Source organism: Vibrio phycocola (genome assembly GCF_054404255.1).
Genome location: NZ_JBTAMQ010000001.1, coordinates 115343 through 229952, shown reverse-complemented (window position 1 = coordinate 229952; position 114610 = coordinate 115343). Strand labels below are relative to the sequence as shown.

The window sequence follows — 114610 nt, the reverse complement described above, 5'->3', positions numbered from 1 at the left end:
GACAAAGGTAAGCAACCTTGTCGTGAAACGCTGCTTTGCGATGGTTTGAAACCGGTTAAACCACAAAATGCAGCAGGAATACGAAGAGAACCTCCGGTATCCGTACCTAACGCGATATCGGCAAACCCTTTTGCGACGGAGACCGCCCCTCCACTGGTCGATCCGCCCGGTATTGTATTTGTGTCTAGTGGATTCGTAGGCGTACCGAAATGTGGGTTTAACCCTAGTCCTGAATAAGCAAGTTCCGTCATGTTAGTGTGCCCAACAAGTGTCGCCCCCGCGGCTCTTAACCGAGCAACTGCTTCAGCATCACTACTGGATGGTTCAAGGCCTAACAACTTTGAACCTCCACTGGTGTGATATCCTTTCACGTCGAACGTCGCTTTGATTGAAACAATAGCCCCAGAAAGCGGTCCCTTCTCTGAAGATTTTTCCACATCAAACAATTCAGTAAATATTGCTGGGTCGTCACCTTTAATCTGCTCAATAAGTCCAAAAAGATCAGTGTTGCGCTGTTGCCATTTTGATTGCACCATCATCTTATCCTTAAGCGACTACTGACAATTCATTCGCTACATATTCTTTAATGATACGACGATCCAAAACGGGGTCGTAAGCTTCCATCTTGAACTTCGGCGTTCGACGTACACCACCAATCGCGGCAAAGGTTCCGCAAAGTAGTGCTCCACCAGCAGGTAGCACTGATTTCTCAATCAACTCAACGAGAGGTCGAATCGAACTCAATGTTCCTACTTGATATTGAACCCATCCTTCGCCTTCATCTAGCCAAGACTTCAGCTCAATTTTCTCCATATGGTCATTGATTTCGCTCAATAGCCACGCTTCAGAGGCCACTGGCTTTGGGCAAACTTGCTTTGAGTGAGCCACAGAAAAAGCTTCGAGATCACGATCGGTGTGGTCAGAAGCGATACTAAAGAAATAATCGTCACCATCACGCAATATAATAGGTTCCACTTCACCCGATGTACCAGCGCTTAACACTTCAACGGTATTTGTTTGAGTTAGCATCTGATGCGCAACTTGGTAGAACAGCGGGACAGTAGAAGGAGGAGCAACACCTAACTCTGCCAATTCATCAATATGCTCTTGAACCGCGGCCATATTTCGCCCAGTCCAACCAGCTACAATCAGTTTATTTACTTCAAACGTTTGGGTTTTACCGTTTACTAAAAATTTCATAATACACCTTAAAAATTATTTGGCAGATAGAGAGAATACTTGGGAATGCAATCAATAAAATAACCATGAGAATCATCACGGCAACGTAAGGCATGCTACCCAAAATGACCTCTTTGATTTTCCCGTTTTTGCGCGCAGAATTGACGACATAAAGATTGAGCCCAACAGGAGGAGTAATCAGCGCCATTTCAACCAGTACGATCATGAGAATACCGAACCAGATTTTGTCGTACCCCAGTTCCACGATAATCGGCACGACAATAGGAATGGTTGCGACCATTAATGAAAGCGTCTCGATAAAGAAACCTAACACCACATACATCAATACGATGATCAATAGAGTCGACAAAGGATCAAGACCCAGACTGTCGATTCCCGACTTCAAAACTTGGCCAATACCCGCCGCTGTCATGGCAAAATTGAGGACATAAGCACCGAGTACAATCAACATAATCATTGCGGTGATGCGAATCGTGCCTTTAAGAGCCTCAGTTAACATAACGATCGAATAACTTCGGTTGAAAACAGCAATTAAAAGTGAGAATACAACACCAACGGCTGCAGATTCTGTAGGTGTCGCCCAACCCAAATAAATCGAACCAACGATACTAAGCAGTAAAACCAGAATCGGTAATAACTGAGGCAGCGATTTGATTTTCTCTCCCCAACTACTGAACTGGCGCGGACCACCAAGCTTGGGCCAAATGAAACATAATAGAATCGTCGCTAACATAAACATCAGCGCCATACCTAAGCCAGGTACGATTCCAGCTAAGAATAACTTGGGAATAGAGCTCTCAGTTAGAAAGCCATAGACAATCAAGTTGATCGAAGGTGGAATTAAAATACCTAACGTGCCACCTGCTGCAATTGACCCCGTAAACAGCTTCTGGTCGTATCCCAGTTTTGTTGCCTGAGGTGTTGCAACAGTTGCGACGGTCGCGGCAGTAGCAACTGAAGAACCTGAAGTCGCTGAAAACATGGTAGAGGTTGCGATATTGGCATGAATTAAGCCACCCGGTAACCAAGCCACCCATTTATTGAGCGCCATATAAGTTCTTTCTGCGACACCACTACGAAGCAAGATCTCTCCAATCAAGACAAATAAAGGAATCGCAATGAGTGTTGCATGGTTAGACGATGACCAAAGAACTTGCCCTAACCCTTTCATCAAAGGGAAGAAACTGTAGAACTGATCAATCCCAAATGCCAAGAGAAACAAAACAATACCGACAGGTATGGTTAAAGCGAGTAAGCCTAATAATCCGGCCGAGGTAAAAAGAATCATACTCCCGACTCCGTGCCAATAACTTCATTCGCTTTGTCAAAGCGTTGAGTCAGAAATAAAGAAAACCCAATCACAAATAACAGCGTCGAAGAGATTGCAAACCAAACCCAACCCGCAAACCAGATTGATTGAGGAATAAGGAGTGGAGTTTCTAATGCTGTATTTGCCAACGCCCCTGAGCGATAACTCTTTTCGATCACCGATACCGCTTTGGTCGAGACATAAATACCAACAAAAGAAACGGATGCAATTGAAATCAAATCAAATAAACAACGAATACTGGAATTAGCCTTATCACGTAGTATGTCGATTCGAACATGAGCCCGGTTATTTAGCGCGTAGCTAATACCCCAACTAGAAATTGACGCCATAAGGTAACCTGAAATCTCTTCTGAGCCGCTGAAGTGAATATTCATCGCACGCATTAATATTTCGATACAGATTAGGCATACGCCGGCGAGCAATGCCACGCCGGCGATGACCGCAACCCAATCATTAATACGCTTTAACGTAACAATAATAAGGTTCATGTGAATTAACCTTTTGTAGCGGTTAATCCAATGACTTTCCCTACTGAATCATTCCATTGTTTAGTCCACTTCTCTCCAGCACGTTCAGACCAATCTGGAAGTACATTGCTTTCCACCATTTGACGAGCTTTTTCTTTATCCGCATCAGAAGGTTCAACTAAAATCAAATTACGAGTGTCTCCTTTGCTACATTCCCCATTACCGGTGAGACAAGCAACATCTTCTTTAACCGACATTGCGGCATCGTTCCAGACAGGCTCTTCAAATTTAGTCGTCACTTCTTGTTGTAAGAATGCTTGGTCTTCTTTAGACAATGATGTCCATTTATCCATATTGATTGCTGTAACAACTGGGTCCCAACCACCAACTGGTAAGGTCATCAAATGAGAAGTAACTTCCCACCACCCAGCGCTGTAACCTGAACCCGCTCCTGTTACCGCACAATCAATAACCCCTCGTTGCAATGCACCTGGAACTTCACCAAAACCAATATTCACACTCTGTGCTCCCAGTGCTTCAAGGAATTTAGCGGTCATACGGCCAGAAGCTCGAACTTTTTGACCTGCTAACCCGTCCAATGATTCGATTGGCGTTTTACAGAAAATAACTTGAGGTGGGTATGGAGAAATAGCAAGGACTTTCGAGTTGAACGTAGAAGCATAGATTTCACTTACCATAGGACGAGCAGCATCCACAACTTTCTTAAATTCTTCTACACTTGTAGCAATGAGCGGAACATCAAGCGCTTCGAGCTCCGGCGCGTCAGATACAGCGTAATCAGCCACCGTCATACCGACATCGAAAACACCATCACTAAGCATTCGGAATACATCTCCGCCACCAATTCCCATTTGATCATGAGTGGTCATTTGAACTGCAAAGTTATTATCGCTATCAGCTGGAATCGTTTCTGTCCAGAATGGCGTTTCGAATTGTTTGTTTAACGTAAGACTGCTCCAACTTCCCACAACGGAAAGTGTTTCAGAAGCATACGTTTGATTAGCGACGCATAACGAAGAGATCGCTAAGGCAAGTACTTTAAAAGATTGTGATTTTGACATAATTTGATTCCTTTCAAATGACCAACCTCTCGTTTAGATCGGTCTGTAGTGTGCAATTTCCGTTCTTTTTTTCATCATCTTCTGAACAACTGATAATGTCCAATTATCATTTTCTTTGTTATCTTATAAAAAAAATTTATCAGCTTATGCTATTTCACATAGCAAAAAACGTAGAGACACAACAAAAACTCACTTGGTATTCATTGATACTATTGTGTTCCCGATACTCAATAAAGTGAGAATGTGGCGCTATAGCTCATATCGGCATCCATATTTGCCCCCCCTATCGCGTCACGTTTACAAAAATGCAAACTCACTGTTAAGCCGGTCGGTGATCAGCATCTTACCCGGAGCATGAGTAATACAAAAAGGAGGTTTGCTGGCTCGCATCACGTTTTGGGGCGTCACGCCACACGCCCAAAAGACTGGTACTTCGCCTGGCTCTATTTCGACGCTGTCACCATAGTCGGGGGAGTTAATATCAGTGATCCCAATAGTTTCTGGTTGGCCAAAATGTACAGGCGCACCATGGGCTTTAGGAAACCGAGTCGTAACTTGGATAGCGCGAATCGCATCCGAAGGTACAAATGGCCGCATCGACACCACCATATTGCCATGGAATCGCCCAGCCGAATGACAAGCAATATTGGTATCATACATCGATACATTGCAGTTTTGCTCAATGTTACGAATACGTAATCCTGTTTGAGTCATCGCATCTTCGAAAGAAAATGAGCACCCCAACACGAACACGACTAAGTCATTTCGCCAATGATTATCTAAATCTGACACACTGCACGAAAATTCACCATCACAGAAAACATGATACTCAGGTACATCACGAGTAATATCAATATCTAACCCTATTTCCGATAAGCGCTTGCTACCCGCTTCTGTCATTCCTATTAATGGGCAGGCAATTGGGTTTCGCTGACAAAAAAGTAGAAACTCATTCGCCCATGCCTCTGGAAGAATGACCAAGTTGGCTTGCAGATAAGATTTAGCGAGACCGCTGGTATATCCGGTGTAGTTGTTGTCACGTATCCGTAGACGTAATTCTGCAAGCGATAATTTAGATATCGGCTGAGACATTTAAACACTCCTTTGCAACCATATTATTCACACTAATTAACAATACGGTTTATAGGCATAATGTCTATTCTTGAATTTTTAGGTATATTGATAAAAATAATTTATCACCTTATAGAATTACCGTGTATACGGCATTGTAGAATTGAGGAGAGCACTATGCTGAACCTAAAACAGCTCGAAACATTTGTCTGGATCGCGAACCTAGGTAGCTTTCGACTTGCTGCAGAACATTTATGTACCACGCAACCCGCTATTTCTACGCGCATTTCTAATCTTGAACAGACGTTGAATACACCATTATTTCATCGTGATAAAAACTCAATAACACTGACCGCGAAAGGCAGAGAACTACTACCGCTAGCAGAAAACATACTCAATAGCACCACACAGCTTTGCTATAAGGCCAATGCCGCCTCTGCACTCTCAGGATTGCTACGAATAGGCGTATCTGAAACAATTGTGCATACTTGGCTACCTCAGTTTCTCGCCTCCATCAACGAAACGTATCCAGAGGTAGAGGTAGAATTGATCGTAGATCTCACCGTTAACCTAAGTAAAGAGCTGTTAGCACACAATATAGATATCGCGATTTTACTTGGCCCGGTTTCCGAACCTTCGGTTGTTAATCACGTAATTTGTGAATACCCGCTTTACTGGGTCGGTAGCCCAATGCTTGGGTTAAGTAAAACCTGTTCTACTCAAGAGTTCACCCAGTGGCCAATGATCACGTACGCGAGAAACTCAGCACCTTATCAGGAAATCAATCATTACTTTTCCAAGTCAACGAGCGAACCGTTCCGGTTTTACGCGGTCAGCTCACTATCAGCAAGCGTAAAACTGGCGGAAAGCGGGGTCGGTATTGCCTCCCTGCCGAAGGAGGTTATTCAACAGCAACTTGACGAAGGGCTATTAATCGTTATCGAAACAGAGTGGACGCCCAAACCATTAACCTTCACCGCCTCTTATATTCTGACTCCTGATAATCTCCTCATAGAAAAGGTGGTGAGTTTAGCGTTTAACATTGTACAAATAGTTGAAAAAAGTAAAAACGTTGAATAAGCAAGTCACTTAACATACATCAGATATGCGTTACTTGAAGGATCCTTTGGAATGCACCTTTGATACCGCAACCATGATATCGATAATTTGTGTATTTAAATCACTCGATGTTTTTTGCCAGCTCGCGAATAGTTTTAAGCGTTCAGGCGTGTCAGGACAATTAATAACTGCCAGTTGGTCACTTTCTAGGTCTTCAGTAATTGCTGCTAAAGGCAACGTTGCAATGCCTAATTTATTTTGTACCAGTTTGCTAATAATGGAAATAGACGTAACACAATGGATCTGAGAAGGTTTCGTATTTACTTTTTCAAATAATGAAATAGTGGATAAATGAGGCTGAGACCCTCGGGTAAACGTAATGACTTGATATTTTCCTAATTCAGCTAAAGTAACGGCCCGTTTCGCTAACTCATTATTGGCACAACAAACCCAAACAATTTCGAGCGATTCTAACTCTGTATTGATAACGGTCTCATCAAGTATAGGTTCAGCTTGAATAATGATATCCAAGGCGCCTTTAGCGAAAAGAGCATGGAGTTGAAAACTTGGCTCAGCCGTCAACTCCAGTTCAATTTTAGGATAGGTTTCACGTAGTTGTGCTAGAAAATCATCTAACCAAGTATGAACCACTGACTCGATGAACCCAATACGCAAACGCCTAGTGGTATCGAGATTATTGTCCATTGTATGTTGTAACGATTGCGTCGCGTGTAATACCCGCTCTGCGCTATCTAACATTATTAGCCCTTTATCGGTTAGGCTAATGTCATTGTGCTTACGATCGAACAAGATACAGTTAAAATCCGTTTCTAATTGAGCAATTCGACTGGAGATAGTTGCTTGAGACACATAAAGTTTTTCTGCCGCCGCTCTGAAGCTTTTTAGTCTTGCCACCCAAACAAAAGCTTCAATAAACTTGGTATTCATTCCACTTACTCTCTAAATGATTGTTGTCATTATTTTTATTCAATTTTCAACGATTCATAATTTTTAATTTCAGCTTAACATTGCGTCAACTTTAAAGTATTTATTCTAAAATATTTCTTATTTTAATTTTTCGTGTACTCATAAAAAATAGTGTTCACTGTTGATTACTTTATATTGTTTGTCAAATTAGTAGATAAAACTTACTGTTTTTATTAGGAGAAAAAGTTCTAAGCAAAATAAAAATAAATCAGGGAGTTTTTACACATGAAAGGAATCAAAACCTTATTACTTATGGGACTTACCGTTAGCATATTTGTTCCTAGTGCTTTCGCCGCCGACAGTCCAATCAAATGGAAAATGGCTGAAACGTGGCCAGCAAATTTTCCAATATATGGGGAAGCAACTAAAGAGTTTGCGAAAAAGGTTAATGAGATGTCTGATGGACGTTTAGTTATTTCAATTGACTCGGCAAACAAGCACAAGGCACCTTTAGGCATCTTTGATTTTGTTAAATCTGGACAATATCAAATGGGCCATTCTGCTTCTTATTATTGGAAAGGAAAAGACATCAACACCTTGTTCTTTACCACAATGCCTTTTGGAATGATTTCTGCTGAACGCGCGGCATGGTTCCAGTACGGCGGTGGCGCTGAGCTAGCAAAAAAAGTATACGATCAGCATGGAATGACCCAATACCCTGCTGGTGCAGGCAGTCAAATGGGTGGTTGGTTTAAAAAAGAGATAAATAGTGTTGATGATCTTCAAGGGTTAAAAATGCGTATTCCTGGTTTCGCAGGCGAAGTGCTTGCTGAAGTCGGAGCTGCTGTTACCAACATCGCACCTGGAGAGCTTTATACTTCTCTTGAACGCAACACTATAGATGCTTTGGAATGGGTTGGTCCTTCATTTGATCTACGCATGGGTTTCCATAAAATTGCCCCGTATTACTATACTGGCTGGCACGAGCCGGGTTCAGAAATTCAATTCCTAGTCAACAATGCAGCCTTCGACAAACTTCCAGCCGATTTGCAAAGCATTGTCAAAACCGCAATACGCGAGTCTGCCGCGAGCGTGACCAATCACGTGTATCATGAGAACGGTAAAAACTGGGCAATCATGAAGAAAGATTACCCAAATATTGAAATAAAAACATTCCCTCCTGAAGTTATGTCCACTTTAAGAGCTGCTAACGAAAAACTCGTTAACCAACTGGAAGAAAAAGGTGGATTAACCGCTGAAATCATTCAGTCTCAGAGAGCATATCGAAAACAAGTTCGTGAATGGACAAATATTTCTGATAAAGCGTACTTAAACAACTAACTTCCATTTTTATTTTAGCCCTCTTATTCGTAAGAGGGCTTTTTAAAAATAGCTATCGTAATTCTTTTGTTTCCATTTACATATTCAACCTTTTAAGAATTAAATTATGCTGCTCAAAATAGAGAATTTGATTAATAGACTCTTAGATATAATCGGCGTCATCGCAGGTGTATTTCTACTCCTTCTGGTATTAATCATCTCTTACAACGTGATAGATCGATATGTATTTAGCTCATCTTCAGTCGCGCTAGAAGAACTAGCATGGCATTTTTATTCAAGTGTCTTTCTTCTTGGAATGTCTTACGCGCTAAGAACAGAGTCTCATGTTCGAGTGGATGTCTTTTTCGAAAACCTTTCAGGTCGCACTCAAGCTATTATTGATATTATTGGGACTCTCGTCTTTTTATTGCCGATGAATTTTATTGTCATTTATTATGGCTGGGACTTTATGGCTCAGGCCTATAGCTTGGGTGAACATAGCGATAGTTTCCCCGGATTAGTCTCTCAGTTGTTCACTACTGGTATTGGCGAAGGGACCTCTAATCCAGGTGGTTTACCTAATCGATTTATCATTAAAGGGCTCATCCCTCTATCGTTCGTGTTATTGGCGCTCAGTAGTATCGGGTTTTTAGTCAAAAAAATTAATGTGTTATTAAATATCGATACAGAAGATGCTTGCAAAGCATCGGTCCGGTGAGTCATACCATCTGATCCTATTCAATTCTCCATGTAACAAACATAGATAATAAAACCATTATTGTTAAGGTACTAAAATGATAGGTGCTTCTTTATTCTTGATAGCATTAGTATTGCTGTTATTAGGCTTTCCAGTTGCTTTTACATTTGCTGGCGTAGGCATTCTCTTCGTCGTGTTATTTGCCGACACTAGTCAACTTGCGCAGATTCCATACCGTATCTATGCCAACATGGGTGACAATGGTGCTGGAATAGTCTTGATGGCGATTCCACTGTTTATTCTTATGGGGTTAATATTACAGCGAACCAAATTAGCTGAGCAATTACTGGAATCGATGGGCCGTTTATTCGGTTCAGTAAGAGGTGGAATTGCAATATCAACGATTCTTGTTGGCTCACTATTAGCGGCATCGACGGGCGTTGTCGGTGCAAGTGTCGTTGCGATGGGATTGATTTCAATGCCAGTGATGATGCGTTATGGATACAGCAAATCCTTATCGGCAGGTACAATTTGCGCAGCAGGAACATTAGGGCAATTGATTCCACCTTCTATCGTATTGATCATTCTCGGAGATGTTCTTAACATTCCCGTTGGCGATCTATTTAGAGCCGCAATCAAGCCAGGCTTAGTATTAATCGGCTGCTATATCGCCTACATCGTTATCGTTTGTTTAATCAAACCAGAAATCGCCCCACCAATACCACTCGAAGACGAAACCTCGTCTAAATCGGATATTATTTTCGATGCACTAAAGGCTGTAGTGCCGCCTTTGCTACTGATTCTTGTCGTCCTAGGGTCCATTTTTTATGGTGTCGCAACGCCAACGGAATCATCTGCATTGGGCTGCCTAGGAGCTGTAACATTAGCGTTAATCTATCGAAAGTTTTCATTTGAAATGCTTTGGGAGAGCACACTAGAAACAGTAAAAATCACAGCGATGGTGTTCGCTGTCATTATTGGCGCTTCCATCTTCTCTATGGGCTTTGCTTATACAGGAGGTGAAGAGGAAGTTGGTGAGTTATTACTTAACATTCCAGGTGAAAAATGGGGATTTTTGATATTCACCATGGTACTTATTATGTTTCTCGGCTTCTTTCTCGACTATATTGAAATATCTTATATTGTCTTGCCGTTAATTTATGTAGTCGTCGAGGTTTTACAAATTAATACGATTTGGTTCGCAATATTAGTCGCAATGAATTTACAAACATCCTTCTTAACCCCTCCTTTTGGTTTTGCACTTTTCTATCTCAGAGGTGTGGCTCCCGAGGGTGTTAAAACATCCGATATTTATCGCGGTGTTATTCCATTCATTTTAATTCAAATAGGCGTTGTTTTATCGATACTAATTTTTCCAGAGATTTTTGGATTATCAGCTGAGGCACCTACATTATGGTAGTTTCAGAGATGAATATTTGAATAGCCACTGGTTTTTATCATTAAAAATTCACGAGAGAGAAAGTTGAGGGTTAGCGAGTCGAATATAACGAGTTTCACCCTCATTCATCACTGCAAAATTAAACGTCGATCCAGTTTCGCGGCCGACATCAGGAAGCCGGAAATTTCTAACTTTAGGGTACTTTAGTTTTTGGTAGGGACTTATCTTCAGTGTGATGAAGAGGAGTCTATCAAGTCAGTGGCTATTCAGTTTATTTTTGTAAACCTTGCCAGAAAACAGTTAAGAATAGATCAAGTTGTTGATCTAACTCTTCCAGAGAATTACTCGCATTTTTTATACCGTCCACGCTTCGTAATATAATTTTTGCCGCATCCGTGACTTCTACATTTAACCTTTTAAGATCAATTTCATGCTCAGCTACCGCCTTGTCTAATACACAAACGATTTTATTAAAAAGTTGCATCTCAAAGTTCATCATTAACTCCGGCGCTAGCTTTTTAGATAAAGTGAGTAACTCTTTTCCGTTAGGTTTCAAAAAAATAGGACCAAATAACACCTGTTCCATATCTTTTATTCCATGCAACAAACATTCAAAATTATCTTCTGAATGATGAAATCCTTGTATTGCTGCTTGCTCACCCATATTAAGGGTGTGCTCAACTAAGGCTAAAAATACAGCCTCTTTATTTTTATAATATTGATATAACGCAGGACGAGAAATATCTAATGCATCAGCAATATCTTGCATTGACGTTTTTTTGTAACCATAGGTGCCAAACACCTCTGTTGCCGCTTGCAGTATTTGGTACTTCTTCTCTTCAATATCCATTTTATAAAAACACTTCTTTAGTCAAAGGCACATGAAATGAATGATCATTTGTGCAAAAAACAATCTTGACATAAATTACAAATATTGTCACTATGTCTTTTCTGACGTTATATGTAATTTATGTCAGACCAAAATCTAACTAATTTACATATGAGGCAAATCATGCAAGAGCAAAACAAAGAAACAGTCGTTGTAACCGGAGTCACTGGTTTTTTAGGCAGCCACACGGCAATTAAATTATTGAAACAGGGTTTTAATGTTAAAGGTACATTACGTTCATTAAAGCGCTCATCTGAGATTGAAAAAATAATCTTAGATCAGGTGGGTGAAACTCAAGGGACTCTTAGTTTTGTTGAGTGTGACTTATCAAAAGACCAAGGCTGGAACGAGGCCATGGAAGGTGCAGATTATGCTATTCATACCGCATCTCCTTTCCTGTCGTATGTACCAAAAGATGAAAATGAAATTATAAAGCCAGCAATAGAAGGCACATTACGTGTATTAAAAGCGGCAAAAAACAATGGTATTAAGCGTGTTGTATTAACTTCATCTATCGCATCTGTATTGTACGGTAATGAAAATGTGCAACAAACAGAAGAGTGTTGGACCGATCCAAATGACGAAAGAGTCACTCCGTATTATAAATCTAAAACATTAGCAGAAAGAGCGGCGTGGGATTTTGCTAATGAAACAGGATTAGAATTGTCGGTTATCAACCCGGGTATTATTTTAGGTCCCGTATTGGAATCTGACTACGGTACTTCTGCAGAAGTAATCATTAAATTGATGGATAAATCGTTACCTGCCATTCCACAAATTGGTTTTACTGTTTCAGATGTTAGAGATGTGGCACAAGCACATATTTTAGCAATGCAATCACCAAATGCAGCGAAAGAAAGGTACATTGCAGCAAGCAAATTTATGTGGATGAGCGATATAGCAGAAGTATTAAGAAAGCAATTCCCTGATCATAAAATACCAAGCCGTTCACTACCAAATTGGTTAGTAAAAACCATGTCTTATTTCGACCCTGCATTAAAAACGGTCGTCAAAGATTTAGGCTTTAAACATAATATGAGTAATGCAAAAGCAAAGCAGCAATTAAACTGGAGTCAGCGTCCTGAAGAGGAAACTATTTTCGACACTGCACAAAGCTTAATTAAGCAAGGTGCTATTAAATTACAAAAGTAACTTAGAATTATTAAATAAAAACCATACAACACTTGAATACAACTAATATATCTAGTTGAGTATGGTTTAAGTATTTAAGTGATCTTCACCCGATAAAATGGATACCTTTCAATTTTCAATTTTCAATTTTCTGCTAATTCAAATTCAAAAGGTGTTTTATATCCTAGGCTTGAATAGGATCTGCTTTTTAATCGCCAGAGTTAAAGCTTTTATCGTGAGTTCTGTCGTTTTATTTTTACCAAGTGCCCAACCAATTATTCGACGTGAATATGGGTCAATAACAACCGCTAAATAATGCCATTGAGCGCCCACTTTTGGGTACGTTATATCACCAGACCATTGATGATTTATAGCCGTCGGCTTCACATTTAAGCGCATGAAACACACGCGGAGAAGGCAGCACAACACAAAGAAGCAAAAAACAATGCTAAGCCCCCATCAAATCCAATCGTACAATTTACTATAAAGAGTGACTTCGGGCTTGTTCAACACCCAGATAAGATGCCGACTGCGCGACATCTATCCTTATTTGTTATGTTTTATAGGTCGATAACCTTGTATTCTATATATGCACTCATCCCATTTGGACTTTTTACGTGAGAAACTAAATATTCTGAATATCCAGTTTTTTGAAAAAATGCATAACTGTCTATTTCTGCATTAATCTCAAATTTTTCATTTTCTTTATATTTATTATAGTTATCTATTACGTCTCTAGATGACCCATCAATTATTTCTCTTTGAGTAATATGAAGCTGATTTTTCTCACTAAAATAAGTGTAAGTTATAATGTAGAGTCTATTTTCATCAACGACGTTTAAGTCGAATATCCGTGTTTTAGAGTCTTTAAATTTACTAGAAGCCAATGTTGAATTAGTATGCCAATTTGCATACCAATCTTTGTTCAGTGAGTGCTTAAATGTTGAATAAAGCTTATCTTTGCTACTTTTGGTTAGCCCAACCAATCCAAGTTCCTTAATTATGGTGTCTAATACCTGTTGCTTGTCTGAGCTAATAGTGGCTGACTCACTAATTGCCATTGCATTAAACGACATCGCAATACAAATTAATAAAATCAGTTTTTTCATAGTTACTACTCCATAGTTTGATTAAAAATATAACAGTTAAGTATTTATCCGTTGTCGAAGCACAATGGATAAATACCTTGTTGGACTTGGCCGCTTCTTCTAAGGATTTTACTTTTCTAGCTTATGTTCCCCTAACCGCCATCTAATAGGCTGTTTCCGACCAAAATGCCCAACACTCTTGTTTTATCCTAACGCATTTTAAATGCGTTAATGCACCAGTTTCATATGTTTTTTAAGCTTCATGCAGCATTATACCTCGCTGACTTACAACGATTTTTTCGTCTATCTGTACCTTGTATCGCCTGAGAGTTTTATCTCAGTCGCTCTGAGGTTTCTCTCATTGGAGGCCGTAAATGCAACGCAAACATCACTAACTCAGCAGATCCACAATAAGGGCAAGTCGGCGGTAACTTCTCTTCATTACGTTTTATCAGCAATAATGGTATTGATAATGACACTCTAATTAATTCCACTGACTTCACTCTTACCGCATTCGCCATAAAATCATAATATCGGATACACATAAATCCTTTCGGCAGTACATGCAGCAACAGCCGCCTCAGTAATTCACCAGCTCCACACACCATCGAGATCGTCTGGTCATTTAGAGTTACTAACTACGCAACCGAGAAATATATTTTTACCCCAGGGTTTTCGCGTTAAAGTCACTTTAGAATAAACATTCACTTTCACTAACAATTTAAATGATTAATTCGTTGGAATATCGTTCCATATCGCTTAATTTTAGTGTCACATGCACACCGTTGAACCAAAGTCATTATCCCCTGATTTGGAGCTCATTATGCGAATTTCACCATCATTGGCAGGAAGCATACTTCTTTTGCTCTTCTCCACCAGCAATGTTGCCAGCACGACTATTCAATTTAAAAGTAATACTGGCACCGTGCTCCATGCCGAAGCACTCACAGACTTTAATGAGCCTTGGGCCATGACATTTATGCCAGATGGTAATCTTCTGATAACAGAGAAAGCGGGAAACCTAATACTGTTTTCACCCCATAATCACTCAAAAAAAACGATTAGCGGTGTGCCAAAGGTCGCCTACGCGGGGCAAGGTGGTTTAGGAGATATTATTCTTCATCCCGATTATTCAGAAAATAACTGGGTTTATCTATCCTACGCTGAACGAGATACGTCGGGAAAACAAGGCGCTGCAGTGGCACGGGCTCGTCTAAATTCGTCCTCACCAACCCCCAAATTGGAAGAGTTTGAGGTTATTTGGCAGCAAACTCCGAAAGTGAGTGGCAGCGGGCACTATTCTCATCGTCTGGCGTTCAGTCCTGATGGTAAGTTATTTATTACCTCTGGAGATAGACAGAAAAAAGACCCAGCACAGCGTTGGGATCAAAATCTAGGGAAAGTTATTCGCCTAAATGCCGACGGTACCGTACCACCAGATAACCCATTTCAGGATAAGGGCGAACTTGCCAAAAGCTTCTGGTCACTCGGTCATCGAAATCTACTGGGTATCGCTTTCGATAAACAAGGCCAGCTATGGACACACGAAATGGGACCAAGGCACGGTGATGAATTCAACTTAATTCAACCTGGAGATAACTATGGTTGGCCATTTGTTTCTTGGGGCGACAACTACACGTTTATTCCAATTCCAGATCATGATACTCGACCAGAATTTCATACTCCCGAGGCTTACTGGGTTCCCAGCATCGCTCCTTCTGGCCTAATCATTTACGATGGTGATTTGTTTTCAAACTGGCAAGGTAGCGCCTTAATTGGTGGATTGGTCTCTCAGTCATTAGTGCGAGTTAACATTGAGCAAAATAAAGCCGAAGAGGTCGAGCGTTTCGACATGGGTAAGCGAATACGCGAAGTGGAACAAGGTCCCAACGGAGCCATTTGGGTTCTAGAGGACAGAGACGGCGGGCGACTACTTCGCTTAACACCAGAAAATATTAAAAAGTAGATGACTTGGTAAGCTCGAAACGCCACAACAAACTTGCGAAATGCATTGTTAATCTCATCTAAGCACACGCATCGAGCATAAGATGCGATTTGATTGACGAAGCTATATTCAGATATAGGCGAATAATTCATCAGGATTCCCAGTGACAGAAATGTTAGAATCCAGCGTAAATTCAAATTGGGCTAAAGCGGATATACATTTATCAAGTACGAAAGTGAACCAATATGTTCGCCATATCGTTCTCCATTTGTGTAAGTCCAATTATTAAAAATATTTAAGGCTATAAAAATCAGATGATTAACAACAATATTCAATGGTTCCCGGGCCACATGCACAAGGCTCGCAAGGAAATTGAAGAAGTCATCCCGCAGATCGATGTCATCATCGAAGTGCTTGATGCTCGGATCCCGTTTAGTAGCGAAAACCCAATGATTGCCCAACTGCGTGGCGATAAGCCGGTGGTGAAAGTACTCAACAAGCGTGATTTAGCCGATCCTGAAATGACTGAGTTGTGGATTGAGCATTTGGAGAAAGAGCAAGGTGTGCGCGCAATGGCAATCACCACACAAAATACCAGCGAAGTTCAGACCATACTTGAACTGTGCCGTAAACTCGCCCCCCACCGTGAAGAAATTGGTAAAAACATTCGTACCATGATTATGGGGATTCCGAATGTCGGTAAATCGACCATTATCAATATTCTCGCAGGACGCCAAATTGCCGAAACTGGAAACCAACCAGCGGTGACACGTCGCCAGCAACGGATTAACCTGCAAAATGGTATCGTGCTGTCGGACACACCTGGAATCTTATGGCCCAAAGTAGAAAACCCTCACAGCGGCTTTCGTCTTGCGGCAACCGGTGCAGTAAAAGATACGGCCATGGAATACGAAGAAGTGGCGTTTTATACGGTTGAATACCTTGGTAACAAATACCCAGACCGCCTAAAAGCACGCTACCAAATTACCGACGATCCTCAATCTGATATTGAATGGATAGAAGCCATCGGTCAGAAACGCGGCGCACTGCGTTCTGGCGGTCGAATCGACCTGCATAAAGCGTCTGAAATATTGCTGCATGAATTGCGTGGTGGCGTTCTTGGACAAATTACCTTAGAACATCCTGAAATGGTAACGGTCGAGTTAGTCGAAGTCGAAAAAGAAGCACTGCGTAAAGCCGAAGAACAGATTCAACGTAAAGAACAGCGCCGTAAGCGTTATCTTCGTAACAAACGCTAACTCTTACATCAAAGCTAGTTGTCACATCAAAGCTGGTTTTCACATAAAAAAAGTGCGGAAAGAATCTTCTCTCCGCACTTTTTTGTTTTAACGTTGTAAGGTTGTAATGAAAAGCAATGGCGACTTAATTACTCTTCAATTCCAGCCAGCTTAACCAAAATACCATTAAGCTGATCCCAAGGCATAAGCTGAGAATCAATCACTTCGATTCTCGACTCAAAACCTTCTAAGCTCATTTCGTTAACCGATACCACACCATTCGATACGTTAAAGGCGTAACACCCTTTTTCAGTATTGACGACCGCTTTAACTCGTTCTGCAGTGATATCGTTAAACAGTGAAAACACCGAATCAAAATCAAAGCTGATTTCGGCTCCAAACAACCAGCCACAACTGTAATAACCTTGGCCAACATTTTCACGACGCAAATACGCTTCACCTGGTGGCAATTCAAATTTCGGCTCTTGGCTAGCGTGGTGGTGATGAATGTCGCCTTCATCAGGTTCTTCAGTATGCGTGCGTGTAATATCGAGCACTTCGGTCGGAATACCGCCCTGTTTCACCAATTGATGAAAAATTTTTGATGGGTTTTGGTCTGTGATCCAATCGTTAAACACATCAATATCTGCGGCAGTAACTTGGTCGATTTTGTTACCAATAACCACATCAGCACAATCAAGTTGATCGATAAAGTTCTGATTGGTTGTGTACTTTGAATTGCTGAGGTTTCTCGGATCCACTAACGTAATCGTCGCTTTAAGATCAACATAAGGCTGATATTGCGATGAGGTTAGCAGTGCAATAATTTCTTTCGGATGACCAAGCCCAGTCGGTTCAATCAATAATCGATCTGGGTTCTGGCGTAGCAACGCAGTAATTGCGACCGAAGTCGGAACACCGACGGTACAACACATGCAGCCTCCGGGCACTTCTTTGATGATCGCTCCTTGATCTGCCATCATAGTGCCATCAATACCTATTTCGCCGAATTCATTAACTAAAACGGCCCAATGCTCATCGTTGGGTTTATTTTCAAGTAAGTTTAAAATTGCAGTGGTTTTACCGACACCTAAAAAGCCAGTAATAATATTTGCGGGGATTTTATCTACCATATTGAGCAACTCCTTGGTAAGAAGTACATCTTTATTACAAAGTATATCGTGTTTTAGGCTTAAATTGATGAGTTGATGTGTGAGGGTAAGGTTAAAACGCTAAAGACGCACTATTGCTAGCGCGTCTTTATTCCCCGGTGCTCATATCGTGAGCTTTGCGATCCAGTTGTAAATCTCTGGTCAGTGTTGGGGGTTTTTCTACTATCTGTTCATGTAACTAAATTACTGTTTCAAATTGTAGGTAAGGCTTCTATCCTCCGTAAGAAACGATTCATTTGCCTTACGCTTTAACTATGATACAGAATTAAAAATACACAAGGTTTATCGGCAGTTTTGTACGCTACTTCACAGTTTAAGTTCTGTTCAAATATGCAACTATTGCTAGGTGCAACTCAAAATTCCATTATTGTCTCTATAGTTAGTCTCAAAGATGCGTATAATTCACCCTCCAACTTCCCTAACACTTAAAAGAAGGCCAAACCTGAATGTCCAAGCGACAAAAATTTCGACCGTCTAGAATAGCCAGAATGCCCAAGGACGCCATTAATCAATTCCTCTCTAAAGATAAAACACCAGTTTCCGTTCTTTTACTGTCGGTCATCGTTGGCATCTTAGCCGGATTCGTCGGCACGATGTTTGAAATCGCAGTACACTTTGTCTCTGAGTCTCGTACCGATTGGTTACGTAGTGAGTTAGGTAATTTTCTTCCATTAGGTGTTGCAGCTTTTCTGATCAGTGCTGGGTTGGCCTTTATTGGTTACTATCTGGTTCACCGCTTTGCACCAGAAGCTGCGGGTTCAGGTATCCCGGAAATTGAAGGGGCAATGGATGGCATGCGACCAGTGCGTTGGTGGCGTGTACTTCCGGTAAAATTCTTTGGTGGTATGGGTGCGCTTGGGTCAGGTATGGTACTAGGTCGAGAAGGGCCAACGGTTCAAATGGGTGGAGCTATTGGTCGTATGGTATCGGATATTTTTCGCGTGAAAGATGAAGATTCTCGTCATTCCCTATTAGCATCGGGTGCGGCTGCGGGTTTAGCGGCTGCGTTTAATGCTCCACTTGCTGGAATCATGTTCGTGGTTGAGGAGATGCGTCCTCAATTTCGTTATTCGTTGATCTCGATAAAGGCCGTCATCATTTCCGCCGTGGGCGCAAACATCGTATTTCGTTTGATCAACGGTCAAGCGGCTGTGATCACCATGCCGCAGTACCCAACTCCAGAACTTGGCGCATTGTGGCTATTTTTATTACTCGGCATTCTATTTGGCATATTCGGAGTATTCTTCAACAAACTCGTGACCTTATCACAAGATATGTTTGTAAAAATTCATCGTCAAGAACGCGGGCGCTACCTATTTGTTGGTTCAATGCTGGGTGGATGTTTTGGTTTATTACTACTCTATATCCCAGAATTAACCGGTGGCGGTATTCATTTAATTCCAACGATTACCAATGGTGGTTACACTGCCCAAATATTACTCCTACTTTTCTTAGGAAGAATATTAACCACCTTGCTTTGTTTTGGTTCTGGTGCGCCGGGTGGGATCTTCGCACCGATGCTCGCTTTAGGAACACTATTTGGTTATGCATTTGGCTTAATCGCAGATAGCATGATGCCTGAGTTACAAATCGATCCGGGAATGTTTGCTATCGCTGGAATGGGAGCTTTGTTTTCAGCAACTGTACGAGCACCAATCACAGGTATTATTTTGGTTATTGAAATGACCGATAACTATAACTTAATCCTGCCATTGATTATCACGGCACTAGGCGCGGTTATCTTTGCGCAGTTATTGGGTGGTCAACCCATCTATACTCAGCTGTTACGTCGTAAAATACGTAATGAAAAACTGCATAAACAAGACCTACCTGAGCCTGAAGCAGTGATCGAAGAACAGAAAGAGAAACCTGCTGGCTAATTCATGTGCAGCTAAACCTCTTTGAAAACCCAGAAAAAAGCGGCCAGTGGCCGCTTTTTTTATAACTACTTTCCCATCACACTCCGTTACAGAGCCATTTCCAATTTAACTTGCTCTAACCAAGTAGAAAGACGCTCTTCTGTCATGCTTGATTGGTTATCTTTATCTAGGACAAGGCCAACAAATGCGTCGCCATCAACCGCATTCGACGCGCTAAATTCATAGCCGTCTAATGGCCAGCGACCCACCATTTCACAGCCGCAATTCGCCACGTAATCGTACAATTCGCCAAGACCATCAACAAATTCATTTGGATAATTTACTTGGTCGCCCATACCGTATAAAGCGACTTGCTTACCAGAAAGGTCTAGCTCCGCAAACTGAGGCAAGAACTCTAACCAACTCTCGGTACTACAATCACTCTCTATTCCGGGTAACTGACCCGTTGCGAGCGTTGGTGTGCCCATAATTAAACAATCGTAGCTTGCTAAGTCAGCCGCTTCTACCCGATTGATATTTTTAGGTTTATCGGCAACCTCATCACCTAATTGCTTTTGAATCATCTTAGCAACCTTACGTGTACTGCCCGTATCAGTACCAAAGAAAATCCCTACTTTAGCCATGGTTCACTCCTTGAAATTAATGTTCTTAATTTTTTACTGTTTTCACAATCAATATTGAGTTCTGTACTAGGTCTAAGTTGCAAACCCTGAGCCAAGCTCAACCTTTTGTTTTTTAAACAACTTTTAGAATGGCAAAAAGCCAAAACCGACAATTTGTCGTAAAGCCGACAATCCGATCAATCGTCGTCATCCGGGCGCCAGGTAATGGGACGGTAAATCTCAACTCGATCACCTTCTTTTAATGGTGCATCCAGCGAACTTACCTTGCCAAATATGCCTACTTTCTGCTCTTCAAGATTAATTGCGGGAAACATTTCCAAAATGGTGGAACCATGAATCGCGGAGAGCACCGTAGCATGTTCATCAAGGTTAACCGGAAGCCACACCTGTTCACTCGGTATGGCATAGACAACACTTACTTTCATGCTTTACCTCCTTCAGCCAATACTCCTGCTTTCTCCTTCGAGCGCTTGGTCGCTAATTCCCATTTCTGCTTAACCGCAAGAATAGCACCGAGCATTAAGAACCCGCCGGGAGGCAATATCACCAATAACATCCCACGATAATCTGGAATTACGGTTACCTCTAAAAATGAAAAGGAATCACCAAGTAGCAAGCTCGCGTTAGAAAACAGTGTACCGCTTCCAAGCACTTCACGTAGGCCACCTAAAAACGTCAAAAACCACGTAAAACCAAGCCCCATAAACAGCCCATCAACCAGTGATGGCATGACACTGTTTTTACTCGCAAAGGACTCAACACGGCCTAAAATTGCGCAGTTGGTGACGATCAATGGGATAAACAAACCAAGAACTTTATGCAGCGGATGAAGCCACGCATTTAAGATTGCATCGATTAATGTCACCAATGTCGCAATAATTATGACGTTAACGGGAATGCGCACCGCCTTACTAATGATGTCTTTGGATAACGACGCCAAGATATTTGAAAGCACCATGACCGCAGTTGAGGCGAGCCCTAATCCCAGTCCATTGGTCGCACTGCTGGTGACCGCCAACAATGGACACAAAGCTAATGACTGTTTGAGAACGATATTGTTGTTCCACACACCATTTTTTATGATGTCGGAATAGATCCCTTTATTTGCTTGAGATTGACGACTCATTCCCTGCCTCCTTGTCTTTCGCTAGAGCCAACATGGCTTGATGTACACCACGAACCACACTCCTTGGGGTTATCGTTGCACCGCTAAATTGGTCAAATTCTCCACCATCCTTCTTCACTGCCCACAATGGGGTGTTCGCGATTGAATGTTGATTGAAACTCAGTACCCAAGGGCTTTTGGCTAGTTCTATTTTGTCGCCTAAACCGGGGGTTTCCGTATGACTAATTATGCGAACTCCGGTGATTTCATCGGCCATATTCACTCCGACTAAAAAGACAATTTCGCCGCTATAACCGTCTTGCACACCTTTGATTACATGAGAAATTAGAACGTCTTTTGCATCACGAACCGGAAAAACCTGATAGACAGCACCTTCGAACTCAATATCGTGCCCCTGATTAAACACTTCATTGCTAAACGAAATCCCGTTAAGAACTTCATTTAGTAGCGCATTCTGATCTTCTGCAACACGCAGTTCGATAATCGGTCTGGTGGTCACTTCCGTCATGACCAGTAAAATAGCTGCTAGTCCGCACGTCGTTGCCAGCAGTCCGGTTTGATAGAATAATTTGTCTTTAACTAATTCGATCTTCGCTAACATGATTATTTCTCCACCGCTGAACGACTGCCGAAGATGTTCGGGCGCAAATAGTGATCAATAAGTGGACTGGCTGAATTCATAATTAACACGGCAAATGCCACTCCTTCCGGGTAACTGCCAAAGCAGCGAATTAACCAGATTAACAAGCCACACCCCGCGCCATAAACGAGTTGCCCCTTAATGCTGGTCGGTGATGTCACGAGATCGGTTGCAATATAAAACGCACCAAGCATCGCCCCTCCGCTAAGTACATGAGTCATCACTGGAAGGTAAAGTTCTGGAGCAATCGCGTGTGAAATGAGGGCCGGTATCGCAAGCCCTAGAAGAAAACTCACCGGAATGGCCCAGTGAATTAAACCTCGATAGATAAGAAACAGACCACCTGCCAAAATAAACAGCGAGCAAGTCTCACCCAGACTTCCCGACTGCTCGCCCAATAACAAATTCAGTAAATCAATGGGCTGAGTTCGCTCGCTACTTAACGAGGTCGCTGAAGTCACTCCATCAAATTGAAACCAAGCATCAGGAACCGTCACCAGATTATTGGCAAAATCGATCGGCGCTGGATTTGCCCAAGAGGTCATTTCAACGGGGAAGCAAACAATCATCATCACTCGCGCTAACATGGCAGGATTAAACAAGTTTTGCCCTAATCCTCCGTAAATATGCTTTCCGACGACAATCGCAAACACACAGCCAAACGCCGTGATCCACAGAGGTAATGTTGGCGGTAAACTCATCGCTAACAATAAACCGGTGAGCATGGCTGAACCGTCCATACACGCGACAGTCCGCTTTTTCATTAACGCTAGACAAGTCCATTCAGTCAATATTGCGGATCCCATACCAACCAACAGAACCAATAAACTGTTCATGCCAAATTGATAAACCCCAAACATGGCCGCCGGTAACAGCGTCAGAATCACGGTGTACATAATCCTGACACTGTTATTGTCATTGTGCGCAAACGGCCCAATCGAGGATTCGTATTTAATCATGGGTCACCTCCGTGACTTTTTCTTCTTTATCTGTTGATTTCACAGGGCGAGCCGGCCTCGCTGGACGTGCAGGCCTAGCCGGAGCAACAGACGTTGGTGCTACCATTTCGGATTGCGCAGTATCACTTGATGGCACTCTCTGAGGACGCTGTGGACGTGCTGGTCTTTCTGGTTTATCCGCAGTCGAACTCACGTCAGTCAATGTCGGACGTACAGGGCGACTAGGGCGAGCAGGACGCTCTGGTGCGGCACTGGGCTCTACGGCTACCGGACTGACTCGGGTTGGACGTTGTGGTCTAGTCGACTCAATGGCATTTGCTTGTCGACGTGCTGGTCGAGCAGGTGCACCATTTGCATTTGCTTGATTTCTTACGGGTCGAGATGGAGCTGCACCTCGAGCTGGGCGCTGAGCTTTAGCCTCACGAGCTTTACGCGCAGCTTCGGCTTCCTTGTCTAAACGGAACTTTCTCGCCTCAGTTAATGCTTTTGCGGTTGCCGATTTTTTCTCTTTAAGGTTATTTGCATTGATAGAACCTTTCGCGTGCATAAAAAACTGCACCAATGGGATATGCGAAGGACAGACGTAACTGCACGCACCACACGACAGGCAACTTAATACACCAAGATCTTCCGCTTTCTTAAATTCATTGACTCGCGTTTGCGCTGCAATTTGAAATGGCATCAAACCCATTGGGCAAGCACGAACACATTGACCACATCGAATACACTCTTGATGCTTAATCTCTGATACGACTTCGTCTTCGGTTAAAGCGAGTAATCCACCAACGGTTTTATCAATGGGCACATGTGGAGAGCACACCACCTGCCCCATCATTGGGCCACCAAAAATAAGTCGCTCTGTGTGATTATTCAAGCCACCACAGTATGCAATAACGTCACTAACCGGTGTTCCAACCGGTACTTCGACATTGCGCGCTTCTGTGATCCCTTGTCCAGAGACGGTGACAATACGCGTGGTTAACGGGTGCTGAAAACGTACCGCATGATAGACAGCACGAGCGGTTGCAATATTGTTCACCAAGATACCAATTTGAGTCGACAATCCACCCGGCGGAACCTCGACTCCAGTGACCGTTTTAATCATGTGTTTTTCCGATCCCATTGGATAAACACTGGGGACGAGTTTTACCTCTATGGATTCATCTTGATTGGCTGCAAGTGCCATCTGCTCATAGGCTTCTCGTTTGTTATCTTCAATCCCAACAATGGCAAGCGATGCACCTGATGCTTTCATCATGATCTTGATTCCAGCAATCACTTCTGAAGCATAGGTTTGCATGGTCAAATCATCACAGGTCAAATAAGGCTCACATTCTCCGCCATTAATCACCAAGGTATGAACCGCAGCTTGGCGGGCAAAACGTAACTTGGCGGCAGTTGGAAACCCTGCGCCACCCAAACCGACAATTCCAGCCTCACTAATGCGTTCAATTAACTCATCGGCTTCCAATGCATTAATATTTTCTGCTCGGCTTATTTTGCCCCACGACTGATCTTGATTGGCACGAATCACCACGGTTTCGCACTTCAGTTTGGAAGGGTGAGCGGTAATATGATCGGTTATCGCCGTGACAATGCCATTCACGGGAGAATGGACAGGCGCCACCATATTACTGCGCCCGACCGCGATTTTTTGTCCTCGTTTGACCACATCCCCCGTACTAACCAATGACTTTAAACGAGCACCATTTCGAAGCTGTAACCCCAGATAAACGTTGCGAGGCCAAAATCCGGTGTCGATCTCTTTGTTGTTACTGAGCTCTTTGTACGCCTTAGGGTGAATCCCACCACTAAATGGCCGCTTTAGTAGACTTAACATTTTCATCACTCCTATACCGCAACCGGTTGCTTTGGTTTAGGCCAGAACCAAGTAGTGCTATCGGCTTCAATTTCCACGATATCGAGACATTTTTGTGGGCAGACCTGGCTACACAATTGACATCCAGTACAAACATCTTTGATTACGGTGTGCATCTGCTTAGGCGCACCAACAATCGCATCGAATGGGCACGCTTTAAAACAGCGACCGCACCCTGAACAATTCTCTTCGGCTATACTCGCGACAAACTGTTTGTCCTCTTCATTCATTTCGACAGACACGCCCAACATGTCGGCTACTGCGACCGCAAGACTGTTTCCACCTGGCGGACAGCAAGTAGGACTCAGCGTTCCTTCGACCATTTTTTCTGCAGCGGCACGACAGCCCGCTTCTCCGCATTGACCACATTGACCACCGGGTAATAGCGCTTCGATTTTGTCAGCTAGGGGGTTACTTTCCACTTGAAATACAATCGCGGCATAACCGAGAACCAAACCGAGAAATGCCCCCATAAGTACGAAAAAAAGAAGTGATGTAATAAGCATGTTCGATTCCTCCATTAGATCATTCCCGAAAAGCCCATAAAGGCCATTGATAGAATTCCTGCCGTGACAAACGCAATTGGCGTTCCTTCAAATGCCTCCGGCACGCGACTTAATGACAATTGACCCCGAAGCCCTGCAAATAAGGTAATGACAATTAAGAATCCAAACGCCGACCCGACGCTAAACATGATGGTATTAAAAAATGACAGGTCATCTTGCACGGCCAATAGCGCAACGCCGAGAACGGCACAATTGGTGGTAATTAGAGGAAGGAATACGCCTAATGACTGGTATAGCGCTGGAAAGGCTTTTCGAACGTAGAGTTCAGTAAATTGAACTACCGCGGCAATAATTAATATAAAGGCGATAATCCGCATAAATTCCAGCCCGAGCGGTCGTAGAATCGTAAACTCGATAATCCATGTACTCACCGCCGCGAGTGTTAAAACAAACGTCGTCGCAATCCCCATGCCGACTGCGCTATCGATTTTGCTCGATACCCCCATAAAGGGACATAAGCCCAAAAACTTTGCCAATACCACATTATTTACAAACGAAGCACTGAGTAAGATTAATAACCCTTCAGACATACATTTCATCCTTGAAAATGATTTTTTAGGACATTCTGCATTAGGTGTGCCATCACGGGGCGATGCACTAAATTTGGCCACTTAATCCCTTATCAGGGCTGCACATTTTTAGTTTTTTATTCTCTTTATTTATATTGTCGGCTTTGCGACAAAACGAACAAATTTAAGCAACTGCTCAAGTTTTGTCCTAAATCAAACAAACTTTGTGTGACAAGGGCTTACGGGGTAATTGCATGGGTATTGGAATAAGAAATGCATAGTGGTGCATTACAGGAAGTAAAATGGCTAGGAAGGCATTTATGGCACAATTAGACACACTCATTGGCAATGAGAATACCGCAGTTTTCGGACTTGGTGCATTTGAACAGATTGTACTTAATGCGCCAGTCGCAATTAGTATTACCGACAGCACCGGACAGATACTCTTTGTGAATCAGATGTTCTCTGATATCACCGAGTACAGCGGCGAAGAGATCATTGGCTGTCACTCTTCAATATTATCGTATAAAGCCACCCCGCGGAACGTTTACCAAACTCTTTGGGAGACCATTAGTTCAGGTCAACATTGGCAAGGGCAATTGGTCAACAAGAAGAAATCGGGAACACCTTATATTGCCGATATATCGATTTCTCGCTTCACCAACAATGAAGGTGAACACTGTTACTACGCCATACAAAAAGACATCACTGAACAACACAAAGTCCAAACGCATCAAGAAAACCAATTTACGATGTTTCAAGCGGTGCTTAACGCAGCCCCCATCGCCATCGCATTAGCTGACGAACACAATAACGTTCTCTTTAATAACGATCGCTTTGCAAAGCTCCAGCAAAGCATCAATGAAGCGCCGGTTGACCTTCTGTTAAAAAATATCCAAATGGAATCTAAGTTTAGATCTATCCACGAGTTTATGGGGAATAAGCTCCAGAAATACAAAGGAATCCACATCGATAACCATGGCCCGGTTCGCGAACGTTGGCTCGACTATATCTTGGTGAAAATTCCGGTTTCCGACACCACAGCCGAGACCTACTTTAAGCCTAATGATGGCTTCTATACGGTGATTGCAATCACTGACCGCACTCGCGAAAAAATGCTAGTCGAAGAACGAAGAATTAATGCGATGAAGTTATTAACGCGCGACAACAAGTACGTTCACGCGATGCAAGAAGCGCTGATGGCGACACTGCACCAACTGCAAGGCCCGTTCAATATGATTGAGTCCGCCGTGAACATCCTCAAGCAAACCAATAATTCTTGCCCCGGTTTGATCGCTATGGATGAAGCCATGGGCAATGCGGTCAGTGCTATGGATGAAATTAAGCAAGCGATACCAGAACGAAATGGCGAGGCCTTCCAACCTGTCAATCTCAATCAGATTATTCGAGATGTCACCTCTATCACCACGGATGATCTGCTCTTTTCATCGACCAAGCTCGATCTCCTACTTTCTAATCGACTCTCTGTTATCAACGGTATGCCGCATCGCTTGGTTTTAGCACTGAAGCAACTTATCGACAATGCCATTGATTCCATTCAATCGTCAAAGGCGAGCGAGCGGATTATCACCATATCATCCATTGAACGGGATTCTGAGATCAACATTATCGTTGAAGACAGTGGTATCGGTATCGATGAAGCCATCCGATTGAAGATATTCCAACCCTTTTATAGCTCAAAGCCTAAACATCAATCTGGCTGCCGCGGTATTGGGTTGTCCATCGTACAACAAGTTCTCAATGAGCACTCTGCAACCATTGCAATAGAAGAGAGCGAACGACTTGGTGGCGCAAAAATTTGCTTAACTTTCCCAAACAGTAACTGGTGAGCTTATGATGCCTATTGAATTTTCAATGCACGACCTTGAACGGCAACTGCTCGCGGCGATGTATCGGATAAGCAGTGTGCTTAATTCTAGCCTCAATTATTGTGAAAGCTCCGATCAAATTCTCAAGGTGCTTCACGATGAATGTCAGTTGCAATGCGGCATGCTAACGATCTTAGATAACAGTAGAGACATTCTATTAATCAAGTCTGTCCACACTCCAAAACCCAACACTGCCGTTGAACAGAAACAGGTTCATTACAAAATCGGCGAAGGGATTGTTGGTGAAGTGCTTCGCCAAGGCAGTTCTGTTGTGATCCGTAATCTAGGAAGTGACCTGCGCTTTGCGGATAAGCTCGCATTATATGACTACGACAAACCTTATATCTGCGTTCCTTTAAAGGATGGAACTCATAAAGTCATTGGTGCATTATCTGCTCAGCCGCCCAATCTAAGTGACGATTGCATTACGATGTTAACCAAGTTTATGGATATGATCGCCAATCTTGTAGCGAAAAATGTTCAGCTTGCTTATAACGTCGAAAAAGAGCAGAAAAAGCTGGTTGATGAGCGTGATGGGCTCAGACGCAAAGTTCGTAATAATTACAGCTTTAAAAACTTAGTTGGTCACACCAAACCGATGCGGCAGATCTTCGAACAAATTCGTCTGGTTTCGAGGTGGGATTCCACAGTATTAGTACGCGGAGAATCAGGGACTGGGAAAGAGTTAGTCGCCAATGCGATTCACTATAACTCTCCTCGTGCCGCCAACCCGTTCGTGAAACTTAACTGTGCTGCACTGCCAGATAACCTGCTTGAATCTGAGCTATTTGGGCATGAAAAAGGCGCATTTACTGGTGCGATCAAACAACGAAAAGGACGTTTTGAACTCGCCGATAATGGCACTATTTTCTTAGATGAAATTGGCGAAACTAGTCCGGCTTTTCAAGCGAAGCTGTTACGCGTATTACAAGAGAAGGAATTTGAACGAGTCGGCGGAAGCGGAACCATTTCAGTCAATGTGCGAATTGTGGCGGCGACCAACCGAAATCTCGAGGAAGAAGTGGCAAAGGGTAATTTTCGCGAAGATCTTTACTACCGCTTAAATGTCATGCCGATGAACCTGCCTCCACTGCGTGAACGGATTCAAGATATCCCGGAAATCGCTGAGTTTATGATTCAGAAGATCGCCAAAGTTCAGCAACGTAAGCTGTCGCTTTCTGAAAGTGCAATTCGATCGATGATGTCCTACAGTTGGCCGGGCAATGTTCGTGAGCTCGAAAATACACTCGAACGTGCGTCGGTGTTAAGTGAATCTGGAGTGATCGCGCCAGAGCTCATCACCTTTAGTCACGTCGAATCGGCGCCAACCTCAATGCCAGCAATGGCAATGCAAGCTGTCGAAATGCCATCTCACCCAACAATGCCAAATTATAATTCAACGGGCATCAATAACATCGGCAAAGAAAAACACTTTAGCGACGAAAGAGAAATGGTTATCGATGCCTTAGAGCGATCTGGATGGGTGAAAGCCAAAGCCGCTCGATTGCTTAACATGACTCCTCGTCAAATCGCCTACCGGATTCAAATTATGGATATCGACATGAAACAAATCTAACAATTTTTGATTCCTCCTGATGTCGGGTTTGTGACAATTGTTGTAAACCACAGCCCGACACCAGATAACAATCAAATAAAATCAATAACTTATTAAAGGTACATTGTTTGCATCACTTAACCATAAGGCACCACAATTACGAAAGTTACTTATGGAAGAGGTAGACATGGAAAGTCATCAAAATACAGCGCCACCTCACTCTAACGAGTCTGAAACCAACATCAGTCACCTATTTTCAAGGGAGGTGCAAGACAAAATCGCGGCACATCCTTGTTATTCAAAAGACGCCCATCAATATGCAAGAATGCACTTACCTGTCGCGCCAGCATGCAATATTCAATGTAACTATTGCAACCGTAAATACGACTGCAGCAATGAGTCCCGCCCCGGAGTTGTATCGCGTTTGGTCGATCCACCTCAGGCGCTAAAGCAGTATCAAGCCATTAAGAAGCGGGCTCCCAATCTCACCGTGATGGGAATTGCAGGCCCTGGAGATGCATTGGCAAACCCTCAAGCAACATTTGAAACCATGGAAAAAATCAAAGCAGCCGATCCATCCGTTCAACTCTGTATATCGACCAATGGATTGATGCTGGAACCTCATGTCGACCGACTGGCGCAACTTGGTGTCGATCATCTGACAATTACCATCAACTGTATCGACCCAGAGGTTGGGGCGAAGATTTATCCGTGGATCTATTTCAATTATAAGCGACTGCGTGGCATTGAAGCATCCAAAACACTTATTTCTCAACAGATGAAGGGATTGGAAGCTGCTGCGAAAGCGGGAATGATGGTGAAAGTTAATACCGTACTTATTCCAGGAGTGAATGATCACCATATTGAAGCCGTGTCAGCGGCTGTAAAACAACGTGGCGCTTTACTGCACAATATCATGCCGTTAATTTCTGATCCGGCTCACGGCACCTATTTTGGTTTAACGGGTCAACGCGGCCCAACTGAAGAAGAGATTCAACGTGCTCGAGCGGCTTCTGGTGACCATATGCCGCAGATGACCCACTGCCAGCAGTGTCGAGCCGATGCAGTCGGAACACTTGGCGGCTGTTCGAGTACAGCCGATGAACAACGCTCGTGTGGCTCAACCGAATCTGACACCAATACGGGAAATGATGGCTATCAAGTCGCGGTTGCCAGCGATGGCAGTGAAATAATCAAAACCCATTTTGGTCATGCGAAAGTATTTGAAGTTTATCGCTATTCTGATACCAGCCAACAATTTAATTTCATCGAAGAGCGTAATGTCGCCGCCTACTGCAACGGTCAATCTGAATGCCTAGAGAATGAAGATGAGAAAGAGCAAATCATCAATACGGTAGCAGATTGTCAGCTGGTTCTTTCTGCACGAATGGGAATCGCTCCATGGCGTCAACTCGAAAAGCTCGGAGTAACGCCTAACGTGGACTTTGCTATGGAATACACTGCTGATGCATTGAAGCAGATTGCGCTCCATATTACCGAGTTTGATTCATCAACACAGCACAAGGAGGCTCTCCATGAAGTATGCCATAACGGATAAATGCGTTGGTTGCCATGCATGCAAACTCGTTTGCCCAAGCCAAGCTGTCTATGCTGATGCCGACGATTCAAATCAGTTCCGAATTCATGCCAAACGCTGTACTGGGTGTGAAGATAAGTTTGACGACCCTCAATGCGCCAGTATTTGCCCAATAGAAGAGGCAATAATCAACGAGAACAGTATCCCAGTAAACCCAATCGGTAGCCTAACCGGTCTTCATATTGAGAACTGCCGATGATACCAACAAATGCACTTCACTTGTTTTGGCGACCAATTATCAGTCAGTATCTTGCAGGTCACACCGCGCTTCCTCCATTTATTGGCCTCGAGGAAGCCGGTTATCATAAGATCCTAGCAAGGTTGGACATCAAGGATATCAGCCGCATTCATGCACTCCCTGCACGTCGAACCCGTGGGGAGTTAATGGAAATGCGCCTAGATGAATGCCAACAGGTGTATGAGTTACTTTATCAACACATCAATGCATCGACACAAGATCTGGCTAACGACGCCGAAACAATGGCCCAAGTGATTACAGCCGCTTGCATGAGTGGGTCACATTTATGGCACGATTTAGGGCTACCAGAGCGCGCAAGGTTAGGTCAGTTGTTTAAATGCTATTTCCCATCGCTATATCAACTTAATAATCAAAATATGCGCTGGAAACGGTTCTTGTATAAGCAGCTGTGTGAGAACGGTGGCGACTATGTGTGCCGCTCTCCAAGTTGCGATACTTGCTCCAGCTATAGTGAGTGTTTTATCACCGATGTGGCGGTTGACATTGCCAGTTAACACCCGCACAACAATGCTTAAACATAAAATAAATACTGTTACTAAATATTTCTAAAAGCCATTAAATGCCATGAGAAATAAGTCTTAAATTTAACTCCAACTAAAACAAACGTAATAAAATTACTAACAATCTGCGTTAGATCAAATTTTATTCAGTTTTGAATGTTCACTAGTAGAATTTGTTGTTTTTTTCCACAAAAAAGGAGTAAATTTCTCGTCATGTGAGCTGGCGCTCGTTTTTGAAATTTAAGGTGACAACATGTATTTAGATACTTCTTCGTATAGCAACCCAATGACCGATAACACCATCGTTTTTGATAACGTTTCGAATAATGAATTGAACGAAAACGCGAAAAAGAATTGGCTTAGCTACTGGAAGTACTTTAAACGTAGTGAGTTTAATGCATGTTCGGTTAGAGGCTGTAATGGTCACGCTCATCATGGAATTCTCGTCAAAACAAGCCAAAATAACGATAAGTTGTACGTGGTTCCAGTTTGTGCAACGCACAGCACCAGTGATTCAATCCCACTTAAATCAGACAAACACATCGATATTATCTCAGCGGAATTGAGCCTGTAACGATTTATTGACACAAAAAAGCCCCAATGTTTATTCATTCATTGATAAGAATAAACATTGGGGCTATTTTTTATTCTGCGTTTTCGCTCTTTTTCTTCTTTGACGTCCGCACGTAATCCCAGATCAATCCAGCGGTCATCGCAGCGCACAATCCAATAAAGATCCACGTCCCAGTCTGACCCAGCTCTTGGTTCGCGTAGAGCAAAATAGACGTAATCCACATCCCTACCGTCATTGAAATCAGGTTTGTTCTCATACTTCTTAGTCCTAAATCAAAATTCATTATTGGGAGCATTGTAACAAAACAATCCTAGTGCGAATACTCAGGTTATCAATGCACCTTGAATTGCGGGAAAAATAGAATGGTTAAGCGTGTTATGGCATGAATAGCTCAAACGCATTCTCAGCCACAATCGTCCCGTTTACCTGTACTTCAATTTTGTGTACTCCTGGGTAATAGGTTCGCGTGGTTATTGGTTTTATGGTGTGCTTTTTATGAACAGTTAACGTTTTTCCTGAAGCCAGGTGAACGCTACGCCATTTAAACACTTTTGGAGAGACAGTCCCGTTCGCTTTTTGATGATACACAATATAATCAATCATTAACTCCTGCGAATGTTTAGCTTTAGAGGGAATCGTCACACTAAGCTGAAGCGAGCCTCCAAAATCTAGCGTTGGCGCTGAAAGCGTTAGAGTACAATCACCAAGCTCCGCATTACCATACCCCAGAGCTTGCAAGGTCTCTGCATGTCCTACTTTTATTAAACTACGGCAAGCATGGCGCACCAATTTTATTCGCGCCTCACTGGCATTAATCATCCAGTCAAGAGCCACACTCGCTACAAGGTCTGGGTGATCTTTACTAATATCGTTTAAATTGTTGGCTACGGATCGCCGAACGTATTCGCTCGAATCATCTTTGAGCTTATCCAATAATGGCAGTAAGGGGCTAGGATCGGTTACAAATTTCTTAAGCCGCATTCCCCAAGGTAAACGAGGCCTAGAGCCTTCACTGGCTAAGCGGCGCACATGTTCGTCTTTATCTTCTGCCCATCGATGGAGAATCTTCATCGTTTGTTCTGTGTTTTGATCCAAAAAAGGTCTAATCGCAAATTCGGAACTTGAGCGTTTGGTCATCTCCCTTAATAGATCCATAGATAAATCAAAATGAGCCATACCATGTTGAGCGACATAATCGGCTAACGGCATTACAGCCCATCCATTAACCCCCGTTTTCCTGCTGGGGTTTGTACGAGTGGCATCTGGCGCTTCAGAATCAATCCGCTCCCCCAATACCGCATGTAACAATTGACCAGTGTGTGCAAAATCTGAAGGCAAGAAGTGATGCAATTGATGACAAATAAGGTCACTGCGCTGTTTTAATTCCAGAGTTTCCAGCTTGCAATTCACCGCAGCGACAAAGGCAGCGTCATCAAACCCTTGGTACACCTGTTTTAATTGGCTAGCAAGGTGCTCGACTAAACTAGTATTAAATATATGTTTAAATGCCTCTGGCATGAACCTATCCCCCCGGTTTATATATCAATGATTGAGCAGTGATACCCAACTTAAATTCACCATAAAAGCGAACCATAAGTATACGGCCATATAGGTCACTGCATGTCATAATAAACCATGCGTTAGCTTACCAAGCTTCATGAGATGAGTATTGAGTAAGAACGGATATAAGATGGCCTTTTTGAACGATAATCTGTGACAAATCCGTGATTAGCCAACTAAAAATTATATTTCAACTTTTTACTTAAATTCGTCACTTTACTCTGTGTAAATACATCTTTACAATGCTGAAAATATGTATCTCTAGTTAAATTAGATATTCTGCATAGCTTTAGTAAAAGTCGCTCAATATATACGACTTGACTGCCATGCCCGATACGAAGACCCTACGGAAAAGACCCTAGGTGTAAATAATAATTAACGTTCATACGGAGAGCGAACAAGAATGGATAAACCGATGAAACTTCTAGTAAAAGCGACAGCGATCGCAGCGCTTTCAGCGTTTGCTTTTACTGCCCAAGCCGCTGACAAAGTCTATCGTCTAACACTTGCTGAAACATGGGGCCCTAACACTCCAATTCTTGGTGATTCAACTAAAGAGATGAAACGCTTGGCTGAAGGCATGTCAAACGGACGCCTTCAAATTCGAATTGACTCGGCTAATAAACATAAAGCACCACTTGGTGTGTTTGATTTGGTGCGCTCTGGTCAATATGATCTTGGGCATTCTAGCTCTTACTACTGGAAAGGAAAGGTTCCAAACACGCTTTATTTTTCTTCGATGCCCTTTGGTCTCATGACCACAGAACAGTATGCTTGGTTCTACCACGGTGGCGGGATGGAGCTAATGCAAGAAGTGTACGAACCATTTAACCTGCTTTCGTTCCCGGGTGGTAACTCAGACATCCAAATGGGTGGTTGGTTTAGAAAAGAGATTAACTCGATTGACGATCTTCAAGGCCTGAAGATGCGTATTCCGGGCTTTGCTGGTGAGGTTTTTGCTCGCGTTGGGGCCAAGCCTGTTAATATTCCACCGGGTGAACTTTACACCTCTCTAGAGCGTAACACCATCGATGCGCTAGAGTGGGTTGGCCCTGCTTTTGACCTGCGTATGGGCTTTCAAAACATCGCCCCATTCTACTACACAGCATGGCACGAGCCGGGATCTGAAACTCAGTTCCTAGTGAATAAGAAAAAGTGGGACTCGCTTCCTCAAGATCTGCAATTAATCCTAGAAACGGCATTTAAAGCTTCAGCATTTAATATGTACACCCAAGCTATCAATGAAAATGCAGTAGCGTGGGATAAAATGCTAGCCGAAAACCCTGATATCAAAGTTCGTGACTTCCCAGAAGAAGTTCTGAATAAGATGCGCGCGGAAACACAAGCACTACTTAAAGAGTATGCAGAACAAGATCCGCTAGCGAAGAAAATCATTGATTCTCAGGATAACTACCTAGATAAAGTCCGCGCATGGACAGACATTTCAACTAAGTCTTATCTGGAAAATAACTAATCCCAAGTTATCTACCTTCAAGGGGCTCGCACATGCGGGCCTTTTCAATTTCGTTAACCCAACTAACGTTCGTCGTTCATCGCCTGAGTAACTGCCAATAAAAGTGTCATGTTAAACGTTGCCCTTGACGTTGGTTTTAGCGTGATCTTCACCCGATCTAATTGCCTTGTTATCTTTTCATACCCTAATCCAATATATATTGGTATCAACCAAAAAGGTTTAATTATGGCTAAAAAATCGCACGATTTAATTAGATTGACCATTTCATGCGAACAACTATAATCTTACTGTAATTCCAGATTTGGAGATTGATCATGCACACATTAACAGCAAATGATGCCAAACGTAATTTTGGTGAGCTACTTCTAAGCGCTCAACGTGAGCCCGTGAAGATTAGCAAGAACAGTAAAGATGCTGTAGTTGTAATGTCTATCAAGGACTATGAAGAACTAGAAGCAATGAAAACCGATTACCTTAGGCATTGCTTCGAGTCAGCGAAACAAGACTTAGCGCAAGGCGATGTGGTTGATGGTGAAAATTTTTTAAACGCCTTATAACCCGATATGCAAAAGAATAAATACAAACTGAGTAAATTAGCTCAGACTCATTTACGGAAAATCAAAAGCTATACAGTTAACAACTTCTCCGAGATGCAGTGGCGAAGCTATAAAGATACGTTACTAACTGGTTTTCAAATGCTTGCTGATAATCCAGCTGTTGGTCGCAGTTGTGATGACATATACCCAAGTGGATTCTATTTCCCTGTAGGCAAGCATAGCGCTTACTTTACAAAAGAGGATGGCTTCATTTTAGTTGTAGCCGTACTCGGTAAATCACAGCTTCCTCAGAACCACCTATAGTCAAAATTTCACCCTAGATTTGGATTTAGGGTGATGAGCTTGACTGGTAAACTAGACATAATGACTCCCCACTCAGACGTCAGCATCTAATTAAGCATCGGATGTGGCACAACCACCGACGGCGTTAGTATGGCAATTCCGTTTAACGTATTTAACCACGGATATCAGCATGACAACCGACGAATTTATTTGAGTGACATTACAAAAATAAGCTTAAAAAATTAGGCCGAAATTTTTGCGTTCTACTTGAAGTGGGGAATCATACCAACGCGGCGCTAATCGGACTAAAATAGTGAGTTGGATACTAAAGCCGATAATAGCAGGCGTTTTGTAGTGGTGTTTGAGTTAATTGCTGTTGTTAGATTTCATTGCTATTTCCTCAAACCTGTCATATTCATAAAACACATCAAGGGTACCATTTCCGTCTGAGTCATACTCGGAAGACACCAATTTACCGAGGTGGTATTTCTGCACTTTAACTGGTACTCCAGGAACATCCCCATATATTTCTATCTTCTTTAGAACACCATATTCTAAGTAGGACTTCACATCTGACACACCATCTTGATTTGTATCTGATTCTTAAATGTATGCATTGCCTTTTCTAATTTTTACAGTCGTTTCAAAAACGCCATCAAAATCGTCGTCGAGCTTTGAACTAGCGAGCAGCCCCTTTAGATCATAATTGTTAATCAAGTCCACATTTCCATCTAAGTTTCTATCGACCTCTGCTTTAGTTATACGGTTGTCTTTATATATCCAAACCTCATCATTTGTTCCGTTTCTATCATAATCAATACCGTCCCTATTTACGGGGGAGTTGTATGCCCAGTACATAGCTACAACACCAACTAGCACACCAATGACAAATCCAACTCCATGTCTAGAGCCTTTTGGTATTTTCTCACTAGAAGCGTTAGAGGAATCAGAAGAAGGTTGTGTTGATTCCCATTCTTTTACAAATGATCGAGCGGCATCATAATCAGCATCATCAACCGTTACCCGAACGAGACCCTGAGCTTGGAGCTCTCCAATCCCGCCTTGTAAAAACTCCCCTTCGACATTCGACTTTATCCCTTCTTGCTCAAGAAGGTTAGACATCATATGTGCTTCGAGAGTATTTGATGCTTCAAATATACTTTTCATAAAAATCTAACCGCCGTATTAAGGTGTGAGCAACGCTACCGCGAAACCTAACCATCCCACCATAAACACAAAACCCAACGATGGAATGATAAATGCCATGCATTGGGAATCTGTCTTAAACGCTTTGCTATACGCTCTTTGTGCTACATCCAAATAGCTTGGTTTACGGTACTTCTAACTCTTTTTAAGGTCTGAGGTCCCATTCTTTCGAACTGTAAAAGCACAGAATCTGGAGTATTAACTAAGTCTTCTAGTGAATTAATATCATTTTTCTGAAGCAAGCCAACCATATAATCAGTTAGACCGTACGGATATGCATTGGATTTTTTAAGTATTAATATATCTTTCTTTAAAATGTCTAACTCGTGCTCTGGCAAAGGTTCCGGCAACGCTAGTTTATACAGCTCACTTCCTCTATGAAATTCAACAGCATCGTCTTTGAACAACAACCATTTATCCTGCATCTGAGAAGTTATGCGGCCATGCTCCAAAGATTCAGTGATGTTACATAAGTTAAGCACATAACGAGTACCTCTCCCTCTAGATTTCATCGCTCTCGATACTTCTTTGCGCGCAATAAACCCTGCATATTCTAATATCTCTAGAGGTTTATTAAGCCTCTGACCAATCTCTCTCAACACTAGAACTGAACGCTCACTTTTTTCTCCCGCTTTTTCAAAGAAGATCTCAGCGATTTCTTGAGCAGGTGAAACCATAGGCTCGTAGACACCTAATTTTGGCTCAATTTCTTCTAATAGTGGCCAGAAATAATTACTCGATAACTGCTTAAATGCTTCTGTAATATTCGTAATCGTCACAGATGACGAGCCATTTATAGACGTTATAAGCTGATTACAGCTATAAATAAACGAACGCATATTACCTAGTACGGCAACACCCAAAAATTTACACACATCGGACTTAGATAAGCCCTTTACAAACTTAGAGTCATCTAAAGATTCAGAAAATCTACGATTTAAAACTTCGACAAATAAATCAGTAAAATCTGACGCAGTCTCTGAACGATTTACATCGATAACTGTGGCATCGTTATAAACATCGAATCTTGTCCCAAATTTAGTTACACCTGGATAAATCGATGCTTTACACGAAATGGTATTGTTAGATAGAGTTCTGAAGATATCAAAAAAATCTGACAAGCTGGTTTCACGACCGATATGAGCCGCATCATCAAATAAAACGACTATCCGCTTTGATAGTTGTGATGACACATTAATCAAAACTTGCTGCAGTTCTGGCACTGTATATGCGCGTGCATCGAGGTCGAGCTTAGGCAGTGTTTTCTGAATTTCACCTATAACTAATTTACAAAACAGTTCAATGTATTCTGAGCCAGAAGTACGCAATAGATCCAAATGACGCAAACTTACATATATACCGACAGCTGTACCTCCTGGGTTTTGAGGGTAAAGCCCTCTAGAAGCTTCGATCATCAGGGCGCTTTTACCACAACCACGCGCGCCCTTTAGCAATACAGGGCCATGCGCTCTCAGTTTGGATATGCACTTTTTATCTTGCGTTGTAAAGAAATGATATTCTGAAAATTCTTGTAAATCAAAATCTTCAGCGGCAAGAACTAGAGAGTTATCTTCGTAAACTTCATATTCCATAATTAATCTAACTCCAGTTCTTTCGAATTTCTATAGTCATTAAAGCTCTGTTCTAATTCCGATTTCTTGTAAGCATGAGGAACTTGAGAAACCAATAGTCCAATAGACGCTACAATATAAAATGTATCGTTTAATATAGATATTACTGTATCACGATCTAGTATAGATTCCTGAGGAACTAATAGTTCATGGTGTATACCCTTTGAAAGAGAAGAATAAGCTGTATTTATCTTTGACTTAATTGACTCGATGGCACTGCTAGCTGTAGTACCACTCAGTTGCGTATACCATTCACCCATAGCGCCTTCACTACCCTCATCGATTACAAGCTCAGCACTCTTGGTAAGTACCAAATGTATTTGGTAGGACCCCAGAATAGCCCGTGTTGGGTCTTTTAATGCCTTATCTTCCCATAGATTGGATACGGCTTTATCCACTACATCTCCTTGCCAACGAATGGCCGACGAGTGAGGCTTGCCTAAAGCATAATCAGATTGCTCTTGCTTACCCTTCATGAGCAAAATCTTGAACGGGTCCAGACGCGCAATTAAGGCAGTCATACTAAGCTCTAGAATTGAACGACCCAAGTATGGGCCGTACAAACCTAACTTATCGTCAGACATTGATTGCAATTCAACCAACTCTCGAGTTACCTTAGTCAACGAGATACTTAGATGTAGTAAAATTTTATCTATATCAGAGCTAATATCAAAGTCACTTCCGCAAACTAACCTTACAAAACTATCTATATTTTCCAAATGCCTAGCCTCTCAAGATCCTAGCGGGTTTATTTTTATCAGTATAGGATACCTTTGCGTACTATTTTAAGCTAACCTACTAAAGCAAAACCACCTAGAGTTAACGCTGATACAACCAAGAAAGCAGCTACTCCTTTGGCTCGTCGAAAAGCGGGTTCACCATTTTTTACGCGCTCCCATTCAAGTTTCAATAAAGCTTGAGATTTAGACCTAACATCATCAACTTTATCATCTACTTTCTGCCATTCAGCCTGCTTCGTAAATTTGCGCAACTCTTCCAAAGATTCGATTAAGGCTATAACTTCAGAATTATCATCATCTGGGTTTAGACGTAGGTTAATTCGTGTATAAGCTTTCGAAGCCGCAACTTGGAATTCTTTTAAATCGGATTGAGAAAACTCTGACTTCTCACCTTTTTCTTGAGCCCACAGCATCCGCTTACTAATATCAGAGATAGTAACAACATTGCCAATAAATGTTGCAATTTCTTCTCGCAATGAATCAATCCATTGCTGACGAAATTCTGAGACTTTTTGCTCTTTTGATAGAACTAAAGAAATAAATGAAAAAAGACCTGCAATAATAGAAGCTGTTACCACTCCGATAGGAATTAAAACTGAACCTGACATTATGCCACCTGTAAAACTAACATTTTAATATCGTGCCAGCACGAATTCATCCATTCAGTATATCTAATGAACCCCTGCTAACCAACGGAATAATATGAACTTAATGTAGTATCGTTAAAAGCTTCTAGTGAAAACTTATAAAAGACGAGGATTAGGATAACGCAACAGACTTAATCTGCGCCCATACAGTAAGGCCCTCTTCTAAACCTAATACCGCAATCGACCGCAAGGTGACTTTAGCTAGTAGTTTTTGACCATTGGGTAGCTTAAGTACCACCAACGCCTGACCAGAGGCATTGTTCATACCCTCAATGGATGAAATAGTGACGGGGAGCTGGTTTAGCATTGTGGTTAACGATGGTTCTTTGAGAGATAGCGCCACATCGGAGGCGAGAATTCGACAACGATAACGGTCGCCTACTTCCCCTACAGTTCCTGGCGCCCAAATGACCACACCACCGACATCCAACTTGGTGATTTGAGGATCCTGATGCTCGGTGACAGTGGTATCAAAAATACTTCCAATTTCATCACGAAATATCGGTAGATACTCAGGCTTAGACATCACGGTTTGTGCGTTTTCTGAAGCCACAATCTGACCACGATTAAACAGCACAATATGGTCGGCAAGTCGCGCCATTTCTTGGACTGAATGGGTTACGTACACAATGGGAATTTCAAATGTTTGTTGCAGCTTTTCTAAATAAGGGAGAATTTCCGATTTGAGACCAACATCCAATGCAGAGAGCGGTTCGTCCATTAACAACAGTTTGGGACAAGTCAGTAGTGCTCGTGCTATCGCAATGCGCTGACGTTCACCACCAGAGAGCTGTTCGGTCGAACGTTCTAACAAGTGATCGATGCCCAAAAGCTGACATATCTCTATCACCGAGATCTTACGTTTTTCTTTCGGAGTACGCTTCCAGCCAAACTCTAAGTTCTGTTTCACACTCAAATGTGGAAACAAACCAGCCTCTTGAAACACATAACCTAAATCACGTTGGTAAGTAGGAACAAATACACCTTTTTTGGAATCCTGCCACACTTCATTACCGACGGAAAAATAGCCCGAACTTAGATGCTCGAGTCCTGCCATCGCTCGCAAGCAGGTCGTCTTTCCCGATCCCGAATGACCAAACAGCACGGTAATTCCCTGAGCCGGCAGCGTTAAACTGACATCAAGACGAAAGCTTGGGTAATCTATAGCGAATTCTGCGTGTAAATCTTGCAATGCATAAGCCTCGAGTTAATTAGGCCATCTGGTAACGACGTCGAGTATTTATCCAATACATCAACAATAAAGAAGCAAAAGAAAAAGCGACTAAGCCTCCAGCAAGCACATGAGCTTTGCCGAATTCTAAGGCTTCAACATAGTTATATATTTCTACCGACATGACGCGAGTTTTTCCCGGGATATTACCGCCAATCATAAGCACCACTCCAAATTCCCCTAAGGTATGGCAGAATCCCATAATAGCCGCTGAAAACACACCCGGCCACGCTAGCGGTAAGGTAACGTGAACAAAGGTATCAAACGGAGATGAGCGAAGTGTTGCAGCAACTTCCATTGGGCGTTTGCCAATCGCTTCAAACGCATTTTTTAATGGCTGAATAACAAATGGGAACGAATGAATAATACAGGCGATGGCGATGCCCGCAAAAGAAAAAGGCAATTGAGAGATACCCAGTTTCGCTAGGCCCTGCCCCACCCAACCGTGAGGCCCAAGTAATAGCAGAAGATAGAAACCCAGCACAGTCGGTGGCAACACTAATGGTAGCGAGAAGATCGCTTCGATGACGCCTTTATAACGATACTTGGTAACCGACAACCACCATGCTGCTGGGATACCCAAAATAAGCAACCAAATCGTGACGACGAAGGCCAGCTTTAACGTTGTTGCAATAACTAACCAGTCTACCGCCATTTGATCTCTCTATTGAGGTTTATTGATACCCATAACTGGTGATGATGCTTTGGGCTTGTTCGGTCTTTAAATACGCAAGAAACGCTTGAGCTGCAGGGTTATCTTTGCCCATTGTTAACGTGACCGCATCTTGTTTAATTTCCTGATAGTCGTCGCTAGGAACTTCCCAGTACGAACCCGCTTTAAACGCATTGTTAGAGAAAACCTGAGACTTCGCGACTAAGCCAAGTTGGGCGTTTCCAGTGACAATATATTGATACGTCGGATTCAAGCCTTTTCCCAATACCACTTTAGCGCGCATTTTATCATAAAGGGCTAATTTTTCTAACGCTTGTTGCGCCGCTAAACCATAAGGCGCAAGTTTGGGGTTTGCCATAGAAAAGTATTCAAAGTCGAGATCGGTTAACTGCTTTTTGACATCAATTCCAGCCGTTTCAGACCACAACACCAAAGTGCCTTTTGCATAGGTAAATTCATCACTGGCTAACCCTTCTGCAACCAGCTTTTCTGGCCTAGCGGTATCGGCAGAGAAAAAAAGATCGAAGGGTGCGCCATTAATTATTTGAGCATAGAGTTGACCCGTTGCTCCTGTACTGATTTGAATAACGTGATCAGATTGAGCAGAAAAGTCATTGATTAGCGTTTTCATTGGCCCAGAAAAGTTATTAGCGACAGCCACCGTTGCCTCTTCAGCAGACACGACAAACGGAGTACTCCAAAGCGCTATAAGACTCATCAAGGCGAATTTATTCATTGCATTACCTAAGGTTGTTTTATTAATTGAGCGATCCATTGTTTCTGCAAAAAGTGGCGTGCTCTCGCGGCATGTTTTTCCTGCAAAAAAGGCAACGCTTCTTCGAACGTTGCAACACGAGGCTCTTTTTGATCATGAAACAGCACAATATGAAAGCCTATCTCGGTCTCGATAGGCTGGCTAATCTGACCAGGTTGCAGCGTGTAAAGTGCGTTAGTGATTTCTGGAAAGAGCTTGCCTTCTTCACACCAGCCTAAGTTGCCATTTTCTAGCGCACTGGGGCATTCTGAATGCTCTAATGCAAGTTGAGCGAAATTACGCGGCGTCACTTGCTTGGCAATAGAGTGAATCCTTGCCATCGCCGTAGCGCGTGTGTTTTCTGCGTAGTCATCATTAATTGTGATTAGAATCTGGCTCATTTCCCACTTTTTTGCGCGAGAGAACTCTAGGCGATTTTTCTCAAAATACGCCAATGCGTTCGCGGGATCAAGCGACGGGATCTGTTGTGAGACCAATTCCATTACTTTCTCACATTTAAGTTCATCAGCAAGCGCTAATTTTAACCCTTTCTCACTCAGACTTTGCGCTTGTAGTGAAGCAAAAAATTCTTCTTTCGATGGAAAACGCTCAACACTCAGCTGGTAGATACCCTGTAGTTCTTCAGATGATATGTCTATCTCGGCCGCTTCCGGTGCATTGAGAATTTTCTGTTGTAAATCATTAACACGTTCCACCCGCTCTTCCACCTCACCTAGCTGCTGACTGGTTAAATGTTGAGGATTAAGCTCAAACATTTCCGTGGCAACTTTGATGGTTAGATAACTGCGTTTTTGCTCATCCATTAGCAAATCCTTTTAATATTCATTTTCTATGTGACCGCGTAACTAAAAACCAAGATATCGAACCAATATCCATCTCTTAAGCCGACGCGGCCAATTGCGGAGCAACATGTTTATCATTGAAAGGCACGACCAAATATCGAGAGCCTATGCGAAATAGGTTGTCATCGACTGAAACTTCATACTCAAGCGCGCCATCTGCAAGATCACGATGAACCCGGTAAACTTCGACAGTGTCGCCTTTCTTTGCGATAACTTCTTTGTTCATCGACAGGGAAACCGTTAACTGTGCTATATCCATAGAACGAAATAGGCAAGGTATCCACTCCAAATCTGACTTAATCAACTCAGTATCACGAACACCAACCACTTCATTTAGTCGAGGGACATAGACTTGAAAAATGATTTGGTCTTGAAGAAAGTAACCATAAGTGCGAACAATTCCGGCCTCTCCAGCTTCAATCAATAATTCTCCCTTTGGGACATGTTTAAAACTGCCATCATTTCGAATATTGCGAACAACTCTAACCTCTTCACCTGCTTCAAAGCGTATCCCTAATCCATCCATAGTTCTGATTCCTTTGTTCCCTTAGTCATCACACGAAGTACAACCGTCACAACCACCGCTTGCGAACGCTAGCTCTCGCCCTAATTCAAGTAGCTTATAAGCGGAACATAACGCTTTCTTATAGGCGCTGTAGCTTGGTGTGCCATCGTGTCTATCCAATATCTGTTGAAATAACCGCAATAGTGGAATGTGCTTACGCGTCACCAATTCCGCATCAAATTCGACGTCGAAGAAATGAAGGAAATCTTCCGCCGATTCAAGCTCCTCGATATCATCTTCAAATGTTGCTGCCATTACATCACTCATCCTTTTCTCCTTTGGCTAGTCTCTTTTGCCTTTGCAGCCTTAGCACTTATTTTCATTAGCCTATTTTCCTCAGAACTTGGAAACAACAGCACTTGCTAAGCCAATTAAATCATCCATATTGGGTATGCATTTTTGGGTTTCAGACCAGTGCCTCAAAGGATCTTTAAGCTGCTCGCATTGACGTGGAGACAGGGTAATTCCTAGGTCTCGATACACGGTATCGATAGCGTGTACACCAGAGTGTTTTCCTAGTACAAACTGGTGCTCTCGCCCAACGATGCTGGGAGAAAACCCTTGATAATTGTTTATGTCTTTCAGTAAGCCATCGACGTGTATCCCCGATTCATGGGTAAAAACCGAATCTCCAACAATCGCTTTTTGCGGTGAAAAATGTCTCCCTGACGCAAGATAAACGTAATGACATAAATCAGGCAGTTGAGTTAATTCGATGCCACAGGTTGATTGGGTTAACACTGATATTGCCACCGCGACCTCTTCTAACGGTGCATTCCCTGCTCGCTCTCCAAGCCCGTTAATCGTGGTATTGATAGACGTTGCTCCGGCACGAATCGCTGCAAGGGTATTGGCCGTTGCCAAACCAAGGTCGTTGTGCGCGTGCATTTCAATCGCAATATCCGTTTCACTTCGTAATTCTGAAATGTGAGCGTAGGTAGCAAAAGGGTCAAGGATACCGAGTGTGTCGGCATATCGAATACGTTCCGCTCTTGCATGTTGTGCCATCTCGGCAACTCGAACCAAGGTCTCATGATCAGCTCGTGAAGCATCTTCCATTCCCACGCACACTTTTAGCCCTCTATCTCGCGCTTGCTTAATCACTTGATCCGAATGTTGAAGTAAATCTCGAAGAGGGAGGTTAAGTTTGCTACGACGCTGCTGTGCAGAAACGGGGATAGATAGATCAACCCAATCAAGACCAAGGTCAGTGGCGCTATGCACATCAGCTTCGGTCATCCGACACCATGCCATGGTTTTTGCGCTCGATAAGGATTGGCAAATCGCTTTAATCGTTCTCTGCTCAGACGCGCCCATAGCAGGAATGCCCACTTCTAGTTCAGTAACACCGGCCGATTCAAGCATCTGCGCGATGTGCACTTTTTCTTCCATGGTAAAGGCAACACCTGGGCTTTGTTCTCCATCGCGAAGTGTGGTGTCGTTAAACACCACTCCGCTAGCTAATGCCCCAGAAGGCAATGACGAGCTATAGGCCATAGTGCATACTCCTAAGCGTAAGTGGGATCAAATGCCTCTACCGACCCTTGATTGGTTTCGTTATTCCAATAAGGCGACATCTCTCTTAAACGAGCGACGATTCCCGGTAAATGTTCAAGCACATGGTCAACATCTTCGTCGGTATTGAAACGAGAAAAAGAGAAGCGCAAAGTACCGTGAGCCGCAGTAAACGGAATATTCATCGCGCGCATCACATGTGATGGCTCAAGAGAACCCGATGTACATGCCGAGCCAGATGAAGCGGCTATTCCCACATGATTCATCATCAGCAACAGCGCTTCACCTTCCACATATTCGATAGCTATATTCGTGGTATTTGGCACTCGTTTAGCTGGATTACCTGTGACAAAACAACTTGGAATTCGCGCAAGAATGCCTTGCTCTAAACGGTCACGCATCAATTGAATCCGATGAGTATTTTGCTCTACCGCATCTAAGGCCAATTCTGCTGCTTTACCCAATGCAATGATCGAAGCGGCATTTTCAGTTCCAGCTCGACGGCCACGTTCTTGATGACCACCACGCAATAGTGGACGAAAACGTGTGCCACGATGCAGATACAAAGCGCCAATTCCCTTGGGAGCATGAAATTTGTGCCCAGAAATTGAGAGCATATCTATCTCTGTTTCATCAACATTGATCATACGCTTACCCACCATTTGCACCGCATCAATATGGACTTGTGCTCCCACTGCTTTAGCCATGGTGGTGATTGCTTCAACTGGGAATATCGTGCCGGTTTCGTTGTTTGCCCACATAACCGACACTATCGCGACATTCTCATTTAGCGCTTTCGCGTACGCTTCTAGATTGAAATTACCTTTGTTATCCACATCGATAATATGAATCGTATAGCCTTTGCGTTTAAGGTGCTGACACAACTCTAATGTGGCGGGATGCTCAACCGCGCTGGTAATGATCTCTTTTTTATCAGGATGCGCTTCTACCGCCGACAAAATTGCTGTAGAAGTTGCTTCTGTTGCGCATGAGGTAAATATCACCTCTGTCGCGTACTTAGCGCCAATCAGCTTTTGCACTTGTTCGCGTGCAATTTCCACAGCCTGACCGACTCGTGCCCCTAATTTATGAATTGAGGACGGATTGCCATAATATTGGTCAAGATACGGAATCATGATTTCTAGAACACGAGGATCGATACGGGTTGTCGCGTTGTTGTCGAGATAGACAAATTTATCATTTGAATTGATATGTTTAAGCATTGTAAGCCTCCTCTTTTTGCGGTACTACTGAGGTATCTTGTACGGGGAAGACGGTGATCGACTCTCCCAATGCTTTGGATATTTTGTATTCAACATTCGCCAATGTAAGCCCTGATAAGCCGCACCCGGTACAGTTACCCGTTAGCGAAACAAACACCATGTCATCTTCAACATCAACTAACTTAATATCGCCGCCGTCTGCGACAATGCCTGGCCTCGCTTCAGAAATAACGGTTTCTATCAGTTCGATCTTATCTTTTAACTCGGCCGATTTTTCTTCGGAAACAAGCTCAATAGTGTTAACAACAGGCTCTGGATTGACGGCCTGACTATGGCAAGCATCAATCGCCATCTCTTTCAGCGTATCTTCGAGGACATATTCGATTTTTTCATGGCAAGCTGAACAGGCACCACCCGCTTTGGTGTAATTGATCACCTCATCTAAACTTGTAAGCTTATTCGCTTTAACCGTTCGCTTAATCATCAGATCATCGATAGCAAAGCACTTACAAATCAATTCTCCCTCTTCGTGATCGTCTTCAATCACTTCGCCACGAAAATCTGCAATTGCCGCATGTAATGCTTCCATTCCCATAACAGAGCAGTGCATCTTTTCTGGGGGTAATCCATCCAAAAATGCGGCAATATCTTGGTTAGTAACCGCAAGAGCTTGATCAACCGTTTTTCCGATAATCATCTCAGTCAAAGCGGACGAAGAGGCGATTGCACTACCGCAACCAAAGGTTTGAAATCCAGCATCTTTTATCACTTCCGTCACTGGATCAATGTCCAAAGTAAGGCTTAGTGCATCACCACAACTAATCGAACCTACATCGCCTCTCGCGGATGCGTCTGCTAACAGCTTTGCATTCTTTGGATTAAAGAAATGCTCTTTTACTTTTTCAGAATAATCCCACATAAGTTCTCCTTACTTATCGCGCCAACACGTCCATTGCTAACCATGGGTCAAAACGATAAACCCAGTTTATTTGAGCTTTTAACAAAATGGCTGCAATTGTCGCACCACAACAAAAATGTGATGTAAGTCACTGATATTATTCCATTAGAAATTTTACGGGATACCATTCCAAACAAGAAAACAGACAATTAATTCAGTTCTGTGTCACCTTTGTTATAAAGCGAACAAAAATTGTTGGTTGTAGTGAGGACAACATGTTGTACAAGATCTGACAAATTAAATAACGTGCTATATGGTCAGTTCGCTAATTTAATCTTGATTCATTATTTTTCCGTAATAACTCGAAGGTGAATATTTTGAAGTACATTGGTATTGTTAATGCTTGACCTGTCTGACTGTACTGGTAATGATGTATTAACATTATCATTAATTATTTTTACAGCATCAGAAGGAAAGAAACTTGCCGCTTACTAAGCAAACGAAAATAATCGTTGTCATTGCATTGATATTAGTTACCGCTTCGGTGATTACTTTATTTACTGTCAAGAAACCCCCACAAGAAACTGAATTACCCACAATGACTGTCGCAGAGAAAAAAGCACGATTTAACGAGCTGCTTGTTCCGGCAGTGGATCATGTCTACGCCGATTTAATGCAACAATATCTAGAGATCAAACAAAAAATAGACGCTGAGGAAGGCAGCAAAAAGATAGAAAAATTAAAATCTCAATACAAGGTGACGACCAACAATGAGTTACTAATGGCATTAAAACCGCACCCCAAAAGTATCGCATTAGCGCAAGCTGCCATGGAAAGTTCGTGGGCAACTTCTCGTTTTTCACGCGAAGCCAACAACTTTTTTGGAGTATGGTCTTTTGATCAGGATGAGCCTCGTATTGCAGCATTACAAAAACGTGGTGATAAAACGATTTGGGTAAAAAAATACAGCTCTGTTAAACAATCGGTCTATGACTATTATCGAGTTTTAGCCCAAGGTAATGCCTTTACTGAATTTCGACAAACCAAGATGACGACCGACGATCCATTTGTACTGGTGACCAAATTAGACCGTTACTCAGAAAAAGGGAGCTTATATGGGGAAGAGTTGGCGGTAATAATCAAGGCTAATAAGTTTGATGATCATGATAACAACTAAAATACACTGCTCTTGCTGGATTAAATTGCTAGATAAAGGTGGCCGAATTATAGCCACCTTTGTTTGCTTTAAATTTCCTCTGCTTTATGCTGCCGCAGGTGAAAATGTCTGACAATCTTTTGGACACACTTTGGCACAAGCCATACAACCAATACAGTCGTCTTCATTTTCGATGGTCATCACCATCATCATTTCGTCTTCATCGTAGTAATCGTCGTCTTCATCTTCATCACCTGCTTTCTCGATCAAATTGAAAACGTTACGTGAGCAGACTTTGTAGCAGCGCCCACAACCAATACAGTTATCTTGATCCACTTCTGAAATAAATTGCGGTTCCCAATCTGCACCACCTTTGGTTTTACCCGTTATGTTTGCCATACTATTGCTTCCTTTCTATTTTAATTTACCAATCTTCATCCATTAAATCAGACAAGCGCTGAGCCTTGTCGACAGCCTTTTGTCGTTCATCAACTGTCGTTTTTATTGCACGAGATAACCATCCAGTTGGCCCTTCTATAAGCTCAAGTTGTAAATCACGCATTAAGTCGTGAATATTGCTTCCTTCAGTCACTTTTACCGGGTGAATACCTTTATCAAGCAATTGGCGAATTGCTGACGGTCCACAGGCATTGCAATACACCGCAGAGCAAGCAGATAAATCTCCAATTCGAATCGGCAGTTTATCGTGCGTTTGAGAGTTGGAGTTGCTGTATTCGATGGCTTCTAACAGATGCCATTCGGTCTCATTTAAGCCATAAATCAATACGCATTTCGCGCTACCAAAATGTTGGTCTACACGGTGGCGATCTAAGGTCGTAAAACCCACTTTTATACGGAACAGACTGTCATCTGGAGTGGGTTCCACATGCAATTTGCGCTCGCTCTTAAACATATTATGCGCTCTCCTTCTTCGTAACTTGATCAGAAGAGAAACGGTAAGCACTCACATGAGGCGTCACTTCTTCTTTGTGATTTCTCAGCAGTTGGTTGGCTAAAGCAAATATTCGTTCGCGCGTTCCTTCATAACCAAATTGACGCACATCCATATTGCCGTATTGGTCATGGCATGGGTAACCCGCTCTGACAACAGGCACTTTAAACTCACATATTTGAGCGGCGTGAGTATTACTGATCACCGCCGACACCGATTCTCCTTTGGGTAGCAACATAGAGAGGTCACCGATAATAATGTCTTGAGCGTCTATTTCTGCCAATTTCGCGGTGTCGAGCGTGGTCACAATTCGCCCTATCCTTGTTCCCATATCGGTTAAAATCTGAGCATAACCACAAGCAAGGTCGGGTTCTAAGCCAAGGTTAACCTTTGCATTCGTCAGCAGAAAATGAGTATCCACCATCGCATCTTGCAAGCGTTTACGAGCTCGTGTGATCCATTCTGGCACCGCAACACCACTTAGGTCGGATAAACACACAATCAGGTCATCAACCACTTCGATCCCCATCCCCATGTTGGAATAGACAAGTGGGATATTGAAGCACTTCTCGAGCCATTTCCCCGTTGGTAGCATCGACTCCCCCACGACAAGGGTTAATGCACTGTCGGACATCATTTCCACTTCTTCCACAGTGGTTCCGCCCATACTGACTGGTGTGAAATCGAGATCGCCCATATGCCCATCGAGAGACTGAGAAATATCAGGCACAATGACCGAATCCAAATCGAACGCATCGAGATAGCGCTTCATAGTTTCGATATCGGCCCCCGTCATACCGACCGAACACAATACATTGACCTGTTTACGCTGCCTTTTGATTCCTGAAGGTGGGCGAACGAGCTGACGAACAATTCGATCGACAGCATGCGCAAATCCGGTTTGCATCGTGCCGGTAAAGTCAGGGGTATTCATACTGACAATGCGAGTTGCGTGATACTGAGGATTGGCAGTCTTGAATTCTAAAATGACGCGAGAAACGTCTGTGCCTTGCAGCTCCGTCAAACCTGTCGTCATTACTGCAATAAGATCCGGTGAATGCTTATCACACAATAGGGCCAGTGCTTTTTCGAGATTTTCATCTCCGCCCATTACCGCAGCAACTTGGTCAATGGCGGTATTTTGTAGTGGTATCGCCTCTCTAAAATGAGAGATAAGATAAACCTTAGCAAACGCGCTGCATCCCTGAGCACCGTGCATCAATGGTATAGAATGGCGAAATCCTAGACTTGCGACTGTCGCACCGGTAGCTGGGCTGGTTTTTAATGGTTGCGTGGATAAAGGTGAATTAATTCGAGTAATTTTAGTCATGATAAACGCCCTATCCTTTGATTGATGAAGTCACTACGTCTAACGCCGCGGTCTCAATCGTTCTATCCCACGGAGCAGTGCTGCTTGCTTTATTCCATACCGGACTGGTCATGGTTCGCGTCAACTCTTTTGCTAAGGTGATCATTCCTTCATATCCAGCGTAGGCCATTTCTCGTTCTTGATTGATGTGAAGGAAAGGAAGTGGCGCCTTGAGCGCGGTGTACATATTACGTCCGCCCGCCACCAACACATCGGCATCATATTTGTTGTAGATATCGAGTAAATTTCTCGCGCCGCCTTCATCGAGCATCAATGCATCTTCCCCCATGATATCGATAATTCGGTTTTTATCCGCTTGAGTTGATTTTGTGGTTCCTGTCGCCACGGTTTCAATCCCCAATTCCGATAACGCACTGATCACAGACCAGGATTTCACACCGCCGGTATACAAGAGTGCTTTTTTACCTTTTAATATGTCGGCATAAGGTTTCAGAGCGTCACGCACTCGTTGTTCCTCACGAGCAATCACTTCTTCAGTGTGAGCAATCAGCTTTTCATCACCGATCAATTTGGCGAACTGTCGCAATGCAAATGAAGTATCTTCGATGCCATAAAAACTGCCTTCAAACCATGGAACGTTCCAACTTTCTTCAAGTTTTCTGGCAACGTTAATTTGCGCTCGAGAACACACCACCATCGCAGCTTGTGCTCGGTGCATGGTTTGAATCTGATGAAATTGCGTATCACCAGACATACAACACAACACCCGCATGCCTAGCTCTTCAAACAATGGGGAGACATACCAGAATTCACCGGCAATGTTGTATTCGCCGATCAATACAATATCGTGAACTTGTTGAGTGGGATCGTGTTTCATCATTGGCTTTGGCGGCGGCTCTGCAGTACCAATCACCTTGTTGACCATCACTTCGCCTGCGATTCGATTACCGAGATTCTTATTGCCATAAAACCCGGCAGCATCCACATGAACGACCGGAATCCCATAACGCTCTTGGGCCATTTCACAAATTGCGTCAACGTCATTTCCCTCAAGTGCAGGAACACAGGTCATATAAACAAAAACAGCCGGAGGTTGATGTTCTAAAATCAGTTGCTTGATAGCGTGTAGCAAACGTTTTTCTGCACGCCCCATAATCACATCTTGCTCGTTGAGATCGGTAGTAAAGCCCAACCGAAACAGATTCGTTCCTGTCGCTTTGGTTCCTCGATTGTTCCAACTATTTCCCGCACACCCAATCGGTCCATGAACAATGTGACCAACATCTGCAATCGGTAAAAGACTTATTTGTGCACCATCGAAAGGACACCCTCCCGCGGTAGCTCCTGGAGTTGGCCTTGCACAACCAGTTTTAGGTCCAGAGTTATGTTCACAAGCGGGTTCATCTTGTAATAATTTTATTTCTGACTGCTTCATAACGCCTCCATGCCTTCGCAATTGTTATTCAAAACGAATAATCTTCTAGGTATATTGCAATTAGAACGCCAAACTTAACCTATTGTTTTAATTTAATTAAATTCAATCTGTTCGTTTTTGTTAGGTCAAATTGTCATAAAAGTGACAATCGGGGAACAACACACAAATCACCATTGTGGCAATGATTAAAAATCGATTAGAAAGCGAGGGAGCAAAGTGCCACGATTGGCCAGTTATTCACCACAAGTGGGGAATACTGGCTTATCGTGTCGGGGAAAGGGGTAACATATCATTCATCATGAAGGGCAATCACGACTCCTGTACAACTCTCTAGTCTTTCGGTCAGACCGCTGCATCCATTGGTACTATGAGCGACAAGGTGAATGTCATACCCATTGCATTCGATATACGCATCACGCGACCCCATTTCAGAGTCATAACAAAACGTAAACCGCAAATTTGGGTAATCATTTCTTAAATTCGCGATTGTGATGTCGTCAATCGAACTTACCATATCAAGTGATGAAGTAATCTCTTTTAGCGTTGAATGGGTGACCAGTTCAATGGCAAGTGGTGCTTCAATATCACTCATAACATTCCTCCAATGCCAACTCAGTCTGCATCGGATTTACCCCTAAAAAACGTCGAATCCAAGGCGGTGGGCTCGTTGCGATTACGTTAGATAACTCACTTAAGACTAGGTCCGCTGAAGTGGCTGCAGGTTTTTTAATTGGGTGAATATTAGCACGAGTTACCCGAGCGGCTGCAGGCCCACCAATCGACAAGGTAAATAACATCTGACAATCTCGGATTTTATCCAACATTGCAATCGCACGCTCTTCGCCTTTCGAATCAGAAGGCATATCACGCACATCCACCAACTGATACTGCGTGGCAGAAACATCGTAGATAAGTACCCGAATACATGAGCCATAGTGACCATTTAACATATTGCCTTGATTCGATGTCATCGCGACTCGGAGGCTTGGTGTGTCCATAAAATTGAATGCTGGCACTTTAGGAACATCATCACCAATTTCCGGATTACATAAAATCGACAAGGCATTAGAGACTTCTTTTCGGCTGATCGTCTCACAAAGAGATGCAACCATGACGCGAAAAGCCTTAGGTGATAAGTCGACGAGCTTTATTTCTGTTAATGGCTCACCCAAGTGTTGAATCAGTAGCCCAAGCAAAGAGCGTAGATCAACGCTGGGTAACTGCTTTGATGCCAACGCAACACGTAACGCTGCAGCATCTGAAATCGTTTGTTTCATCTCCACTCCTCCCTGTTAAGCGGCTTGTAATCGTTTAGCTCTGACGGTAATTGGTAGCTTTGGTTTGGTTGTCATTGGCTCAATATAGTAAATTGCGCCATTCGCTATACGCACTTCGCCACCCCATTTATCGTCACTGTCGAATTCAAAAAAAGTGATCTTCTCTTCAAGATCTTTTTTAGGTAGATAAAGAACAAAATCTCCCGCTTCGTTGAGCTGAATCATTATATTCGCCATAACATTTCCTTTTGCTTGAGGCTGTCAAAAGCCGACGGAAGACCGTAACCGTCGGCTAATTGGATTAGCGTACTAAGTCAAAACCAAAGTCGGTTTCACCAAGGACACTACTTTCACGATCCAGTTTCGCTAATACTTCATTAACCAATGTGGTTAAAATGTACATCGCACCTTCATAACCTAGCGTCGATTGACGATGTAGGTGGTGACGGTCGAAGATCGGGAAACCAATACGCACTAGCGGCACTTCAAACTCAGCACCTTTGGCTTTAGTATCGCGCTCAAGGAATTTACCGTAAGAGTTACCAATCAGAAGATCTGGCTTATCGGTAAACAATAGTGAGCGTAAGTGCCATAAGTCTTGCTTGAAGAATACTTCTGCATTTTCACCATATGGCGTTTCGGCCAATTGAGCTTCGATTTGTTTTTTCCAACGTTTCGAGCCATTAGTACACAATACGTGTTTGATTTCACAACCAAGTTCAGTCAGGAATTTACACATCCCTAGTAGGTAATCTGGATCACCGTAAAGAGAAATAGTCACTCCGTGAAGCCAAGTATGAGAGTCGGTCATCATATCGACTAAACGGCCACGTTCTTTGGTTAATGACGCCGAGATAGGCTTACCTGTGACTTCTGATACTTTCATTAAGAAATCATCCGTCCACTCCAATCCCATTGGGATCGTTGTGCTAGGCACTTCTTGTTTCCAAACACCTTCAATGTACTTCTTGGTCTTTACAAGTTGATTTGGCTGAATAAAGAAGGTTGTTTTCGCGTTCGGCGCGTCTTTCATTTCTTCAATCGTGGTGCCACCAGCATACATGCGGTATTCACCGTCAGCAGGAGTATCCAGTACTTCTGAAGGATCGCATAGCAACGAATAATCGACATCCATTTCGTCCATCATGCGACGAATAACGCGATAGTTACCCAGATAGGTTTCAAAACCAGGAACAAGGTTTATTTTGCCATTACTGCCAATCTCTTTGCCTTCCATATCGGTAAAGTACTTCGCCATTCCTTCAAACATGCCATCCCAACCAGTGACATGACTCCCGACAAATGAAGGTGTGTGAGCGAAAGGTGTTGGCAAACTGTCAGGGATATGTCCCTGTTGTTTGGCATTATTAATAAACGCATTCAAATCATCGCCGATAACTTCCGCCATACAAGTGGTCGAAACCGCCATTATCTCTGGATTGTAGAGTGCATAAGCGTTCTCAAGACCTTCGAACATGTTTTTCTGTCCGCCAAATACCGCGGAATCTTCTGTCATTGAATCAGAGACACACGCAATTGGCTCTTTAAAATGACGGTTAAAATAAGAACGGAAGTAAGCTACACAACCTTGAGATCCGTGGACATACGGCAAAGTTTTCTCAAAGCCGAGAGCACATAATACTGCTCCCAATGGTTGACATGCTTTCGCAGGGTCTATCGTGATGTGCTTACGTGCAAAGTTAATCTCTTTGTATTCGTTCGTTGTTGTCCATTCAAAAGTTTCACGAACCTTTTCAGCATCAACGCTGTCTTCAAAAGATGCGCGCTTGTTCGCCATCATCTCTTGGTATTCTGGTTGCTGAAACAGCGTATAACCAGTTTTGATATCTTCAACTTTCTGAGTCATAAGTATTCTCCTACCGTGTCACTAATCTGTGAACTCCGGCTCGGGTTACATTAATTGGAAGTCCTTTCCAACTTACACTAAGCCGTTTTCGCCAGCTCTTCTTCAGATTCTTCTACCAACCATGGCGCTTTCACTTTGCTCCAGCATGGGTTGTTAATAGTCAAGTCCATGTCACGAGCAAAGATAGCGAAACCATCGACACCGTGGTATGGGCCTGAATAATCCCAGCTATGCATTTGACGGAATGGGAAGCCCATTTTCTGAAATACGTATTTTTCTTTAACACCAGAACCCACTAGGTCAGGTTTTAGAGCTTTCACAAATTCTTCAAGCTCATACGCACTCGCATCATCAAATAACAAGGTTGAATCTTTCACGTCAGGTTTGGTCTTTACGTAATCATCGTTGTGAGCAAATTCATAACCGGCACCTGTGATTTCCATGCCGAGATCTTCATAAGCACCAATAATGTGACGAGGACGTAAACCACCGACATACAGCATCACCGACTTGCCTTCGAGACGTGGACGATACTTATCGATAACGGCTTGCCACTGCTCACGATAACGGGCAATCACTTCTTCAGTCTGAGCTTGGATTTTCTCATCAAAGAAGGCCGCAATCTTACGCATTGACTCTTCGATTTTGGTTGGCCCAAAGAGGTTATACTCAATCCATGGAATCCCATTTTTTTCTTCCATGTAACGAACGATATAATTCATCGAGCGGTAACAGTGAACCAAGTTCAGCGCCACTTTTGGGGTGTTTTTCATTTCAGGTAACGTACCGTCGCCAGACCATTGAGCCACTACGCGCAGCCCCATATCTTCTAAAATGATACGAGAGGACCAGGCATCACCACCGATGTTGTAGTCACCAATAATGGCAACATCGTATGGCGTTGACTCAATTTTATCTTCTTCCGCTGACGCATCGAGCACATAGTCACGAATAGTGTCGTTCGCAATATGGTGTCCCAATGATTGAGATACACCACGGAAACCTTCACATCGTACAGGCACGATGGTTTTATCTATTTCCGCACCTTTTACTTTTGCGACCGCTTCGATATCGTCTCCAATCAAACCAACAGGACACTCAGATTGAACTGAGATGCCTTTTGATAATGGGAATAAGGCTTCTAACTCATCAATCGCAGCTGAAAGCTTTTTATCGCCGCCAAAAACGATGTCACGCTCTTGGAAATCAGTCGTAATATTGAAGGTTGCAAATGAATCAACACCTGTAGTACCTGAGTAGTAGTTACGACGCCCTGCACGAGAATATTGACCACATCCAACTGGACCGTGTGAAATATGAATCATATCTTTCACTGGCCCCCACACTACCCCTTTAGAACCCGCGTAAGCACAACCACGAACAGTCATAACTCCCGGAACCGTTTTGCGATTTGATGTAATACATGTGCCTTCCGCGGCCGTATCATTAACGGCGAGGTGTTTTTTTCGATCTTCACGCGCGGTTTCTGGATAGACTTCCAACACCTCGTCGATCAAAGCTTGAGCTTGTTCTTTATTCATAGACATAAGTTGACCCTCATTGTCTTAAACATAGTTTGAAGAATTAAACGCTTGCTTACGCTTGTGCTTCTTCAGCTGCCGTTTTACCAACGATGGTTTCGTCTTCTACATCCATGATGCCGAATTCCATGAGTAGGTCTTCTAACTCATCCATCGTACAAGGCTCTGGGATAACGAACATTTTGTTGTCGATGATTTTTTTAGCGAGTGTGCGATACTCATCCGCTTGATTACACGTTGGGTCATATTCAATAACCGTCATACGACGAATTTCAGCGCGTTGTACAATATTGTCACGAGGGACGAAGTGAATCATTTGAGTACCGATTTTTTCGGCTAATGCGATGATGAGTTCATCTTCACGGTCTGTGTTACGAGAGTTACAGATAAGACCTGCAAGACGAACACTACCGGTTGCCGCATACTTACAAATACCTTTTGATATGTTATTTGCTGCGTACATTGCCATCATTTCGCCAGAACATACGATGTAGATTTCTTGTGCTTTGTTTTCACGAATTGGCATCGCGAAACCACCACATACAACATCACCCAATACGTCGTAGAATACGAAGTCTAAGTCATCTTCATATGCGCCTTCTTCTTCTAAGAAGTTAATCGCTGTGATAACACCACGACCAGCACAACCTACACCTGGCTCTGGACCACCTGATTCAACACATTTCACATCACCGTACCCAGTAAGCAATACATCTTCTAATTCGATGTCTTCAACCGTACCCGCTTCAGCCGCCATTTCCATAATGGTGTTTTGCATTTTGGTATGTAGAATAAGACGTGTTGAGTCCGCTTTAGGGTCACAACCGATGATCATGACTTTTTGACCCGCTTCTGCCAGTGCAGCAACTAAGTTCTGAGTTGTGGTTGATTTACCGATTCCGCCTTTCCCGTAAATAGCACATTGACGAATTGCCATAATGGTTCCCTCCATAGGATAATTAAAAATACAATTCCCTTATCCTATTGCGAAATCCGATCCAAGCGGCAAGACAACCAAAAACACAATGTAAATCAATAATTTAAATAAAAATGGAATTAAGTTCTAGTACTAGAAACAAAGGTTTGTAAGGTTAACTACAATTTTTGTCTGCCAATTTGTAACCGCACGACAAACCAAACAAAGCCGCTGTAAAAAAGCCGTCGAATTAGAGAGGACAGTGAGAAAGAAATGGAATAAAGAGGAATGAAATGCATCCAACCGACAGACAAAAAAAAGGAGTCGGCATACTCTACGACTCCAAATGTTGTTATTAATAGATTAAGTATTCAGTGTTAAATTTTACTGATTAACTTATGCTTTTTTCCAAGCAAACTTTTCAAAGACAGCATCAACTGGCGTTTCTGCAAGGTGGTTAGTGTAGTTACTCATCAATTTTTGAGCTTGACCTAGTACGAGCTCAAGCATCTGACGCTGGGTGTAACCGGCTGCAAAAAAGCGATCAACCTGTTCTTGGCTAAGGTAACCACGCTCACGTGTCATTGCTAACGTTGTGTCATGCAATACTTGTAGTCTTTCTGTTGGCATTGGAGCACTATTGCGCAGAGCTTCCGTTAGAGAAGGATCAACGCCCATCATATGTGCAATACCCGTGTGCGCTGGTACACAATAGTGACACTCATGTTCAACGTTAATGGTCTGCCAAATTACCGTCTTCTCATCAACATCAAATGACGATTCAACGAACAACTTATGCAGTATTTGATAACCTTCTAGTAGACCCGGTGCTTCAGCCATTACGCCATGAAGCCCAGGTAAACGGCCATTTGCTTTAAATGAGTTTTCTGCGAATTCTTTGCTCTCCGCAGGAACCGTGTCCATTGTATGAATTTTGAAATTACCCATCTTTTTAGTTCCTTTCATCATTTGTATTGTCAATATCGAAGTGATTTTTTGACTTCGTCTTAGTGTGTATAGCGAATATAACTGGATTTGAACGATCGTTCAAGATAAAATTGAACACGTGTTCAAAAAATATTGATAAGCGAGAAAGTTCTATGGGGAAAAGTGCGAAGTTCGACCGTACCCAAGTCATTGAGAAAGCGACCGATCTCTATTGGGAAAAGGGCTTTCATGGCACCTCGATGCGTAATCTTCAGGATGTGATTGATATGCGTCCAGGAAGTATTTATGCCACGTTTGGCAGTAAAGAAGGATTATTCAAAGAAAGCTTGAAGTTTTATACTGAGCAGGGCGTGAACCGTTTAGCTCAGTGTCTTGACGCGAGTACATCTCCGTTAGCTGGACTCAAGTTATTTATGCATAAACTGGTCATCAATGCTGATACTTGCCCACCAAGTGGAATGTGTATGTTGGCAAAGACCGTTTCCGAACTCACCGATGAACAACCAGAATTGCTTCAAGCGGCAAAAGATTCGCTTAAAGTTATGGAACAAGAATTTGAAAAAGTCATAATACAAGCTCAAGAAATTGGTGAACTTGATAAAAATAGAGACTCGAAGGTACTCGCAAGGCATATCCAAATTCAGATTACTGGATTACGCTCATACGCAAGAATTCATGATGGTGCAGCCCCATTAGAACAGATGATTGAAGACGTATTCGAGCACTTTCCTTTCAAAGACTAGAACGACACAATGCTTTGTACTTATCTTTTTATTATCGGATAATATTAGTCAACTCTGTTGACTAAGTGATAATGTCAAAGGCTCGCGTATGGATTCTAAAATTAAAGAAGAACTGTTTACCCTGTTTCCTTCGCTAATTCGTTTAGATGATGATTTGCTACGAAGGTTTAAGCAAGAAAGTCGTTATATCGATGTTCCATCGGGAACCGTACTCTTTGATCTCAATAGCCCATGTACTGCCTTTCCTCTTATACTTTCTGGTTGTGTTCGCGTGGTTTGTCAAAGTGACACCGGCCGTGAACTCCATCTCTATGATGTGAATCCAGGAGAAAGTTGTATCATCACTAGCAGTTGTCTTCTTGGTCATAGCGCTTATCCAGCCCGTGGCGTCGCGGATGGTCAATTAAATGCGGTGATGATACCTCGGGCATTATTTTCTAAATTAATGGAAAAACACCCTGAATTTAGCCTCTACATTTTTTCACTTTTTGGCGAACGACTCGTCGATCTGATGCGCTTGATTGAAGAGGTTTCGTTTCGCAAACTCGATCAACGCTTAGCCGTCTTGTTACTGCGTAAAGGAAGACACATCCAAACAACTCACCAAAGTCTTGCCGATGAACTGGGAAGTGTTCGAGAAATCATTAGCCGACTTTTAAAAAACTTTGCTGAGCAAGGAATAGTGGAACTCGGCCGAGAGAGAATTACGATTTTGGATGAAAAAGCGTTAGAAGCGATCACGGTATAGGTACACGTCAATAAAAAGCCAACCCTATGTAACAAAAGTCACATACGTTAAAATCACCTTTCTCTAATATATCCATCTCAACAACAAAGATTGGACTATTACTATGAATAAAAACGTAGGCGGCATCGACAAAACTTTACGCATTATCGCGGGAATCGTACTCCTAGCATTGACGTTTGTACTCGCAAATGAAAACGGTTTATGGCTGTGGGGCTTAATTGGGATTATTCCACTAGCAACGGGCTTACTCAGCAGATGCCCTATTTATCCACTGCTCGGGTTTAGCTCTTGCCCACTAAAACGTTCTGAGTAAAAACTCGTCTAGATAAGCGCGAAGGTAACGTTGTTTAACATAAGCCACCGAACATAAAACACAAAAAAGTCGCCCAATATTGGCGACTTTTTAGGGTGTTTGCCCTAACTCTACTCAATGATTAAAATATTAACTAACGGGACATCTTAACCAGCGACTTTCCAAGTAAGCAATCAAGAGTATGTTCCGCTTCACTGCCTAATTTCTCTACGCTTATTTCATACAAGCTATCTAAACCCTTTTTAGAAAAGTTTAACGACCCATCCGCAATCACAATGTGGTGGATAAATAATCGGAGAATAGCAACAAACCGATAGCTGGATAACGCTTCGGTCCAACTTTGTTTAAACGTTTCGATACCGCCATCGAATACTAAATGCTCAACAAATATTTTAAATAGAGTTCCATCTATAGCATCGGTAAAGTCGGTTTTTCTCGGAAAATGATGGCTAATTCCGGTACGAGAGATCCCTGTGTATTCACTTAATGTCGTATATGACATTTTGTCATAGCCTAATTCAAGCATCTGTTCGACAACGGCTTCTTTTATAATTCGAATCGTTTGCTCTGTGTCTTCTTTACTTCTTTTTGGCATACTTTAGGCTCTCCCAAACGCGCATAGGAACTACAGCACCCACATGCCGAATTGAAGGGATTCAATTCATTCATGAGTTATAAAACGATGGTGTTGCAAATATCACGGTCTACCTTGTGTATTGAATAATCTCGATTCATTGAGGCTACGGCAATCATTCTGCTTAAATTATGCTAGCTCAATGGCATAATGCATGTTGGATTCGTGAAGACAATCACATAGGTAGCGCGCCACGCCATTGATTAGCAAACTTATATCGATCAACATTTTGTTTTTTAGTCTGGCGCTAGAGGTTAGTTAAGATCTACAATACCAACATTATTATCAAGGGGATTTAGATTATGAGTAACAATACCAATGTAGAAAGCGATGTTTGTGAAGCGTGCGGAACATCTGGTGAAATTGGCTTTATCATTAAAGAAGGCGATGAGGTAGCGGAAGTTTCCATTACGGCGTCTTCGAAAGAGTTGCTTGAGTCGGAGTTATCTAAATACATCGAATTGGCAAAAACGGTATGTTCCGCAGTAGAGTATGAAAGCAGTGAGCTCACAGACGAGTCAACTCAATTAGAAGCTCGTTTTAAATTCGAAGTCAGTGCTGAAAAGCTCATTTTTGAACTTAAATCGCGTTCACTTACGCGTTAATCTTAGTATAAGATCCAATAAAGCGGCCTCGTGTCGCTTTTTGTCTTTTTAGTCCTCAATTTTGCGAGTCGGTAAGATCTGACCCATACTCTAAAAAACCAATGACTAAAGCCCGTTTATGCACCGACCTCTCTTCCTTGTCCTATTTCTTGTTTTGCACTCATTCTCTTTTTCAGTGAGTAGCGAGCCTTTAACTCAACTTCATATGCTCAACTATCTCGATAACTACGGCAATTTAGACTTACGCCAACGAGCATTCACCGCACTACCGGATGGATTGGTCGTTAAGAATGATCTCGATATATCTAGAACAAAAATGACGCAGTTACCACAAGGGTTAGAAGTCAACGGCAACCTTATTGCGACCAACTGTTTATTGGAGAAGGTTCAACCTGGTACGAAAGTCGTTGGTTTTGGCAATTTTATTGGTGCCAAAATCAAACGTTGGCCTGCAGGTATTATTATTGGAGGCTACCTGAATTTCACCGATACCCCATTAAACAGTTTGCCACCAAACCTCTCGGTAAAAGGCGATCTAAGTGTCATACGCACACCACTTTCAGAATTACCGAATAGAATAAAGATCGCGGGAAACCTCTACATTGGGGGCTCCGCCATTACGCAATTTCCAGACACAATGACGGTAGAAGGGAATATTTACTTAGGAGGTAACGTTATTACCAAGTGGCCTACCAACCTAACGTTAGGAGGCGCTGTCGCAAAATAAAGCCCCGCAATTGCGAGGCTAACATTAACCAATATCGTGAAGCTTATTCGCGACTGGATTGGCGTATGAAGCGAGGAGATATGGATGAGCTTCTGCGGGAAGTTTGGATAACTTCTCATCGAGACACTCTCGTGTCGCGTCAGTAACCTCTTCATCTTCATTTTTCGCAGCGAGATTATTAATAGGGAAAAGTTTGTAGTTAATATGTATTTGACGGTCTATCTCTTGGGCTAAAGCTTCTGGTGTCTCGAAGTCACCATCGATAACGTCACCAAACGCGACTTCCACACGCCCTTTGTTGCCCACAAGACCTTGAATGATACTATCAATATCTTCAAATTCACTCTTCTTGTAACTGCCATGGGCTGCTTTTTGGTATAACTCATTGGCTTTCGCTAAATCACAAGGATCGTTTTCATATGAAATTGATACCGGTACAATTTTAAGCTCTTTGATATAGTCAGAGAATTGAACTTTCTGTTTACGTCCTTCAACAAAAAGCATTTTTAAAATCGCTGGATCGGTAAAATCATTGCCATCTTTCGCACGCCCCTCTTTCTGAGCAATCCAGATCGAGTTTTTGGAATCCAAAGAATGTTTAATGTAACTAGACAAAGTACCCAGCGCCTTCATCATTTCTCTCGGAGCCTTAGCGGAACGTTTAACAATAAAGCTCTTATTTATTCTCATTAACTCAGTCACACAAGGTTTGCGTAATAGGTTATCGCCGATAGCAATGCGTACTGTTTGGTGGCCAGTAATATATAACCCATAATTGACGAGTGCTGGATCCATTGCGATATCACGATGATTCGAAATAAATAAGTATGATGTCGACTTATCGAGCTTATCCAAACCGGTATACGCAACTCCATCAGTCGTAGATTCAAGAGAACGTTCTAGATAGCTCTTAACTTCTTTCTGAATAGCGTCCACACTCGTCAATTTTACCCATTTATATTTAAGGTAAACCTTAACGAAAGGAGACATAAGTACACGTACTAAGTGATTTTTACTGGAAAAACGATGCTTAATGATGGCGTTAATAAATTCATCATCATTAATTAAACGATCAAGAGCTGCTGGGATTTCATCGTCGTTGTAAGGGCGAATATCAAAGTATGGATCGTTGTCTGAGTTCATAATCACTACGGTCGGTTAAAAAAACTCGTCTATTCTACGCGTAGTTGACATAAGTGATAGGTATCGATGAAAAAAAAGTAAATGGTCTGACCTCTAGCAAGGTTAATCTCACGCTTAAGTTGGCCTTTTAGCCTCTAAAGCGGTACCCTTGCCGAGAATTAGATGAATGAGAAAAAAAATGAACTACGCTGTAAACCTTGAATACCATGATTGTAAACAATTAATAGTGACGCCAAGAAAACGGTCGCTCAAGAACAGTTTACTTTATGTTCATTCGGGTTTGGTATTACTACGCTTAGGTAAGCGAGAATATGCCATTGAAGAAGGCCAAGCATGGTGGATTCCAGCAGATTGCCTTGTCAGTCTATCTTTTGTGCCTAACTCTAAGTCAACTCAACTTGATTTATCACAACGCACGGTTTTAAATTTTCCGAATCAATCTGGACGTGTTGAGCTCTCAGAGCTTGCTCTACAAAGCCTTTTACGTCTTTCATCTCTAGAACGTAGCCATCCACTTTATGCACCTATTTCAGGATTATTGAAATATGAGGCCACTCAATTCAAACCACTGTTAATTGATTCTCCAATGAGTAATGCTATTTCTCAATGGAAACCTAACTCTGTTAAGCACAACGATTCAATATTGGACGCGGAATTGCAACTTGCTCTATTAATACGAGAAGCGCGTAAATTGGAACTATCAGGTAGAGCAGAGTCACAAATTGCCGCTCAATGGTTCGATGGTAATACTCTGCAATATCAGCAACTAAAAGCCATATTGTTGGCCTAAATCCAGATATGCTTCAGTCGAATGCATTCGCTTTTTTTAATTGTGCTCTGCTACCGTTAAATCGTAAAAATGATAAAATCTAGAATTCAATCTCTACATCAGTAAGTGGAACGCAACAACACGCCAGTACCATTCCGGCTTCGGTATCGATATGAGCCAATGCAGGCGCATCTTGTTGCTCAACCTCTCCTTTCGTCACTTTGACTCGACATGCTCCACATAACCCAGCACGACAACTGCTCGCAATAGGAACACCATTTCGCTCACTCTGCTCCAATAATGTAAACTGATTGTTTCCTAAGATAGAAACACCGTTAAATTTCAAATTTAGCGTACTATGAGAAGTGTCGTTATCTGTGGCTAAAGCATTATCTGCATCCAAAAGGTTTGCAGCATGAGTATTGTCTTCATAATGATCACCATCTTGATATTCCAAAACTTCTACAACATCATTTTGATGAATAAAACCTTCATTTAATGGCACGAGATTCTGACCAAAGAAGATACCTCCTCGCTCGTCCGCTCTAAAGGTTGCCAAGGTTTTCAACGGCTCTTGTGAGGGTCTAAAGTCACCTTTTTCTACGTCAACAGTGGTCAACACACAACGTTCACAGGGCTTTGATATAAGAAACTCAACCTCACCTATTCTAATTTTTTTCCATTTATCTTCAGCAAAGGGCTCACCTCCAGCAACGACTAAGTTTGGCCGAAATTGAGCCATCTTATGATCTTCCGAGCTACGAGAATTTAGCTCTTCTAACGATGCTTCACCAATCAAAAGTAAAGGATACCCATCAGCAAAACTAACATTATGCCCAAACTTCTCGCGTACTCGATTTGACTGTTCGCCACTATAAAGTAGCTGAACGGGCTCGCCAACAATATCGCTAAACCATTCACTCGCCTGTTTGGTCGTACTGTATGCCGAAAAAGTATCACTCCAGACCGACGTTTCTACTTCTGATAAATCAAATTGATGGTATTGGATCACCAGATCACTTTTATTGGGATAACTAAAGCGAATACCATTGGCCAAAAATGCCGAACGTATTTTAACCATTTGTGGAAAACGCCTCGCGGTCACCATTCTCCCATTATAGAGCGCTAACATAAATCTGCGATCAAACGTAAGGCCTTGTTTTTCGACCCATACAGATGAAAATGAGACACCTGCTATGGATTTCACGGGATAAACAGTAACTTGAGATAATTCCAGTTGGGACATTTTCACTTCCTAGCTCAGCTAACAGGTTTTAGCTCTCGATAATAATCGAAATTATTTCGTATGACTATTTGTTTAATCTGATGTTCTCATCTCGAATTATCGGATGAAATTTTTCTGTATATCTTCTATTATGCTGGCGATTCAATTAGGGTTGGAGTGACTAATTGGGGCTTTTTCTAGGTATTATTTACATTAATTGGTGGAGCTTAAAATGACTAAAATAACAATGACTCGTCCTGACGATTGGCATGTACACTTGCGAGATGGTGACGTATTACCTGATACCGTTCGTGATATTAGCCGATACAATGGACGCGCACTCATTATGCCCAATACCGTTCCACCGACAACAAATACCGAACAAGCATTAGCATACCGAGAGCGTATTTTAGCCCACAACACCAATTCAACTTTCTCGCCTTTAATGTCACTTTATCTTACTGATAGCACCAGTGTTGAAGAGATCACGAAAGCAAAAGAAACGGGGTTAATCGTAGCGGCAAAACTCTACCCTGCTGGAGCGACAACGAACTCCGACTCAGGTGTTACTGACCCGAAGAATATTTATCCAGTACTTGAAGCGATGGAAAAAGCAGGAATGCTTCTTCTAATTCATGGTGAAGTCACAACACATGATGTCGATATTTTTGATCGTGAAAAGCAATTTTTAGAAACAGTCTTGGCTCCGATAGTGAATGATTTCCCAAATTTAAAAATCGTTATTGAACATATTACGACGAAAGAAGCTGCAGACTTTGTAATAAATGCAAATGAGAACGTTGCAGCGACGATTACTGCTCACCACTTAATGTTCAATCGAAATCATATGTTGGTAGGGGGTATCAAGCCTCACTTTTATTGCTTACCAATACTAAAACGCAATACTCATCAGCAAGCTCTAGTTGCCGCCGCGACCTCTGGCAGTAAGAAGTTCTTTTTAGGGACGGATTCAGCACCACACGCCAAAGGCCTAAAAGAGAATGCTTGTGGGTGTGCTGGCTCATATACTGCGCACGCCGCGTTAGAGCTCTATGCAGAAGTGTTTGAACAAGCAGGTAAATTAGAAAACCTAGAAGCCTTTGCCTCATTCAATGGTCCAGATTTCTACGGATTACCACGTAACAGTGACAAAGTAATATTAGAAAAGTCAGCATGGACAGTTGATGCAGTGATGCCATTTGGTTCAAATGATGTCGTACCAATAAAAGCAGGTGAAACTGTTGAGTGGTCGGTAAAAGAGTGTCTCTAATATACTGATTTATTTAGTCCAAAAATAAACTGGACCTTCTTAGTCGATCAGTTTATTTTTGGATACTCATATAGACATAATAACTGTTTCAACTCCAACTCATTCATGTGATTTACACCGCACCATCTCAGAGTATCGTCACCCCTTTTTTGTTATCAAAAGAAAGTGATATTTATTATCAAAAACGTAGCCACCCTAACATTGTTACTCTATAATTTTTAACTATTAAAGATATTAGCAATCGGCTTTTTATCGATTAGCTAAAAAGAAATAAAAAGATGTAAATACTGTACTTCGCTAAATAGCACTGCATCTATTAGGTAGTGTTAGGCCTTATGAATAAGGAAAAATACAAATGTCTCTCGTCCTATACTACTCTCCGGGCGCTTGTTCTGGAGTGACTATCAATGCCATCGAAGAATTAGGTTTAGAATGTGAATACCGTAAGATTGAACTATCAACGGGGGCACATAAAACGGAAGAATACCTAAAAATTAACCCGTTTGGTAAAGTTCCCGCTTTGGTAAAAGATGGTCAGCTTTTAACTGAAAACCCTGCAATCTTAATTTATCTCAATTCTCTTGCCACCGACGCTCGTGTGATTCCTGATACAGATGATGCTTACCAGCGTTCGCTTTATTATTCTGATCTAATGTGGCTTTCTAGTTCGGTACACCCTTCCGTTAGACATGTATGCATGCCGGGATATTATACCTTGAACGAAGACACAACGGATGTCGTTGCTAAAGGCCGACTTGCACTAACTAACTATCTCAAAATGGCAGACGATCGTTTGGCTACGTCGAAATTTTGGTACGGTGATGAATGGGCAATTGTGGATACCTATCTACATTGGTGCTACACCCGAGCAGAAAAAGGCGGTTTTGCGTTGGATGATTTCCCTGCTTTGATTGCACATCGACAAAGAGTCGAGCAAAAACCAAGTTTCAAACGTCGATTTAACGTTGAGTTTGGTGAGTAATCAAACTTTCCTCTCCAAACATTAATTCAACGTGTTAATATTTCGAAGTTGACGATATCGTGAATTAAGTCGTCACTTCGAATTTTAATAACTATTAACACTAGATAAATCTATCATCTCCCTTTAAGAAATTATCACAAAACGTATTTGCGTCGACAGGCTTGCTATACATATAGCCTTGAGCCAGTGAACATCCTTGAGAAATTAAAAACGCCTCTTGTTTTTCATTCTCAACACCTTCTGCGATAACCCCAACTTCCATATTGTTCGCGAGATCAATGATCGTCTTAACGATGGCACAATCTCCTTTGTCCTCAGGTACATCATTCACAAAAGAACGATCTATTTTCAACGTTGAAATTGGAAGTTTTTGTAAATAACGTAGTGAAGAGTAACTGGTACCAAAGTCATCAATCGAAACACTAATGCCTAAATTCCGCAACACTTGCAGTTGTTTAGCTACGTTATTCATATCGTTCATTAGATAACTCTCCGTTACTTCTAATGAAAGTGAACTTGGTGACAACCCTGCCGTGACTAAACACTCCTTTACGATATCGGTAAAGCTAGCTTGAAGAAGCTGATTGCCAGACACATTTACCGAAATCGTACCCATGAAACCATAGAGAGATTGCCACTCTTGCATTTGACGACATGCTTCATATAAAACCCAATGACCCATGCTAAGAATCACACCACTCTCTTCTGCAACTGGAATAAACTTATCAGGTGGGATCATACCAAGCTTAGGGTGCATCCAACGAATTAGAGCTTCAGAACCGACAACTGTGTGGCTATTCATATCGATCTGGGGCTGATAGAAGAGGCAGAACTCATTATTCTCCAACGCAGAGCGCAGGTTTTTCTCCAAATTAAATCGCTCTGTAACCTGTAAGCGTAAGTTCTCATGAGATAGTTGGTAGGTATTTCTCCCCAACCTTTTGGCTTGGTACATTGCCGCATCTGCGCTTTGAATCAGCTCTTTCTCATTGGTAGCATCGTAAGGATAAATACTGACACCAATGCTTGCAGACACAAACAGCTGATGTTCATCAAGTAATACTGGCTGATTGAGCTCTTCTAATATTAATTTACAAAGCGACTCTACATTTTCCGGATCATCAAAGTCATTTAACAACAACAAGAACTCGTCGCCACCCGAACGAGCAAGAACATCCGATTTACGAATGTGTCTTTGCAACCGCTTGGCGATATCTTTCAGTACGTTATCCCCAATAACATGTCCTAAAGAGTCATTGATCACCTTGAATCGGTCTAAATCTAAGAAAAATACCGCAAGTAATTTATCATTGCTCTCTGCATCCAACAGCGATTTTGCTAAGTATTTAGAAAAAACTCGTCGATTAGGTAAACCAGTTAAAATATCATGGTCAGCGATATACCGAAGTTGTTCTTTGGTTCTATAGCGCTCAGTAATGTCGTCGATTTTAACAACCACACCTTCAACTTCATCGCTATCTTTCGGGTAGTAAGGATGATAGCTCACATTAATAAAGCGTCGCCCTAAAGAAGGGAACGAAACCCAAGTTTCATAGCTCACTTCCTTGCCACACAACGCTTGATCGAATTTCGGTTTTATCACATTGTGGAAAAAACTATCACCAAATAGTTCTCGAGACGTTTTACCAATTATCGCGTGATGGCTTAACCTAAAGGCATTTAGATATGTTTCGTTGACGGCTTGATAGGTATAATTTTTATCTTCATATGATAGAAAGTCTTGAGATACCGACATGATTTTCTCATATTGCATCAAAATCTGTTCAGCTTTGCGCATTTCAGTAATGTCATTGGCAATAATCAATATCTGTTGTTCGCCTTTCTGATTTACAAACGGCTTTTTGGTCGACATATAATGATGCCGATTCCCCGTTTTTACATCGAAAGAATCTTCATAGACAATCTGAGTTTCGCCCTTGTCCATAATGGAACGCACATTGTGTCTAAAGTTGTCTGCGTGTTTCAGATGGGGCAAATAATCTCGATCGTCTTTACCTATCATCGAATCTGGTGAATCAACGTTATATAAATTCGCTAATGCTTTATTAGTTAAAACAAACTTACCATCGTAATCTTTTACGATGAAAGGACTTGGGAGTTCGTCGATCACTTGCCTAAACAGATTTTTCTGTTCTTCGAGATCTGTTTGAATATTTCTAAGCTCGGTAACATCGGTCGCAACCAGCAAAATGTGTTTTTCATTATTGTTGTGAACAAAGGGCTTTTTAATCGACTGAAAATTTCGAAGGTTTCCGGTATGCACATCGATAGAATCTTCGAATACGGTTCTCGTTTTCCCGTCATCCATTATCTGACGAACATTTTTCCTAAACAATTCAGCCAACTTTTTATCAGGAATATAATCGCCATCATCTTTTCCTATCATGGATTCAGGAGACGGAGCGCCGTACAATTCAGCCACGGCTTTATTAGTCAGAACAAACTTTCCATTATAATCTTTTACTACAAGAGGGCTTGGTACTTCGTTGATTAGAAAACGTAAAAGTTCATTTTGATCGGAAGTATGAGATTCAATACAACAATTTAATTCTTCTTTACCTAATGAGAATTTCGACATATCTGTAACATGAATGACAATACACTCATCTTGTGAATTTTTTTCATAAGTGATGGTCAAGTAAACCGGCAGTGTGTCTTTACTATAAGTTTGAAAACATAACTCCAAGGTTTGAAAAGGTGTTTTTCTTTTTGCTTCAGAAAAATAATCATCAATCAAAAAAGTCGGCGCAATATATTGAATAGACTGATTTTGGAGATGTTGAGATGTATATCCTAATCGTGTTGCAATTAGCTCGCTGGCGTATAATACAATGCCACTACGATCAACGATAAGTATTGAACTCGGCAACTTACTGGAACTCGAAACAATAATATCGGAATACTGCTCAGATCGTGATGTCATAAAGATGGGTACCAATGTGAAGAATAAATTTAGCAACAACTAGTTATATAGAAATAATGTTCAAACTAGTGTGACCAATATAAAGAATAGCAGCATTCATATAATCCACTAGTTACCCAACTGTGAAAATTAAATTCCAATAATAAAAAACGCCAAGCTATTTTTATTAGCTTGGCGTTTTTATTTAACATGAACTAGTGGCGCGCTATTTAGGTACTCACATAGCCGTACACTATCGATTAAACTAATTGCAGCTTAGCATCGCATGGTTAATGTGCAGTGCCCCGGACTTTATGAACGACAGACATTAGCGCCATCACCACAAGCCCTACAGCAAAACCAATCACCCCTGTAAGAAGTGATTCAGCGACAATTGTAAATGAGCCCATAGATTCTGGCTTAATCAGCGCAACCAAGATGTGATGCACCCATTCAATATTGTGAACAACAATCCCACCACCGACGAGAAACATTGCAATTGTGCCAACAAACCCTAATGTCTTCATTAACTTGGGAGCAAACGAAATAATCCCTTGCCCAATAGAATTTAGCACTCCTTCACCACCAGATTTTCGTTCTAAATAAAATCCTAAGTCATCGAGCTTAACGATTCCAGCGACTAAGCCATAAACCCCAATTGTCATTGCAATTGCAATTAAAGAGACTACCAGTATCTGGCTTATAAGAGCCGCACCTTGAACCGTTCCCAGAACGATAACGATAATTTCCGCAGATAAAATAAAATCGGTTCTAATCGCACCATTTATCTTCTTACGTTCATACTCTTCAACTGACATACCTTTCAAAGGATCTGCATCTTTATCTTCTGCTGACTTCTTGTGAAAGAACTTTTCTACTACTTTCTCTGCACCTTCAAAGCAAAGATATAGTCCACCCATTAACAACATTGGGATAATAATCCAAGGGATAAAAGCACTGAACAATAAAGCGACTGGGACGAGTATGCATTTGTTCTTCATTGAGCCTTTAGCAACCGCCCAAACCACCGGAATTTCACGTTCAGCCGAAACACCCGAAACCTGCTGAGCATTCAGAGCTAGATCATCACCCAATACACCCGCTGTTTTCTTTGCAGCCACTTTTGACATCACAGCAACATCATCCAATACTGTTGCGATATCATCTAATAGAGTTAATAAACTCGCTCCCGCCATAATTTTATCTCTTGTTGAATTATTGTTATTACGATGTAATTTAACATTCTAACCCAATAATTAGCACCAAATAAATTTCAACAAGTCTCATATATAAAACACGATCTAAAATTTGCAACTTCAACTAACTTGTTTATACTCAAATATGCAATCAAGCACTTAATTTACACAAGGATGAAATTATGAGCATTGAGTATCGCTATCCTATAGGCTCCGCTGGCCACACATGGAATGACATCGATAAAGGTCAGTGGCTTGAACAAGCAAAAAACATACAACGGAGCTACAAAGACGACATCGTTGATCTCATTCAGAGTACAGCAGAAACCTTCTCAGTAATCCGCTATGGAGCATTAACCTACGATCCCGATAGATACCAATTGTATTGCCTTAAATCATCACAATGGGATGACACAAAACCAATCGTATTGATCACTGGCGGGGTTCATGGATACGAAACGAGTGGCGTTATGGGAGCACTTGAATTCGCGCAACAACACGCTCAACAATTCAGTGACAAGTTTAATTTCCTAATATTTCCATGTATCAGCCCATGGGCTTACGAAACCGTCAACCGCTGGAACCCTCAGTGCATTGATCCAAATCGTTCTTTCTATTTCAACTCTCCTAGCGAAGAAGCCTCTAATTTTATTCATTACATCGAGCCTTATTTGAATGATGTTGTTGCGCATTTCGACCTGCACGAAACCACAGATACGGATGCGACCATTTTTAGGCCAGCGGCAGCAGCTCGTGATGGGCGTGAGTTTTCTTCCTTAGACATACCCGACGGATTCTATGTCGTCACCAATAGCGAACTGCCAGTTCTGGACTTTCATTCAGCCATTATTAACGCCGTAGCCAACGTAACTCATATCGCACAGCCAGACGAAAATGGCCGACTTATCGGTACAAGAGTACAGCAACCCGGAATCATTCAGTATGCGATGAAACCTCTTGGACTATGCGGTGGAGTTACGCCATGTTTGTACTCAGTAACCACTGAAGTCTATCCGGATAGTAAAAATATCGATGATGAAACCTGTGTATTGGCGCAAGTCACTGCGATTCAAGCGGGGCTAACTTTCTTAAAGAATAAGGGATAAATAGCGATTCTTGTATTGCTCCGGTGTAAGTTTGGCATAACGCTTAAACATGGTGATAAATGGGCTGGTTTGTTGATAGCCTAGCGCCAGCGCAACTTCTTTAACTGATCGTCCACTACGCAACAACTCCATCGAATAGAGATAGCGGACTCTTAATCGCCACTCAGTAAAACTCATTCCTAATTCAGCTTGGCAATACCGAGCTAAAGTTCGCTCTGTTGTATGGACGGCATCAGCCCATTGTTTAAGGCTAGTATCGTCCGCAGGATTCTCTTCTACCGCAACTAAAATCGGAGCAAGATATTTATGTGTTGAAGATGGCACAAAGTGATGCTCGATCTCCTGAGATCCAAATTGGTCTAAAATAACCTGCACCATACGCAAATCTTGCTCGCGGTTAGGAACGTCAATGTTTCGTTGGCGAAAATTCTCAACAATAGAAGCAACAATTGGAGTAACTTGGATTAGGCTAGTCCGCTGGGGAAAGGACGATGTCATTGAATCAGAAATATTTAGCGAACAATACTCGATTGGCTTGCGGTTATAGCTACGATGCTGGACCCCAGACGGAACCCAAATTGCCAAATGTGGCGGTGCTAAAAAACGGGTGTCTTCAGCTTCCATTTCAAGGATACCACCAGAAATTAACTGAACCTGCCCCCATGGGTGACTATGAACTCTGGTTTCGGTATTCGATAAAAAAGCGTCGAAATTCATAAATACATCCGCTGGGGCTTCTTCTATCGCCAACTTTGGATGAATATTACGAGTAGGGGAGACTTTTTTCATACAAGAGCTATTCCGCTTCAAGGAAAGATTTAAGATTCAATTAGATAACATTTATCATAACATAGTCATGTTTGATCGAAATATGCCACTTTGCCTATATACTGATTTCTCTATATATTAAGATAAAGCAGTTAAGTTAAACCTAACGTGTCACAGTGAAACAGGAATAAAACGATGATTTCTAAATGGGCTTTTCGCTTTAATCAAATGGCGGAACTAGTAGCTTCATGGAGTAAAGATCCCTCCACTCAGGTTGGAGCGGTGATCACAAAAAACAACCGAATCGTTTCTGTTGGCTTTAATGGCTATCCTCACGGTATTTCAGACCGTGCAGATATAGATGAACGTGAAATGAAGTACCTCAAAACATTACATGCTGAAGAAAATGCCATTTTGTTTGCTAAGCGCGATCTCGACGGTTGCGATATTTTCGTTACTCATTTCCCTTGCCCAAACTGCGCAGCCAAAATTATTCAGACCGGAATATCAAGCGTCTATTGCCCAGAACAAACGCCCGACTTTCTGTCGCGCTGGGGTGATAAAGTAAAGGTAAGCGAAGAAATGTTTATTGAAGCAGATGTCAAAGTACATTGGTTACCAACTGAAGAAATCTTATCCCATCAATAAAGCATAGTTAAATGAAATAACCCGCTTTATGTCTGCGGGTTATTTTTATTATCCAATTTCAACTTCAACGTCAGAATGAACAGTGGTAGAACATGCGAGAACATAGCCATTTTCTATATCTTCATCACTGAGTGTTTCTCGGCTTCGTCGTTCAATGTCACCCGACACAACCTTACACTTACACGAACCACACATTCCACTACGACAAGCGATAATAATAGGCAAGCCAGACTCTTCGAGTTTATCTGCCAATGTAGCTCCGGCTTCAATTTCAGCTTCGATGCCAAAACCGGGCACATTTAAGCTAAACGACTCTCCACTGGCGTCTCCTGATTCGTCGCTTTGCTCTGGTTGATTAAAGCTCTCTTGATAGAACATCGACATATCAACGCCTAATTCAGATGAATACTGCTCTACATCATTCATAAATGTTGCGGGGCCACAAGTGAAAACTGAACGAGAAGCAATATCTGGACATAGTGATTCAAGCCACTCTCGACTGAGGCGTCCCACCGAAAACCCAAGTTCATTCTCTTCTTTAAGCAAAAGTTTTAACTTAAATTGATCATGTGTAGCCGCCAGCATTTGCAATTCTTCAAAATAGATGGTGTTTTCTGGATTGCGAGCAATATGAATAAACTCAATATCCACATTACCATCGAGTAGCCATTGCTTAGCCATCGACATTACTGGAGTAATTCCACACCCGGCGGAGATCAATACGACCTTGTTCCCATGAAGACAGTCGTGTGAATTAAACTGTCCTTGAGGTGCAAGCACTTTAACTTCGGCTGTTGCCGACAACGTATCAACAATATGGTTTGAAACTAATCCATTTTCAACTCGTTTAACCGTAAAACATAATGAACCAGAGCGAGGCAATGAACTAATCGAATAAGCCCGATAATGGTACTGCCCATTAATTTCAAAACCTAAACTCGCAAACTGCCCCGGTTTAAAATCGATGGGTTCTGGGCTTTCTGTCGTTTGTAATTCGAAACTGACTGAATCGGGGGTTTCCTGCCATACATCACTACAGTGGAATTCTAGCGGTACACTTTGTGACCACATCATCGTTTTTCTCCCAAATAAAATTGGCCCTGATAATCAGGGCCAAGCATTGCGTGATAACTTACGCGGCTAAGATTGTTTTCAGATCTTCGTCAACAGTAGAAATACTGCGCATATCAAATTCTTTCTCTAATATTTCCATTAGATTTTCTGTTAGGAATGCCGGTGCTGTCGGACCGGTATAGATTCCTTTTACACCAAGAGCTAATAGAGTAAGTAAGATAACGATCGCTTTTTGCTCGAACCATGAAAGCACGAGTGTTAGTGGCAAGTCGTTAACACCACAGTCAAATTCTTTTGCCAATGCTAAAGCCAATTGAATGGCAGAGTAAGCATCATTACATTGGCCGACATCGAGGAGACGAGGAATGCCATTGATGTCGCCATAATTATTTTTATTAAAGCGATATTTACCGCATGCCAACGTTAAGATTAAGCTATCTTCTGGTGTCTTATTTGCAAACTCAGTGTAATAACTGCGTTCTGCTTTATCACCATCACAGCCACCAACAAGGAAGAAATGCTTAATGTTGCCTTGCTTAACTTGATCAATCACGGCAGGAGCAGCTTGCATCAGAGCATTGCGCCCAAATCCAATTGTGATCATTTGCTCTAACTCATCGTGTTTAAAACCTTCTAAGCTCAGCGCCGAAGCAATCACCTCAGAAAAATCATCTCCTTCGATATGAGATACGCCAGGCCAACCCACAATGCTGCGCGTGAACATACGATCGCCATATTGTCCTGTGTTAGGGTTTAATAGGCAGTTAGATGTCATCACAATAGGGCCAGGGAAGTTAGCAAATTCCTTCTGTTGATTCTGCCAGGCACTACCATAGTTACCCACTAGATGCTTATACTGCTTAAGTTTTGGATACGAGTGAGCAGGAAGCATTTCACCATTGGTATAAACATTGATACCTTTACCTTCGGTTTGCTGCAGAATTTTCTCTAGATCATGTAAATCATGCCCAGAGACTAAAATACATTTACCCTTAACAGCTTTAACGTTTACCGTCGTTGGCTCTGGGTGTCCGAAGCTCTCAGTTTCTCCTAGATCAAGCAGTTCCATAATACGGAAATTCATCAAACCAATTTGCATTGCACAATCTAACAACGGTTTTGCATCAGTAGGATCACTTCCCAACCAACCCATGATTTGATGGTACTCACCATATACTGCTTCATCAGTCTGACCTAATACAAGTGCATGCTCCATATAGGCAGCAGCGCCTTTCAAACCATATAAACAAAGCAGGCGTAAGCCCATGATATCTTCATCAACCAAATCTTTACCACGATTAACCGCTGCTTGTGGTGCCAATGAAAGAATTTGTGAGTCATCTTCTGGAAGATCAAATTGAGCAGCAGCCGTTAATGATGGCAGTGCTTTATTCTCTAATGCAAATGCAGCTGTCACTTTTTGTTCTAATGAACGTCGAAATGCATTTGATTGCTGTGCAAATTCAGTGACACGTTGCGGATCAAAGTTAACGTTAGTTAATGTTGAAAAGAAGGCTTTTGGAGACCATTGATCGATCTCACTATCAATGATACCAACCTGACGACCGAGTTCAGCCCAAAACGATACACCTTGTAGGGAATATACTAATATATCTTGTAGATCAGAGACTTCTGCTGTTTTACCACACATACCTTGCGCGAATGAGCAGCCTTTTGCTACAGGCGTGTCCATTGTTTGTTCACATTGAATACAAAACATTTTTTAGCTCCAGTTATTATTATGTTGTGCGTGAGAACGCGTTTCTTTAAAGTAAACACTGCACGTCTCATGCCAACATCTAAAACACTGAAAAGTAAGAGTTATATTCTATTCACATACTATTAACAAGGTCATTTAAACCTAAATCTCTTATAAAAAATACACGATAGTGTCTAAATGACTACTACGTAGTAACAATTACACGACACGCCAACCCTAGTAATACTAAACCAGACAACCGATCAATCAGTTTCGATTTTGCCTTCATCTTTTGAAATACAAGAGGATTGGACACCAAAAGTGTAATCATCGTATACCACAATCCATCCACTGCAACTGGGGTAATGACAAGTATCACTTGGCTAAAAAGTTCATGCCCTACTCCAACAAATTGGCTAAATAATGCGGTAAAAAAAAGCGCTATCTTTGGGTTTAGAATTGAAATCATAAACCCTTCTCGAGCAGACACCGTTAATCGGACCGTTTCCTGGCTCTCTAATTGATCAGCCACTCCACCACTAGAGCGAATCGCCTTCCACCCTAAGTAAGCTAAGTAAGCCGCTCCAGCGTAACTGATTGATAAAAATAGCCAGTGCACCTTGTGAAGCAATATAGAGAGTCCTAACAATGATAAACATGCATAAATTCCAATGCCTAATGCGTGTGCCCAAGCTGTTGCAAGACCATTTAGCTTTCCTCCCGCCAGCGAATGCTTTAACACCATTGCCAAACTAGGCCCTGGAGACATAGCCCCCAGTAAACAAACAACAAAGAGAGAAAACCATATTGAAACTGTCATGAATCATTCCTTAGTACATCCTGGGGCATAAGCATCGAAGTGAGTCGTGTATTTTGCCAAGCAGACTAAATATTTAAAATAAATACTGCAGCCCTATTTTTGTCTCGTGTATTATAGAGCCCGAACAATATGCAACCAAGAAATTATCAATAATTCAGGTGAATCTGTGGCCCAAGAACTAAAAAAAGAAATTTCTCTCGTGTCGGGAATTTCCCAACTTTCGACGACATTAATGGGAACAGGGCTTTTTATGATTCCTGCTATAGCAACCGGAATTGCAGGACAATACACACTCTGGGCTTGGCTATTTCTTTTTATTGCGGTTTCCCCTATTGCATTAACTTTTGCACAATTAGGTAAACAGTTTCCCAGTGCAGGAGGAACATCTCACTTCGTACGTCTCGCATTTAATGAACGGTTAGAGCATGCCGTTGCCTGGTTATTTGTCAGTGTAATCCCTGTTGGCATACCTGCTGCCGTAGTACTCGCCAGTGGGTTTTCTTCGCAACTTTTACCAGAACCGTTGAACATGCCCTGGATAGCTCAAAGTATCACAATAATACTTCTCACCATTGTTAATCTACTCGGAACGAAATCCAGTGGTCGTCTTCAATCACTGATAGCGCTTAGTGTCTTTGCCTTAGTTATTGCATTAGTATGGAAAGCCGATATAGGTAGTGTGGATATCTCATTGCCTGACTTTGACCAGAGCCAATTTCCCGCAATCGCTTCAGCACTTGGGGTTATGTTTTGGTGCTTTGTCGGTATTGAAGCCTTTGCTCACATGGGAGAGGAATTTAAAAATCCACAACGAGATTTCCCAATCGCGATATTGGTAGGATGTCTAATCGCGGGAGTAACCTATTATGCCTGCTCTGTTGTTGTCTATAAATTAGGGGCATACGGCAGTAGTGAATTTGATAACGCTTCAATCCCTTGGATAAGTGAGCACCTATTTGGCGCTCGATTTTCTGCAGTAATCAGTATTGTTGGGTTTTTCGCGTGTTTTGCGAGTATTAATCTATATGTCCAAAGTTTTGCACGAATGATTTGGGCGCAAGCACGGCAGTATCGTAGCCAAAGTCGCATTGCTAAAGTGTCAAGACGAGGCGTTCCAGTAAACGCAACTCTCGCGGTAATCATCACTATATTCATCTCGATGACATTAGGCGAAGTCACTGACTTAGATTTAGCATTTTTCCTGAAACTCGCGAATGGGATTTTTGTGCTGGTATATTGGCTTGCAATGCTAGCGGCTTATCGACTACTTGAAGGAAAATCGAAACTCTTAGCCGCTGTGTCATTAGCCTTATGCAGTGTTGTTATCTTTTGTTTAGGCTGGGCAATGCTGTACGCAGTCATAATATTCTTGTGTCTGAGTCAACCATGGTCCAAACACACCAATGAAAAACTGGCCTAAGGGATGTTTTAGGCCAGATTCGTATCCAAATACTTAAAACACTACGATTGTGAGACCTGTTTAGGCTTTGAATGTTTGCCGAACAATGAGACTTCTTTGTAACGTAAACCAACATTTCCCAAAATCAGCATCGTCGCACCAAGAATTTGATACCAGTTTAATGACATATCAAGCGCCACCCAGTTTATCACCGCCGCAAAAACTGGAAACGTCATTTCAACCAATGTTGCATGTTGAGCACGAATACGTCCTAAGCCACGATAATATAGCCACATACCAACTAAACCACTTAGCAAAGCCATTCCTACAATCCAACTAATATCACTCGTTGGAATTCTGTTCACATTTACGTTCATCGAAACTGCAAACACAGAAAGTACCATTAACCCAGACAGGAAACGCCCCGAAAGAATTGCATTCGCAGGCACGTTATTGTTTGCTAAATACTTACCACAGACGGTTGCACAACCCCACGCAAACACTGCCAGCAACGTAAAACCGTAACCCAAGAAAATCGATTGAATGTCGTTGCTATAGTGAAGTGAAGTGGCACTTAGACCAGAAATATCCGGCCAAATCATAACCAAACTACCCAATAAAATAACACCAGCCCATTGAATGAAGCGTCTCTCTACCAGCTCTTTTAAAAATAGATAAGCCATAACAACAGCCACTATTGGCTGAAGTTTTTGCAATAGAATCACAACAGTTGGGTTTATGTATCGAAAGGCTTCGGTAAATGCGAGCGTACCAATAGCAGACCCAACTCCCCCAATAAAAAATAGGGCGAAATATGACTTGGTCGACAAATGGAACAAAACGCTTCGATTTCGCCAGATCAAAGGCAAAGTCACGAGCGCGAGTGTTATGTGTTCAAGAAGAACGATTTGTAAAGTGCTATAGCCTTGTTCTAATAAAGGGTAGCGAATAAGCGTGTCTAACGCCCATGTTAGGCAAGCTAACATAATAAAGAATGTACCTGTCATCTTTTTAATCTCCTACAAAGATGCACAGGGGTGATGATTGAATGGCCAAACGAACGTCACTCACTGATACTGACTCATCAGAATAAGAAGCTTCTTACCTGAAAAGTTTGGTAACACAGGTGATCACTCAGGTAGATCCACCGAAATGGATCACTAAGTTGTATTGGTCGATCTTCTTTCATCCGGACTATAACCGTCGGCTCTGGAGTTTAACCAGATCTGCTGTCCTTATTCTTAACCGAATAAGCGCTCGCGGGCTTGCTTAGTTCTTAGCACTTAGCTTACCGCCGGTGGGGAGTTCCGCCCCGCCCTGAAGTTCGAAAAATAGTATATTTTGTATTCTCATACCCTCCTGTACAGCAAACTGTATAAGGGCAGTATGAAACGCGTTATTTATAGCTTAAATAACATCAATGTTGTAGTAATAAATGCTTCAGAAAATGAATTGTGAATAACTCATTCTTCTAACAATAATTTTCAACTTAGCAATATGAAATAATTAAAATAATAAATTCAAATAGATAGAAACAAACTATTTTACTTTTACCTAATATAACCCCATTTCACCCGCCAGCTACTCATCAAACTATTAGCCACTAACTTGATCTAATACAAAGTCGCGGAATACCTTATTCGCCCTTGATAGGTAGCTATCATGGCGCCATGCTAAACTGAGATCGACTGAAAATGATTTCTCAAAAGGACGAGTTACAATGCTATCGTCAGCTTGAATTGCAACTTTCCACATTGGCGAAACCGCATAACCCTGACGAATAATTGACTTAATCAACGGTAATAAATTACTGCTAAACGCCACCTTTGGAGCTAAATTAACTTCTCTACTTATCCGTTCAATTAATATGTGATGATAATAACCTTTTCGGAACAAGACCAACTCATGCGAAAGAAAATCATGGTAGCTAATCACCTCTTTTTCCGCTAACGGATGGTCGGCGGCCATGCAGACCACCATTTCTTCACGAATCAATTTTCCACTGGCTAATTCTGGAGTTAAATCTTTGTCCGCAACAACACCTAGTTCAACGGTTCCCGCCAACAACAGGTCGCGAATATTACGCGTTCCCGTATCCGTGACATTGATGTTTAATCCGGGGTATTGATGCTTAAATGCCATTAATAACGGAGGGAAATAGTAAGAACCCAGCACACTAGGCACGCAAATTTCGACTTCTCCAGTGTCCAATCCCTCTAAAGCTTGCATTGCCAATTTCGCGTCCTTTGCTTGACACAAAACTCGCCGAGCATGTTCGGTAAATTGAGTCCCAGCGGTCGTAATACTGACACCGCGTTCACGACGATGAAAGAGGTCAACTTTAAGCTCGGCTTCCAGCTTTTTAATGCTGGTACTAACCGCGGGCTGAGCTAAATTGAGTTGCCTTGCTGCCGCTGAGATCGATCCTGTTTCAACGACTGCAATAAAGTGTTTTAGCTGTCTTAATTCCATCTATCCCTCACCTATCTAACATCGAATCCCTTAACCAATTTGGCACGTATCGCATTCACTCCATTGCTAACTATACCTATAATTTATATTTATGGAATTAATAAAAACAACATATTTTATTTATCATCATTAACTGGTTACTCTTATTGCATATCTATTTATTACTAACTGAATTTTTCAACCAACTTACTAGTAGCGAAAACGAAACAGTGAAAAAATTAACCCACTATAGCCGCATTATTACCGCAATCTGCCTTTCTTCAGTTGTAACATTCGCAAATATCTATTGGCTACAACCGTTACTCCCTGTCATCCAGCAAGAATTTAATATTGAACCATTGTCTGCTAACTTAGCGATGTCAGCGCCATTGTTAGGAATGGGTATCGGTTTACTCTTTTTCGCAAGCTGGTCAGATGCTATTGGCCGCTGTCGGATCCTAATAGGTGGTATCGCTCTTGGCATACTTGTTTCATTACTTTTACCCTTTGTCCATGACTACTCCTTGTTCTTAATTTTACGTTTTGCTCAAGGCTTATTGCTGGCAGCTTGCCCGGCGGTCGCCGTTCCTCTATTGGGAGATGAACTAAGAAAAAGTTGGCTTCCATCAGCCGTTGGGTTTTACATTGCTTCTAATACTCTAGGCGGCATTTGTAGTCGACTGATTGGGGGAGTTACAGCGGAACATCTCGGTGGCTGGCAGTCAGCAGGTTGGATAATAGCGGGCATCACATCACTATGTTTTTTGGTAATTGTTTGGTTATTACCCAACCAGAAACATTTCACCCCGATAAAATTCCATTTAAAGCCTAGTGTTCAAGCCTTTGGGCAGCATTTAGCTCGACCTCAACTATTACTTATTTATCTGATGATTGGCCTTACGTTTGGATGTTTCGTCAACCTTTCTAACTATCTCATGATGATATTGGAAGAAGCGCCTTACCATATGACAAGTGATCTTCGCAGTATGATGTTCTTAACCTTGCTAGGAGGCACCACTAGTTCATCGCTAGTAGGGAAATTTACAAAAAATCATTCTCTAATTTCAGGCGTCGTAACAGGAATAGCCGTTATGTTCGCAGCGAATTTACTGATGACTGGAGGACAGATTCAGCTGCTCATTATCGGAATGATTCTCACGTCAGTTGGGTTCTTTTTCTGTCATGCTCAGGCAAGTACTTTAGTGGGCAAAAGTGTGAAGAAGGCAAAAGGAAGTGCCCAAGCTCTTTATAGTCTTTTCTACTATAGTGGTGCTAGCTTAGGTGTATTTGTAATAGAGCCACTCTATCAGCTTTGGGGCTGGCAAGGTGTATTAACTAGTATGCGAGTTGCACTTGGGTTAGCTTGTCTACTTATGTTTATCTATTATATTCTTACAAAAAAACAACTTAAAAAGAACACAGAACAAACACAAATTTCATATTAAAACAACTAGATACATTCTTACATAAAACAAACAAAAAAAGAACAGAACTCACACACAGGTCGATTGCTCAAACGAAGAACGAAGTGTTATTTTTATTAATAGTACACGGATGTATATTGGCTAAGTCGATATACTTTCGACGTTTGACTTTTTTTACAATTGCAGTCGAATGAGCCTAAGAAAAAATATGATCGCATTTATTGCCCTTAAAACAATTTATGCTATTGTTAATAAGAGAGTGAAATAGAGTAAAAACTATTTCATTTTTTGTAGGTATCATGATTGCTAATAACGTGATGCTTTTCATGTATATAAATTGTAGAAAATGGCAAAACTGTCGAAAGGCAGTGACGCAAAGTCTCCGGTCCGACGGTGAGTTAACCAGGATAGCGGGATTACCTCAAAAATTGAAGAGCGTTTTAGTAGTCTGATTGACCTAGTGTTAATTTCAAATTAGTAATTCGCAACATTTGCGGTGCGTCATGCCATCTCTAAAGTCATATCTTGGAGATAGTATGAACATATTTAAAAACATATACTTAAAATGTATTTGTTACCTTTCATTATTCATCGTATCGATAACACCTGGTGTTGTCCTTGCAGATGCTTCTGTTAATTTCAATGGTGTTGACTCTTACGTTGAAATGACGACTTGGGAGCCAACTGGAAGTTTTGAAGTTGAAGTACAGTTGCGAGATGTGTCATTCGCAAACCAAGATAAGATATATATCGCTTCAAGTTTTACTGATAGAGAATACCTAGCTATATATGCAAAATCTGTACAAGGTCAGTTTGGTCAAGATTGGCCAGGCGTATGGGGGAAATTCGATTTTGCTAGTAGTAACTATCTAAAAGTTCGAATTGAAGAAGGCAGTATTTATGCTTCAGATGGTTCCAATGAAGGTATCACCTATGACTCGAGTATTTCTCCAGCTCTTGTTAGCTTTGACAATCTATTCCGCAGAGGGAATACGTATTCTTCTGGTGGATTAGAATCAATTACTTTTTCTGACTTAAATGATTCTTCCAATAATCGTACTATTACATTTGATAACAATGGCAACGCTATTGTAACGTCAACGACGAGTACGACTGCCTCTACAATAAATGTGGACTCTTCTGATATTACTATTATTAGCGATAGTTCAACATCTGTTGCTGATTCCACGCTTAACGATGGTACGTCGTCGGTCAAATTCAACGGTACTGATTCATATATTGAAATGACACCATGGGTGCCTACTGGTAGCTTTAAAGTAATGGCATGGATTGATGACGTCTCTGAGTCGTACGATAGGGTTTATCTTGCTTCAAACTCAGAGAATCATGAAAATGTTGGTTATTTTCCAAACGCGGTTCAATCTAAAATCAATTCAGCTTGGGTCGGCGTATGGGGCTCGATGAATTTTTCTGAGACTAAGTACGTAGAAGTGACCTTTAATCAAGGCTCTATGACTGTATCTGATGGTGTTACTGAAGAAACAACCTATAACAATAGCATTGATCCTTTATCTGTTAGTTATGACCGAATATTCCGCAGAGATAGTACGTACTCCGAAGGTAGTCTACTTGCGATTGCATTCGTAGATTTAAATGATGAAGACAACTATCGAGTTGTTACGTTTGACTCTAGTGGCCAGCCTGTAGTTTCAGCTACTTCAGATGTGGACGTTAGTTTCAAAGGAACACTGGCAGTTAGCTCTAACACAGCACTTACAGCTGAGCAATCAACCGCTTTACTTGAATTAGATGAATCCTATTCTCTTAGTCTTACATCAGATGATGATTCTAACGCTACGGCTTCTGATACGGTTGATACTAATTCATCCCCTTCTGACAACGAGAATGATAACTCAGTTGAAATGAGTTCATCTGTTAAGTTCAATGGTACAAATTCATATATCGAAATGACGCCATGGGTGCCTACTGGTAGCTTTAAAGTAATGGCATGGATTGATGACGTCTCTGAGTCGTACGATAGGGTTTATCTTGCTTCAAACTCAGAGAATCATGAAAATGTTGGTTATTTTCCAAACGCGGTTCAATCTAAAATCAATTCAGCTTGGGTCGGCGTATGGGGCTCGATGAATTTTTCTGAGACTAAGTACGTAGAAGTGACCTTTAATCAAGGCTCTATGACTGTATCTGATGGTGTTACTGAAGAAACAACCTATAACAATAGCATTGATCCTTTATCTGTTAGTTATGACCGAATATTCCGCAGAGATAGTACGTACTCCGAAGGTAGTCTACTTGCGATTGCATTCGTAGATTTAAATGATGAAGACAACTATCGAGTTGTTACGTTCGACTCTAGTGGCCAGCCTGTAGTTTCAGCTACTTCAGATGTGGGCGTTAGTTTCAAAGGGACACTAGCTTTTGATACGAATATTGCACTTACTTCGGAGCAATCAACCGCTTTCTTAGAATTAGGTGACTCTTATTCTCTTGATCTTACATCAGATAGCGATGCTTCTGACAACACGACTTCAGATACTAACTCAAACACCTCTGATACGGTTAATACTGATTCATCAACTTCTGACAACTCTGTTGAAATGAGCTCATCCGTTAAGTTCAACGGTACGAATTCATATATTGAAATGACACCATGGGAGCCCACTGGTAGCTTTAAAGTAATGGCGTGGATCGATGACGTATCTCAGTCGTATGATAGAGTCTATCTCGCATCCAGCTCCGAAACCCATGAAAATATTGGTTACTTTCCAAACGCTGTTCAATCTAAAATCAATTCAGTTTGGGTCGGCGTTTGGGGGTCTATGAATTTTGCTGAAACGAAGTATGTTGAGGTTACCTTTGATCAAGGCTCTATGACTGTATCTGACGGCGTTACTGTAGAAACAACCTACAACAACAGCATTGATCCGTTAGCTGCTAGTTATGACCGCATATTCCGCAGAGACAATTGGTACTCGGAAGGTAGCCTACTTGCTATTGCGTTTGTAGACTTGAATGATGATGACAATTATAGAGTTATTACATTTGACTCTAGTGGTCAGCCTGTAGTTTCATCTAATTCTAATGTTGAAGTAAGTGTAGAAGGCTCAACTACATCAACAAAAATAAATGGAGACCTGACTGATGAGCAGTATGCAGCAATACAGAAGCTAGAAACAAGTTACTCAATTAGCTTTTCTAATGATGGCACTACTGAGAATGGATCGGATAACAGCGCTGGAAATGAGACAAATGATAGCGTTTCAAGCGGCTCTGATAATTCAACAACAACGAATACCGATTCAACATCAAATGATGGTGACAACACTGGTATTGAATTTGACGGTGTTAATAGCTACGCACAAATGACAACATGGATACCGACCGGAGAGCATCGCGTTGTCGCTTGGTTAGAACCAACAACAAGCTCGGAAGGTTACCTTGTATCGAATTCATCATCTGGTGGAGATTATATTTCATTTACAAAGAATACGGTTACTGTAAGCATTGATTACGTAAAATACACCGCATCAGGCATCAACATTACGAATACTGACTTCTTAGAAGTAATCATTAAATATGGTTCGATTACCATTTCCGACGGTGACAATGAATCTACAACGTCAAACAGCAAAATAAACCCTAAGAATATTTCCTATGATAGGTTATTCCGCAAAGACAATACATTTTCAAAAGGAATCTTACAATCAATCGCATTTGTTGACGTCAATACAACAACAAATAGTCGTACGATAGCATTCGATGAATATGGTTCTACTCGAGTGATCTCTGACGATGATGCAACCGTAACATTATATAATGTCGAGGATAATGATGTAATTTCTGGCCTCACTGTACCAAATCCAGATTTTACAACTATCACAGATGCAGATGCTCTTGGAGACTTAATCCTTTCTCAATATCCAAATTTACCTATGGTTACGGAAGATGGACATGACTCTGAAGATTTCGCATGGACAGGTCACTATTGGATAAGAACATATATAAATCTATACAAGGCAACCAAAGACACAAAATATATTGATTGGGCAGTAGAACTCGCTGAATTTATGTTTTATAACACTGACGACAAGCGAGCCCAAAGAAATGGAACCAGCCGAAATAGTTACGTAACAGCTCCAAAGTATTACTTAGTGAATAGGGATAAGTTTGCCCCAGGATGGATGCGAAGTTCACTGAAAAGAGTACTTTTGCTTGATGACGGTATGATACTAAGTCCAATTATGCGACTCGTCGATGTAATCAAAACAGATAATCTATCTGCATTCGATAGCCAAGCTAATGAATTCATGCGCCGTAGTACTATAATTGCTGAATCTCACAATACATCATGGAGTGAAACTAAACAAAGTGCAATTGCTGGTAGTTGGTACTACGTATCCACAAACCAAAGATATGGAGACGCAGGGCTATATTCCAATCCTCTTTCATACAACCACTCATTAGCAATGTCTACAGCGCTACTATATATAGATAAATGGAGTGGAGGGAATGACGACTTCAAAAACAAACTTAATAAAATTGAGAGTTTCTTTGAATCATTTATGACCAACCAAGCTGATGGTAGCTGTGAGTGGAGCTACACTTGGCAAAGTAATGGAAATGAGGTATCTGAAGATATTAACCATGGTCATATTGATGTCGGTTATTTCACTGTAGCTGCAGAAGAAGGGTATTTAAACAACACTGATATTGTTGAATGTATGGCTAAAACCGTTGTAAATAACATAGCAATTGGTCCAGGAGTGACACCAAATCGCGTCAATGGCGATAGTGTTGCAATTGAAAATGAACAATTTGTCGTTTCGTACGATTACCGTAAGCTTGCTTCTTATGAACCATCGATAACAGCACGAGCAAACAACTTGGTAAGACAATTTACATCGTTAAATGGTTGGTCTAGACATTATCTAGCAATAACGGAAGCTATACTTGACGACAATTAAACGCACACAATAAACATGTGCTAACTTAACTACCGATATTATTCGTTCACTTTGAATCTTATATTTCCCCCAATATAGATTTATTGTGAGCGAATATTCATTTTTGTGACCTTTAGACTTCCCCCTCACGTTCCGACTATCATCGCTTATAAAAAGCACTTTCTCCCCTATCGACACTTATACGGATGACAATTTAGCTAGAATGGAATAGTTTGGTCAGAGTAAATGGCTGGCATTTCATAAGGCATGAAATCACCTTGAATATCGTGTTACCAACCAAGTTGCTAATGAAGTTATCTTTGAAAAGAGGAATCGAGTGTGCTTATACCCTATCTGAGAGCAGCGGGAACGCGAAGTTTATAAAGTGGAGAAGGTACCTTCTCACTAGTAACGTAGAGGTATTGTCCAGATTGATCGAATCCTAGTGCCTCAGCTTGTTTCATATTGGGTAACTCAATTTCGATAGGAGGTTTGGAGAAAATGCCGTCCCAAGGGTTTTCACTCGAATTTTGATATAGATATACGCCTTCATAAGTCAAAATAGCAAGGTTTTTACCGTCGGCAGATATATCCATTGCAGTAGGCTTATTTCCGTAATTAAAAAGCCTAACAAACGAAAAGCCTTTACCCGACGCATCTGGAATCGGATAAATTTCACCAAGATCCGTAGCCACCATCTTGCCATTTGCGACTAGCGGAAGTTCAAAAAGTTTCGGGACATCGTCTCGTTTAGTCAACAACATTATTCTTTCACGTTGCACATCTACGGCGACTGCTTCGCTGTCATGCGATCCATCAGGATAACTAAATTCAATATGCCAGGTAGGCTCGATCACAATGTCTGTTTTTGCTCTATAGCTCAAATCAGGCTCTGGAATGATATAGATGTTGTAGCTAGTCCACTCTTCATCATTGTCTCCAACATCTGCAACTAACAAATAAGGTTTACCCTTGAATGTGAAAGAAGCCAAATCTTCCCAATCGCGATTCTCAACACCCGCTAAAGTAATAGAGGTCCGAAGTTCACCTTCCGTTGTTACGGCATAAATAGTATTGGCATTCCCGCTGTCATTGTTTAACCAAAGTAATTGTTCATCAATACGGGAAACGGCTATACCGCTTGCTTCGGACAGGCGATGATCATCAATTTGAAAACGAGAATTAACATTGGAAGCATGGGCGTTGCTGACCAGTAAATAACTTCCCGAAATGGCGACACACGAGATACCTAGCAAAGCCATCGATTTAATTAACGAAGCGCGATGAAATGTCATATTGAGACTAAAGCTCTAGTAATGATAACTGCATATCTTATTGGCTATTCAATGAGCTATCTGTTCATAGGTATCTGACTAAACTAACAAATTTTTCATCATATTGCTCTAATATTTACAAAATCCACTCATAATGTAAGCTCTAGATCTTAAACTAATGCTTACGCAACATGATCAACGGCAAATATCACTTTGCTACAACACCCAGTCTCTATAACTTCGTAAATCCCCAAGCTACTTAAGCAATAATCACCAGAACCAATGATCGCTAGAATATGGAGCATTAATTATTCGTTCCACGATTACCAACAGGTTCTATCAATAATCATCGCTAGTTAAAAGACACGATCCAGCTCTGGGTAACCTTCCACCGAACTTGTTCAATTTTGAGAATGAGCCAAATTGTATCGCTCTCGTATTGACCAAAACTGTTTTAAAATGTTATCAAAATGTAGGTTATATATTAATAAAAAAAACAATCAGTATTTCTGGTTAAAAGGAAAAGTATGAATATTTTAAGCACTCTTTTACAAAGCGGACTTGATGAAAATCTGATTAGTTCGATTGCCGAGAAAACAGGTATCGATGCAGGTTCTTTACCTTCTCTTATCTCAGAGGTGGCACCACAACTGCTAGAGGGCGCGAAAGCGAATCTTGCTGGTGAAGGGGATTCTTCTGATTTAATTAGCATGATTTCAAATACGAGTTTAGATGATGTCGTCAGCAATCCATCAAGCCTTCTCGATATGGATACATCTGGCATGATTGGTCAGTTATTCTCATCTGGCAATCAAGATGAAGTCGTTAATGCCATGAGTGAAAAGAGTGGTTTCGATGCGTCTTCTATCTCTGCTTTGTTGCCGATGCTTGCGCCTGTAGTTATGGGTGCATTAAACAAACAAACAAACTTGGGTGACACCGACACTTCGGATACCAACGGAGTCACGTCAATGTTAACAAATATGTTAGACCAAGATGGCGATGGATCGGTAGCCGATGATCTATTAGGCATGGCGAAAAAATTCTTTTAAGTAATGAAAAACATAATATACCGTCTGTATATGTAAATTAAGGAATAAAGAATGATCATTAAATTGAAAAAAAGTGATGCAAAAGAACCGTTTACTTTCGCTTTCTTGAACACGGAAGGAAAAACGATTGTAAAAAGCGAAAGCTACTCAAAAAAAGCCAATGCTAAAAACGGTATCGAGTCTGTGATTAAAAACTGCGCTGTTGACGCACGCTATGAATTTAAAGAATCAAAAAATGGTAAAGCATTCTTCAACGTGAAAGCGACCAATGGTCAAGTTGTGGGTACCAGTGCTTTGTTTGCGTCTGAAGCTGAAAGAGATGCTGCCATTGCTGAACTCAAAGCCGATAGTGCAAAAGCTGAAATTGTAGAAGAGTAAAATATTCTTCGAGATAAAGAGTGAATATCTTCCGGGTATTCACTCTTTTTATTCCCTTCCGTAAAAATCATCCCAAAAAGGTCGCTCATGAATAGTGCAATTGATTATGAAAAATTAAAGCTATTTTATATCGGAAAAGAAACTACCAACGATGATAGCCATATTCCACTGGTGTATAAAAATAAAGATCTTAGAACACATGCTGCGATTATCGGCATGACTGGAAGTGGTAAAACGGGGTTGGGAATTTCTCTTCTTGAAGAGGCGGCGATTGATAATATTCCATCAATCATCATCGATCCTAAAGGAGATATGGGAAACCTGCTTCTCACCTTCCCAGAGTTGAAAGGAGACGACTTTAAACCATGGATTTCTGAGCAGGACGCGACCAATAACGGAGTAAGCTTAGATGAGCAGGCACAAAATACAGCTGACATGTGGAAAAACGGAATTGAAGGCGATTTCCAAAGTGCGCAAAGAATTGAAAAGCTAAAAAACAGTGCCGACTATACTATCTATACCCCAGGCAGCACGGCAGGGGTTCAGATTTCAATCCTATCGTCGTTTAAATGCCCTTCTAAAGAAGTGTTAGAAGACAATGATCTACTTGTCTCTGTTATCAATTCAACGGTGTCATCGATATTGTCTTTAATCGGTGAGAAAAACGATGCGTCTTCAAAACAAAGCATCTTAATTTCGTCAATTTTTATGAATTATTACTCTCAAGGTAAAGACTTAAACCTTGAAGAGCTTATATCTTTGATTGTTACCCCACCCTTCGCCAAAGTGGGAATTTTTGATTTAGAAACTTTCTTTGCTCAGGCAGACCGTCTCAAACTAGCATTAAAGCTCAATACCATTATTGCAAATCCAGCGTTTAAGACATGGATAGAAGGCGAATCATTGGATATTTCTAACCTTCTGTACGATGAGAATGGTAAAGCAAAGGTTTCTATTTTCTCGATTGCGCATTTAGATGATACTCAGCGCATGTTTTTTGTTTCTTTGCTATTGAATCAAATGGTCTCTTGGATGAGGCGACAGGAAGGCACTTCATCACTCAAAGCTCTGCTGTATATGGATGAGATCTTCGGTTATTTTCCACCGAGTGCGAATCCGCCTACAAAGCAACCAATGCTTACTTTATTGAAGCAGGCTCGATCGTTCGGCATAGGAATCATCCTATCAACGCAGAACCCAGTCGACATCGACTATAAAGGGCTTTCAAACATCGGAACGTGGTTTATTGGGCGGCTGCAAACCAAACAAGATAAAGAAAAAGTCATCGATGGCTTAAGCAGTGCAAATGAAGGAGCTATAGATAAAAGTGAATTGTTTGATTTACTCTCAAACCTAGAAAAACGTTCCTTTATTCTCAAGAATATTAATCAAGATGGAATTAAAGTCTTTAAAACGCGTTGGGCGCTATCTTACCTTAAAGGGCCAATATCTAAGGATGATATCAAAACACTGATGGCGCAAAAAAAGGCTGAGAGAGTCTCGACTCAAAGGTCAGCTACACCAGATACCAAACCATCAGCTGTCCATAAAGTTCCAAGTGAAAATCACAACGCCAAGCCTGTTATTTCAAACAGCTTAGAGCAAAAATACACATACCTTTCGCAGAGTGAGCATTACTATTTACAGCCCTACTTGCTCTTATCTTGTGATGTCCAATTCGTAAACAGCTCGAAAGGTATCGATAAAAAAGAGCACCATGCCTACAAACTCTACCTTGATGAAAGTATGTCTGATATCGATTATGAAGACAGAGAAATCATTGAGAGCATTGAATTCGAAGGAAAACAGCGATTAGGTTCGTCATTCTATGGAGTACCCACGTTTGTTCAAAATGAGAGAGAGATAAAATCCATAGTTAAAAGCTTTAGCGATTATCTATATCGAAATCGCAAAATGACTTTGTATAAAAATCGATCGTTGAAGCTTATTTCAAAACAAGATGAATCTCTCGCCGATTTTAAAGTTCGCATGCAAGACAAACTCAATGAGCTTATTGATGAAAGTGTTGAAAAGCTCCAAGTAAAATATAAGAAGCTTGATGACTCATTAGACAAGAAGCTCGATAAACTCAATGACAAGCTCGAGAAAGAAGAGTTACAGGCCCGTGCAACGACCACCAATACACTTCTCTCTATCGGCAGTTCATTACTCGGTGCTTTCTTTGGTAAATCAGTTGTGAATAAAACCAATATTGGCAAAGTCGCGACAAGTGCTCGTGGCGCAAGTCGAGTTATCAAGGAACGAAATGATATTAAATATGTCGAAGAAGACATCGCTGAAATAACCACTCAAATTAGTGAACTCGAAGACAAACTTAAAATCGATATTGAAGCGATCAACAACAAATATGTATTGGAGAACTATGAACTTGAGGAAGTCATTGTTAAGCCAAGAAGAAGCGATATATTTAATGTCAAAATAGCGTTGTTGTGGCAAGAACAATAAAACGAACAGTGAACATTCAATTACAAAATAAAAGCATAAGCGATTGATTTTAATATTAAATAAATCATTCATCGGAGTGCGGCTTTCGGTATAAGTTGTACTCCGCTTTCAGTCCTAATACCCTCTCAAACTTTTTTAAAATTAATGTAACAACCGATAACTTTAACCTTGTCGTGACAAAATATTTACTTTATTGTCTCAATATCATAACAACTCATCGCGATTTTCTAATTTAGGGTTTTCGCATGGCCAAAACTGCTTATTCATATAATCGAACCGCAAAAGCACTGCATTGGTTATCCGCATTGTGTGTGATCAGTTTATTTATTTTAGGCTGGTGGATGGTTGATCTCACTTACTACAGTCAGTGGTATCAGGTTGCACCGTTATGGCACAAGTCTATCGGATTTTTCTTATGCATTGCCACGGTATTTCGTTTTATCTGGAAGATGACAACAACGTCACCAGAACCAGAAGGAAAGAGATGGGAAGTTACACTCGCTAAGCTTGTTCATGGCTGCCTTTACCTTCTGCTATTTGCTCTATTTATTAGTGGATATCTAATTTCTACCGCAGATGGACGCCCCATTGAAATATTTAATTGGTTCGCGATTCCAGGTTTGGGATCATTTATTGAAAACCAAGAAGTTATTGCAGGAGATATCCACTATTACCTTGCTTACTCGTTGATTAGTTTAGCTTTGCTTCACGCACTCGCTGCGCTAAAACATCACTTTATCAACAAAGATAATACGCTTAAAAAAATGCTATAAAACAGAGGACACATAATGAAAAATTTACTTCTAAGTACCGCGTTAAGTTCAATTTTAGCAGTGCCTATGTTTGCTAACGCTGCTGATTACATCATTGATACCGCAGGTGCACATGCTTCAATTAACTTTAAAGTAAGCCATTTAGGTTTCAGTGTAATTCAAGGTCGTTTTAATACATTTGATGGCGAATTTAGCTACGATGAAAACAACGTAGAAGCATCAAAGGTAATGGTGAATATCGATACAACAAGCCTTGATTCAAACCATGCTGAACGCGATAAGCATCTGAAAAGTGACGACTATATCGATGCTGGTAAATTCTCAACAGCAACATTTGTCAGTACAAAAGTCTCCAAAAAAGACGATAGCAATCTTGCAATCATGGGTGATTTAACCCTTCACGGAATGACCAAGCCCGTTACTATTGACGCAAAATTAATCGGTGCAGGCGATGATCCTTGGGGCAACCGTCGCGCTGGATTTGAAGGTACAACTCGTATAGAGCTTGCTGATTTTGGCATAAAAGCGTCCGGTGCCTCAAGCTATGTCGACTTGGATCTTTACGTTGAAGGTATCCAAAAGAAATAATTGGTTGAAACGAGCATTTAGCTTCTTTTGTAGCGATACTTGTCGGTCATAAGATCAATGATTGTGAGACCACTAGTATCGCTTAATCTATACAAATTCATACTACCTCAATCTCATTAGATTTTTTCGATGCTTTACCCTCCCATTCAACCACAATAGATTTAGACTTCACCTTGTGTGTGATACCAACCAAATATCAGGTTGACAAATGCATACTCCATGAGTTGAATAACATATGTACTCTTACTCTGGTGAACCAAAAAACGAGAGAATTCCCGAGAAATAGGAACCGAGCTATGGATATAACAGAGTTTAATAGTTTCTGTCAGACGTTTGTTGCAACCAGCCATGTCGTACAATGGAACAACGCTGAAGTTTGGAAAGTCGGAGGAAAGGTTTTTGCCATTGGTTTTACATCAAAAATTGGCGAGCCCTCTTATACATTTAAAGTATCAAACCTAAACTACGACTTTCTCAGTGATGAAGATGGATATCAGCCAGCTCCTTACTTTGCTAGTAGAGGGATGAAATGGATTCAACAAACAGAAACATCAGGCCCACTAGACGATGATTTAAAATACTACCTTTCAGAATCTTATAGAATTGTAGCCAGTGGTTTGAGTAAAAAGAAACGATCTGAATTGGGTATCGATATTACGCCTAATAAGAGTTAGCAAAATCAATCCGATTTTCTTAACGACGTTACCATCACACTAATGAAAATCAACATACCACCCAATCCTTGCAACATCGTAAGAGTTTCATTCAGCCACACAACTGCAAACAACGCTCCGAATAACGGTTCACTTCCCATCAATAAAGAAACTCGTGTTGGCGATACACGACGCACTGCGTAGTTTTGGGCGTAAAATGCAAATAGTGTACAGAATATCACTAGGTACCCCATGATTAACCAGAATTCAAATTCGGAAGGTAGTTCTACCCCAATTGGCGACAACGTAACGCCAATAGCAGCCATTATCGATACCACGCCCGATTGAATTGCCGTAAGAGTCGTCGTGGTTATCTTTTTATTATGTGTAAAACGCTTAGTCGTCGTAACCATGAGTGCTCGTAGTATCGCTGCAACCAGAATTAACCCATCACCCAAATTAAAGCTCAAATTATCGCCCCACGGCGATGAGGTCGTCAGGCATAGAACACCAACGACACTAAGAAACGTCATAGCCAGCAAAGACCTACTCACGGATTTTCGATTAATCAATGGCTCTAACAACGCCGTTAAGATAACCGATAGGCTGATGATAAATGCCGCCTTAGCAGCAGAAGTATGGAGCACACCATAAACTTCAAAAACAAAAATCGCCGACAAAATAACTCCGCCTGGTAACGCCGAACGCCAGTCATTATTGAGGCCTGCGTAAGTATCTTTCATCGTTTTAGGCAATAAGCTCAAAAACGTTAGACAAAATCGTATCGCAATAAATATGAATACGTTGGTAAAGCTTAACGCTTCTTTCGTCATTCCATAGCTAGTGCCCCAAAACAACGCCACCATTAACAACATAAGTTCCATAATAGGGATACGATGTCCAAATAATCGTATCGGAGTCACCACGGCTTGTGTATTCATCTTCATTTTCCAGAACAAGTAACATTTGATTTTCTAAGTATCAATTAGTAACCTGAAAAGATAAATACATCTTGATACATAGGACTTGTGCATTTTGGATACAAATAAACTTCTACCTCTGCTATCTGAAATGGGTGTATTTGTTAAGGTTGTTGAGTTAGGTAGTTTTTCTAAAGCCGCCATTCACCTCGGCACCGCGCCCTCTTCCATCAGCCGCACCATCACCAAACTTGAGCAAGCTCTAGAAGAAAAACTACTCGAACGAACGACGAGACAAATGCATCTAACGCCGAAAGGGGAAATTATATTTGCTCACTGTCGAGATATGCTCAATACCGCCCAAACTGCCGTTTCAGCCGCTTACGCAGACAAAACTGACATTTCGGGAATACTTCGTGTTGCCGCTCCAAAAGCATTCTCGAGACAAGTTCTGATGCCGTTGATCTTTCAGTTCCGCAAAACCCACCCAAATGTTTCAATACATCTGAAAGTTGCTGATCACGTGATCGACCCAATTGGAAATGAAGTCGATGTATTGATTCACATTACCCAAGATCCAATCCTAGGGTTGGTTGCTAAACGACTCGGACATTGCAAAATGAAGATATGTGCGAGCCAAGCTTACATTGAACAAAAAGGGATTCCACATCATCCATCAGATCTTGCACAACATAACTGCATTTGCCTAGGTGAAACCCCTAAGGACAGTGTGTGGACATTTAACCGAGAATCCGACGTAGTAAAGGTCAATGTCAAGGGCAGCTTTAGTGTCAATCACAGCGAAATTAGACGTGAGGCCATTCTTCAAGATATCGGTATTTCACTCTTTCCGGATTTTGCGATTCAAGAGCAGATATCATCAGGGCAAGTTGTTGAACTTTTGCCAGATTGGCGGATGGGAGGGAGTTACCAAGGAGAGATCGTCGCGCAATATGCTCAATCACGTTACGTACCAACCCAAATACTAGGGTTTGTAGATTACCTAAATAACCATTTTAACGAGATGAAGTAAAGTTAACGTCGTTGACAAGATAAACATCCTCGACACGCTGATCGAGAGTGTTTGTCCAATCGTCCACGTTGTATTTTACAATAGGCATTTTTTAGCGCCCTCCTCGCTGAAAACCAATCCTCTGGCTTTTCCAACAGTAGATTACCATTAAACCGCTTCGCCAATTGCACGCCATATTCGTCGATGAACTTACTATCAAAATCAATTTCAAAATAGTCTAGCGCTTGTTCGATGGACGTAAACGCTTTTATCACTTGTAGAATATCTGGAGGGACATTGAGTTCGGGGGACGATTTTTCCATTGATCTCTTCTCTTCCTTGAATGCACTGCCAGTGTAAAACGAGAACAGAAACGATGAACTGAACCAAATCAAACTTTGAACTGTCTCACGTATCAAGAATGAAAGGCTCCTGACGGTGGGCTTGAAGTAGGGATTAATGCTCCTAGGTGATTGTTTTTTCCTAATCTGCCCCAAAATTATTGGAGTAAGTGTTTTGATTGTCGTAAACCTGATTCATCGCATAGTGGGAACAACCCAAGCCATGTAGGTTAACGAATGTATTTTTGGATTGTTAAGTAAAAGGCTGGAAAGATAGATGTCTGAAGTAGCAACAAATGTAACCAATAGCGAGTCCGTAATGCAGACAGTGCTAGACACACTCAATTCTGGCTGGGGATATACTATCGGCGGCATTATCATTGTCGTCGCCGCAGGGTATTGGATCTACAAAAAACTCAATACACCTCGTTTCATGGTGCAACAAATACGCCGTCGTAATCTCAAGGAAATGAAAAAACAAGGGGCGGATGCAGAAGGTTCAGAAGCCATGGCTGATTTGGATAGATTGCTCGATTCTGTAGAGGCCTATGCGACCAATCAGGGAATGACTGGCGCAGCAATGTCTCAGTTGCTCGCTCCATTGCAAAAAGTCAATGACAATAAATCCGGTGCCAGCTTTTATCATTCTATGGCGCACATTGCGAAAACTATCGGCGACGTTAACCTTGCCAAAAACCTGTCGAAGAAGTCAAAACAGGTTAAGTCTAGTTCAGCGTTAATGGCCGGCTTGTTAAAGCGTGCTGGAGTTTAAAATTTAGTACCGTTCATACTTTATAAAAAATAGGTTCAGCATTGTGCTGAACCTATTTATATTGTGAATAGTATTTTTTGCGCGTCACTCAGTGTCTGCTAAAGTCGGCGGTTTCTCACTAACGCCCTTCTCACATTTTTACACAACTTGCCAAAACGATATAAGTCATCAAAACCAGGAGAAACACCATTGTCAATTTGATGCTGCCAATAGGTCAAGTCCGTGTCGACAAGTTCCATGAGTTTCTTGGGACAGCCAATACACGAATTATCAACGCCACACTTGAATGTGTCCTCTTGATACAAAGGAAATTCTCGTTTGACCGCATCAATGATTTGCTGCATCGCCGTTATTCGATCAGGTTTTTTTGTCATTATGTCTGCCGCTAAATTCCGTTGTGTTCAGTCCACTCTTTCAACTCTTTAAGAAAGCCCAATGCCGTTCGTCCAAAGTCCGTAATTTCATAACTTACCGCAACAGGTCGAGTATTGAGCACATTTCGCTTAACCAATTTACGCTCTTCCAACTCTTTCAAGCGTTGATCTATCATCTTTTTGCTTGCACCACTGATCATACGACAAAGCTCATTAAATCGAACAGGCTCGTCTCTTAAATGCCACAGTATCGTCCCTGTCCATTTTCCACCTAATACATTCATTCCTCTTTCAATAGCACAAGGAGAGGTACAGCGAGTATCCCGTGATACGATCTTCTCTGCCTTTTTCGGACTCGTTTTGATTGTATTCATATTATCGCCCATTTTCACAACACTAGGTTACTAAAAGTATACTAGTTGACTTAAGTTACCTTCAAGTGCAACATTATCACAATCACATTGATATGACAGTGTTTATGGTTACTTTTTCAGGTTGTCGCCCAACAGAAATAACGGCCAATGTCAGCCCATACTAACGCCCAATATAGTTAGAAACACTTTTAACAGCCACTTGGATTAAAACAATGAATACGATTCTAAACGACCTTCAAAACCGCTATACCGCTAAAAGCTATGACCCAAGCAAAAAAGTATCTTCAGATGACCTAAATATTTTTCTCGAAGCGTTGCGTCTCTCAGCATCATCTATAAATTCACAGCCATGGAAGTTTATTGTTATTGAATCTGACTCAGCCAAACAACGTATGTTTGATTCATTTACCCACAAATTTCAGTTTAATCAGCCACACATTAAAACCTGTTCTCATATCATTTTATTTGCTCATAAGACCGAGTATTCTCGTGCCGATTACGAGGCGGTTATCGATCAACAAATTGCTGATGGACGAATGCCTGCAGAACAAAAAGAAGCGGCATTTTCAGCCTATGCGTTTGTTGAACTCAATAAAGATGAGCAAGGGCAGCATGCTGACTGGACAAAGTCACAAACCTATATTGCTCTGGGAAATGCTCTTCATACCTTGGCTCGTCTAGGTATTGATTCAACAACAATGGAAGGTATCGATTCTGATATGCTGAAAACGCTGTTTTCAGAAGAATTAGATGGGTATGAATGTCATGTAGCGTTAGCGATTGGCTATCACAACAAAGAAGAAGATTACAATTTGGGATTGCCAAAATCCCGCCTTAACTTTAATGAAGTTATTGATATTATTTAATTTAAGCGTAGTAATACTGGTTTTATCTTTGTTTACATTAATTAAAATAAAAATGGTGCTCAATTGAGCACCATTTATCAATTCTAAACTATTATCTCATCGAATGATTAAGATTTAGTTTTCAATAAATCACGAATTTCAGTTAAAAGCACTTCTTCTGATGAAGGAGCAGGTGGTGCTTTTGGTGCTTCTTCTTCTTTTTTCTTCATTGAATTGATGCCTTTAATCATCATGAAGATAGCAAAAGCAACGATAGTGAAATCTAACATCGTCTGAATAAATGCACCGTAACTGATTACAACGGCTTCAGCATCTCCAGTCGCTTCTTTAAGTACGATCGCTAAATCAGAAAAATCGACACCGCCTAACATTAAACCAATTGGTGGCATGATTACGCCTGATACTAATGCCGTGACAATTTTACCGAACGCTGCGCCGATAATGATACCAACGGCCATATCGACAACATTTCCTTTTACAGCAAATTCCTTAAATTCTTTCATCATACCCATAATATTCGCTCTCACTTTGTCTTATTAATTAAATTTAAAATTCTGCGCTTCAACTCTACTAATATCTGTTTGATCTAACGCAGCGTTGGGCATTGGAACTTATCTCTTTTGCAAATAATTTCATTTACAAAAAACAATGACCTAAATCAATTTTTACATGGATATTTCATTCTCTACCAGTAATTTCAGTGACTAAACCCATAAGATTCCATCACTTCTCGAAATTAAGAACATGAATAAGTGATTCGCGATAAATGATCGAGCATATGAAAATACACTAATAGCCTATTTTCTCTTGAAAATTGTAATTTCTTCAAATTTTTCCTACGCTTAAATCAGTTTCTTATGTGACTCAAAACCAAACCGGATAAAACACCCTACCTATATAGTGAGAATTGACCATATGAATAACATTTCTGATTTGACGTTGTACAGAGAGGTTATGGACATCCTACCAACACCGGTTCTGATTAAGAATAATGAACTACGATACGTCTTTATAAATAAAGCATTTGAAGATCTGTTTCAGGTCGATAGAAAAAATATCATTGGTGAACTCGACAAAGATGTGTTCGCACAGCGCCAAGTCACTCAATGCAGTTCTGGTGACCTTAGGGTACTTGCTACTGGTGAAGTAGACGAATCCTATGAAACAGTATTTGATAAAAACTCAGAACAACGAGAAGTCATTACTCGGAAAAATAGGTTAATTGCTGAGAGTGGTGAACCCTATTTAGTTGGTACTATTCATGATATTACCGACGTTTCAGTTACGAATAGACAATTAATTGAAAGCGAAGCCAAATTAAAAGAACAATCTAATGCATTGGAACTAATGGCAAACACTGACCCACTAACTGGAAGCCTAAACCGACGCTCATTAGATGAACGCCTTCCACGATTGTTTACCGAGCAAAACAATATTGGCGGCGTCATCGTTCTAGATATCGATCACTTTAAGGCAATCAATGATGCCTACGGACATCACGTTGGAGATATCGTACTAAAAGACTTAGTCGACGCGATATCCAGTATTGCGCCCGAAGGCTATGATCTTATCCGAATGGGGGGAGAAGAGTTCTTAGTTGGATGTCCAGGAATTGATGCGAGTACATTAACGGAACTTGCAGAAAACTTGCGTCAATACATTGAGAGAGCAACCATTATTACTCCTAGTGTCAAACTCTCAATCACAGTGAGTATTGGTACATCACACACTCAAGCCGTAAATAAATGGGACTTGGACAAACTGATTCATCTGGCCGACCAAGCTCTATATCAAGCGAAGGAAAGTGGCCGAAATCAAGTCGTCAATTATCTCTAGGTTCCAACTCATGTGACGAACAAGGAAAACAGTGGTAACTTGTTCGTCTATTCATTCAGCGGAGCCTGCATTCATGAGTAAAGTCGCTATAGTGATCGGTGCAACCGGTTTAGTCGGTAACGCCCTTGTACAACAACTCTCTACCGATGACTCATTTCACAAGATAGTCTGTATTACTCGCCGACCGATATTGATTAATGATGGCAAAATCGTCAATCAAGTTATTGATTTTGATAACTTAGAACAACATGCGTCATTATTTTCTGGTGACTTTTTATTCTCGTGTCTCGGCACCACACGCCATCAAGCTGGGAGCATTGATGCGCAGAAAAAAGTGGATATTGACTATCAATTAAAGGCCGCCCGACTCGCCGCAAAGAATGGTGTAACCCAATACCTTTTAGTTTCATCTGCAGGAGCCAATTCTCGAAGTAAAAGCCCATATCTAAAAATGAAGGGAGAGCTTGAGGATCAAATAGCTTCGTTGCCGTTTGAACGTATTGCTATTGTACAACCCTCGGCACTATTGGGATATCGTGAAACGCCACGTATCAGTGAAAAAATAGGAGGTTGGATTCTTCCAATACTGACTTCGATTCCTCCTTTAAAAAAGTATCGCCCGATCACTGGCTTTCAAGTCGCTGCTAAACTCATCAATATTAGTCAGCAACAAACGCAGAGATTCGAGCGATTTCAACTGGATGAACTGTTTAATATCGAAATCCGTTAATCAGACTTATTACGTTTACTGATCACCACCACCGATCCCACAACCAGTGCAATTCCTATGGCGTGGAAAACGGTGAAGCTTTCACCTAACAATGAAACTGCAAACAACGTCGTAATTACTGGACCAATATTGCCTGTTAAACTCAACACCGACGGAGTTAACCTCGCCATACCAGCCGCCATAAAATAAGACGGCAAAACAGTACAGAAAAAACCCGTCGCAATACCCAATAAAATCAGCTCGGATGACATATCACTAAATGAAGTACCATAGAGACTATATTGCAATAGAATGATACTTCCAGCACTCCCCATCCCAACACTGGTAAACAGTTGACTACCTAATACCGTAATCAGGCGCTTACTCAATATCAAATAAACCGCAAATACAAACGCTGAGGCGATAGCAAGCATGCTGCCAAACCAAACTTGCTCTCCAAAGTGAGATAAATCATGAATAACGATAAATGCAATTCCGATATACCCCATGAAGATCGCCTTAATAAGACCTGGCTTTAGACGATCTTTAAATACAACCGCACTGATCACGACCACAAATGTAGGGTAAAGAAATATCAATAAGCGTTCTAGCTGAGCTGAAATCAATGATAAAGATACGATGTCCAAAAAGCTGGCACAGTAATATCCAAGAATTCCGACCAATGCTGCTTGCCATCCATAAGTTTGAAGTGCACTACGCGCGCGGCTTTCACGACACAACCAGAGTAATATGATGATATAGAATGGTAGCGAGCTAGCCGCACGTAAACTCATAATCGCTGTCGCATCACCACCTGCGTCATACGCAAGCTTAATCAAGACAGGCTTAATTGAAAAAAGTGCGGTCCCCAAAAGAGCATATACAATACCAATACTGTATTGAGATATATCTTGAGATCGAACAGAGGGATCATTCATTACTCGTTCCTTAATTTAATAAAAAAGGCTACGAGATAAATGACGAAACGGCTGCATTCACTCGCAGCCGGACACAACAACGTCTACCGACTGCAGGGCATAAGAAGGAGCCAGAGTTTAGTAGTGTGTTGATACATTGAAATTTCCTTAAGATTGAGAAGCCACGTTATCAGACCATTTGAATAGTGACAAGCAATATAAATTCATGGCCTAAGTTTGTGCTATGGTAGACGGATTAAACGGATTAAAATGACACCTTATTTTTCGCTCGGTTTCTTCGTCTATTTTCTTTAGCTTATTTTGAAACCAAATGACCACTAGAGCACGCTATGTTTGAGCTAATTATCGGAATACTCTTCCCAATGTTTGCAGTAACCACTGTCGGTTTTTGCATCGGTCGTTGGATAAAACTGGATTTTGCACCAATCAATCGAATTAATATGGACTTTTTTATTCCAGCACTCGTTTTTTCGTCTGTTGGTACGATGCCACTTGATATCACAAAGATCCCACTTCTTAGTGCTGCGCTACTCGCGATCTTGATCCCTTGCATTGTGATGTTGTTGGTTTGTCGCGTATTCAAGCTCAACTTTAAAGTGTGGGCACCACCTCATATGTTTCGCAACAGCGGCAATTTAGCGATTCCCCTTTTTACCTATGCGTTTGGCGACAAAGCATTGGCATCTGCCGTATTAATTTTTGTTGTGTCTTCGTGTATGCATGTCAGTCTTGGCTTAGCCTTGGTAAGCAACGGAAACCCACTTAAGCAAGTCATTCGAATGCCCATTTTTATTGCGGCGGTTATTGGCCTAGGTTTAAACCTAAGCGAGATCGGGATCTGGAATCCACTGTATGAGGCGAGCGCATTATTAGGGCAGACCGCTGTGCCTATCATGCTCGTTTCTCTTGGAACACAAATGTGTTTTATGCGTCTTAGTGGATTGAAAGTGGGGCTAATCTGTACTCTGCTTTCACTTACAACCGGCGCCATCACATTCAGTATTATCTACCTATTTATTCCCCTACCCGCCATGCACTTACAAATGATGTTGTTATTCTCGATGTTGCCACCTGCGGTTATGAACTATCTCCTCGCTGAACGTTTCAACCTTGAACCAACTAACGTTGCTTCGATGGTCTTATTCAGCAATTTCTTTAGCATTTTCACCTTACCGATATTACTCACCGTAGCTTTCTCGTTGGGGTGATTTTTTCATTAAAAAAATATTGCACAAGTAATAATGTGGCATAAATCAAATACGAGACTTGTCTTAATATGGCGAGTCTCGAAAGAAGATCATTGATAACTCGCAACAAGTCACCTATCAATAAGTCGACCAATCATGTTTTATTCAAGTAATATCAATGATCCAAGCTGATCACAATTTTCTCGCTAACGATTCAGTCACGACTGCCAATCAATCCACTGCCATAAAACCACAAATATTATAATGTTAATAGTTTCTCTTTAGTTAAGTTTTACTTAACTAAATGTCAATTTCTATCGTTTGTTAAATTGGTATATCTGACTAATAATTATGTCTAGAAACATTGGAATTTATAACTTTGGGGGCAACTATGGCACATTCGATCGACCGTTCGTTCACTTTGCAGCATATTGCGCCAACGGAATGGCATAAGAAAATCTATACGGAAATTAAAATGTGGCACCGCGACGCGGTAACAAGAAAACAACTTAAAAACTTACCTGAACATCTCTTTGATGATATTGGAATCAATAGAGAAGAAGCGATGCAAGAAGTAAATCGTTTTCCATTTAGAGACGCTTTATTCTTTTGGGTATAACTCGCTAGACCAAATTAGAACACCAAAACAGATAACGGGAATTGACTTTTTAAATAAGAATACATTCCCGTTGAAATACCTTTTCCCGCTGCACTTCTCTTTTCTAATTTACCTTCATTTCGCTTTACTCTGATAAACTAACGCTCGTTCAATCTCATCAAGTTTCTATCAGCTCAAATACATATAAATATTTTCCGAAAAACGATAGAAAACCGCATCAATTTCAGTTAGATTTCTACCCCTTTTTTGAAGAATATAACAAGTGGGTTGGCGCGATATGTATATTGGATTTGATTACGGAACATCAAACTGCTCCGTCGCAACAATGAAAGACAACACTCCCATATTCTTACCACTCGAGAACGACCAATTCTATATTCCTTCAACTGTGTGCGCACCAACCCGAGCGTCAATATCCGAACATCTTTTCCGTCACCTAGATATCTCACCAATCGGTGAAGTTGGGGAGCGTGTACTTCGTACCGCACTCGCGTTTAATCGTGATGAGGACATAGACCTCGAACCAAACGATATAATGTTTGGAAGAGCGGCACTGGCGGCCTATCTTGATGATCCAAGTAACGTCTATTACGTAAAATCTCCCAAATCTTTTCTAGGCGCATCTGGACTTTTAGATACGCAAATCAGTTTCTTCGAAGACTTGGTTTGTTTAATGATGACGAATATTAAACGTAAAGCCGAGCAGACAACAAATACACAGATTGCCGATACGGTAATCGGACGTCCGATCAACTTCCATGGTCGAGGTGGTGATGTCGCCAACCAACAAGCCGAAACCATTTTATATCAAGCAGCAAAGCGAGCTGGGTTCAATAATATCGAGTTTCAATTTGAACCGGTTGCGGCAGGCTTAGAGTACGAAGCAACGCTAAACTCAAATCAAATTGTTTTAGTCGTCGATATTGGCGGCGGTACTACCGACTGTTCCGTCATCGAAATGGGACCAAGCTTACGAGGAAAGGCTGACCGTTCTCAATCTTTACTTGCGCATTCAGGTCTGCGTGTCGGTGGAAACGATTTAGATATTGCGCTCGCGTTTGATCAACTCATGCAACCTTTTGGAAAAAAAAGCCAGTTTCTAAGTGGGCTTGAAATGCCGTTAACACAGTTTAGAAACCCTATCGCGATCAATAATGTCGCCGCACAGAGTGATTTCTATAGCCGTCAGAATTTAGCGGAATTAACACGCCTACACAAAGATGCACAACACCCTAATAAACTGGCGCGGCTACTAGAGGTATACAATGAAAAGTTGGGCTATCGAATTGTCCGCCGAGCAGAAGAAGCCAAAATCGCGCTCTCAAATCAAGATGCATATCTAACTAAACTAGAACTACTCGAAGAAACATTACAGATTGATATCGAGCATCAGAAAATGGTCGATGCAATTGAGTCTCCAAAAAATAAGATGATTGAATTGGCTAAAGATGCAGTAACACAAGCAAGAGTGACACCGAATACAATTTTCGTCACTGGTGGTTCTTCTCGCTCACCGGTACTGCGTCATGCAATAGAACAAGCATTTCCCAATATTACCATCGTCACTGGAAACCACTATGGCTCGGTTACCGCTGGCCTTGCTCGTTGGGCAGAGATTTGTTTTAAGTAAAATAACTCTGGCAAACGTCACGCTTTATTGCATCGAATAATGAGTGACGTTTGTATTTTAATCCTCTCTTCATTTGACCTAGTCACCCAATTCATACAGTATGATTAGTGCCTTATAACGCATTGTTTATCTTAGTATTGAAATGCTGTTTCTCTTTCCTCTTACCTTCAATGGGATCACATGAAGTTATCATTAATCGCTGCAGTTTCTGAAAATGGCGTCATTGGATCTGGGTTAGATATCCCTTGGTCTGTCAAAGGGGAACAATCACTATTTAAAGCCATGACGTTTAACAAATGGTTAATTGTTGGACGAAAAACGTTTGAATCGATGGGAAAGCTTCCAAATCGAAAATACGCGGTGATTACACGCTCTCCAATTGTTTCTACTGATGAAGGTGTTCAATATTTCTCTTCAATCGACGATGCATTAATGGCTCTGGCGCACGTCACTGACCATGTCTTTGTTTCGGGTGGTGGAGAAATCTATCAAGCTCTGATCCATCAAGCGACAACGTTACACCTTTCGACAATTCATAAACACATTGATGGCGACGTGTATTTTCCCGAGATTCCAAACGATTATCACAAGGTATTTGAGCAGAGTTTTAACTCAAATCTTGATTATACCTACCATATTTGGCAAAAGAGCAAGGGGGGAATATAGATGAACTCAAATGACATTCTATACATCTCTGATCTTGATGGGACCTTACTAAACGATGATCAGACTGTGTCACACAACACTCAATCGTATCTAGCGACAGCGATCCAAGAAGGCGTAAATTTTACTTATGCAACAGCAAGATCGATTACCTCTAGTCAGTTCGTTCTCGACAGCCTTAACATAAGGCTTCCTGTGATTTTATATAATGGCGCGCAAATATATTGTCCAATTCGAAAAACTTATATCCACAGTGCGTATATGGAAGCAACAGCATTCACATCCCATTTAAATCAATTTCTAACCGATGGTTTAGATCCCGTTATTCATTGTTTGGATAAAGAGGATAACCTCAGAGTTTATTTTCGATCCGCAGCCAATAAAAGTACCGCAACTTGGATCAATTCAAGACTCAAAAATGGCGACAACAGATTCCGCATTACCGAAGATTTCTCCGAAATAGACCAAACCAAAGTCATTGAACTAATGGTGGTAGCACCGCAAGAAATGCTCATTCGATATCAAGACTCCTTAACCAATGAGCCAAGTGTCTCGTCCGTTCTTTCGGAAGATATTTACTGCAAAGGTTTCTATTGGTTAGAGTTAAGCCATCGAAATGCCAATAAAGGTTATGCTGTTAAAAAGCTAGGAGAACATTTAGGTATAAACAAAGTTGTCACGTTCGGGGACAATCATAATGATATCCCTATGTTTGAACATTCATATCGCTCTCTTGCGATGAGCAATGCGCAACCATCCGTTCGAGAAGTCGCTAGTGATGTGATTGGTTGTAATAATGACGATGCGGTTATTCGTTATATTGAAGGACAAAGAACGAAATAAAGAGGTGAATATGGGATTTTGGTATTTAGTCATTGCCATTTGTGCCGAAGTCGTCGGTACGTTAGCGCTAAAGGCCTCGAATGGCTTTACTCACGCTATCTCTGGTACTATTTGTGTTCTAAGTTACGCCATTACCTTTTACTTTTTCTCACTGGTGCTAAAAACGGTGCCTATCGGTATTGCTTACGCGATATGGGCGGGAATGGGCATTGTGCTTATTGCATCCATCGGTGCGGTGATTTATCGTCAAGTTCCGGATATTCCGGCTATATTAGGAATGGTACTCATTGTCTCTGGCGTCATCGTTATCAACGTTTTTTCCAAAACAAATGTGCATTAATACCTATCGAGAGCAAAAATAGAATCATGGTTGAGATAAAAACAGTTCCTTATGACGAAGAACATAAACACAGTATTCAGTCTATTCGGCAACATGTATTTTGTGTAGAACAAGGGATCGACCGCGAACTCGAATTTGATGGATTAGATAGTACTGCCATACATGTAATCGCATCGGTAAATGGTCAAACTGTTGCAACGGGACGAATGTTAAGCGATGGTCATATTGGTCGAATCGCTGTATTGAGTGAATATAGACGTTTAGGCATTGGCTCAAATATCGTTCTTTCATTAATTGATGAAGCTACCAATAACGGCTATTCAAGTGTTTATCTCGGTTCGCAAAAACATGCAATTGATTTTTACGTTGAGTTAGGTTTCACGCCAGTTGGAGAACCATTTATGGAAGCAGGACTCGAACATTTATCGATGGAAAAATCTCTCACTTAACTCACCATTTCCCCAATGGTTACCATTTTTGCGAGACAGGTAGATTAATCCAGCCGCTCCTTGGAGGATAATAGAGCTGTGCAGAAATATTCATGGCTAGCACTTCAATCGAGTTTTTCCTCAACGATGTTTAAGTGAAGTGTTAACTTATTAAGTGACTCATCCTAAGGAGTGCCTATGTTTACTGTAACCCAAATAGATACTAATCGGTTAGATATTGAGTTGAGTGGCAAATTAGATGCAGAGCAAATGAAAACGGCATTGGACGAACTTGTCACCAAATCAGAACATATCGAAAACGGAACCATGATGTACGATGTAATCGATTTTCATTTTCCATCACTTGGAGCAATAGGAATCGAATTATCACGCCTTCCATCCATGTTCAAACTGATCAACAAATTTGATCGTGCGGCAGTATTAACGGATACACCATGGATAAAAAAAGCCAGTGAATTAGAAGGTGCGCTATTTCCTGGACTCGAAATAAAAGCCTTTAATCGAGCTCAAAAACTGCAAGCAGAAGCGTGGTTATTGGGTGAAATTTAATGACAGCTCTCACCGCTAAGATTACGCGTTGATGACAGTGCGGTGAGAGTCATTTCAGAATAGAACATCACGCTACTATTAAGTAAGACTCGCGATAATACAACCCACTAGGAGTAAATATGACTTTTGAACGAATTATGGGCTTGGAAGTCATTAATGATGAAGTTTACCAACAGTATCGAGAAAACATGATCCCAATCTTACACTCATTTGGTGGTCGTTTTGGTTTCGATTTTAAGGTGAGTGAAGTATTAAAGTCGAAAACTGACACCAAGATAAATCGAGTATTTACCATCGAGTTTCCCAATAAAGAAGCTATGACGATGTTTTTCTCGGATCCTCAGTACCTAGTGGTAAAACAGCAATATTTTGATCAATCGGTACGTTCAAGCACAATAATATCGATGCACGAGAAAGCTCCGAATGAATAATCAGCCTTTCTCTGTAAGTCGCATGAATACCGACTTTGGGGTATTTCGAATATCTGGGAGTTGGTGCAGTAATACTCAGAATATTGATAGCATAGTTATGACATCCATCGAAATAATGGGGACAGATGGGTGGGTGCTATTGGTCACCGCGAGTGAGCAGAATGTTCAATTAATCCATCGTTTACAACCATTATTATTGCGACATTTACAATCCAAGTAGGCTAATTGAGCGCTTAAACAGTCATAAAGTTGGTTCATACAAACCCACCATTACGACGCGCTAGGCGGTCGACTATCTCGCATCAAAATATCGAGAGTAATTTGAGCTCTTTTTGGATTGTCTAAATCAATACTTTCTATCATTTCGCATTCATCTCGCACCATTTCATCGATTAAACTTGGGTAATGGCGGCAATCTTCTGGTCTATCTAAATAAATACTGCACGTGTATTTGTTTGGCTCATCAGGAGAGCGTTTCGGAGCGATGTCTAAAAATGGGCACTGCTTCAGTTGTTCTCCTGTTTTAGGGTCAAACCATATTTTTTTGTCTTTGACGAACTCGAAAATATCAGGGTTAAATAACTCCCAGAGATCAATTTCTTCTTGGGTTGCGGCTAAATCTCCATCACCATATTTAATACAGCATTTGCCACATTGATTGCAATTCTTCATAGTTCGCTGAGTCAATAAATGAATATTCACTCATAGTAACACTAATGTCGTTTAACCCTTTACAAACTCGGTTATAACATGAACCTTCCCGTACGCTAATCCTTCAATTGACTAACTTACCGAGTTGGATCAATATGAAATCGACTTAATAGTAGTACAGTGAATTATCTTATTGAGAATTATAAAGAGCAACCTGCCAATGGACGATTTTAAATCCTACCCAATTTCGCTATACGAAATTTACAAAGCAAGAAAAATAGTCTCACAGCATTTAAACCCATCATCTTTGGTTCACTATGAAAGCTTATCTAAATTGCTTGGTTTTGAGGTGTACGTTAAACACGAGAACCAAAACTTAACGGGCAGTTTTAAAGTTCGAGGTGGTCTAAATATAATGGCTCATATTAAGCAGGCGGAGATCAAAGGTGTCGTCACGTTTTCAACGGGAAATCATGGTTTGTCTGTTGCTACCTCAGCAAAACTATTTGGTATCCCTGCCATAGTAGTCGTTCCCAAAGGTTCAAATCCGGTAAAAATTAACCTGATCAAAGAAGCAGGAGCAGAAGTGGTTGAAGCGGGTGAAAACTTCGACGAATCCGCATTAGTGGTATCGGAGATCAGCCAATCAAAAGGTTATTACTACGTCCATCCTGCCAACGAGCCGCATATTGTTAACGGCGTGGGCACGGAATTTCTCGAAGTTATGGATCAACTACCCGATGTCGATGCCATCATTTTACCGCTTGGTGGTGGCAGCGAAGTAGCCTCCGCAGTAACAGTATTGAAAACGATCAATCCCGACATCGACATTTATGCCGTTCAAGCAGAGCAATCAAGCGCCGCCTGTTGCTCGTGGAAACAAGGTGAAATCCTAGAACGCTCAAATACTACCTTTGCAGGAGGATTTGCGACTGGCACCGCCTATCAAGCCACGTTTGATATCTACAAAGATTCTCTTAGCGATTTTATACTGCTTTCGGAAAACGAAATCTTACAAGGCATCGCATTAGCAGCTCATCATACGAGAAATCTTGTTGAAGGTGCAGGTAGCTCAACGATTATGGCGGCATGGAAACTTAGAGAAAAATTAGCTGGGAAAAAGGTCTTGCTTCAATTTAGTGGTTCAAACGCATCCCCAGAAGAGCTAAAGAATGCGTATGAACTCTCTGCGTTCCAAGATGGAAAAATCAGGTAGTATTCACAAAAAGATTCAGGCAAGTAACGAGCAAGAAAAGGAATATTAGACATTGTGGACATAATAAAATCGGATCAGTCAAACAAACACGTGATTGAAAATATGATGCAACTCTATCTTCATGACCTCTCGCCATACACGCAAGATAACCCTGACCAACACGGCCTTTTTTCATTGGGTAAATACTTTGGTTTATACTGGGAAGATAATGATCGATTCCCTTACATCCTGATTCATCAGGAAAAACCCGTCGGATTTGCGCTGGTACGCCGCATTGAGAATGATGTCTACTCGATTGCTGAGTTTTTTGTATTGCGTTCAGCCCGTAAACAAGGCTTTGCTACTCTGTTCTCTCACCACCTATTTGGCCTACACATTGGTGTTTGGCAAGTTGCAGAATTGGAACAAAACCTTGTATCGCAAACGTTCTGGCGCAAAACCATTTCCTCATTCACAAAGGGGCAGTTCGAAGAAAGCTGGTCACCTTCTCAACCTGTAGGCCCTATGCAAACCTTTCGATCCGAAGAAAAAGCGTGATTACCCATTTATTGTTTGACCACGATGGTGTCCTAGTCGAAACCGAACAATGGTATTTTGAAGCCACAACCCAAGCACTGGCAAAACTCGGTATTACCATGACGTTCGATGACTACAAGCAACACTTGGTTGATGGCACGTCGAACTGGGCCGAAGCCGTGAAACTCGGTATATCACCAAGCGAAATCCAAGCCGTTCGAGCGTGGCGAGATCAACGTTACCAGTTTTACTTACAACACGAAGATATCGATATTTCAGGCGTCTCCGATGTATTACAATACCTCAGCCAACACTTTAAAATGGCCGTAGTCACCACTTCCAAACGCATCGATTTCGAACTCATTCACCGCGAGAGAAGCTTGCTCAATACTATGTCTTTCGTGTTATGCCGAGAAGACTACCACAAGGCGAAACCTCACGCTGAACCGTACCAAACAGGACTCGCTCGATTTGGTGTCACGCCCGCGAATACCTTAGTCATTGAAGATTCAAAGCGTGGACTTGCCGCTGCAGAAGCTGCCGGAATTAAAACCATTAAGGTACACAATGAATTTGTCGCGCATCAACACGCCTTTTCTGATTACTCAATCCCATCGGTACAAGCGTTGCCAGATTTGTTAAATCGTATCAATAAAGGATGAGCATAAGGAAATCGAAACAAGACTTGATTCATCTTTAATCACTCCCCATATCTGTTAGATAAGGAAAACAGCGGTAAGGATTACTGAATGGATTACGTATTCGCGGTGATATTATTCGCCGTGT

122 protein-coding genes, 1 pseudogene and 2 riboswitches (2 of these 125 cut by a window edge) are annotated in these 114610 nt (G+C 41.6%); of the genes and pseudogenes, 56 read left to right on the top strand and 67 right to left on the bottom strand.

Annotated elements, in window-relative coordinates; translation table 11 throughout:
* The 6 genes from ACXJY6_RS01135 to ACXJY6_RS01110 all read right to left on the bottom strand — a co-directional run.
* A protein-coding gene (locus tag ACXJY6_RS01135; RefSeq protein ID WP_458766934.1) for an amidase family protein crosses the window boundary here: on the bottom strand, positions 1-539 show its start. Its footprint begins 697 nt before the window's first position; 539 of the gene's 1236 nt are visible here — the first part of the coding sequence; the start codon lies at positions 537-539; its stop codon lies beyond the left edge, outside the window.
* 7 nt (positions 540-546) lie between these two features.
* Complete coding sequence (locus ACXJY6_RS01130) at positions 547-1200, bottom strand: DUF2848 domain-containing protein (protein WP_458766932.1); 654 nt, start codon at positions 1198-1200, stop codon at positions 547-549.
* Positions 1178-2488: a TRAP transporter large permease gene (locus ACXJY6_RS01125; RefSeq protein WP_458766931.1), complete on the bottom strand. Its 1311-nt coding sequence runs from the start codon at positions 2486-2488 to the stop codon at positions 1178-1180. The genes ACXJY6_RS01130 and ACXJY6_RS01125 overlap by 23 nt, the downstream gene beginning before the upstream one ends.
* The gene (locus ACXJY6_RS01120) at positions 2485-3018 is read right to left on the bottom strand and encodes a TRAP transporter small permease subunit (protein ID WP_458766929.1); all 534 of its coding nucleotides are present in this window, start codon (positions 3016-3018) and stop codon (positions 2485-2487) included. Before ACXJY6_RS01120 ends, ACXJY6_RS01125 begins: the two co-directional genes overlap by 4 nt.
* A gap of 5 nt (positions 3019-3023) precedes the next feature.
* Positions 3024-4079, bottom strand: a complete 1056-nt coding sequence (locus tag ACXJY6_RS01115; protein ID WP_458766928.1) for a TRAP transporter substrate-binding protein — start codon at positions 4077-4079, stop codon at positions 3024-3026.
* 297 nt (positions 4080-4376) lie between these two features.
* Positions 4377-5171 carry a putative hydro-lyase gene (locus ACXJY6_RS01110; protein ID WP_456051280.1) on the bottom strand — a complete coding sequence of 265 codons (795 nt, stop codon included), beginning with the start codon at positions 5169-5171 and terminating at the stop codon, positions 4377-4379.
* Between the two features lie 156 nt (positions 5172-5327).
* Between ACXJY6_RS01110 and ACXJY6_RS01105 the strand changes: the two genes are divergently transcribed.
* On the top strand, positions 5328-6230 hold the full coding sequence (locus ACXJY6_RS01105; RefSeq protein WP_456051279.1) for a LysR family transcriptional regulator: 903 nt from the start codon (positions 5328-5330) through the stop codon (positions 6228-6230).
* A gap of 30 nt (positions 6231-6260) precedes the next feature.
* Here ACXJY6_RS01105 and ACXJY6_RS01100 read toward each other — a convergent pair whose 3' ends face one another.
* Positions 6261-7157, bottom strand: a complete 897-nt coding sequence (locus ACXJY6_RS01100; protein ID WP_458766926.1) for a LysR family transcriptional regulator — start codon at positions 7155-7157, stop codon at positions 6261-6263.
* 264 nt (positions 7158-7421) lie between these two features.
* Between ACXJY6_RS01100 and ACXJY6_RS01095 the strand changes: the two genes are divergently transcribed.
* The 3 genes from ACXJY6_RS01095 to ACXJY6_RS01085 all read left to right on the top strand — a co-directional run bounded on the left by ACXJY6_RS01095 (position 7422) and on the right by ACXJY6_RS01085 (position 10573).
* Complete coding sequence (locus ACXJY6_RS01095) at positions 7422-8477, top strand: TRAP transporter substrate-binding protein (protein ID WP_458766924.1); 1056 nt, start codon at positions 7422-7424, stop codon at positions 8475-8477.
* Between the two features lie 106 nt (positions 8478-8583).
* Positions 8584-9174, top strand: coding sequence for a TRAP transporter small permease subunit (locus ACXJY6_RS01090; protein WP_456051276.1), 591 nt, complete (start codon positions 8584-8586; stop codon positions 9172-9174).
* A gap of 76 nt (positions 9175-9250) precedes the next feature.
* On the top strand, positions 9251-10573 hold the full coding sequence (locus tag ACXJY6_RS01085) for a TRAP transporter large permease (protein WP_458766922.1): 1323 nt from the start codon (positions 9251-9253) through the stop codon (positions 10571-10573).
* A gap of 250 nt (positions 10574-10823) precedes the next feature.
* Here ACXJY6_RS01085 and ACXJY6_RS01080 read toward each other — a convergent pair whose 3' ends face one another.
* Complete coding sequence (locus ACXJY6_RS01080) at positions 10824-11402, bottom strand: TetR/AcrR family transcriptional regulator (RefSeq protein ID WP_458766921.1); 579 nt, start codon at positions 11400-11402, stop codon at positions 10824-10826.
* A gap of 162 nt (positions 11403-11564) precedes the next feature.
* Between ACXJY6_RS01080 and ACXJY6_RS01075 the strand changes: the two genes are divergently transcribed.
* Positions 11565-12593, top strand: a complete 1029-nt coding sequence (locus ACXJY6_RS01075; RefSeq protein WP_458766919.1) for an SDR family oxidoreductase — start codon at positions 11565-11567, stop codon at positions 12591-12593.
* Positions 12594-12773: 180 nt separating this feature from the next.
* Here the strand turns inward: ACXJY6_RS01075 and ACXJY6_RS01070 are convergent.
* The 3 genes and pseudogenes from ACXJY6_RS01070 to ACXJY6_RS01060 form a co-directional block, all read right to left on the bottom strand.
* A pseudogene (locus tag ACXJY6_RS01070) lies at positions 12774-12956 on the bottom strand (DDE-type integrase/transposase/recombinase); the annotation flags it as partial.
* A gap of 176 nt (positions 12957-13132) precedes the next feature.
* Positions 13133-13681: a hypothetical protein gene (locus ACXJY6_RS01065; protein WP_458766917.1), complete on the bottom strand. Its 549-nt coding sequence runs from the start codon at positions 13679-13681 to the stop codon at positions 13133-13135.
* A gap of 311 nt (positions 13682-13992) precedes the next feature.
* Complete coding sequence (locus ACXJY6_RS01060; RefSeq protein WP_458766915.1) at positions 13993-14268, bottom strand: transposase; 276 nt, start codon at positions 14266-14268, stop codon at positions 13993-13995.
* A 215-nt stretch (positions 14269-14483) separates the two neighbouring features.
* Between ACXJY6_RS01060 and ACXJY6_RS01055 the strand changes: the two genes are divergently transcribed.
* Together ACXJY6_RS01055 and ylqF are read left to right on the top strand one after the other, a co-directional pair.
* Entirely contained in the window at positions 14484-15626 is a 1143-nt protein-coding gene (locus ACXJY6_RS01055; protein ID WP_458766913.1) for a PQQ-dependent sugar dehydrogenase, read from the top strand.
* A gap of 293 nt (positions 15627-15919) precedes the next feature.
* Positions 15920-16864 (top strand): ribosome biogenesis GTPase YlqF, encoded by a 945-nt coding sequence (ylqF, locus tag ACXJY6_RS01050; RefSeq protein WP_456051269.1) that lies wholly within the window; start codon positions 15920-15922, stop codon positions 16862-16864.
* A 128-nt stretch (positions 16865-16992) separates the two neighbouring features.
* Here ylqF and ACXJY6_RS01045 read toward each other — a convergent pair whose 3' ends face one another.
* Positions 16993-17976, bottom strand: coding sequence for a CobW family GTP-binding protein (locus ACXJY6_RS01045; RefSeq protein WP_458766911.1), 984 nt, complete (start codon positions 17974-17976; stop codon positions 16993-16995).
* Between the two features lie 485 nt (positions 17977-18461).
* Here ACXJY6_RS01045 and clcA point away from each other — a divergent pair, with 485 nt between their 5' ends.
* The gene (gene clcA, locus ACXJY6_RS01040; RefSeq protein ID WP_456051267.1) at positions 18462-19895 is read left to right on the top strand and encodes a H(+)/Cl(-) exchange transporter ClcA; all 1434 of its coding nucleotides are present in this window, start codon (positions 18462-18464) and stop codon (positions 19893-19895) included.
* 86 nt (positions 19896-19981) lie between these two features.
* On the opposite strand, the gene ACXJY6_RS01035 is transcribed toward clcA, so the two are convergent.
* The 8 genes from ACXJY6_RS01035 to rsxA form a co-directional block, all read right to left on the bottom strand.
* Entirely contained in the window at positions 19982-20518 is a 537-nt protein-coding gene (locus ACXJY6_RS01035; RefSeq protein WP_456051266.1) for a flavodoxin, read from the bottom strand.
* A 176-nt stretch (positions 20519-20694) separates the two neighbouring features.
* Positions 20695-20943, bottom strand: a complete 249-nt coding sequence (locus tag ACXJY6_RS01030) for an RnfH family protein (protein ID WP_458766909.1) — start codon at positions 20941-20943, stop codon at positions 20695-20697.
* Positions 20940-21644, bottom strand: coding sequence for an electron transport complex subunit E (locus ACXJY6_RS01025; protein ID WP_458766907.1), 705 nt, complete (start codon positions 21642-21644; stop codon positions 20940-20942). The genes ACXJY6_RS01030 and ACXJY6_RS01025 overlap by 4 nt, the downstream gene beginning before the upstream one ends.
* Complete coding sequence (locus tag ACXJY6_RS01020; RefSeq protein ID WP_456051263.1) at positions 21619-22245, bottom strand: RnfABCDGE type electron transport complex subunit G; 627 nt, start codon at positions 22243-22245, stop codon at positions 21619-21621. Before ACXJY6_RS01020 ends, ACXJY6_RS01025 begins: the two co-directional genes overlap by 26 nt.
* A 2-nt stretch (positions 22246-22247) precedes the next feature.
* Positions 22248-23243 (bottom strand): RnfABCDGE type electron transport complex subunit D, encoded by a 996-nt coding sequence (locus ACXJY6_RS01015; protein WP_458766906.1) that lies wholly within the window; start codon positions 23241-23243, stop codon positions 22248-22250.
* The gene (gene rsxC, locus ACXJY6_RS01010; RefSeq protein WP_458766904.1) at positions 23236-25083 is read right to left on the bottom strand and encodes an electron transport complex subunit RsxC; all 1848 of its coding nucleotides are present in this window, start codon (positions 25081-25083) and stop codon (positions 23236-23238) included. The genes ACXJY6_RS01015 and rsxC overlap by 8 nt, the downstream gene beginning before the upstream one ends.
* Positions 25084-25094: 11 nt before the next feature.
* Positions 25095-25628 (bottom strand): RnfABCDGE type electron transport complex subunit B, encoded by a 534-nt coding sequence (locus ACXJY6_RS01005; RefSeq protein WP_456051260.1) that lies wholly within the window; start codon positions 25626-25628, stop codon positions 25095-25097.
* Positions 25629-25642: 14 nt separating this feature from the next.
* Positions 25643-26218: an electron transport complex subunit RsxA gene (rsxA, locus tag ACXJY6_RS01000; RefSeq protein ID WP_456051259.1), complete on the bottom strand. Its 576-nt coding sequence runs from the start codon at positions 26216-26218 to the stop codon at positions 25643-25645.
* A gap of 299 nt (positions 26219-26517) precedes the next feature.
* Between rsxA and nifL the strand changes: the two genes are divergently transcribed.
* The 6 genes from nifL to ACXJY6_RS00970 all read left to right on the top strand — a co-directional run bounded on the left by nifL (position 26518) and on the right by ACXJY6_RS00970 (position 32571).
* Positions 26518-28047, top strand: a complete 1530-nt coding sequence (nifL, locus tag ACXJY6_RS00995; RefSeq protein WP_458766902.1) for a nitrogen fixation negative regulator NifL — start codon at positions 26518-26520, stop codon at positions 28045-28047.
* A 4-nt stretch (positions 28048-28051) separates the two neighbouring features.
* Positions 28052-29662 carry a nif-specific transcriptional activator NifA gene (gene nifA, locus ACXJY6_RS00990; RefSeq protein ID WP_458766900.1) on the top strand — a complete coding sequence of 537 codons (1611 nt, stop codon included), beginning with the start codon at positions 28052-28054 and terminating at the stop codon, positions 29660-29662.
* Positions 29663-29828: 166 nt separating this feature from the next.
* On the top strand, positions 29829-31199 hold the full coding sequence (gene nifB / locus ACXJY6_RS00985) for a nitrogenase cofactor biosynthesis protein NifB (RefSeq protein ID WP_458766898.1): 1371 nt from the start codon (positions 29829-29831) through the stop codon (positions 31197-31199).
* Positions 31177-31437, top strand: a complete 261-nt coding sequence (locus ACXJY6_RS00980; protein ID WP_458766896.1) for a 4Fe-4S dicluster domain-containing protein — start codon at positions 31177-31179, stop codon at positions 31435-31437. The genes nifB and ACXJY6_RS00980 overlap by 23 nt, the downstream gene beginning before the upstream one ends.
* Positions 31434-31991 carry a nitrogen fixation protein NifQ gene (locus ACXJY6_RS00975; protein ID WP_458766895.1) on the top strand — a complete coding sequence of 186 codons (558 nt, stop codon included), beginning with the start codon at positions 31434-31436 and terminating at the stop codon, positions 31989-31991. The genes ACXJY6_RS00980 and ACXJY6_RS00975 overlap by 4 nt, the downstream gene beginning before the upstream one ends.
* Positions 31992-32250: 259 nt before the next feature.
* On the top strand, positions 32251-32571 hold the full coding sequence (locus ACXJY6_RS00970) for a hypothetical protein (protein ID WP_458766893.1): 321 nt from the start codon (positions 32251-32253) through the stop codon (positions 32569-32571).
* A 70-nt stretch (positions 32572-32641) separates the two neighbouring features.
* Here ACXJY6_RS00970 and ACXJY6_RS00965 read toward each other — a convergent pair whose 3' ends face one another.
* Positions 32642-32827, bottom strand: coding sequence for a hypothetical protein (locus tag ACXJY6_RS00965; RefSeq protein ID WP_458766891.1), 186 nt, complete (start codon positions 32825-32827; stop codon positions 32642-32644).
* Between the two features lie 119 nt (positions 32828-32946).
* Positions 32947-34089, bottom strand: coding sequence for a DNA alkylation repair protein (locus ACXJY6_RS00960; protein ID WP_456051251.1), 1143 nt, complete (start codon positions 34087-34089; stop codon positions 32947-32949).
* A 457-nt stretch (positions 34090-34546) separates the two neighbouring features.
* On the opposite strand from ACXJY6_RS00960, the gene ACXJY6_RS00955 reads away from it, so the two are divergent.
* The 3 genes from ACXJY6_RS00955 to ACXJY6_RS00945 all read left to right on the top strand — a co-directional run bounded on the left by ACXJY6_RS00955 (position 34547) and on the right by ACXJY6_RS00945 (position 36465).
* A complete protein-coding gene (locus tag ACXJY6_RS00955; protein ID WP_456051250.1) occupies positions 34547-35605 on the top strand; it encodes a TRAP transporter substrate-binding protein in 1059 nt (352 codons plus the stop codon).
* A gap of 314 nt (positions 35606-35919) precedes the next feature.
* Positions 35920-36162 (top strand): type II toxin-antitoxin system Phd/YefM family antitoxin, encoded by a 243-nt coding sequence (locus ACXJY6_RS00950; RefSeq protein WP_458766889.1) that lies wholly within the window; start codon positions 35920-35922, stop codon positions 36160-36162.
* A gap of 6 nt (positions 36163-36168) precedes the next feature.
* Positions 36169-36465, top strand: a complete 297-nt coding sequence (locus ACXJY6_RS00945; protein WP_458766887.1) for a type II toxin-antitoxin system RelE/ParE family toxin — start codon at positions 36169-36171, stop codon at positions 36463-36465.
* Between the two features lie 345 nt (positions 36466-36810).
* On the opposite strand, the gene ACXJY6_RS00940 is transcribed toward ACXJY6_RS00945, so the two are convergent.
* From ACXJY6_RS00940 to nifU, 14 genes are all read right to left on the bottom strand, one after another.
* The gene (locus ACXJY6_RS00940; RefSeq protein ID WP_458766885.1) at positions 36811-37014 is read right to left on the bottom strand and encodes a hypothetical protein; all 204 of its coding nucleotides are present in this window, start codon (positions 37012-37014) and stop codon (positions 36811-36813) included.
* Positions 37015-37047: 33 nt separating this feature from the next.
* Entirely contained in the window at positions 37048-37611 is a 564-nt protein-coding gene (locus ACXJY6_RS00935) for a putative signal transducing protein (RefSeq protein ID WP_458766884.1), read from the bottom strand.
* 143 nt (positions 37612-37754) lie between these two features.
* Complete coding sequence (locus tag ACXJY6_RS00930; protein ID WP_458766882.1) at positions 37755-39242, bottom strand: hypothetical protein; 1488 nt, start codon at positions 39240-39242, stop codon at positions 37755-37757.
* Between the two features lie 2 nt (positions 39243-39244).
* Positions 39245-40000, bottom strand: coding sequence for a hypothetical protein (locus ACXJY6_RS00925; RefSeq protein WP_458766880.1), 756 nt, complete (start codon positions 39998-40000; stop codon positions 39245-39247).
* A gap of 71 nt (positions 40001-40071) precedes the next feature.
* On the bottom strand, positions 40072-40629 hold the full coding sequence (locus ACXJY6_RS00920) for a hypothetical protein (RefSeq protein ID WP_458766878.1): 558 nt from the start codon (positions 40627-40629) through the stop codon (positions 40072-40074).
* Positions 40630-40780: 151 nt separating this feature from the next.
* Positions 40781-41860 carry a molybdenum ABC transporter ATP-binding protein gene (gene modC / locus ACXJY6_RS00915; RefSeq protein ID WP_458766876.1) on the bottom strand — a complete coding sequence of 360 codons (1080 nt, stop codon included), beginning with the start codon at positions 41858-41860 and terminating at the stop codon, positions 40781-40783.
* Positions 41861-41879: 19 nt separating this feature from the next.
* A complete protein-coding gene (gene modB, locus ACXJY6_RS00910) occupies positions 41880-42554 on the bottom strand; it encodes a molybdate ABC transporter permease subunit (RefSeq protein ID WP_458766874.1) in 675 nt (224 codons plus the stop codon).
* A 19-nt stretch (positions 42555-42573) separates the two neighbouring features.
* A complete protein-coding gene (gene modA / locus ACXJY6_RS00905; protein ID WP_458766872.1) occupies positions 42574-43308 on the bottom strand; it encodes a molybdate ABC transporter substrate-binding protein in 735 nt (244 codons plus the stop codon).
* 8 nt (positions 43309-43316) lie between these two features.
* A complete protein-coding gene (locus ACXJY6_RS00900; protein ID WP_458766870.1) occupies positions 43317-44150 on the bottom strand; it encodes a peptidylprolyl isomerase in 834 nt (277 codons plus the stop codon).
* A 76-nt stretch (positions 44151-44226) separates the two neighbouring features.
* Positions 44227-44715, bottom strand: coding sequence for a nitrogen fixation protein NifZ (locus ACXJY6_RS00895; RefSeq protein ID WP_458766869.1), 489 nt, complete (start codon positions 44713-44715; stop codon positions 44227-44229).
* 21 nt (positions 44716-44736) lie between these two features.
* Positions 44737-45021 (bottom strand): nitrogenase-stabilizing/protective protein NifW, encoded by a 285-nt coding sequence (locus ACXJY6_RS00890; RefSeq protein WP_458766867.1) that lies wholly within the window; start codon positions 45019-45021, stop codon positions 44737-44739.
* A 69-nt stretch (positions 45022-45090) separates the two neighbouring features.
* On the bottom strand, positions 45091-46251 hold the full coding sequence (gene nifV / locus ACXJY6_RS00885; RefSeq protein WP_458766865.1) for a homocitrate synthase: 1161 nt from the start codon (positions 46249-46251) through the stop codon (positions 45091-45093).
* Positions 46252-46262: 11 nt separating this feature from the next.
* A complete protein-coding gene (gene nifS / locus ACXJY6_RS00880; protein WP_458766863.1) occupies positions 46263-47492 on the bottom strand; it encodes a cysteine desulfurase NifS in 1230 nt (409 codons plus the stop codon).
* Positions 47485-48411, bottom strand: a complete 927-nt coding sequence (gene nifU, locus ACXJY6_RS00875; RefSeq protein ID WP_458766861.1) for a Fe-S cluster assembly protein NifU — start codon at positions 48409-48411, stop codon at positions 47485-47487. Before nifU ends, nifS begins: the two co-directional genes overlap by 8 nt.
* 460 nt (positions 48412-48871) lie before the next feature.
* On the opposite strand from nifU, the gene ACXJY6_RS00870 reads away from it, so the two are divergent.
* Complete coding sequence (locus ACXJY6_RS00870; protein WP_458766859.1) at positions 48872-49567, top strand: glucosaminidase domain-containing protein; 696 nt, start codon at positions 48872-48874, stop codon at positions 49565-49567.
* Between the two features lie 84 nt (positions 49568-49651).
* Here the strand turns inward: ACXJY6_RS00870 and fdxB are convergent, their stop codons facing one another.
* The 11 genes from fdxB to ACXJY6_RS00815 form a co-directional block, all read right to left on the bottom strand.
* Positions 49652-49945: a ferredoxin III, nif-specific gene (gene fdxB / locus ACXJY6_RS00865; RefSeq protein WP_456051233.1), complete on the bottom strand. Its 294-nt coding sequence runs from the start codon at positions 49943-49945 to the stop codon at positions 49652-49654.
* Positions 49946-49970: 25 nt separating this feature from the next.
* Entirely contained in the window at positions 49971-50459 is a 489-nt protein-coding gene (locus ACXJY6_RS00860) for a NifB/NifX family molybdenum-iron cluster-binding protein (protein WP_456051232.1), read from the bottom strand.
* A 1-nt stretch (position 50460) separates the two neighbouring features.
* Entirely contained in the window at positions 50461-51828 is a 1368-nt protein-coding gene (nifN, locus tag ACXJY6_RS00855) for a nitrogenase iron-molybdenum cofactor biosynthesis protein NifN (RefSeq protein ID WP_458766857.1), read from the bottom strand.
* A gap of 10 nt (positions 51829-51838) precedes the next feature.
* Entirely contained in the window at positions 51839-53263 is a 1425-nt protein-coding gene (nifE, locus tag ACXJY6_RS00850) for a nitrogenase iron-molybdenum cofactor biosynthesis protein NifE (protein WP_458766856.1), read from the bottom strand.
* Positions 53264-53552: 289 nt separating this feature from the next.
* Positions 53553-53855 carry a DUF6129 family protein gene (locus tag ACXJY6_RS00845; protein ID WP_458766854.1) on the bottom strand — a complete coding sequence of 101 codons (303 nt, stop codon included), beginning with the start codon at positions 53853-53855 and terminating at the stop codon, positions 53553-53555.
* Positions 53848-54540, bottom strand: a complete 693-nt coding sequence (locus ACXJY6_RS00840) for a NifB/NifX family molybdenum-iron cluster-binding protein (protein WP_458766852.1) — start codon at positions 54538-54540, stop codon at positions 53848-53850. The genes ACXJY6_RS00845 and ACXJY6_RS00840 overlap by 8 nt, the downstream gene beginning before the upstream one ends.
* 15 nt (positions 54541-54555) lie before the next feature.
* A complete protein-coding gene (gene nifT, locus ACXJY6_RS00835; RefSeq protein ID WP_458766851.1) occupies positions 54556-54777 on the bottom strand; it encodes a putative nitrogen fixation protein NifT in 222 nt (73 codons plus the stop codon).
* A gap of 64 nt (positions 54778-54841) precedes the next feature.
* Complete coding sequence (gene nifK / locus ACXJY6_RS00830; RefSeq protein ID WP_458766849.1) at positions 54842-56407, bottom strand: nitrogenase molybdenum-iron protein subunit beta; 1566 nt, start codon at positions 56405-56407, stop codon at positions 54842-54844.
* A gap of 77 nt (positions 56408-56484) precedes the next feature.
* Positions 56485-57954 carry a nitrogenase molybdenum-iron protein alpha chain gene (gene nifD / locus ACXJY6_RS00825; RefSeq protein ID WP_456051225.1) on the bottom strand — a complete coding sequence of 490 codons (1470 nt, stop codon included), beginning with the start codon at positions 57952-57954 and terminating at the stop codon, positions 56485-56487.
* 49 nt (positions 57955-58003) lie between these two features.
* Complete coding sequence (gene nifH / locus ACXJY6_RS00820) at positions 58004-58885, bottom strand: nitrogenase iron protein (protein ID WP_456051224.1); 882 nt, start codon at positions 58883-58885, stop codon at positions 58004-58006.
* Between the two features lie 375 nt (positions 58886-59260).
* Positions 59261-59812, bottom strand: a complete 552-nt coding sequence (locus ACXJY6_RS00815) for a carboxymuconolactone decarboxylase family protein (RefSeq protein ID WP_456051223.1) — start codon at positions 59810-59812, stop codon at positions 59261-59263.
* Positions 59813-59964: 152 nt separating this feature from the next.
* Here ACXJY6_RS00815 and ACXJY6_RS00810 point away from each other — a divergent pair, with 152 nt between their 5' ends.
* The 3 genes from ACXJY6_RS00810 to ACXJY6_RS00800 all read left to right on the top strand — a co-directional run bounded on the left by ACXJY6_RS00810 (position 59965) and on the right by ACXJY6_RS00800 (position 61616).
* Positions 59965-60555 (top strand): TetR/AcrR family transcriptional regulator, encoded by a 591-nt coding sequence (locus tag ACXJY6_RS00810; RefSeq protein WP_458766847.1) that lies wholly within the window; start codon positions 59965-59967, stop codon positions 60553-60555.
* An 88-nt stretch (positions 60556-60643) separates the two neighbouring features.
* The gene (locus ACXJY6_RS00805) at positions 60644-61303 is read left to right on the top strand and encodes a Crp/Fnr family transcriptional regulator (RefSeq protein ID WP_458766845.1); all 660 of its coding nucleotides are present in this window, start codon (positions 60644-60646) and stop codon (positions 61301-61303) included.
* Positions 61304-61406: 103 nt separating this feature from the next.
* Entirely contained in the window at positions 61407-61616 is a 210-nt protein-coding gene (locus ACXJY6_RS00800) for a YgaP family membrane protein (RefSeq protein WP_456051220.1), read from the top strand.
* 133 nt (positions 61617-61749) lie between these two features.
* Here the strand turns inward: ACXJY6_RS00800 and ACXJY6_RS00795 are convergent, their stop codons facing one another.
* Entirely contained in the window at positions 61750-62211 is a 462-nt protein-coding gene (locus ACXJY6_RS00795) for a TetR/AcrR family transcriptional regulator (protein ID WP_456051219.1), read from the bottom strand.
* A 341-nt stretch (positions 62212-62552) separates the two neighbouring features.
* On the opposite strand from ACXJY6_RS00795, the gene ACXJY6_RS00790 reads away from it, so the two are divergent.
* Together ACXJY6_RS00790 and ACXJY6_RS00785 are read left to right on the top strand one after the other, a co-directional pair.
* Positions 62553-62855, top strand: coding sequence for a YfcZ/YiiS family protein (locus ACXJY6_RS00790; RefSeq protein WP_456051218.1), 303 nt, complete (start codon positions 62553-62555; stop codon positions 62853-62855).
* A 118-nt stretch (positions 62856-62973) separates the two neighbouring features.
* Positions 62974-63582, top strand: coding sequence for a hypothetical protein (locus ACXJY6_RS00785; RefSeq protein ID WP_456051217.1), 609 nt, complete (start codon positions 62974-62976; stop codon positions 63580-63582).
* A gap of 24 nt (positions 63583-63606) precedes the next feature.
* Here ACXJY6_RS00785 and ACXJY6_RS00780 read toward each other — a convergent pair whose 3' ends face one another.
* Positions 63607-64725 carry a 1-acyl-sn-glycerol-3-phosphate acyltransferase gene (locus ACXJY6_RS00780; RefSeq protein WP_458766843.1) on the bottom strand — a complete coding sequence of 373 codons (1119 nt, stop codon included), beginning with the start codon at positions 64723-64725 and terminating at the stop codon, positions 63607-63609.
* Between the two features lie 178 nt (positions 64726-64903).
* Here ACXJY6_RS00780 and ACXJY6_RS00775 point away from each other — a divergent pair, with 178 nt between their 5' ends.
* The gene (locus ACXJY6_RS00775) at positions 64904-65515 is read left to right on the top strand and encodes an AraC family transcriptional regulator (protein WP_458766841.1); all 612 of its coding nucleotides are present in this window, start codon (positions 64904-64906) and stop codon (positions 65513-65515) included.
* A 79-nt stretch (positions 65516-65594) separates the two neighbouring features.
* On the opposite strand, the gene ACXJY6_RS00770 is transcribed toward ACXJY6_RS00775, so the two are convergent.
* Complete coding sequence (locus ACXJY6_RS00770; RefSeq protein ID WP_458766839.1) at positions 65595-66740, bottom strand: YcbX family protein; 1146 nt, start codon at positions 66738-66740, stop codon at positions 65595-65597.
* A 211-nt stretch (positions 66741-66951) separates the two neighbouring features.
* Between ACXJY6_RS00770 and pyrC the strand changes: the two genes are divergently transcribed.
* Positions 66952-67989, top strand: coding sequence for a dihydroorotase (gene pyrC / locus ACXJY6_RS00765; protein ID WP_458766837.1), 1038 nt, complete (start codon positions 66952-66954; stop codon positions 67987-67989).
* A gap of 355 nt (positions 67990-68344) precedes the next feature.
* Positions 68345-68971, top strand: a complete 627-nt coding sequence (locus tag ACXJY6_RS00760; RefSeq protein ID WP_458766835.1) for a glutathione S-transferase family protein — start codon at positions 68345-68347, stop codon at positions 68969-68971.
* A gap of 100 nt (positions 68972-69071) precedes the next feature.
* Here the strand turns inward: ACXJY6_RS00760 and ACXJY6_RS00755 are convergent, their stop codons facing one another.
* Together ACXJY6_RS00755 and ACXJY6_RS00750 are read right to left on the bottom strand one after the other, a co-directional pair.
* Positions 69072-71915, bottom strand: coding sequence for an EAL domain-containing protein (locus ACXJY6_RS00755; RefSeq protein WP_458766833.1), 2844 nt, complete (start codon positions 71913-71915; stop codon positions 69072-69074).
* A gap of 269 nt (positions 71916-72184) precedes the next feature.
* On the bottom strand, positions 72185-73090 hold the full coding sequence (locus tag ACXJY6_RS00750; RefSeq protein WP_456051209.1) for a DUF808 domain-containing protein: 906 nt from the start codon (positions 73088-73090) through the stop codon (positions 72185-72187).
* A 182-nt stretch (positions 73091-73272) separates the two neighbouring features.
* Between ACXJY6_RS00750 and ACXJY6_RS00745 the strand changes: the two genes are divergently transcribed.
* Positions 73273-74196 carry a M14 family metallopeptidase gene (locus tag ACXJY6_RS00745; RefSeq protein ID WP_458766831.1) on the top strand — a complete coding sequence of 308 codons (924 nt, stop codon included), beginning with the start codon at positions 73273-73275 and terminating at the stop codon, positions 74194-74196.
* Here the strand turns inward: ACXJY6_RS00745 and ACXJY6_RS00740 are convergent.
* Positions 74179-74985, bottom strand: coding sequence for an AraC family transcriptional regulator (locus tag ACXJY6_RS00740; RefSeq protein ID WP_458766829.1), 807 nt, complete (start codon positions 74983-74985; stop codon positions 74179-74181). The two genes, ACXJY6_RS00745 and ACXJY6_RS00740, sit on opposite strands and share 18 nt — an antisense overlap.
* Positions 74986-75159: 174 nt before the next feature.
* On the opposite strand from ACXJY6_RS00740, the gene ACXJY6_RS00735 reads away from it, so the two are divergent.
* Positions 75160-75612: a dCMP deaminase family protein gene (locus ACXJY6_RS00735; protein WP_456051206.1), complete on the top strand. Its 453-nt coding sequence runs from the start codon at positions 75160-75162 to the stop codon at positions 75610-75612.
* A gap of 48 nt (positions 75613-75660) precedes the next feature.
* Here the strand turns inward: ACXJY6_RS00735 and ACXJY6_RS00730 are convergent, their stop codons facing one another.
* From ACXJY6_RS00730 to ACXJY6_RS00720, 3 genes are all read right to left on the bottom strand, one after another.
* A complete protein-coding gene (locus ACXJY6_RS00730; protein WP_458766827.1) occupies positions 75661-76686 on the bottom strand; it encodes an FAD-binding oxidoreductase in 1026 nt (341 codons plus the stop codon).
* A 58-nt stretch (positions 76687-76744) separates the two neighbouring features.
* A complete protein-coding gene (gene hcp, locus ACXJY6_RS00725; protein WP_458766825.1) occupies positions 76745-78406 on the bottom strand; it encodes a hydroxylamine reductase in 1662 nt (553 codons plus the stop codon).
* Between the two features lie 184 nt (positions 78407-78590).
* Positions 78591-79205, bottom strand: a complete 615-nt coding sequence (locus ACXJY6_RS00720) for a LysE family translocator (RefSeq protein WP_458766823.1) — start codon at positions 79203-79205, stop codon at positions 78591-78593.
* A gap of 166 nt (positions 79206-79371) precedes the next feature.
* Here ACXJY6_RS00720 and yjeH point away from each other — a divergent pair, with 166 nt between their 5' ends.
* Positions 79372-80625 (top strand): L-methionine/branched-chain amino acid transporter, encoded by a 1254-nt coding sequence (yjeH, locus tag ACXJY6_RS00715; protein WP_458766821.1) that lies wholly within the window; start codon positions 79372-79374, stop codon positions 80623-80625.
* Positions 80626-80666: 41 nt separating this feature from the next.
* Here the strand turns inward: yjeH and ACXJY6_RS00710 are convergent, their stop codons facing one another.
* The gene (locus tag ACXJY6_RS00710) at positions 80667-81611 is read right to left on the bottom strand and encodes a DMT family transporter (RefSeq protein WP_458766819.1); all 945 of its coding nucleotides are present in this window, start codon (positions 81609-81611) and stop codon (positions 80667-80669) included.
* Between the two features lie 166 nt (positions 81612-81777).
* A riboswitch (FMN riboswitch) is annotated at positions 81778-81933 on the bottom strand.
* 267 nt (positions 81934-82200) lie between these two features.
* Positions 82201-83076, bottom strand: a complete 876-nt coding sequence (locus ACXJY6_RS00705) for a LysR family transcriptional regulator (RefSeq protein ID WP_456051200.1) — start codon at positions 83074-83076, stop codon at positions 82201-82203.
* 209 nt (positions 83077-83285) lie between these two features.
* Here ACXJY6_RS00705 and ACXJY6_RS00700 point away from each other — a divergent pair, with 209 nt between their 5' ends.
* Positions 83286-84500 (top strand): MFS transporter, encoded by a 1215-nt coding sequence (locus ACXJY6_RS00700; protein ID WP_458766817.1) that lies wholly within the window; start codon positions 83286-83288, stop codon positions 84498-84500.
* 317 nt (positions 84501-84817) lie between these two features.
* A riboswitch (cyclic di-GMP riboswitch) is annotated at positions 84818-84903 on the top strand.
* Positions 84904-85015: 112 nt separating this feature from the next.
* On the top strand, positions 85016-89425 hold the full coding sequence (locus tag ACXJY6_RS00695; protein ID WP_458766816.1) for a hypothetical protein: 4410 nt from the start codon (positions 85016-85018) through the stop codon (positions 89423-89425).
* 329 nt (positions 89426-89754) lie between these two features.
* On the opposite strand, the gene ACXJY6_RS00690 is transcribed toward ACXJY6_RS00695, so the two are convergent.
* Positions 89755-90699, bottom strand: a complete 945-nt coding sequence (locus ACXJY6_RS00690; protein WP_458766814.1) for a hypothetical protein — start codon at positions 90697-90699, stop codon at positions 89755-89757.
* A gap of 161 nt (positions 90700-90860) precedes the next feature.
* The gene (locus ACXJY6_RS00685; RefSeq protein ID WP_456051196.1) at positions 90861-90983 is read right to left on the bottom strand and encodes a hypothetical protein; all 123 of its coding nucleotides are present in this window, start codon (positions 90981-90983) and stop codon (positions 90861-90863) included.
* A gap of 222 nt (positions 90984-91205) precedes the next feature.
* Here ACXJY6_RS00685 and ACXJY6_RS00680 point away from each other — a divergent pair, with 222 nt between their 5' ends.
* The 6 genes from ACXJY6_RS00680 to ACXJY6_RS00655 all read left to right on the top strand — a co-directional run bounded on the left by ACXJY6_RS00680 (position 91206) and on the right by ACXJY6_RS00655 (position 96609).
* On the top strand, positions 91206-91730 hold the full coding sequence (locus ACXJY6_RS00680) for a DUF937 domain-containing protein (RefSeq protein ID WP_456051195.1): 525 nt from the start codon (positions 91206-91208) through the stop codon (positions 91728-91730).
* A gap of 51 nt (positions 91731-91781) precedes the next feature.
* The gene (locus ACXJY6_RS00675) at positions 91782-92108 is read left to right on the top strand and encodes a YegP family protein (RefSeq protein ID WP_458766812.1); all 327 of its coding nucleotides are present in this window, start codon (positions 91782-91784) and stop codon (positions 92106-92108) included.
* 87 nt (positions 92109-92195) lie between these two features.
* Positions 92196-94574, top strand: coding sequence for a helicase HerA domain-containing protein (locus ACXJY6_RS00670; protein WP_458766811.1), 2379 nt, complete (start codon positions 92196-92198; stop codon positions 94572-94574).
* Positions 94575-94819: 245 nt separating this feature from the next.
* A complete protein-coding gene (locus ACXJY6_RS00665; RefSeq protein WP_458766809.1) occupies positions 94820-95347 on the top strand; it encodes a cytochrome b in 528 nt (175 codons plus the stop codon).
* 15 nt (positions 95348-95362) lie between these two features.
* Positions 95363-95935 carry a YceI family protein gene (locus ACXJY6_RS00660; RefSeq protein ID WP_456051191.1) on the top strand — a complete coding sequence of 191 codons (573 nt, stop codon included), beginning with the start codon at positions 95363-95365 and terminating at the stop codon, positions 95933-95935.
* A gap of 296 nt (positions 95936-96231) precedes the next feature.
* A complete protein-coding gene (locus ACXJY6_RS00655) occupies positions 96232-96609 on the top strand; it encodes an MmcQ/YjbR family DNA-binding protein (RefSeq protein WP_458766807.1) in 378 nt (125 codons plus the stop codon).
* A 5-nt stretch (positions 96610-96614) separates the two neighbouring features.
* Here the strand turns inward: ACXJY6_RS00655 and ACXJY6_RS00650 are convergent, their stop codons facing one another.
* A complete protein-coding gene (locus tag ACXJY6_RS00650; protein ID WP_458766805.1) occupies positions 96615-97529 on the bottom strand; it encodes a DMT family transporter in 915 nt (304 codons plus the stop codon).
* A 94-nt stretch (positions 97530-97623) separates the two neighbouring features.
* Between ACXJY6_RS00650 and ACXJY6_RS00645 the strand changes: the two genes are divergently transcribed.
* Positions 97624-98541 carry a LysR family transcriptional regulator gene (locus ACXJY6_RS00645; protein ID WP_458766803.1) on the top strand — a complete coding sequence of 306 codons (918 nt, stop codon included), beginning with the start codon at positions 97624-97626 and terminating at the stop codon, positions 98539-98541.
* A gap of 2 nt (positions 98542-98543) precedes the next feature.
* Here the strand turns inward: ACXJY6_RS00645 and ACXJY6_RS00640 are convergent, their stop codons facing one another.
* Complete coding sequence (locus ACXJY6_RS00640) at positions 98544-98843, bottom strand: nitrogen fixation protein NifW (RefSeq protein WP_458766801.1); 300 nt, start codon at positions 98841-98843, stop codon at positions 98544-98546.
* Positions 98844-99138: 295 nt separating this feature from the next.
* Here ACXJY6_RS00640 and ACXJY6_RS00635 point away from each other — a divergent pair, with 295 nt between their 5' ends.
* Positions 99139-99633: a hypothetical protein gene (locus tag ACXJY6_RS00635; RefSeq protein ID WP_458766799.1), complete on the top strand. Its 495-nt coding sequence runs from the start codon at positions 99139-99141 to the stop codon at positions 99631-99633.
* Positions 99634-99731: 98 nt separating this feature from the next.
* Here the strand turns inward: ACXJY6_RS00635 and ACXJY6_RS00630 are convergent, their stop codons facing one another.
* Positions 99732-100007 carry a hypothetical protein gene (locus ACXJY6_RS00630; RefSeq protein WP_456051184.1) on the bottom strand — a complete coding sequence of 92 codons (276 nt, stop codon included), beginning with the start codon at positions 100005-100007 and terminating at the stop codon, positions 99732-99734.
* Positions 100008-100018: 11 nt separating this feature from the next.
* The gene (locus ACXJY6_RS00625) at positions 100019-100381 is read right to left on the bottom strand and encodes a winged helix-turn-helix transcriptional regulator (RefSeq protein ID WP_456051183.1); all 363 of its coding nucleotides are present in this window, start codon (positions 100379-100381) and stop codon (positions 100019-100021) included.
* Positions 100382-100593: 212 nt separating this feature from the next.
* On the opposite strand from ACXJY6_RS00625, the gene ACXJY6_RS00620 reads away from it, so the two are divergent.
* Positions 100594-101247 carry a nitroreductase family protein gene (locus tag ACXJY6_RS00620; RefSeq protein WP_458766797.1) on the top strand — a complete coding sequence of 218 codons (654 nt, stop codon included), beginning with the start codon at positions 100594-100596 and terminating at the stop codon, positions 101245-101247.
* A gap of 107 nt (positions 101248-101354) precedes the next feature.
* On the opposite strand, the gene mscL is transcribed toward ACXJY6_RS00620, so the two are convergent.
* The gene (gene mscL, locus ACXJY6_RS00615) at positions 101355-101759 is read right to left on the bottom strand and encodes a large-conductance mechanosensitive channel protein MscL (RefSeq protein ID WP_456051181.1); all 405 of its coding nucleotides are present in this window, start codon (positions 101757-101759) and stop codon (positions 101355-101357) included.
* A gap of 403 nt (positions 101760-102162) precedes the next feature.
* Between mscL and ACXJY6_RS00610 the strand changes: the two genes are divergently transcribed.
* Together ACXJY6_RS00610 and ACXJY6_RS00605 are read left to right on the top strand one after the other, a co-directional pair.
* The gene (locus tag ACXJY6_RS00610; RefSeq protein WP_458766795.1) at positions 102163-103083 is read left to right on the top strand and encodes a sensor domain-containing diguanylate cyclase; all 921 of its coding nucleotides are present in this window, start codon (positions 102163-102165) and stop codon (positions 103081-103083) included.
* 73 nt (positions 103084-103156) lie between these two features.
* Positions 103157-103813 (top strand): NAD(P)H-binding protein, encoded by a 657-nt coding sequence (locus ACXJY6_RS00605; protein ID WP_456051179.1) that lies wholly within the window; start codon positions 103157-103159, stop codon positions 103811-103813.
* On the opposite strand, the gene ACXJY6_RS00600 is transcribed toward ACXJY6_RS00605, so the two are convergent.
* Positions 103810-104730 carry a DMT family transporter gene (locus tag ACXJY6_RS00600; RefSeq protein ID WP_458766793.1) on the bottom strand — a complete coding sequence of 307 codons (921 nt, stop codon included), beginning with the start codon at positions 104728-104730 and terminating at the stop codon, positions 103810-103812. The two genes, ACXJY6_RS00605 and ACXJY6_RS00600, sit on opposite strands and share 4 nt — an antisense overlap.
* 329 nt (positions 104731-105059) lie before the next feature.
* On the opposite strand from ACXJY6_RS00600, the gene ACXJY6_RS00595 reads away from it, so the two are divergent.
* The 10 genes from ACXJY6_RS00595 (at position 105060) to ACXJY6_RS00550 (ending at position 111661) form a co-directional block, all read left to right on the top strand.
* Positions 105060-105938, top strand: coding sequence for an AEC family transporter (locus tag ACXJY6_RS00595; RefSeq protein ID WP_456051177.1), 879 nt, complete (start codon positions 105060-105062; stop codon positions 105936-105938).
* Positions 105939-106308: 370 nt separating this feature from the next.
* Complete coding sequence (locus ACXJY6_RS00590; RefSeq protein ID WP_456051176.1) at positions 106309-106536, top strand: DUF1127 domain-containing protein; 228 nt, start codon at positions 106309-106311, stop codon at positions 106534-106536.
* A gap of 277 nt (positions 106537-106813) precedes the next feature.
* Complete coding sequence (yegD, locus tag ACXJY6_RS00585; protein ID WP_458766791.1) at positions 106814-108166, top strand: molecular chaperone; 1353 nt, start codon at positions 106814-106816, stop codon at positions 108164-108166.
* 180 nt (positions 108167-108346) lie between these two features.
* Positions 108347-108832, top strand: coding sequence for a trimethoprim-resistant dihydrofolate reductase DfrA (gene dfrA, locus ACXJY6_RS00580; RefSeq protein ID WP_458766789.1), 486 nt, complete (start codon positions 108347-108349; stop codon positions 108830-108832).
* Positions 108833-109672 carry an HAD family hydrolase gene (locus ACXJY6_RS00575; RefSeq protein WP_458766787.1) on the top strand — a complete coding sequence of 280 codons (840 nt, stop codon included), beginning with the start codon at positions 108833-108835 and terminating at the stop codon, positions 109670-109672.
* 10 nt (positions 109673-109682) lie between these two features.
* The gene (locus ACXJY6_RS00570) at positions 109683-110012 is read left to right on the top strand and encodes a DMT family transporter (protein ID WP_456051172.1); all 330 of its coding nucleotides are present in this window, start codon (positions 109683-109685) and stop codon (positions 110010-110012) included.
* A 26-nt stretch (positions 110013-110038) separates the two neighbouring features.
* Positions 110039-110461: a GNAT family N-acetyltransferase gene (locus ACXJY6_RS00565; RefSeq protein WP_456051171.1), complete on the top strand. Its 423-nt coding sequence runs from the start codon at positions 110039-110041 to the stop codon at positions 110459-110461.
* A 177-nt stretch (positions 110462-110638) separates the two neighbouring features.
* Positions 110639-111010, top strand: a complete 372-nt coding sequence (locus ACXJY6_RS00560; RefSeq protein ID WP_456051170.1) for a SpoIIAA family protein — start codon at positions 110639-110641, stop codon at positions 111008-111010.
* Between the two features lie 119 nt (positions 111011-111129).
* A complete protein-coding gene (locus ACXJY6_RS00555) occupies positions 111130-111441 on the top strand; it encodes a DUF1330 domain-containing protein (RefSeq protein ID WP_458766784.1) in 312 nt (103 codons plus the stop codon).
* Positions 111434-111661, top strand: a complete 228-nt coding sequence (locus tag ACXJY6_RS00550; RefSeq protein WP_458766783.1) for a hypothetical protein — start codon at positions 111434-111436, stop codon at positions 111659-111661. Before ACXJY6_RS00555 ends, ACXJY6_RS00550 begins: the two co-directional genes overlap by 8 nt.
* Before the next feature lie 50 nt (positions 111662-111711).
* Here the strand turns inward: ACXJY6_RS00550 and ACXJY6_RS00545 are convergent, their stop codons facing one another.
* Positions 111712-112113, bottom strand: a complete 402-nt coding sequence (locus ACXJY6_RS00545) for a YkgJ family cysteine cluster protein (protein ID WP_458766781.1) — start codon at positions 112111-112113, stop codon at positions 111712-111714.
* A 199-nt stretch (positions 112114-112312) separates the two neighbouring features.
* Here ACXJY6_RS00545 and ACXJY6_RS00540 point away from each other — a divergent pair, with 199 nt between their 5' ends.
* The 4 genes from ACXJY6_RS00540 to ACXJY6_RS00525 form a co-directional block, all read left to right on the top strand.
* Positions 112313-113308 (top strand): threonine ammonia-lyase, encoded by a 996-nt coding sequence (locus ACXJY6_RS00540; RefSeq protein WP_456051166.1) that lies wholly within the window; start codon positions 112313-112315, stop codon positions 113306-113308.
* 54 nt (positions 113309-113362) lie between these two features.
* The gene (locus tag ACXJY6_RS00535) at positions 113363-113845 is read left to right on the top strand and encodes a GNAT family N-acetyltransferase (protein WP_458766779.1); all 483 of its coding nucleotides are present in this window, start codon (positions 113363-113365) and stop codon (positions 113843-113845) included.
* The gene (locus ACXJY6_RS00530; RefSeq protein ID WP_458766778.1) at positions 113842-114486 is read left to right on the top strand and encodes an HAD family hydrolase; all 645 of its coding nucleotides are present in this window, start codon (positions 113842-113844) and stop codon (positions 114484-114486) included. Before ACXJY6_RS00535 ends, ACXJY6_RS00530 begins: the two co-directional genes overlap by 4 nt.
* A gap of 87 nt (positions 114487-114573) precedes the next feature.
* Positions 114574-114610, top strand: partial view of a LysE family translocator gene (locus ACXJY6_RS00525; RefSeq protein WP_458766776.1) — the start only. 578 nt of this gene lie beyond the right edge of the window; only the first 37 of its 615 coding nucleotides appear in the window; it begins with the start codon at positions 114574-114576; its stop codon lies beyond the right edge, outside the window.

What these genes read in the sequence shown, in the direction of transcription:
- ACXJY6_RS01130 (WP_458766932.1), bottom strand. Translation starts at nt 1,200, where the DNA reads ATGAAATTTTTAGTAAACGGTAAAACCCAAACGTTTGAAGTAAATAAA.
- ACXJY6_RS01125 (WP_458766931.1), bottom strand. Translation starts at nt 2,488, where the DNA reads ATGATTCTTTTTACCTCGGCCGGATTATTAGGCTTACTCGCTTTAACC.
- ACXJY6_RS01120 (WP_458766929.1), bottom strand. Translation starts at nt 3,018, where the DNA reads ATGAACCTTATTATTGTTACGTTAAAGCGTATTAATGATTGGGTTGCG.
- ACXJY6_RS01115 (WP_458766928.1), bottom strand. Translation starts at nt 4,079, where the DNA reads ATGTCAAAATCACAATCTTTTAAAGTACTTGCCTTAGCGATCTCTTCG.
- ACXJY6_RS01110 (WP_456051280.1), bottom strand. Translation starts at nt 5,171, where the DNA reads ATGTCTCAGCCGATATCTAAATTATCGCTTGCAGAATTACGTCTACGG.
- ACXJY6_RS01105 (WP_456051279.1), top strand. Translation starts at nt 5,328, where the DNA reads ATGCTGAACCTAAAACAGCTCGAAACATTTGTCTGGATCGCGAACCTA.
- ACXJY6_RS01100 (WP_458766926.1), bottom strand. Translation starts at nt 7,157, where the DNA reads ATGAATACCAAGTTTATTGAAGCTTTTGTTTGGGTGGCAAGACTAAAA.
- ACXJY6_RS01095 (WP_458766924.1), top strand. Translation starts at nt 7,422, where the DNA reads ATGAAAGGAATCAAAACCTTATTACTTATGGGACTTACCGTTAGCATA.
- ACXJY6_RS01090 (WP_456051276.1), top strand. Translation starts at nt 8,584, where the DNA reads ATGCTGCTCAAAATAGAGAATTTGATTAATAGACTCTTAGATATAATC.
- ACXJY6_RS01085 (WP_458766922.1), top strand. Translation starts at nt 9,251, where the DNA reads ATGATAGGTGCTTCTTTATTCTTGATAGCATTAGTATTGCTGTTATTA.
- ACXJY6_RS01080 (WP_458766921.1), bottom strand. Translation starts at nt 11,402, where the DNA reads ATGGATATTGAAGAGAAGAAGTACCAAATACTGCAAGCGGCAACAGAG.
- ACXJY6_RS01075 (WP_458766919.1), top strand. Translation starts at nt 11,565, where the DNA reads ATGCAAGAGCAAAACAAAGAAACAGTCGTTGTAACCGGAGTCACTGGT.
- ACXJY6_RS01065 (WP_458766917.1), bottom strand. Translation starts at nt 13,681, where the DNA reads ATGAAAAAACTGATTTTATTAATTTGTATTGCGATGTCGTTTAATGCA.
- ACXJY6_RS01060 (WP_458766915.1), bottom strand. Translation starts at nt 14,268, where the DNA reads ATGGTGTGTGGAGCTGGTGAATTACTGAGGCGGCTGTTGCTGCATGTA.
- ACXJY6_RS01055 (WP_458766913.1), top strand. Translation starts at nt 14,484, where the DNA reads ATGCGAATTTCACCATCATTGGCAGGAAGCATACTTCTTTTGCTCTTC.
- ylqF (WP_456051269.1), top strand. Translation starts at nt 15,920, where the DNA reads ATGATTAACAACAATATTCAATGGTTCCCGGGCCACATGCACAAGGCT.
- ACXJY6_RS01045 (WP_458766911.1), bottom strand. Translation starts at nt 17,976, where the DNA reads ATGGTAGATAAAATCCCCGCAAATATTATTACTGGCTTTTTAGGTGTC.
- clcA (WP_456051267.1), top strand. Translation starts at nt 18,462, where the DNA reads ATGTCCAAGCGACAAAAATTTCGACCGTCTAGAATAGCCAGAATGCCC.
- ACXJY6_RS01035 (WP_456051266.1), bottom strand. Translation starts at nt 20,518, where the DNA reads ATGGCTAAAGTAGGGATTTTCTTTGGTACTGATACGGGCAGTACACGT.
- ACXJY6_RS01030 (WP_458766909.1), bottom strand. Translation starts at nt 20,943, where the DNA reads ATGAAAGTAAGTGTTGTCTATGCCATACCGAGTGAACAGGTGTGGCTT.
- ACXJY6_RS01025 (WP_458766907.1), bottom strand. Translation starts at nt 21,644, where the DNA reads ATGAGTCGTCAATCTCAAGCAAATAAAGGGATCTATTCCGACATCATA.
- ACXJY6_RS01020 (WP_456051263.1), bottom strand. Translation starts at nt 22,245, where the DNA reads ATGTTAGCGAAGATCGAATTAGTTAAAGACAAATTATTCTATCAAACC.
- ACXJY6_RS01015 (WP_458766906.1), bottom strand. Translation starts at nt 23,243, where the DNA reads ATGATTAAATACGAATCCTCGATTGGGCCGTTTGCGCACAATGACAAT.
- rsxC (WP_458766904.1), bottom strand. Translation starts at nt 25,083, where the DNA reads ATGTTAAGTCTACTAAAGCGGCCATTTAGTGGTGGGATTCACCCTAAG.
- ACXJY6_RS01005 (WP_456051260.1), bottom strand. Translation starts at nt 25,628, where the DNA reads ATGCTTATTACATCACTTCTTTTTTTCGTACTTATGGGGGCATTTCTC.
- rsxA (WP_456051259.1), bottom strand. Translation starts at nt 26,218, where the DNA reads ATGTCTGAAGGGTTATTAATCTTACTCAGTGCTTCGTTTGTAAATAAT.
- nifL (WP_458766902.1), top strand. Translation starts at nt 26,518, where the DNA reads ATGGCACAATTAGACACACTCATTGGCAATGAGAATACCGCAGTTTTC.
- nifA (WP_458766900.1), top strand. Translation starts at nt 28,052, where the DNA reads ATGATGCCTATTGAATTTTCAATGCACGACCTTGAACGGCAACTGCTC.
- nifB (WP_458766898.1), top strand. Translation starts at nt 29,829, where the DNA reads ATGGAAAGTCATCAAAATACAGCGCCACCTCACTCTAACGAGTCTGAA.
- ACXJY6_RS00980 (WP_458766896.1), top strand. Translation starts at nt 31,177, where the DNA reads ATGAAGTATGCCATAACGGATAAATGCGTTGGTTGCCATGCATGCAAA.
- ACXJY6_RS00975 (WP_458766895.1), top strand. Translation starts at nt 31,434, where the DNA reads ATGATACCAACAAATGCACTTCACTTGTTTTGGCGACCAATTATCAGT.
- ACXJY6_RS00970 (WP_458766893.1), top strand. Translation starts at nt 32,251, where the DNA reads ATGTATTTAGATACTTCTTCGTATAGCAACCCAATGACCGATAACACC.
- ACXJY6_RS00965 (WP_458766891.1), bottom strand. Translation starts at nt 32,827, where the DNA reads ATGAGAACAAACCTGATTTCAATGACGGTAGGGATGTGGATTACGTCT.
- ACXJY6_RS00960 (WP_456051251.1), bottom strand. Translation starts at nt 34,089, where the DNA reads ATGCCAGAGGCATTTAAACATATATTTAATACTAGTTTAGTCGAGCAC.
- ACXJY6_RS00955 (WP_456051250.1), top strand. Translation starts at nt 34,547, where the DNA reads ATGAAACTTCTAGTAAAAGCGACAGCGATCGCAGCGCTTTCAGCGTTT.
- ACXJY6_RS00950 (WP_458766889.1), top strand. Translation starts at nt 35,920, where the DNA reads ATGCACACATTAACAGCAAATGATGCCAAACGTAATTTTGGTGAGCTA.
- ACXJY6_RS00945 (WP_458766887.1), top strand. Translation starts at nt 36,169, where the DNA reads ATGCAAAAGAATAAATACAAACTGAGTAAATTAGCTCAGACTCATTTA.
- ACXJY6_RS00935 (WP_458766884.1), bottom strand. Translation starts at nt 37,611, where the DNA reads ATGAAAAGTATATTTGAAGCATCAAATACTCTCGAAGCACATATGATG.
- ACXJY6_RS00930 (WP_458766882.1), bottom strand. Translation starts at nt 39,242, where the DNA reads ATGGAATATGAAGTTTACGAAGATAACTCTCTAGTTCTTGCCGCTGAA.
- ACXJY6_RS00920 (WP_458766878.1), bottom strand. Translation starts at nt 40,629, where the DNA reads ATGTCAGGTTCAGTTTTAATTCCTATCGGAGTGGTAACAGCTTCTATT.
- modB (WP_458766874.1), bottom strand. Translation starts at nt 42,554, where the DNA reads ATGGCGGTAGACTGGTTAGTTATTGCAACAACGTTAAAGCTGGCCTTC.
- modA (WP_458766872.1), bottom strand. Translation starts at nt 43,308, where the DNA reads ATGAATAAATTCGCCTTGATGAGTCTTATAGCGCTTTGGAGTACTCCG.
- ACXJY6_RS00900 (WP_458766870.1), bottom strand. Translation starts at nt 44,150, where the DNA reads ATGGATGAGCAAAAACGCAGTTATCTAACCATCAAAGTTGCCACGGAA.
- ACXJY6_RS00895 (WP_458766869.1), bottom strand. Translation starts at nt 44,715, where the DNA reads ATGGATGGATTAGGGATACGCTTTGAAGCAGGTGAAGAGGTTAGAGTT.
- ACXJY6_RS00890 (WP_458766867.1), bottom strand. Translation starts at nt 45,021, where the DNA reads ATGAGTGATGTAATGGCAGCAACATTTGAAGATGATATCGAGGAGCTT.
- nifV (WP_458766865.1), bottom strand. Translation starts at nt 46,251, where the DNA reads ATGGCCTATAGCTCGTCATTGCCTTCTGGGGCATTAGCTAGCGGAGTG.
- nifS (WP_458766863.1), bottom strand. Translation starts at nt 47,492, where the DNA reads ATGCTTAAACATATCAATTCAAATGATAAATTTGTCTATCTCGACAAC.
- nifU (WP_458766861.1), bottom strand. Translation starts at nt 48,411, where the DNA reads ATGTGGGATTATTCTGAAAAAGTAAAAGAGCATTTCTTTAATCCAAAG.
- fdxB (WP_456051233.1), bottom strand. Translation starts at nt 49,945, where the DNA reads ATGGCAAACATAACGGGTAAAACCAAAGGTGGTGCAGATTGGGAACCG.
- ACXJY6_RS00860 (WP_456051232.1), bottom strand. Translation starts at nt 50,459, where the DNA reads ATGTTTAAGAGCGAGCGCAAATTGCATGTGGAACCCACTCCAGATGAC.
- nifN (WP_458766857.1), bottom strand. Translation starts at nt 51,828, where the DNA reads ATGACTAAAATTACTCGAATTAATTCACCTTTATCCACGCAACCATTA.
- nifE (WP_458766856.1), bottom strand. Translation starts at nt 53,263, where the DNA reads ATGAAGCAGTCAGAAATAAAATTATTACAAGATGAACCCGCTTGTGAA.
- ACXJY6_RS00845 (WP_458766854.1), bottom strand. Translation starts at nt 53,855, where the DNA reads ATGAGTGATATTGAAGCACCACTTGCCATTGAACTGGTCACCCATTCA.
- ACXJY6_RS00840 (WP_458766852.1), bottom strand. Translation starts at nt 54,540, where the DNA reads ATGAAACAAACGATTTCAGATGCTGCAGCGTTACGTGTTGCGTTGGCA.
- nifT (WP_458766851.1), bottom strand. Translation starts at nt 54,777, where the DNA reads ATGGCGAATATAATGATTCAGCTCAACGAAGCGGGAGATTTTGTTCTT.
- nifK (WP_458766849.1), bottom strand. Translation starts at nt 56,407, where the DNA reads ATGACTCAGAAAGTTGAAGATATCAAAACTGGTTATACGCTGTTTCAG.
- nifD (WP_456051225.1), bottom strand. Translation starts at nt 57,954, where the DNA reads ATGTCTATGAATAAAGAACAAGCTCAAGCTTTGATCGACGAGGTGTTG.
- nifH (WP_456051224.1), bottom strand. Translation starts at nt 58,885, where the DNA reads ATGGCAATTCGTCAATGTGCTATTTACGGGAAAGGCGGAATCGGTAAA.
- ACXJY6_RS00815 (WP_456051223.1), bottom strand. Translation starts at nt 59,812, where the DNA reads ATGGGTAATTTCAAAATTCATACAATGGACACGGTTCCTGCGGAGAGC.
- ACXJY6_RS00810 (WP_458766847.1), top strand. Translation starts at nt 59,965, where the DNA reads ATGGGGAAAAGTGCGAAGTTCGACCGTACCCAAGTCATTGAGAAAGCG.
- ACXJY6_RS00805 (WP_458766845.1), top strand. Translation starts at nt 60,644, where the DNA reads ATGGATTCTAAAATTAAAGAAGAACTGTTTACCCTGTTTCCTTCGCTA.
- ACXJY6_RS00800 (WP_456051220.1), top strand. Translation starts at nt 61,407, where the DNA reads ATGAATAAAAACGTAGGCGGCATCGACAAAACTTTACGCATTATCGCG.
- ACXJY6_RS00795 (WP_456051219.1), bottom strand. Translation starts at nt 62,211, where the DNA reads ATGCCAAAAAGAAGTAAAGAAGACACAGAGCAAACGATTCGAATTATA.
- ACXJY6_RS00790 (WP_456051218.1), top strand. Translation starts at nt 62,553, where the DNA reads ATGAGTAACAATACCAATGTAGAAAGCGATGTTTGTGAAGCGTGCGGA.
- ACXJY6_RS00785 (WP_456051217.1), top strand. Translation starts at nt 62,974, where the DNA reads ATGCACCGACCTCTCTTCCTTGTCCTATTTCTTGTTTTGCACTCATTC.
- ACXJY6_RS00780 (WP_458766843.1), bottom strand. Translation starts at nt 64,725, where the DNA reads ATGAACTCAGACAACGATCCATACTTTGATATTCGCCCTTACAACGAC.
- ACXJY6_RS00775 (WP_458766841.1), top strand. Translation starts at nt 64,904, where the DNA reads ATGAACTACGCTGTAAACCTTGAATACCATGATTGTAAACAATTAATA.
- ACXJY6_RS00770 (WP_458766839.1), bottom strand. Translation starts at nt 66,740, where the DNA reads ATGTCCCAACTGGAATTATCTCAAGTTACTGTTTATCCCGTGAAATCC.
- pyrC (WP_458766837.1), top strand. Translation starts at nt 66,952, where the DNA reads ATGACTAAAATAACAATGACTCGTCCTGACGATTGGCATGTACACTTG.
- ACXJY6_RS00760 (WP_458766835.1), top strand. Translation starts at nt 68,345, where the DNA reads ATGTCTCTCGTCCTATACTACTCTCCGGGCGCTTGTTCTGGAGTGACT.
- ACXJY6_RS00755 (WP_458766833.1), bottom strand. Translation starts at nt 71,915, where the DNA reads ATGACATCACGATCTGAGCAGTATTCCGATATTATTGTTTCGAGTTCC.
- ACXJY6_RS00750 (WP_456051209.1), bottom strand. Translation starts at nt 73,090, where the DNA reads ATGGCGGGAGCGAGTTTATTAACTCTATTAGATGATATCGCAACAGTA.
- ACXJY6_RS00745 (WP_458766831.1), top strand. Translation starts at nt 73,273, where the DNA reads ATGAGCATTGAGTATCGCTATCCTATAGGCTCCGCTGGCCACACATGG.
- ACXJY6_RS00740 (WP_458766829.1), bottom strand. Translation starts at nt 74,985, where the DNA reads ATGAAAAAAGTCTCCCCTACTCGTAATATTCATCCAAAGTTGGCGATA.
- ACXJY6_RS00735 (WP_456051206.1), top strand. Translation starts at nt 75,160, where the DNA reads ATGATTTCTAAATGGGCTTTTCGCTTTAATCAAATGGCGGAACTAGTA.
- ACXJY6_RS00730 (WP_458766827.1), bottom strand. Translation starts at nt 76,686, where the DNA reads ATGATGTGGTCACAAAGTGTACCGCTAGAATTCCACTGTAGTGATGTA.
- hcp (WP_458766825.1), bottom strand. Translation starts at nt 78,406, where the DNA reads ATGTTTTGTATTCAATGTGAACAAACAATGGACACGCCTGTAGCAAAA.
- ACXJY6_RS00720 (WP_458766823.1), bottom strand. Translation starts at nt 79,205, where the DNA reads ATGACAGTTTCAATATGGTTTTCTCTCTTTGTTGTTTGTTTACTGGGG.
- ACXJY6_RS00710 (WP_458766819.1), bottom strand. Translation starts at nt 81,611, where the DNA reads ATGACAGGTACATTCTTTATTATGTTAGCTTGCCTAACATGGGCGTTA.
- ACXJY6_RS00705 (WP_456051200.1), bottom strand. Translation starts at nt 83,076, where the DNA reads ATGGAATTAAGACAGCTAAAACACTTTATTGCAGTCGTTGAAACAGGA.
- ACXJY6_RS00695 (WP_458766816.1), top strand. Translation starts at nt 85,016, where the DNA reads ATGAACATATTTAAAAACATATACTTAAAATGTATTTGTTACCTTTCA.
- ACXJY6_RS00690 (WP_458766814.1), bottom strand. Translation starts at nt 90,699, where the DNA reads ATGACATTTCATCGCGCTTCGTTAATTAAATCGATGGCTTTGCTAGGT.
- ACXJY6_RS00685 (WP_456051196.1), bottom strand. Translation starts at nt 90,983, where the DNA reads ATGCTCCATATTCTAGCGATCATTGGTTCTGGTGATTATTGCTTAAGT.
- ACXJY6_RS00680 (WP_456051195.1), top strand. Translation starts at nt 91,206, where the DNA reads ATGAATATTTTAAGCACTCTTTTACAAAGCGGACTTGATGAAAATCTG.
- ACXJY6_RS00675 (WP_458766812.1), top strand. Translation starts at nt 91,782, where the DNA reads ATGATCATTAAATTGAAAAAAAGTGATGCAAAAGAACCGTTTACTTTC.
- ACXJY6_RS00670 (WP_458766811.1), top strand. Translation starts at nt 92,196, where the DNA reads ATGAATAGTGCAATTGATTATGAAAAATTAAAGCTATTTTATATCGGA.
- ACXJY6_RS00665 (WP_458766809.1), top strand. Translation starts at nt 94,820, where the DNA reads ATGGCCAAAACTGCTTATTCATATAATCGAACCGCAAAAGCACTGCAT.
- ACXJY6_RS00660 (WP_456051191.1), top strand. Translation starts at nt 95,363, where the DNA reads ATGAAAAATTTACTTCTAAGTACCGCGTTAAGTTCAATTTTAGCAGTG.
- ACXJY6_RS00655 (WP_458766807.1), top strand. Translation starts at nt 96,232, where the DNA reads ATGGATATAACAGAGTTTAATAGTTTCTGTCAGACGTTTGTTGCAACC.
- ACXJY6_RS00650 (WP_458766805.1), bottom strand. Translation starts at nt 97,529, where the DNA reads ATGAATACACAAGCCGTGGTGACTCCGATACGATTATTTGGACATCGT.
- ACXJY6_RS00640 (WP_458766801.1), bottom strand. Translation starts at nt 98,843, where the DNA reads ATGGAAAAATCGTCCCCCGAACTCAATGTCCCTCCAGATATTCTACAA.
- ACXJY6_RS00635 (WP_458766799.1), top strand. Translation starts at nt 99,139, where the DNA reads ATGTCTGAAGTAGCAACAAATGTAACCAATAGCGAGTCCGTAATGCAG.
- ACXJY6_RS00630 (WP_456051184.1), bottom strand. Translation starts at nt 100,007, where the DNA reads ATGACAAAAAAACCTGATCGAATAACGGCGATGCAGCAAATCATTGAT.
- ACXJY6_RS00625 (WP_456051183.1), bottom strand. Translation starts at nt 100,381, where the DNA reads ATGAATACAATCAAAACGAGTCCGAAAAAGGCAGAGAAGATCGTATCA.
- ACXJY6_RS00620 (WP_458766797.1), top strand. Translation starts at nt 100,594, where the DNA reads ATGAATACGATTCTAAACGACCTTCAAAACCGCTATACCGCTAAAAGC.
- mscL (WP_456051181.1), bottom strand. Translation starts at nt 101,759, where the DNA reads ATGGGTATGATGAAAGAATTTAAGGAATTTGCTGTAAAAGGAAATGTT.
- ACXJY6_RS00610 (WP_458766795.1), top strand. Translation starts at nt 102,163, where the DNA reads ATGAATAACATTTCTGATTTGACGTTGTACAGAGAGGTTATGGACATC.
- ACXJY6_RS00605 (WP_456051179.1), top strand. Translation starts at nt 103,157, where the DNA reads ATGAGTAAAGTCGCTATAGTGATCGGTGCAACCGGTTTAGTCGGTAAC.
- ACXJY6_RS00600 (WP_458766793.1), bottom strand. Translation starts at nt 104,730, where the DNA reads ATGAATGATCCCTCTGTTCGATCTCAAGATATATCTCAATACAGTATT.
- ACXJY6_RS00595 (WP_456051177.1), top strand. Translation starts at nt 105,060, where the DNA reads ATGTTTGAGCTAATTATCGGAATACTCTTCCCAATGTTTGCAGTAACC.
- ACXJY6_RS00590 (WP_456051176.1), top strand. Translation starts at nt 106,309, where the DNA reads ATGGCACATTCGATCGACCGTTCGTTCACTTTGCAGCATATTGCGCCA.
- yegD (WP_458766791.1), top strand. Translation starts at nt 106,814, where the DNA reads ATGTATATTGGATTTGATTACGGAACATCAAACTGCTCCGTCGCAACA.
- dfrA (WP_458766789.1), top strand. Translation starts at nt 108,347, where the DNA reads ATGAAGTTATCATTAATCGCTGCAGTTTCTGAAAATGGCGTCATTGGA.
- ACXJY6_RS00575 (WP_458766787.1), top strand. Translation starts at nt 108,833, where the DNA reads ATGAACTCAAATGACATTCTATACATCTCTGATCTTGATGGGACCTTA.
- ACXJY6_RS00570 (WP_456051172.1), top strand. Translation starts at nt 109,683, where the DNA reads ATGGGATTTTGGTATTTAGTCATTGCCATTTGTGCCGAAGTCGTCGGT.
- ACXJY6_RS00565 (WP_456051171.1), top strand. Translation starts at nt 110,039, where the DNA reads ATGGTTGAGATAAAAACAGTTCCTTATGACGAAGAACATAAACACAGT.
- ACXJY6_RS00560 (WP_456051170.1), top strand. Translation starts at nt 110,639, where the DNA reads ATGTTTACTGTAACCCAAATAGATACTAATCGGTTAGATATTGAGTTG.
- ACXJY6_RS00555 (WP_458766784.1), top strand. Translation starts at nt 111,130, where the DNA reads ATGACTTTTGAACGAATTATGGGCTTGGAAGTCATTAATGATGAAGTT.
- ACXJY6_RS00550 (WP_458766783.1), top strand. Translation starts at nt 111,434, where the DNA reads ATGAATAATCAGCCTTTCTCTGTAAGTCGCATGAATACCGACTTTGGG.
- ACXJY6_RS00545 (WP_458766781.1), bottom strand. Translation starts at nt 112,113, where the DNA reads ATGAAGAATTGCAATCAATGTGGCAAATGCTGTATTAAATATGGTGAT.
- ACXJY6_RS00540 (WP_456051166.1), top strand. Translation starts at nt 112,313, where the DNA reads ATGGACGATTTTAAATCCTACCCAATTTCGCTATACGAAATTTACAAA.